Raw genomic sequence first — 113,094 nt, forward strand, 5'->3', positions numbered from 1 at the left:
GCACACGGCGGCCCGCCTGTTCGAGATGGTCAGCCTGCTGCGGCCCGGAGACGACGCGAACGATGATGCGCACGCGCTCTTCGCGGCACGGATGAAGGCCATGGCCTTCGGCATCTTCGGATACTGGAACGCGGACCAGTCCGTGGGCGGCTACCCCAAGAGCCTCACGCCGGTGCACACCTACCACGAGGTGATGGACCCGGCGCAGGACTACCTCGATGACATCTACGAGCACCCCTTCACGTACGACGACGTGAGCGCCTGGCTGCGGACCTGAGCGCTCGCGCCGTTCACACCCGCCGCGCGCGGGCCATGGGCGGCATCTTCACGCCGCCTCCCGGCTTCGCGTGCAGGGCCCAGTACGCGGACACGCCCAGCAGGGCCACCGACAGGAGCGTCCACAGGGCCGCCCAGATGATGGACGGCACCCACGTCTCGCTGGCGAGGATGGCCGCGTCGCTCTGCGCGCGCACCGCGCTGTTCCACAGGTCGTCCCTCAGGTCGAAGAGGACGTAGAGCGCCGTGAAGGCCGCGAGGAACAGGTTGAGCGCGTCCACCAGCCCCGTGGGCAGGAAGCGCGCGCCCAGCCCCATGGCCAGCGCCATGCCCAGGCAGAAGGCCAGGGTGAAGAGGTCCCCCGCGTAGAAGAAGCCCATCATCGCCAGCCACACGGACGCCGCGCCCATCACCGCGCGGCCCAGCCGGAAGCGGAAGGTGGCCAGCATCAGCCCCGCGCCCGCCACCGCGCTGCCCAGGTACCCCGCCGACGACACGACGATGCGGTTGAAGACGCCGGGCGGCAGGCGGGAGAAGCAGCTTCCGCCCTCGTTCACCTGGAGGTGGACCCGGTCCACCGAGCCCCCCACGAGCAGCGCGGCGAGCGCATGCCCGCTCTCATGCATCATCACCACCAGCACCTTCACCGGCCACAGCACCGGCGAATACCAGAAGTACCAGGACGCCCCCATCAGGAGGACGAGCAGCGCCAGCCTTCCGAAATCCAGTGTCGCCCCGCTCGCGGTCCGCATCGTGGGTCCCCTCCTGCCTGGACACCGGAACATCCAAGCGCGTTCCATCTTCCGCGAAAACGCGCGCCCCGGACACCGGAACGGTCGCGCCGGGGCGGCGGACGGGGTAGGGATGGGGCACCATGAAGAAGACGCTCCTTCTCCTCTCGCTCGTGGCTGCCCCGGCCTTCGCCGGGGAAGGGAAGTGGACCCCCCAGCAGGTGCTGGAACTGAGCCCCGCCTGGCTCAAGGCCCAGGGCCTCCAGCTGCCGCCCAGCAAGCTCTGGGACCCCAAGCGGGGCACGGGCCTGCTCGCGGGCACGGTGAACACCGGCGGCTGCTCCGGGTCGTTCATCTCCGCCTCCGGCCTCATCATCACCAACCACCACTGCGCCTTCTCCATCATCCAGGAGCACAGCTCCCCGCAGAAGGACCTCATCTCCGACGGCTTCCTCGCGAAGAGCCAGGCGGAGGAGCTCCCGGGCAAGGGCTCGCGCGTGCAGGTGCCGCGCGGCTTCAAGGACGTGACGGCGGAGGTGAACGCCGCCGTGCCGCAGGGCGCGGACGACCTCGCGCGCTACAAGGCCATCGACCGCAAGCAGAAGGAGCTGGTGGCCGAGTGCGAGAAGCGCCCCGCCACCCGCTGCCAGGTGGCCACCTTCGATGGCGGCGTGAACTACACGCTGGTGGACGCGGTGGAGTTGCAGGACGTGCGCCTGGTCTACGCGCCGCCGCGCGCCGTGGGTGAGTACGGCGGGGAAGAGGACAACTGGATGTGGCCGCGCCACACCGGCGACTTCGCCATCATCCGCGCGTACACCGCGCCGGACGGCGCCTCCGCGGCGTTCAGCGACAAGAACGTGCCCTACAAGGCGGAGTTCTTCTTCCCGCTGTCCACGCAAGGCGTGAAGCCGGGCGACTTCGTGATGGTGCTGGGCTACCCGGGCACCACCTTCCGCACGCTGCTCGCGGACGAGATGGCGGAGCGCCAGGCGCGCTACTACCCGGCCATCCGGGACGTGCTGGGCGAGGCCATCCGCATCCTGGAGGCCGAAGGGGAGAAGGACCCGGCCGGGAAGATCGCCGTGGCCTCGCAGCTCAAGGGCCTGCACAACGTCTACAAGAACGCGGGCGGGCAGCTGGCGGGCCTCAAGCGCGGCCACATCGTGGAGAAGCAGCGCGACGCGGAAGCCGCCACCGTGGCCTGGGCCCAGAAGGACAGCGCGAAGTGGGGCGAGGCGCTGAAGGCCCGCGAGGCGCTGCTCGCGGAGCAGCAGGAGTCCAACAAGACCTTCGACCGCGAGTTCCTCCTGAACCTGTCCGGCCGCCTGGCGCGTGGGCCCGCGCTGGCCACGTCCGTGTCCCGGCTGGCCATGGAGCGCGCGAAGCCGGACCTGGAGCGCCGCCCGGAGTACATGGACCGCGAGCTGCCGCGCATCAAGGACCGCCTGGAGCGCGAGCAGAAGAACCTCTTCATCCCCTCGGACAAGGCGCTCCTGCACGCGTTCGTGAAGCGCGCGCAGGCGCTGCCCCAGGACGCGCGCATCGCGGCCGTGGATGCCACGTTCGGCAAGACGTACTCGCAGAAGGACGTCTCCGCGAAGATCGACTCGCTCTACGCGGGCTCCAAGGTGCTCACCCTGGCGGAGCGCCTGAAGATGGCGGACGAGTCCGTGGGGCAGCTCGCCGCGCGCCGCGACCCCCTGCTGGCGTTCGGCATGGAGCTGGCGAAGGAGCAGGCCGCGCTGGATGACACACGCGACCGCCGTCAGGGCGCGTCCTCCCGGCTGCGGCCGGCGTGGCGCAAGGCGGTGATGGCGCAGGCGGGCAAGCCCATTGCTCCGGACGCCAACAGCACGCTGCGCGTGTCGTTCGCCAAGGTGCAGGGCTACACGCCGCGCGACGGCGCGCTGTACCTGCCGCAGACGACGCTGTCGGGGATGATCCAGAAGCACACCGGCGAGGAGCCCTTCAACGCGCCGGAGAAGGTGCGCGCGGCCGCGGCGGCGAAGAAGTTCGGGCAGTGGGTGGACCCGCGGCTGAAGGACGTGCCGGTGGACTTCCTGGCGGACGCGGACACCACGGGCGGCAACTCCGGCAGCCCCACGGTGAACGGCAAGGGGCAGCTCGTCGGCGTGAACTTCGACCGCGTGTGGGAGAACGTCGCGAACGACTTCGGCTACAATCCGGACGTGGCCCGGAACGTCAACGTGGACGTGCGCTACCTGCTGTGGCAGCTCGACCAGGTCGAGGACGCGGACGCGCTCCTGCGTGAGCTCAACATCCGCAAGGGCAAGCCGGTGGCCAAGGAGGCGCGCTGACATGTCGGACGCGGGAGCGGGACCCAGGCCTCTTCCCACCTTCCGCCCCGACGAACGGGTGTGCGGCAACTGCAAGCTCTGGAGTCCGCACTCCGAGGATCACCGCGGCTGGGTGGGGCCGTGCCGCGTGTACACGTCGCGCGGCCTGTTCCCACCCTCCGCGCCCATCTGTGACAAGTACGCGCCCCGGGGCTCCGCGGCCCCGGCGCCCGTGGTTTCGAGCACGCGGACCCGCGCTCCGCGCAGCGTGGCGCCCGTGGTGGTGCGCCACCGCGCGGATCCGCACGAAGTGGTGGACCTGGAAGGGCTGAACATGACGCGCGAAGAGCTGATGGACATCTTCCGGGAGGCGGCGGGCCTGAGCGATCCGCCGCTCGCGGGCAAGTGGGAGGGCGGCACGGTGCGGCTGGTGCCGGGCAACCCGGAGCTCCAGGCGAAGGACATGCCCATCGACAGCCTGTTCCACAAGGTGACGATGGTGCGCGACCGCATCCGCGTGTTGGAGCAGAAGCTCAACGCCCACCCCAAGCTCTCGGACGCGGAGAAGGCGGAGATGCAGGGCTACATCACCCGCGTCTACGGTTCGCTCACCAGCTTCAACCTCCTCTTCAAGGAGAAGGGCGACCAGTTCGTGGGCAGCAAGGGCGAGGAGTAACGCCCCCGGACCTCACGGCCGCTGGCCGCGCTCCTCCATCACGGTGAGGGCGCGCTGGCGGCCGCGGTGCAGGGCGCTCTTCACGGTGCCCTCCGGGATGCGCAGCAGCCGGGCGATTTCCGCGGAGCCCAGGCCGCGCACCTCGCGCAGGTAGAGCACCTGCCGCTGCTGGGGGTTCACCTCCTCCAGCGCTTCGTGGAAGTGCTGCTGCATCTGCGTGCCCATGGCGTGGGCCTCCGGCGACACGGCCTCCTGGGGCGCGTGCGTCAGCCGCTCCCGGCGCCTGCGCGCGCGCAGCCAGTTGATGCTGCTGTTGACCATCACCCGGTGCAGCCAGGTCGTCCACGTCGCGCGTCCATCCAGTCCCGGGGGCTGCCGCGACAGGCGCAGGAACACGTCCTGCACCACGTCCTCCGCGTCGTCGGTGTCCCCCACGATGCGCCGGGCGATGGCCAGCGCCCGGGGGCGGTGCAGGGCGTACAAATCATCCAGGGTGGGGAAGGGGAGGACGGCGGCGTGCGGGCCCATGGCGGACGGTCTCCTGTGTCTTCCCGTGAAACGAACGGGCCCGCGAAAGGGTCTATGGCCCTGGAGGGCATGCGACTGAAGGGCCGTGTTTCCGCCCGGACAGCCGGTGCGCACCTTCCGGGCCAGGGGGAGGCCGCCACATGGCTCAGCTGGCCGAGTACGGACGCAGGAGGCCGTTCATGCCCCGGCGGCGGCAGGGCAACGGCATCATGGACCTGCTCCTGGGCCGCCCGCTCACCAGCGCCCAGGCGATGCAGGAGAAGACGGGCGTCCTCACCGGCGTGGCGCTCCTGGGGCTGGATGCGCTGTCGTCCGCCGCGTACGGCCCGGAGGCCGCGCTCACCGTGCTGCGCCCGCTGGGGGCCACGGGCGTGTGGCTGCTCTTCCCCATCACCGCCGCCATCGTCGGGCTCCTGCTGATTGTCGCGAGCTCGTACGCGCAGACCATCGCCGCGTACCCGAGCGGCGGCGGCGCGTACACCGTGGCGAAGCAGAACCTGGGGCGGGGCGCGGGGCTGCTCGCGGCGACGGCGCTGATGCTGGACTACCTGCTCAACGTGGCGGTGGGCATCTCCGCGGGCACGGGCGCGCTGGTGTCCGCGGTCCCCGCCCTGCGGCCGCACACGCTGCCCATCACCCTGGGCCTCCTGGCGCTGCTCACCCTGGTGAACCTGCGCGGCGTCAGCGAGGCGGGCGCCGTGTTCGTCGTGCCCACCTGGTTCTTCATCACGTCGTTGAGCGTGGTGCTGGCCGTGGGCCTCTTCAAGCTGGCCATGGGTGAGGCAACGCCCGTGCAGCAGCCGCCGCCCCTGGCGGTGCCCACCGCGTCCCTGGGGGCGTGGCTGGTGATTCGCGCCTTCGCCAGCGGGTGCACGGCGATGACGGGCGTGGAGGCCATCAGCAACGCCGTGCCCATCTTCCGCGACCCCTCCATCCGCCGCGCGCGCGTCACGCTGGGCGTCATCGTGGGCATCCTGGTGACGATGCTCCTGGGCATCGCGCTCCTGTGCCGGGCGTACGGCGTGGGCGCCACGGACCCGGACGGCGCGAACTACCAGACGGTGCTCTCGCAGCTCATCGCGGCGGTGATGGGGCGCGGCGTCTTCTACTACGTGGCCATGGCCGCCATCCTCTGCGTGCTCGCGCTGTCCGCGAACACCAGCTACGCGGGCTTCCCGCTCGTCTGCCAGGTGCTGGCGCGCGAGCGCTACCTGCCGCCGGGCTTCGCCCACCGGGGTCGCAGGCTCGCCCTGTCGCGAGGCATCCTCACCCTGTCCGGGCTCGCGGCCGTGCTGCTCATCGTGTGCAAGGGCATCACGGACCGGCTGATTCCCCTGTTCGCCATTGGCGCGCTGATGGCCTTCACCCTGTCCCAGGCGGGCATGGTGGTGCACTGGAGCCGGCACCGGGAGGAGGGCTGGCGGTGGCGCCGGGCCCTCAATGGCGCGGGCGCGGTGATGACGGCGCTCACGCTGTGCATCGTGGGCGTGTCCAAGTTCATGCACGGCGGCTGGGCCGCGTTCGTCCTCGTGCCCGTGGGCCTGCTGGTGCTCTCCCGCGTCCACGCCGCGTACACGCGCACGCGGCGGGCGACGGAGCTGAAGCGGCCCGTGCGTCTGTCGGCCCCGTCTCCGATTGTCGCCGTGGTGCCCGTGGACCGCTGGTCCCACGCGTCGGAGACGGCGCTGCGCTTCGCGCTGACGCTGAGCGACGACGTGCGCGCGGTGCACATCTGCAGCGGTGACACCGACGAGGCGGCGCTGGACTCGCAGTGGCAACACTTCGTCCAGGCGCCGCTCCAGGAGCGTGGACGGAGGCCCCCGCCGCTCGTGCACGTGGGGTCGCCGTATCGCGCGCTGGTGTGGCCGCTGAGGGACTACGTGGACGCGCTGCTGGAGGAGGTGCCGGGCGGCACCGTGGCCATGGTGCTGCCAGAGCTGCTGGAGACGCGCTGGTACCGGGCCATGTTCTACGGCCGCCGCTCGGAGCTGCTGCGCAGCGCGCTGCTGTTGTCCGGCGAGCGGCGCCTGGTGGTGGTCAGCGTGCCCTGGTACCTGCGCACGCGCGCGCACCCGGCGCCGCACTCCGCGTGGGGCGACTCCGCCCACCCTGGAGACAACGGGTAGGGCGGAAGCGCCTTCGACGTCACTCCTGCTCGTCCTGCTTCGTCAGGCCCCAGTCCTTCAGGCGCTTGAAGAGGGTGGAGCGCGCGAGGCCCAGCTCGCGCGCCACGCGCTCGCGGTTGTTGTTGAAGCGGCGCAGCGCGGTTTCGATGATCTGCCGCTCCAGCTTCTCCAGCATCTGCTCCAGCGTCATGCCCGGCGGCAGCTCCGGCACGGTGATGCCCGTCTCGCGGTTGACCTCCTGGTCGAAGGAGAGGTCGCTCGCGTCGATGGACGGGCCCTTGCGCAGCAGCAGCGCGCGGTGCACCACGTTGCGCAGCTCGCGGATGTTGCCCGGCCACGCGTGCTGCTGGAGCCGCTCCAGCGCGGCCGGCGTGAAGCGCACCGTCTGTCCGCGCGGGGCGAACGCGCGCACGAAGTGCTCCGCCAGCGCCACCACGTCCCCCCGGCGGTTGCGCAGGGGCGGCAGGTGCAGGGGCACGACGCACAGGCGGTAGTACAGGTCCTCGCGGAAGCGGCCCTCGCGCGCCGCCGCCAGCAGGTCGCGGTTGGTGGCCGCCACCACGCGCACGTCCACGTGCAGGGGGCGGCTCGCGCCCACGCGCTTGATTTCGCCGCTCTCCAGCGCGCGCAGGAGCTTCGCCTGGAGGTCCAGGGGCAGCTCGCCAATCTCGTCCAGGAACAGCGTGCCGCCGTCCGCCTCCTCGAAGGCGCCCTTGCGCGCGCCCACGGAGCCGGTGAACGCGCCCTTCTCGTGGCCGAACAGCTCGCTCTCAATCAGCTCCTTGGAGATGGCGGCGCAGTTGACCGGGATGAGCGGCCGGTTCGCGCGCGGCGAGCACGCGTGCAGCGCGTTCGCCACCAGCTCCTTGCCCGTGCCGGACTCGCCCAGGATGGTGACGGCCGCGGTGGACGGTGCCACGCGTTGGATCAGGTCCGTGAGCTGCCGCACGGACGGGTCGCCGCCGAGGATGCCGTGGAAGGCCTGCGCCTCCTTCTTGGCCGCGGGCACGGTCTCCAGGACGAGCTCCGCCTCGCCCACGCGCAGCGTGGTGGGCAGCGTCACCTCCGCCTCGAAGAGGCGCACCGGGCCCAGCCACGTGCCGTTGGTGGAGCGCAGGTCCACGACGTGGAAGACGCCGTCGCGGCGAGTCACCTTCAGGTGCCGGCCGGAGATGAACCGGTCCTGGAGCACCAGGTCGTTGCCCGCGTCCTTGCCCACCGTGAAGCTGTCGCCGGTGAGCCGGTGCACGGCCTCCGTGCCGCCCTGCCTCACGCGCAGCTGCGCGGGCTGCCAGCGCTGCGAGTCCCGGCCCTGCACGGCGGTGGCGCTGCCGGCCTCCGTGGCCGCGTCCGCGTCGTCGCTGGCGCCGTGCTGGCGGAACACCGCGCGCCACTGGCCCAATTCAATGTCCGCGCCGTCCGGCAGGTCCGCGCGCTCCACCACCGCGCCCGCGACCTTCGTGCCCTTGCCGGAGAGGTCCTCCACGCGGCACTGCTGGCCATCCCACAGGAGGGCCACCTGCTGGCGGCTCACCTCCGGATCCGGAATGGCCACGTCGCTGGAGTCGCCCCGGCCGAGCACCACCCGCGCCCGGTCCACCGCCACCCGCAGCACTTCCTCGCCTCGACGGAAGAACACCAGCTCCGGCATTACGAACTCTCTCCCAAGCCCGGACACCCCGGGGCCGCGCGCAGCGCTTTACACGGCGCGTGCGCGGGCATCAACCGGGGGCCTACCGCTTGGGACCGAAGCGGGGGCTGCTCACCATGCCGGTGAGCCGGCCGCCGCGCCAACCCGGGTTGTCCCGGTCCTGCGGCAGCATGTTCACGGCGAGCGCCAGGGGGCCCAGCCGCTGCTGGAAGGCCTGCTCGAACTTCAGCCGCACGTCCAGCCCCAGCTCGCTGTACTCCAGCCGGCGGCCCAGCTTCAGCGTGCCGGTGCCGGAGCCCTCCAGGTCCTCGCTCTTGAGGTTCAGGTCGCGCACCGTGCCCATGCCCTTGTCGAACTGGAGGTCGCCCTTGAGCTCGCCCAGCGCCACGCGCGGCAGCTCCATGGGCATGGCCGGGCCGCCGCCCATGGGGATGGCTGCCTTGCCACCCTTGATGGTGAGCCCCTGGGTGTCCAGCGCCACCGTGCCGGAGGCCTGGGACCAGTCCACCGGCTGGCCGCGAATCAGGGTGCCCGGCGCGCTGAGCGCGAGCTTCGCGTTGAGGGTGCCCTCCATGTCCACGCCGGTGTACGCCGGCAGGTTGCCGCCGCCGGCCTGCACGCCGTCCACGTCCACGTTCAGCGACGTGCCGCTCAGGCCGCCCACGTGGATGTTCACCGTGCCGCCCATGCCCTTCAGCTTCATCACCAGGCCGGGCGGGAAGAGGGCCGGGCGCAGGGCCACGCTGTCGAAGATGAGCGCCTCGCCCAACTCGTCCTTGCCCAGCCCGCCGGACTCGCCCCGGGCGAGCGCCGCGACGGACTCCGCGCCCAGCGGCGTGGGCGGCTTGCTCAGCCGCACGTTGGTGGCGGTGACGCCGGACAGGCCGGGACGCAGGCTGTCCATGCGCACCGCCATCCCGTGGGCCGCGGCCTCCGTCACCAGCCGCGAGCGGACCGCGTCATAGGGAAACGTGAGCAGCAGGCAGAGGATGAACGCCACCACCGCGAAGGCGGCGTAGCCCAGGACGAGCTTCCAGCGGGCGGTCTTGGTTTCAGTGGCCATGGGCTATTGCTTCATCCGGTAGGTGGCGACGGTTGTCCACGCCGTCAGGGTGTCCGTGGCGGGCCGGGGCTCCACGCGCAGGTACTTCACCTTCACGATGCCCGGGCCCGTCTCCACCGTGCGCAGGAAGTCCGTCAGCTTGCGCAGGTCCACGTCCGTGAAGGTCAGCTCCACGGAGCTTTCGATGATCTTCCCGTCCCCCACTCCCACGTCGCCCTTGGGCGTCATGTTGGGGACGGTGAGGCCCGCGGCGGTGGCCTTGTCTTCAATGTACGTAATCAGCCGCACGTTGCTCTGGGTGAGCTGCTGCTCCACGTTCTGCCGCTCCGCCTGCGCCTGGCCGTAGCTGATGGCCAGCGCCTGGACCTCCTGCAGCTTCGCCAGCTTGTCCTGCGTGCGCCGGCGGTAGCCCTGCGCGCTGTTGGCGAAGCTGAAGAGGGTGACGAAGAGCACGAACACCAGCACCGCGGAGCTGGCCAGCGCCACGAGCTTGCGCTCGCGGTCGGAGAGCCGCTCGAACCACGTCTGGAGGGGCGCGAAGAGTTCCTTGAGCTTTCCCATGTCACGTCTCTCCCGCCGGCGGCTCGCCGGGGCACTGCACCTGCACGTCCAGGCGGAAGGTCACCTTCTGCCCGTCGCGTGTCTTCTCCACCTTGCCCTCCTTCACGTCCTTGAAGCAGCGGTGGCCCTTCAAGGCGGCGGAGAGCGTGTCGATCTGCTTGGAGCTGTCCGTCTCTCCCTGGAGCATGATGCGGTCCAGGTCCACCTGGATGCGGTCGAACTTCACCGGCACCTCCGGCGGGATGCGCTGCGTGACCTCCGCCAGCAGGTTCACCGCGGACATCGCGGGCAGCGCGGCGGCGGGGCTCTCCACGCCCTTGAGCATGTTCAGCGCGCGGTCGTAGTTCGTCTCGCAGGTGCCCAGGATGCGCTGGGTCGTCTTGCAGAGCACCGCGTCCACCTCCGCCTCGCGTCGCGACAGGACGGTGTTGCGCACGACGCCGAAGGCGATGAGCAGCAGGAGCAGCGTCACCGCGAAGGAGGCCAGGAGGCCCAGCCGGTCCTTCACGTAGTCGTAGCCGCCCTTGAAGGCGAACTCACCCCGGCGCAGGTTGAAGCGCGGCGCCTTCACCCCGGCCGCGTTGCCGCGCATGGCCAGCGCGTACGCCTGCGCCGCGGACGGCGCCTCCCGGGGGCCAATCTTCTCCGTCGCGTCCACCGGCAGCGCCAGCACGCGCACCGGCAGGTTCAGGTCCTTGGACAGCTGCTCGGCCAGGCCCGGCATCCGCGCGGTGCCGCCACACAGCACCACCGCGGAGACCTGCTGGCGGGTGCGCGCGGCGAAGGACTTGAAGGACGGGCGCAGCTCGCGCAGCACCGGCTGCAGGCCGCGCACGAAGGCGTTCGCGGCGCGCTCGGCGTCCGGCCCCTGCGCGGCGCTGGCCATGGCGCCGTGCGCTTCCTTCCACGCGTGGGCCTCCGGCACCGTCGTCTGGAACTCCGTGGCCAGGGCGCGCGTCAGGTCGCGCCCGCCGCCCGCGAAGGCGCGCGCGAACTCCACGCCCTTGCCCGGCTGGCCAATGGCCACCGCCGTGCGCTCGTGGCCGATGTCCACCACCGCCACCGGGCCGCCTTCGCTCATGCCCTCGAAGAGCCCGGGCAGCTGGGTGAGGAGGTTCTGGTACGCGAGCGCCGGGTGTGTGATGACGCGCGGATCCACCTGGAGTCCGCCCAGGAGCGCCAGCAGCGACTGGAGCTCCTCCTTCTTCACCACGCCCACCAGCAGGTCCGCGGCCTTCTCCTTGCCGCCGGTGTCCTTCTGGCCGACCACCTGGTAGTCGTAGACGACCTCCGAGATGTCGAACGGCAGCTGGCTGCCGACCTCGAAGGGCAGCGTCGCCTCCACGCGCTTGCTGTCGGAGAAGGGCAGGCTCACCGCGTGCGTGGTGAGGGACGGGCCGGGCAGGGCGATGACGACCTGGTCCACGTGCCCCTGCGGCATCTTCCCGAGCAGCTCCTCCACGGCGGCGCGCAGCGTGTCCGCGCGGTCGCCTTCCTGCGCGCGGCGCACCTCCGCGTAGGCCTGGGTGGTGTTGCTTTTCGTCCCGGAGGTGAGGACCACCCCCTTCACGGAGTGGCTGCCCAGGTCCAGGCCAAGAATGCGGGCCATGCTATTCCTCTCTGTAATACACGAGCTTGCCCAGCCCGTCGTCCAGGCGGATGACGGCGGTGAGCGTCTTCTGGACGCTGCCCGCTTCTCCCACGGACTTGATGGTGAACGTCTTGCTCTTGTCGCCCAGGTAGCGGTTCTGCTGGACGTTGCCCTTGATGAGGGGGTTGACCGCGATGCCCGCCTGCTCCACCACGCCCAGGAAGTCCGCCACCGACATGCCGAAGAAGTTGAACATGCGCGCGGCGCGGATGCGGCTGATGAGCTCGTTGAGGAACACCGGGTCCGTCAGGCGCGGGTCCGGACGGTTGGGGTCCGCGGCGGACATGATGGCCAGCCCCAGCATGATGGGGTCGTCGGTGTTGATGTTCGGCTTGGAGTTGATGTCCGGGTACACCGTGAGCCGGTCGCGGAAGGCCGCCATGAAGCGGTCGTTGACGCCATGCACGCGGTACAGCTCATCCAGGCTGTCGAAGCGCGCGTTCTTGACGTCATAGCGCGGTTCGTAGCGGCTGTACGGGGAACCCTCGTCCGCGAAGCCCGCGACGAAGGGGTTGGTGGGGTCGTTGCGGTTGAAGGTGGACTGGGTGGTGTCCTCGTCCGACCAGTCCTTCAGCGCGATGACGGCGTCCTGCGGCGTGGAGCGCACGTGGTTGGCGTCGTCCTGCTGCCAGAGGAACTCGAAGCGCTTGTCCGCGAACATGTCCGCCATGCGCAGGGCGGTGGCCTGCGCCTCCGCGCCGCCGGTGTTCAGGCGCATGACGTTGAGCTTCTCCTCCTCGTCGCTGATGGTCGCGAGGAAGCAGCCCTCGAAGCCGCCGAAGGAGCGCCGCGGCATCTGCGCCGCCATCGGCGCGCCCGCGCCCTCCCCGTCCTCGCCCTCCATCTGGAAGTTGGAGTCCACCTGCACGGGCTCCGTCTCCACGGGGCGGCCGTCCTCGCCTTGCGCGCCGTCGCTCTTCACCAGCCCCTTGAGCATGTGGCAGTCCACCCGCGCCAGCTTCCAGAGCTGGAGGTTGAGCGACTGCGGCTGGAACGCGTTCGCGCCGGTGCCGCCGGGGGCGCCGCCGCCCAGTGCCCCGCCCATGAGACCGCTCAGGAGGCTCGCGGGGTTGGGGATGGGCGTCTGGTCCACCTGCTTCTGGAAGCGCAGGAGCAGCCGCCCCAGGGAGATGCCGGAGCGGGCCATGTAGTAGGCGCGCACTTCGTCGCGCTGGTTGGCGGCGAGCTGCAGGTCCACGCGGCTGTTGTAGGCGAACTCCGTGGCCACCACCGTGAGCAGCGTGATGGACACGAGCGCGATGATGAGCGCCACGCCGCGCGAGCGCCGGTGCTTGCGCTCCGCCGGGGAGCGCCGCGGCGCCAGCGCCTGGGGGACGGCCGTCCGCGCCTTGCCGCGCCGGCGGGACGCCTGCTGGAAGTAGGGGAAGGCCATCAGTTGAACCTCGGCAGGGTGGTGTTGAGCAGGATGCGCGCCTGCGTGGTGTAGCGCGCCTCCTTGCCCGACTCATCCAGGGCGATGACGGTGATGCGCACGCGCGAGGGGAGGATGTCCTTCTTCTCCGTGCGCCGCGTGTCCCATTCGTCGTCCCACTCCTTCTTGTCCGAATCCCAGTAGGCGAACTCCACGCTCTTGACGCCCTCGAAGAGGACGTCCGTGGTGCCGCCCCGGTCCATGCGGTCCCCCACGTTGGGGTTCACCCGCCGCTTCAGGTCCTGGCGCTGCCGGGCGCCGCGCTCGGAGGAGTTCTCCACGAAGTACTCCACCACCGCCTGGTCGGACTCCTTCACGTCCGTGTACAGGCGCTGGTGCGCGAACGTCGTGAAGGTCAGCTTGTCGCGCTCGCCAATGAAGTTGGTGGGCCGGTCGTTCTGGTCGCGGAAGCGGCGCAAATCATAGCGGTCGCTCACGAACGCGGAGCCGACCTCGCGCGCCATGCGGTTGAGCGACACGCGCACCATGCGGTAGCGCTCCGCCTCGCCCTCCACGACCTCCTTGGCGTTGATGCCCGTCTGGAAGGCCAGGGCCACGACGGTGCCCATGAGGGCGGTGATGCCCACCGCGACCATGACCTCCATGAGGGTGAAGCCACGCATGCGCCGCTTCATCGGATGCTCCCTCCGCGAGGCAGGCTCGGCAGGTTGGGCAGGCCACCGCGGCCGCCGAAGATGCCACCGCCCGGCGCGCGCGGGTTGGTGCCGGGGTTGCCGTTGCCGCCGCCCATGTTCCTGTTGAGCTGATCAAGCTGGGCCTTCCGGTTCACCAGCGGCTCGCGCGTGTTCGGGTCCAGCATCTGCCCGTTGGGGCCGGGGATGGGGTTGTCCACCACTTGGCCCGTGCGCGGGTTCACCCACTGGTTCTCCGCGCCCGGCGTGCTGCCCGCGTTGGGCGTGAAGCCGCCGTTGCGGTCGCCGCCAGGCCCCAGGGACACGACGTGCGTCACCACGTCCACGCTCTCCACCTGGGTGCCTTCCTTCCAGTACACGGTGAGGTGCACCTCGCGGACGGACTTGGTGAGCTGGTCCACCATCTGCGTGAACATGGGCTGCGCCATGCTCATGGCGGACGCGCCCAGGGGGCTGGCCGTGGTGGTGCCGCCCGGGGGCGTGCCGCCCTTGCTGTCGCCGCCACCGCCGCCAAAGAGGCCGGCCAGGCCGCCCAGCGGGTCGCCGGAGTCACCGCCGCCCATGGGCAGGTTGAAGATGGCGCCGATGAGCTGGTCCGGCGTCACGCCGTCCGTCTTGGGCGCGATGATGCGGGCGCGCCACTTGAACTGGGGCCAGCCCTCGTCGGAGAAGTCGCCGGACTGCTCATCGTCGTCCTGCTCGAAGCCGTCGTCGTAGAGCTTCTGCTCCAGGTCCGTCATCTTCGAGCGGGACAGGAGCGACGCCACGGTGAGCCGCTTGGTGTAGACGTGGTTCGCCACCGCCCCGGAGTTGAGGTCGAAGATGGCCATCAGCGCGACGCTGAGGATGGCCATGGCCACCATCGTCTCCAGCAGGGTGAAGCCCGAGCGCCTGCGCGTTGGGGTCGTCATGAGCGGGGCACCTCCAGGGCCTCGGATGCGATGAACACCTTGCCCGTCAGGGGTGACACGTCCAGCGTCCAGGCGTTGTCACCCTGGCGCAGGAAGACCATGGCCTTCTCCGTGTAGCCCTGCGGGAAGAAGTAGAGATAGGCCACGCCGCTCTCCACCGGCTCCCGCTGCTGCCGCGTCCACACCGACACCGCCACGCCCGCCGGGAGCGTCTTGGGGGAGATCTCCTCCGCGGTGTACGCGGAGAAGGTGGACTGGGACTCGATGCGGTTCTTCTCCTCGTCCATCAGCTCCTGCGCGGACGGCTGCGAGCCCTCCGAGCGCGTGTAGTTCTTGCGCGAGTCCCCACCGCTGTTGCCTTCCTTCCGGGCGCGCTCGCGGTCGCGCGCTTCGTCGCGCAGCGCCGCGTCCCGGTCGCGCGAGGTGGTGACGCCGCCCGCGGCGCATTCGGCGTGGTACTTCGTGGCCTCCTCGCGCTTCGGGTCGGGGATCTCGAACACCAGCCGGCACGTCCTGCCGCTGAGCGCCGCCGAGTCGTAGAGCGAGCGGATGACGCCCGCGAGCTCCGTGGCGCTGCCCTTCGCCTTCGCGCCGGTGATGGCGCCGATGCCAATGGTCACCGCGGCGAACATCACCGCCGCGATGGCCAGCGCGATGGAGATTTCAATCAGCGTGAGGCCGCGCTGGGCGCGACGGCGGCGGGCGGGAGCAGGGGACATGGCCGGCTTCAAGGCTGCACCTCCTGTGCCACGATGCCGCCTGAGAAGATGTCCGCGGCGTCGCCGGTGCCGCCGGGCTTGCCGTCGGAGCCCAGCGACAGCACGGCGCCCGTCTTGCCCTCCATGCGGTAGATGTACGGGTGGCCCCACGGGTCGATAGGCGTGCTGTCCAGCACCTTGGAGGCGATGAGCGGCGCGAAGCCCTCCGCCTGCGTGGGGAAGGAGCCCATCAGCCGGTGGTAGGCCTTGAAGAAGCCCTCCAGCCGGCGGATCTGCTCGCGCGCCTGGCGCTGTGTCGGGGTGAGGGTGTTGTCCTCGGTCACCCACACCAGCGTGAACGCAAGCAGGGTGGCGACCACGAAGACGCCCAGCAGCAGCAGGCGGCCCGTGCGCGGGGAACGGGCGCGGGCCTGCCCGCTGGGAACGGCGCGCGCCTCGCGCGCGGACGTCGGTGAGGAAGTGTGCTCGGGAGTCATCACGGGCATTCCTACGACAACACGCGGGAGGCGCGGCTTTGCTTCAGGAAAACGCCCGTTACGGCTTGGCGTTCTGGTCCTTGGAGGAGATGTCGGCGTCGGAGCCCTCGCCGCCCGGGTTGCCGTCGGCGCCGTAGCTGGTGATGACCGGCTTGCCGCCCTCGTTCATGTACACGTACTCACGGCCCCAGGGGTCCATGGGCATGCGCTCCAGGTTGTTGGTGTCCACCAGCGCCTTGAGGCCCGTGGCGGTGTCCGGGTAGGAGCCCTTCTTCGTGTAGTAGAGCTTCATGGCGCTCTGGATGTTGCGGATGTCCAGGCGCGCCGTGTCCTGCTTGGCCTCTTCCAGCTTGGGAATGACGGCCACGCCCACCGCCGCCGCGATGAGCCCGAGGATGGTGATGACCACCATGATCTCGATGAGGGTCATGCCGCGGTTCTTGCGGCGCTGCTGCTTCTTCGCGTTCGTCGTGTGCATGTCTTCACTCACCTTCGGGTGACTTTCTGGCAAGCCACCGCGCCATGGGTGTGTCGGGATGTCAGAAGGGTCAGGGCTTCGTGCCCGGGCTGGAGGCCGCGGGCGGGTCCCGGTGGGCGTAGAGGGAGGCCCCCACCGTCGCCAACGTGGCGGCCAGGGCCAACAGGCCCATCAGCGTGGCGCGCTGGATCCACCGGTCGAGCGTGTCGTTCATCGTGCGCCCCTGCTCCTAATGGATGGCCGTGTTCACCTGCAGAATCGGCATCAGGATGCTGAGGGCGACGAATGCAATCATCACGCCCATCACCACGATGAGCATGGGCTCCAGGAGGCTGGTGAGCGCGCCGATGCGCACGTTCACCTGCGTCTCATAGGAGTCCGCCACCGACAGGAGCATGTCCTCCAGCTGCCCTGATTTCTCACCGATGGCGACCATGTGGTACACGAGCGGCGGGAACTGGCCGGAGCGCTTGAGCGGGTTGGCGATGCTTTCGCCCTCGCGGATGGATTCGCGGGCGTTCTCCACCGCGTCCGCGAGCACCGAGTTCGTCATCACCGCCTTGACGATGTCCAGCGCGGCCAGCATGGGCACGCCGCTCTTGAGCAGCGTGGCCAGCGTGCGCGCGAAGCGCGAGATGGCCAGCAGGCGCACGAGGCTGCCGAAGATGGGGGCCTTCAGCGTGAAGCGGTCCCACTTGGGCTTGCCCTTGGGGCTCTTGGTCCAGCGCATGAAGAGCACCACGCCGGCGATGAAGGCCGGGATGATGATGAACCACCACCCCTGCATCAGGTTGGACGCGGCGATGAGGATGCGCGTGTTGAGCGGCAGGGTGGCCTTCATCGTCTCGAAGATCTTCGTGACCTTCGGGACGACGAACACCATCAGCAGCACCAGGATGCCGCCGCCCACCGCCAGCATGATGATGGGGTAGATCATCGTGCCGATGATCTTCTGCTGCAGCTTGGCCTGGTTCTCCGTGAAGTCCGCCAGCCGCAGGAGCACCTGATCCAGCGCGCCGGAGGCCTCACCCGCGCGCACCATGTTGATGTAGATGCTGGGGAAGATCTTCGGGTGCTGGCTGAACGCGTCCGCCAGGGACGAGCCCTCGTTCACGCGCTGCTTGATGTCGGACAGGGCGCGCTTGAGGCGCTCCTTCTCCGCCTGGTCCACCAGTGCGTTGAGCGAATCCACGATGGTGACGCCCGCGCCCAGGAGCGTGGCCAGCTGCCGGGTGAGGATGGCGACGTCCTCCGTGGACACGCGGCCGCGGCCCAGCTTGCGCAGGTCCACGTCGCGCGCGAGCAGGTTCGCGTTGGCGCCCTTGGAGACGCCCGCGCGGCTGCCCTCCGCCTGGCCCAGCACGTCCGTGAGGAAGATGCCGTCCGCGCGCAGCTTGGAGCGCAGCGTCTTGGGCGAGTCCGCCTCCAGCAGGCCCTTCTTCTGCCTGCCCTGGGAATCAAGGCCTCTGTATTCGAAGACGGGCATGGCGGACCTAGATGTCCTCCTGCGTGATGCTCAGCACTTCGGCGATGGTCGTCTCACCCAGGGCGATCTTCCGCACGCCGTCGTCCAGGAGCGTCGTCATGCCCTTGGCCAGGGCGGACTTCTTGATGGTGGACGCGTCCACGTTCTTGAGCACCAGCTGGCGCACGTCGTCGTCCACGAAGAGGAACTCGTAGATGCCGGAGCGGCCGCGGTAGCCGTTGCGGTTGCAGGACGGGCAGCCCACCGCGCGGTAGATGCGGTCGGTGTTGTACTTCGCCTTGAAGCTGGCGAGCGTGAAGCCCAGCTCCTTCAGCTCCGCGTCCGTGGGCGTGTACTGCTGCCGGCAGTCCGGGCACACCCGGCGCACGAGGCGCTGGGCGAGGATGCCCGTCAGCGACGACGCCACGAGGAAGGGCTGCACGCCCATGTCCACGAGTCGCGTCACGGCGCCGGCCGCGTCGTTGGTGTGCACCGTGGAGAGCACCAGGTGGCCCGTGAGGGACGCCTGGATGGCGATCTCCGCCGTCTCCTTGTCGCGGATCTCACCGACCATGATGACGTCGGGGTCCTGGCGGAGGAAGGAGCGCAGGCCCTGCGCGAACGTGAGGCCGATCTTCGGGGCGATGGCCATCTGGCCAATGCCCTTGAGCTGGTACTCGACCGGGTCCTCGACGGTGAGGATGTTGAGGTCGGGCGTGTTGATCTTGGAGAGCGCGCCGTAGAGCGTGGTCGTCTTGCCGGAGCCCGTGGGGCCCGTCACCAGGACGATGCCGTGCGAGCGCTTGATGACGGACTCCATGTTGCCCAGCACCTGCGGGCTCATGCCGATCTCCGCCAGGTCCAGGAGCGTCGCCGTCTTGTCCAACAGACGCATGACGATGCGCTCGCCGAAGGACGTGGGCGTGGTGGACAGACGGATGTCGATGTCGCGGCCCGCGAGCTTGATGCGGATGCGGCCGTCCTGCGGCAGGCGCTTCTCCGCGATGTTGAGCTGCCCCATCACCTTCACGCGCGCGATGATGGAGTTCTGGTAGCGCTTGGGAGGCTTGATGACCTCCTGGAGCACACCGTCGATGCGGAAGCGCACCAGGAGCTCGCGCTCCATGGGCTCGATGTGGATATCGCTCGCGCGCTCCTTGGCGGCGCGGAAGAGCACGGAGTTCACCAGCCGGATGACGGGCGCTTCGTCGTCCGCGTCCAGGAGGTCCTTCGGCTCCTCCAGCTCATGGGCCAGCGAGTCCAGGTCCTCCGTGGTCTCCATCTCGTCCACGAGCGCCTCGGCCTCGTTGACGGAGCGGTCGTACACGCTGTTGATGGCGTCCACGATGGTGGAGGCGAGCGCGATGCGCGGCTGGATGCCCTGACCCAGGAGCAGGCGCGCGTGATCCAATGCGGTCGTGTCCAGCGGATCCGCCACCGCGAGCACCACCTCGTCGCCCTCCTGGGAGATGGGGAGCAGCTGCGTCTGGCGGGCGAAGTTGATGGGGATGCGCTTGACCAGCTCCGCGTCCACCTCCTCCACGAAGATGCGCTGGAGGTAGGGCAGGTCCAGCTGGTGGCCCAGGGCGCGAGCGACGTCCTCCTCGCTGACCGCCTTCATGCCCACCAGGATTTCACCCAGGCGCCCGCCCTTCTCCTGCTGGGCGGCGAGCGCCTCCTGAATCTTCTCCGGGGTGAGGCCGGGCACGAGCGCGCGGAGGATCTCCCCGAGCGGCCGGCCACAGAGGTACGCCAGCCCGTGGCCCACGACCTGGGTGGCGTCGTTGCGGCCGCCGGACACGTCGGGCGTCGCGGTGGAGCCTTGAGAGGTGGTGGTGTCGGCGGTCAGGTCCATGGTCGTTACTCCCCGTCTCCCGGCTGGATGCGCAGCCGCTCGGCGTCCGCGTCCGGGCTGGGCGCGATCACCTCGGGCTGTGGCGCGGGGACTGATCTCTCCGAACCCTCCGGAGGCGCCTCGAAATTTCGCGGCGCCTGGTCGCCCTCGGGGGAGGGCGCGGCACCTTCCTGCCCGGCAGGCGCTTCCCCGCCCGGCCGCGCGGGGGACGGGGAGGGGGCGCTGGCGGGGGCCTGGGCGCCGTTCGGGCGGATGACCCGCTCGTTGGGCGTGCCGCTGCCGCCGTTCTCCACCCGCTGCTCTTCCTTGATGACGGACTGGTTCATGCGCGACAGGGGGCCGGGCTTGCGGCTGAAGTCCACCGCGACGTCGTAGCCGGGGACCTGGCCGTAGAACTGCTCCACGAACTGCTGCCGCTCCTTCATCTTGCGCTCGAAGATGCGGCGGAAGTCCTCCTGGCCGCGGATGATGTAGGGCGTCAGGAAGAGCAGCAGGTTCGTCTTCGTCTTGCGGCGCGTGGTGTCGCGGAACAGGTGGCCCAGGAGGGGGATGTCACCCAGCACCGGCACCTTGGAGACGGACTCCAGCGTGCGGTCCTGCATGATGCCGCCAATCACCACGGTCTCCATGTCCTTGGCGATGACCGTCGTCTTCGCGCTGCGCTTCGACGTGGTGGGGCCCAGGACGGGATCCGTGGAGGCGATCTCCTCCGTCTGCTCGGTGATGACCAGGCGGATGTAGTCGCTCTCGTTGATCTGCGGCTTGACGGTGAGCTTGAGCTCCACGTTCTGGCGGGTGATGGGCGCGTACAGCGAACCCAGGCCGCCCAGCGAGCCCAGCAGCGACGGGTTGACGCCGCCGTTGGTGCCGGTGCCGCCGAGCGACGCGCCCAGCGCGGACGGGGTGAAGCCAGACTGGAAGGGCACGTTCTGGCCCACCGTGATCTCGGCCTCCTCGTTGTCGCTGGTGAGCAGGTGCGGCGTGGAGAGCACGTTCACGTCGGACGACTGCTGCATGGCGTTGAGCACCACGCCGAAGGCCGGGATGTCGATGCCCAGGTTCTTGAGCTCCGGCAGGACGGGGCCCTGGATGCCGGCGAGGAAGCCGCCCATGCTGGCCAGGTTCGCCAGCGAGAAGGACGGCGGGATGGAGCCGCCGGAGTAGTTGGTGCCGAGGATGCCGGGGATGGCGCCGTCATCCGTCTTGAGGCTGAAGCCCTGGTGGAAGTTGATGCCGAACTCGCTGTTGCGGTCCAGGTTCACTTCCATGATCACCGCCTCCACGAACACCTGGCGGCGCGGCTGATCCAGCTGCTGGATGATCTGGACGATGTTCTTGTAGTCCGCCTGGCTGGCGACGATGACCAGCGAGTTGGTGCCCTTGTCCGCCGAAATCTTCACCTCGCCGCTGAACAGCTCCGCGGCCTGGGCGGGCGCGCGCGGCAGGCCCTGCGGCTGGGCGGGGATGGGGCCGCGCTGGGGGCGGTTGGCGGTGCCCTGCGCGAGCGACTGGAGCGTGCTGGCCAGCTCCTCGGAGTTGGCGTTCTCCAGCGGGTAGACGTTGATCTTGTTGCCGCTGCCGGACGGGATGTCGATCTCCCGCACCAGGTCCTCGATGCGGCCGAAGGCGGCGGGGCTGGCCACGACGATGAGCTTGTTGGTGCGCTCGTCCGGGATGATCTGCGACAGCGTCACGGCGCCGCCGGACTCCGTGCCGGAGACGCCCTCCGAGCCCGGAGGGGGCTGGCCGGGCTGGCCCTGCGTGAAGTTGCCGGGGCGCTGGCCCGTGCGGCCGCCCGCGCCGGCCTTGGCTTCAAAGAGCTTCTGGATGGTGCTGGCCACGTCCTGCGCGGTGGCGTACTGCACCTGGATGATGCGCATCTCGTCGCTGGAGGAGCGGCTGTCCAACTGCTTGATGAGGCGCTCCAGGCGGTGGATGTTGGAGCCCACGTCGTTGACGATGATGGTGTCCGGCGGGTACGGGATGGTGTCGCCGTCCTTGGACACGAGCTGCTGGAGGACGCCGCGCAGCGGCTCCACCTCCACGTACTTGATCTTGAACAGCTTGGTGACCATCTGCTCGTTCGTCGTGTACGGGGTGTCCTCGTCCACGATGGTCGGGATGGGGTTCTGCTTCGCCGAGCGCTTGTCGACGATCTTCAGGAAGCGGCCGTACGGGTAGACGGCCAGGCCGTTCGCGTCGAGCGCGGCGAGGAACGCGGAGTAGAACGAGTCCGCGTCCACCTCCACGCGGCCGTTCTCCGGACCGATGATGGAGATCTTCCCGCGCACGTTCTCCGGGAGGATGAAGGTGCGGCAGGTGGCGTCCGACACGGTCTGGACGAGCTTCTCGATGTCCACCTTGTCGAAGTAGATGCCGTAGCGCGCGTTGCGACGGGCCTGCTCGCACGTGGGCGTCTGGCGGGGCCCCTGGTTCTCGGCGGGCGCGGCGCTGCCGTTCTGCGGGGTGATGGTCCGGTCACGGTCACCCGGAGCCTCGCGAGCAGGGGCCGGGTTGGCGGGCTGTGTAGGACGGCGCTGGGCCCACGCGGGAACGGAGAGCGCGAGGCACAGGCAGAGCATCCAGGACGGGAGCGTCGTCTTCATGGAGGAGCGGGCGCTTTGACGGGGGTGTTTAACGGACGTTGTAGGATTTGCGGATCGGCGCGCCGTTGCGCTCGATCTCGATCTCGATGCGGGAGGAGTCCTTCAGCTTCGAGTAGATCTCCAGCGCCTTCTCGGGGCTGTTCATGTCGAAGCCGTTGATGCGGCGGATGACGTCACCGTTCTGGACGCCGATCTTCGAATAGATGCTGTCCGGGCGGATGGAGAACAGCTTGAAGCCCACCGCCTGGCCGTCCTTGAAGGCCGGCACGATGCGCGCCTGCATCGCCACGTCGTTGAGGTTGCTCAACGTCTTGTCGATCTCGGCCTTGGGGACTTCGTACTCGTTCTCACCCGTGGACTTGATGCCGTTGCCCAGGCTGTTCGTCGGCGTGGCGGCGGGCGTGGCGGGGGGCGGGGTGTAGGCGGCGACGGCGCCGTCACCGGGCTGCCCGTCGATGAACTCGCGGCGGCCGTTGTTGTTGATGATCACGCGCTCGCGTTCGATCTCCATGACGGTGGCGCCCATCAGGTTGTTGCCGATCATGTAGGTCTGCGAACGCTGCGTGTTCATGTCCTGGATGGACGCGAAGGACCAGTCCGGGTTGGCCGCGACGAGCGTGCCCAGGAGCTTCACGCGCAGGCCGCTCTTGGCCGGCGGGGCGTTGGCGTCGAACTCCGGCGCCGTGGGCTCCTTCACCGCGACCTCCGGCTCCGGCAGCTTCACGCCGGTGAGGCGCGACAGGCGCTCCGCGTCGATGGTGGCCAGGCCGCTGTCCGCGGCGTGAGTGCGCTGCGCGACGCGGGCGGGCGCCTCGGACGCGGGCGCGGGGGAGATGGAGGATTCGATGAACAGGTTCACCGTGCGCGCCGCCAGAAGGGCGACGAGCAGGATGAACAACAGGTTCACGCTCCAGAAGTACTTGCGAAAGAAGAGTTCCATCACGCTTCCGGGAGAAAGCCAGCCCCAGCTGGGACCTTGAGCAAGGCAGGTGCCATCGTTGGGCGGGCGTCAAACCCACGACTTACGGCCAAGTCCTTGAAATTATTTCGGAATAGGACGGGGCCCCGGCCAGGGAGGCGGCCGGGACATGTCGTCGGGACAAATTGTCAAAAGCAGGCGGGGGCCGGTGTGACGGCCTGTCAGTCCGCGCTGGTGGGGGGGGAGGGGGGGGCCGCGGGGGCGTCCGGGCCGCCCTGCTCGCGCTCGAGCTTGCGGTAGATGGTGCGCGCGGCGATGCCCAGCAAGCGGGCGGCGAGCGTCTTGTCCCCGCGGGTGTGGCGCAGGGTCTCGTGGATGACGCGCCTTTCAATCTCCTCCATGGGCGTCCCGATGGGGATGACCAGCTGTCCAGCGGAGCCCAGGGGCCCCTTGCGCACGGACTCCGGCAGGTCGCTCGCCTCCAGCACGTCCGTGCGGGCCAGCACCACGGCGCGCTCCACGGCGTGCTCCAGTTCGCGCACGTTGCCCGGCCACGCGTAGTTCTCCAGCACGCCCAGGGCGTCCGGGGAGAAGCCGCGCAGCACCTTGCCGTTCTTCGCGGAGAAGCGGCGCAGGAACGCCTCCGCCAGCAGCGGGATGTCCTCGCGGCGCGACGCGAGCGCGGGCACGCGGATCTCCACCACGTGCAGGCGGTAGTAGAGGTCCTCGCGGAAGCGCCCTTCCGCGACCTCCTTCTGCAGGTCCTTGTTGGTGGCGGCGACCAGCCGCACGTCCACCTTCACCGTCTGCGTGCCGCCCAGCCGCTCCAGCTCTCCCTCCTGGAGCACGCGCAACAGCTTCACCTGCGCGGAGAGGGGCATCTCGCCCACCTCGTCCAGGAAGAGGGTGCCGCCGTTGGCGCGCTCGAAGCGGCCCTCGCGGCGGGTGACGGCGCCGGTGTACGCGCCGCGCTCCACGCCGAAGAGCTCCGCCTCCAGGATGCTCTCCGGGATGGCGCCGCAGTTCACGGCGATGAAGGGCTGCTTCGCCCGGGCGGAGTGCTCATGCAGCGCCCTGGCGGCCAGCTCCTTGCCGGTGCCGGACTCGCCCAGGAGGAGCACCGTCGCGGTGGAGGGCGCCGCCTGGCGGATGGTGTCCAGCATGGCGCGGAAGGCGGGGGACTGGCCCACCATGGCGCGCCCGCCCGCGGGGTTGATCTCCGCGAGCTTCGCCTTGAGGGAGGTGTTCTCCTGGACGAGCGCCTGCTTCTCCAGCGCCTTCTGCACGGCCTTCACCAGGGCGTGGCGCTTGAGGGGCTTGGTGATGAAGTCGTAGGCGCCATCCTTCATGGCGGCCACGGCCGTCTCCACCGTGCCGTAGGCGGTCATCAGCACCACCTCCACGTCCGGGCGGATGGCGCGGCTGGCCTTGAGCAGCTCCTGGCCGTCCATGCCGGGCATCATCAGGTCGGTGACCATGACGCTGACTTCCGGGCGCCGGAGCAGCTCCAGCGCCTCCGTGCCCTGTGCGGCGGACAACGTGGCGAAGCCTTCCCGCTGGAAGATGCGGGCGACCGATTCGAGGTTGGCGCGGTCGTCGTCGACGACCAGGACCGTGGGAGATGTCATGGGGGTACGGGGCCTCTCTCAACACAGCCCTGCAATCCCCATTCCCGTCAGGCCTGGACTTCTCAGGCCTGCTCCTCGTCCGGCTCCATGGGGCCGCCGCCCATGCGGCCAATGTCCTCGCGCTTCACCTTGTCCACGTTGAAGCGCCGGGCGCTGGCCAGCATGCGGCTGACGGTGGAGTCGAAGGTGGGAGGCGGGCCGTCCTTGCGGAAGCGCAGGAAGTTGAGCCGGGCGACGACGAAGTTCTTGAGGTAGGGGCTCTGGAGGCCGCGCTCCTTGAGGGCGCTGACGATGGCGACCACCGCGTCGTCCAGCTCCAGCAGCTGGTCCGCCTGGGCGTCGCGAATGGCCAGGGCCTTCTCCAGCGGCACGTCCTGGAAGCCGTCCACCACCTTGACGAAGGGGTGGTAGGCGCCCGCGGAGAAGCGGGGGCGCTTCTCGTAGGCGGCGCCCATCGTGAGGAAGGAGGGCTCCTCGAAGAGGTGCGCGAAGGCGGACTCCTTGCCCGGGCGGTTCGCTCCAACGAGGCCCCGCGCCATGCGGATGACCTCCAGCGAGCGCTCCTTCAGGTTGTGGGCCTTCTCCGTGTTGAGGGCGAGGATTTGATAGGCCACGTCCTCGTCCGGCAAGAGCAGCGCGACGATGGACTTCGCGCCCAGCAGCTTGCTGGCGTTGAGGCGGTGGTTGCCGTTGGGCGTCCAGTAGCGGCCCTCCACGCGCACCGCGATGACGGGGTCGAGGAAGCGGTCCAGGCGCTCCATGGCGGTGGCGAGCCGCTTGACGTGGGGCTCGGACAGGTCGCGCTGGTAGGGCGTGGGCTCCACCTTGTCGATGGGCAGCACGGCGAAGACGACGGGGTGTCCGCCCAGCGGATCGCGGTAGACGGACAGCACCTCGCCGCCGTCCTCGCGCACGGCCTGGAGGAGGGCGTCGGGGAAGGCCACGGCTTCGCTCGCGACTTCGGCCGCGCTCAGGCCCCGCGACTTCGGTTCGGCCTTCTTGCGCCGCGGCTTGCGCGGCGTGGCCGACTTCGACTTAGCGGGGGCGGACTTGCGGGCGGACTTCGCGGCCATGCGGACTTCACCTCGTGCCGGTGGAAATGAGGTCCGCGAGCGTAGGCGACCGCGTGGCGCTGGCTACGCGCCGGACACGGTGAGCTGTCGGAAGCGGACAGTGGGCGCGCCCACGCTGCCGCCCCGGAACTGGAGGTCGCTGCCCACCGCGTCCACGTCCTTCAACATCTGGAGCAGGTGGCCCGCGACCGTCACCTCCTGCACCGGGTGGGTCAGCTCACCGTTTTCAATCCAAAGGCCGTTGGCCCCGCAGGACATGTCCCCGGACACCGGATCCGCGCCGTGGCCCAGGAGGGCGGTGACGTAGAGGCCCTGGGGCACCTCGCGGATCAGCTCCTCCGGCGTCTTCGTGCCCTTCTCCAGGTAGAGGTTGGTGGTGCCGATGCCCGGCAGCGCGCTGTAGCCGCGCGACGCGTTGCCCGTGGTGCGCGCCTTCGCCTTGCGCGCGGTGAAGGCGTCGTAGAGGAAGCCGGACAGCACGCCTTCATCCAGGATGGGCGTGCGGCGGGTGGGGACGCCCTCGCCGTCGAAGGGCGCGGTGGCCAGGCCCCGGGGGAGCAGGCCGTCATCCACCAGCGTGACGTGCTTGCCCGCGAGCCGCTTGCCCAGGTGGGGCGCGAGCACGCTGGACTGCTGGTACACGGCGTTGCCGTTGGCGGCCTGGGACAGGTTGTTCACGAAGCTCGCGGCCACCAGCGGGTCGAACACCACCGGCACCTGCTGCGTCTTCACCGGCTTCGCGCCCAGCATGCGCACGGCGCGCTTCGTGGCCTCGCGGCCGATGGACTCCGGGGACTCCAGGTCGTCCAGGAAGCGCTTGTAGTCCAGCCAGTAGCCCGTCTGGAGCTGCCCGTCCTGCGACGCCACCGGCACCGCGACCAGGTACACGTACGTGCCGGAGTAGCCGCCGGACGCGCCCTCGCTGGACGCGAGGTACACCTCCGCCACGAAGTCGCCCGCGGACACGGAGTCGAAGGTGACGACGCGCGTGTCCTGCGCCCGGCCCGCGCGCTCCGCCTCCAGGGCCGCTTGTATCTTCCAGTCCCCGGGCAGGTTCGCGACCTTGGGGTCGAAGAGGATGCCGGTGTCGCCGCGCTTGCCCAGGTCCTTCGCGGCGGGCAGGCCGTTGAGCTTGTTGGGCGCGGCGGCCTCCGCCAATTGCACGGCCAGGTCCGCCACGCGCTCCAGCCCCGAGGGCGTGAAGTCGGACGTGTACGCGAAGCCCAGCCGGTCCTTCACGATGACCCGGAGGCCCAGGCCCTTGCTGGTGGCCTCCGTGAGGTCCTCAATCTGCCCTTCGCGGACGCGCACGCTGCTCTGGCGGCCCACCTCCAGGTACGCCTCCGCCTGCTTCGCGCCCTTCTTCACGGCGCGCTGGACCACTTTCTTCGCGAGCTGTTCGTAGTTCACGGGTGTCCTCAGCCGACCTTCGTTCCGCCCACGGTGACGTTGTCGATGCGCACGGTGGGCAGGCCCACCCCCACGGGCATCATCTGCCCGTCCTTCACGCAGACGCCCATGCCGGGGTCCGGCATCGGGTCGCAGCCCACGCGGCTGATGTTCTTCAGCGCCTCCGGCCCCACGCCAATCAGGATGGCGTTCTTCACCGGGCGCCCCAGCTTGCCGTCTTCAATCTGGTAGGCCTCGCTGACCTCGAAGACGAAGTTGCCGTTGCTGATGTCCACCTGGCCCCCGCCGAAGGTGGCGCAGTACAGCCCGCGCTTCACCTCCTTGAGGATGTCCTCCGGCGCGTGGTCCCCGGGCGCCAGGAAGGTGTTCGTCATGCGCGGCAGGGGCAGGCTCTTGAACGACTCGCGCCTCCCCGAGCCCGTGGAGCGCTGGTTCATCAGCTTCGCGTTGAGCTGATCATAGAGGTAGCCCTTGAGGACGCCGTTCTCGATGAGGACCTTGCGCTCGCCCGGGACGCCCTCATCGTCGATGTTGATGGAGCCGCGCGCGCTGGACACCGTGCCGTCGTCGATGACGGTCACCAGGTCGGAGGCCACCTTCTCCCCCAGCTTACCCGCGAACAGCGACGTGCCCTTGCGGATGAAGTCCGCCTCCAGGCCGTGGCCCACCGCCTCGTGCAGCAGGATGCCGCTCCAGCCCGGCGCCAGCACCACCGTCTGCGGCCCCGCCACGCAGTCCACGGCGCCCAGCGTGGCGATGGCCTGGCGCGCGGCCTCCTCCGCCACGGACTCCGGCGTCACGCCGTCCCAGTAGCTGAAGGACACCCGGCCGCCGCTGCCGTACATGCCGGTTCGCCGCTCGCCGTTCTTCCCCAGCGCCACCACGTGCACGCTCATGCGGGACTGGTCCTGCGTGTCCTCGCTGAAGCGGCCGGTGGTGTTGGCCACGGCGATCCTGCGCGTCTGATCCACGTAGGACGCGTTCACCTGCTGGATGCGCGAGTCGAAGGCGCGGGCCGCCTTGTCCGCGCGGGTGAGCAGCGCCGTCTTGCGCGCCACCGCCACGTCCTCCAGCGGCTGGCCGATCCGGTAATGGCTGGGCACCGGCACGCGCTTGACGGGGTAGGCGCGCTCGGAGCCGCCGCCCTGGGCGATCATCGCGGCGGTGCGCGCGGCGCGCACGAGCGCGGCCTCGTCCCAGTCGTCGGAGTAGGCGTAGCCCACCTTGGCCCCGGCAATCACGCGCACGCCCACGCCCTGGACCAGGCCCACCTGCGCGCTGCGGATGCGCTGCTCCTCCAGCACCACGGCGGTGGTGGACGTGCGCTCCACGTACACCTCCGCGAAGTCCGCGCCCTTGCCCATGGCTTCCGCCAGCAGACGTTCCAGCAGACCGGGGGGCAGGAGCGGGGAGGCGGCCGCCCGCCGCGCGGCCGGGGGGGCGAGCTGGGCGGGACGGGCGCGCCGGGAGGACGCGAGGGCTCGGGGCATGGAGGGGCTCGTGGCTCTTGGGGAAGCGGGAATGGAGGAAACCTACATCGGAGACGGGACGCCGTGCGGGCCAACGAACCGGAATGAGCCCGTCTTCCCTGAAAGGAACGCTGGGAGCGCATTCCCACCGTGCGGTGGGCGCTCTAAGATGTCCGCCGCTTCAACCTGGACCCACCATGCCTCCTCGCCGTCCATCACCGTCATCGCGTTCGGGCACCGGCCGTTCGGCCGGGGGCGCGACGGCGGACCGCCGACCCAAAGCTCCCGCGGGGGGTGGCTCGCGCCGCGTCTCCGCCGTGCCGGATGAAGACTGGTCCGCGCCGCTCTCCGGCGAGGACGACAGCCAGGAGGGCGGGGACCCGGAGCTGTACGGCGACGCGGAGCCCGTGCGTTCGCGCACGGGCGAGACGCGGGTGGCCTCCATTGAAGACGTGCGGCCGGAGGCGGAGGAGCCCGCCGAGGAGGAGGACAACTCCGAGACGACGCGCGCCGGCCCCCCGGTGCTGATGCTGGTGCTGGATGGCCCGGACAAGGGGCGCAAGAAGCGCTTCAAGGGCGTGCGCATGGTGGTGGGGCGCAGCAAGGACTGCGACTTCGCCCTGGGCGACCAGACCGTGTCCCGGCGCCACCTGGAGCTCGTCTACGGCGAGAGCGGCGTGGTGATGCGCGACCTGGGCGGCATCTCCGGCACCCAGGTGAACGACCAGAAGGTCGACGAGTGCATCCTCAAGCACGGGGATGAAATCTCCGTGGGCAAGACGCGCCTGCGCTTCGTGGACGAGGGCGAGCTCATCAAGGAGATGCGCGCCAAGGCCGAGTCCGGCGAGTCGGAGGAGAAGAAGGAGGAAAAGAAGGAGGAGAAGAAGGACCCGCGCCTGGATGAGAAGACCAACGCGAACTACAAGCTCGCGGACCTGATGCGCGACGAGAAGGCGCGCAAGACGGGCGTGCCCCGGCCGCGTCCGGTGCGCTCGTCGGCGCGCGAGGGCTTCAAGCCCACCTTCAAGATGAAGGTGGGCGCGGCGGTGGGCGGCCTTTTGCTCCTGATGCTGATCGCCGGCCTGGCCATGTCCGGCGGGAACAAGCCGCCGCCCAAGCCGGTGGTGGACCCCAACCAGGCGCGCGCCCAGGAGCTGATGCAGCGCGCGCGCGACAAGGTGCGCGACGGCGAATACACGGACGCGGTGCGCTTCGCCCAGGAGGCGGAGAAGCTGCGCGTGGGCATCGACGTGGACGGCGTGGCCAAGGCGGCGCAGCAGCTCCAGGACATCATGGACGCCTTCCAGGCGACCCGGGACCTGATGGCGGAGAACCGCTACCCGGAGGCGCGCCAGAAGCTGACCGGCACGCCGCAGGGTACGGCGCGCACGGACGAGGCGCGCAAGAAGCTGGAGGAGGAGCTGGACGCCAGGGAGCAGGCGTACACGCTGAGCCTCGTGGAGGCGGCGCTGAACGAGCGCCGGCCGGACGACGCGCGCACCCTCATCGCGGAGCTGCCGCAGGGCACGCGCTCGCTCTACGAGGAGAAGCTCACGGACCTGGTGAACCAGCTGGCCAAGGAGGCGCAGCAGGCCGCGCGGCAGGCCGGCATCCGTCAGGCGGTGGCCGCGGAGAACGCCAAGCAGCGCCGCGCGGAGTTCGTGGCGGAGGCCTTCCAGGACGTGGAGCGCCGCTTCAACGGCGGGGACTTCCAGCGCGCGTCGCTGGAGGTGGACCGGGTGATGGACAAGTTCCGCGGCGAGGCGGACATCCAGGCCCGCGCGCGCAACCTGAAGAAGCTCATCCCCCAGTTCCGCTCCGCCTTCGAGGAGGGCCAGAAGAAGTATGAGAACAACGCGCTGGAGGCCTCCGTGAAGCCGCTGCGCCGCGCGGCGGAGGTGTACCGGCAGATCGGCTTCGCGGGCTCGCTGGGCGACACGCTGGACAACGAGCTGGCCTCCGCGTCGGTGGCGGCGGGGAAGGCGGCCTTCAAGCGCAAGGAGTACCCGCTGGCGGGCCGCAGCTTCCGCGAGGCGCTGCGCCTCAACCCGGGCGACTCGCGCGCCCGCGACGGCCTGGATGAGCTCCAGAAGAAGGTGGAGGAGCTGTACCTGTCGGCGTACATCTCGCGCGACCGCGACCCCGCCCTGGCGACGGAGCAGTTCAAGATCGTCATCGAATCCTCCGCGGAGGGCGCGGACGTGAAGCGCAAGGCGGAGATGGCGCTGAGCGAGCTGCAGAAGGCTGGCGGTTCGTAGCGCGAAGCTCTTGCGTCAGGGGCCGCCGCCCGTGCCATGGGGTAGGCGGCCTCTTTTCATGGATTCCTGTCACCCCTGTCGTCGTTGAGCGGTCTGGAGACACTGGATGAACGAGTCGTCGTTGCGTGAGCTGGGCATGGACCTGTTCGAGGAGCGCCAGTTCGAGCGCGCCCTCGCCGTCTTCGCGGAGGCCGTTCGCCGCGTGCCCGCCGACCACCGCTCGCGCATGCTGGCGTCCCGGTGTCTGGCGGAGCTGGGGGAGCGCGAGCGCGCCGTCACCGCGTACCACGCGTGCGCGGAGGGGCTCTTGCGCCGCGACTACCTCCTGAGCGCCATGGCCGCGTGCAAGCTGGCCCTGGAGCTGTCGCCGAACGAGCGCCGCCTGAAGGAGACGCTCTACCGCGTGCACTCGCGCGCCGCGCGCAGCGCCCCGGGCCGCGCCGCCGTGCCGCCGCCCCTGCCGCCGGAGCACCTGTACGACGGCAAGGTGGACACGGACCTGATGGGCCTGGTGGGCGAGGAGCTGTCCAACCGCGCCATCGAAGTGCTGGCCGCGCCGGACACCGGCGGCACCGCGGATCCGCAGAGCCGTCCGCCCCTGCCGCTGTTCGCGGACCTGGACCGGGACGCGTTCTTCGACCTGGTGGGGCGCATGGTGTGGCGCACCATCAAGCCGGAGGAGGTCATCAGCCGCGAGGGCGAGCCGGACGACCACCTGCACGTCATCGTCGCCGGCAAGGCGGAGGTGACGCGCAAGACGGACGGCGAGGACCGCACGCTGGGCTTCCTGGGCGGCGGCTCCATCTTCGGGGAGCTGGCGCTGCTCACGGGCGCGCCGCCCACCGCGTCGGTGACGGCGGTGTCGGACTCGGAGGTCTTCGAGATCCGCCGCGAGCACCTCAACGCGGTGGCCAAGAGCCACCCGGCGGTGCCGCAGCTGCTGGCGGACTTCGCGCAGCAGCGCATGATGCGCAACCTGATGGCGAACTCGCCCCTGTTCCAGCAGCTGCCGGAGTCGGAGCGGGGCGCGTTCTTCCAGCGCTTCACCTTCCGCGCGCTGCAGCCCGGCGAGAAGGTCCTGGTGGAGGGCGAGTACTCCCAGGGCCTCTTCCTGGTGCTGGCCGGCGAGCTGACGGTGCAGAAGGAGGACCCGGCGGGCGGCATGGTGACGCTGGGCGTGCTGCGCGAGGGCGACGTGGCGGGGGAGATTTCCCTCCTCACGGGCCTGAGGGCCACGGCCACGGTGTCCGTGACGCGCAAGACGGCGGCGGGGTGGCTCAAGCGCGAGGCCTTCCAGGAGCTGGTGAGGACCTTCCCCAACATCCGCACGTACCTGGAGCAGCTGTCCGACCGCCGCCTGAAGCAGATTGGCGAAGCGCTGCGCCCGCTGGAGATCATCGACGCGGACGACATGATGCTGGAGCCGGAGACCGGGGCCGCCTGAGATGGTGCTGACTCGAACCCGGGTGGTGAGCGGCATGGCGGCGGTGGCCGCCGCGGCGCTCGTGCTGTTCTTCTGGCCGCGCGAGGAGCCGGGCGTGAAGGACGCCGTCACCCGGCGCATCATCGCGATGACGCGCTCGGCGGAGGAGAAGGACGTGGGCGGGGTGATGGAGGGCGTGTCCGAGCGCTTCAAGACGAAGGACGGCTGGAGCAAGCAGGACGTGCGCGGCATCCTGACCGCGCAGGTGCTGCGCGGCCAGTGGGTCCGCATCTTCACCACCGACATCGACGTGCACGAGGTGTCACCCACGCAGGGCGACTTCCAGGCGCGCTTCATCTTCGGCCGCTCGGAGGCGGACAAGCTGGAGGACCTGGCGAAGGACAGCGTCCTCAACGCCTACGCCATCGAGGGCACCTTCGAGAAGGAGGATGATGGCGAGTGGCGCGTGGTGAAGGCGACGCAGCGCCAGTTGGACCCCTCGGAGCTGCTCTAGCGCGTCACCGCGCCAGCGTCGTTGCCGCCGCTGAAGAGCGGCCCTGCCTCCGTGAGCCAGGCCTTGGCCATGGCGGGCTGGCCGCTGGTTTCCAGGCGCTTCTTGATGTCGTTGGCGCGCGTGGCCAGCTGCTCCACGGGCGCGCCCTGGGCGCGGGCGCGCACGAGTGAGAAGTAGTGCTGCTGGCACCCGGCGGCGAACTCGCCCTGGGCGAAGAGCAGCTCCCCCAGCGCCGCGTACGCCTCCGGCATGCTGCCCGCGCCCGTCTCCGGGGCCACGGCGGTGAGCAGCGACTTCGCGCCGTCGAAGTCCTTGCGCGCGAGCAGCAGCGCGCCCTTGGCGTACTGCGCCCGCGCCAGCCCCACGCCGCGCGCCGAGAGCGCCTTGTCGTAGGCCGCGAGCGCGTCGTCCTGACGGCCGGCCGCCTCCATCACGCCGCCGCGCGCGAGCCAGTACCGGTCGTCCCGGTCCAGCGCGGGCAGCTCCTTGCCGTCCGCCGTCCGCGTCTTCACCGCGTGGAAGGTCTTCTCGTAGGCGTCCAGCATGGCCAGCGCGCCCTCGCCGTCGCCCTGGGCCTGGAGCATCCGCGCGCCCTCCAGCGTCAGCAGCGGCGCGGTGGGCCGCTTCGCCACCGCCGCCTCGAAGGCCTGGCGGGCCTCCGGGGCGCGCTTCACCGCGAGCGCACGGCCCCGGGTGAAGAGGGCGTAGTGGTCCTCCGGCCAGGCCTTCAGCGCCGCGTCCACGTGGGTGAGCGCTTCGTCGGGAGCGCCCTTCGCCAGGGCGACCTCCGCCTGGACCACCGCCACGCGGGCCTGGAGCGCGGGCGTCAGCTCCTTGCCGCGCGAGCGCACCTCCTCCATCAACGCCGCCGCCCCGTCCGAAGGCCGCCCCGCGTACAGCTGCGCCAGGGTGGACGTCACCCGCGACAGCAGGTGGTCCGGGTTCGCGGTGGTGGCGCGTCCGAAGGCCTCCACCGCCTGGGGGAACATGCCCTCGTCGAGCAGCGCTTCTCCATAGGCCGAGGAGAAGCGTGGATCCTTCCAGGCCCCCTCCGCCGCGCGCGCGAAGGCCTGACGGGCCTCGGAGAGGCGCCCCTCCTTCTGCAGCAGCCGCGCCTGGGCCAGCGTCAGCCGGGGGCTGTTGGCGCCCTGGGCCTTGAGTTCTTCCAGCAGCTTGTTCGCCTCCGCCGTCTGTCCCGCGCCCACGAGCAGCAGGGCCCGGGCGCCGTAGCGCTCACCGGAGCGCGAGCCCAGCGCCTCCGCGCGCTCCAACTGCTCGCGCGCCTTCGCCTCCGCGCCGGGCTGGTGGTGGGTGAGCCACAGCTCCGCCTGGAGATCCGCGGCCAGCGCCCGCGCGTCGCGCGAATCCGGCGCGAGCGCGAAGAGGGCCTCCAGGTTCTGCTGCGCCATGGCCAGGTCGCTGGGGTTGCCCTTCAGCACCGCGGAGCGCGCCGTGCGCAGGTGGGCGTCCACCTCCTGGCGCACCTGTCCCCGGTGCACGTACCAGGCGACCCCGGCCGCCAGCAGCACGGCGACGATACCCACCTGGGCCAGGGCGCTGCCCAGTCCCTCGCGACGCTTCCAGTCACCGCGGCCCGACGTTTCCATGGGGGTGGCCTCACGCGCAAAGATTGAAGATTTTCAGACAGTTATGCGAAGTAGGACGGGCATGGACAGATAGGTCCGGCCCCCCGGGGTGTCAACGGGTGGGGGCAGCACGCACGTGGGCGCGGCACGCCCCGGAGGCACGCCATGGCCGTCTACACGACACTTCCCCCCGAGGCCTTCACCCACGTGGCGGAGGTCTGGGGCCTGGGGGCGGTGCGCTCCATCACGCCGATTCCGCAGGGCTCCATCAACACCAACCACCGGCTGGAGACGGACTCAGGCCGCGTCTTCGTGCGCCACACGACGGTGCGCTCGCCGGAGGATCTGCGCTTCGAGGCGTCCCTGCTGGAGCACCTCTCCCGCGCGCGCTTCCCCGCGCCCGTGTTGCTGGTGCCGCCGGGGCCTTCTCCCTTCCTGGAGCTGCAAGGCGGGCGGATCAGCGTCTTCAAGTGGCTGGCCGGCGAGGAGTACACCCGCGACCGCCTCACGCCGGAGGTGCTGGAGCGCCTGGGGGCCGAGCTGGGCAAGCTGCACACCGTGACGCAGTCCTTCGGAGGCACGCGCGCGAACCCCTACGGCCCCGGCCTGGTGAAGGGCTGGCTCAACAGTCTGTCCCAGCGGCCGGAGCCGGAGCTCGTCTCGGTGGCGGAGGAGCTGGAGCGCTACCTCGCGCGCGCGGAAGCCGAGCGCCAGGGCCTGGAGCCCCGGGGCGTCATCCACGCGGACCTCTTCCTGGACAACGTGAAGTGGCTGGGCGACCGCGTGGGCGCCTTCTTCGACTTCGAGATGGCCTGCGTGGACGCGTACGCGCTGGACGTGGCCATCACCCTCAACGCGTGGTGCTTCGAGGGGGCCTACCAGCCCGAGCGGTGCCAGGCGCTCCTGCGGGGCTACCAGGACGCGCGGCCGCTGTCGGACGTGGAGAAGCGGGCGCTGTACGGCCACGCCCTCTACGGCGCGGTGCGCTTCACCACCAGCCGCATCCGCGACTACCACCTGTCCCCGCTGGGCACGGACAAGCTCGCGCCCAAGGACTTCCGCACCTACCTGTCCCGCGCGCGGGCCCTGGACGGCATGGGCCCGGACGGGCTGCGGGCGCTCGTGGGCGTGTGACGGGGAAGGCTCCGGCGGCTAGATGCCGGAGAGGATCTTCCACTCGCCGTCGACCTTCTGGAACACCATCTGCTCCAGCTCCGAGTCCGACTGGGGCCGGGCGTTGAGGCCGGGCATGCGCCAGGACGCGTTCCAGTAGTAGATGGCGAGCGCGACGTCGTCCTCGCGGAACTCCACGCGGCGGACGTTGAAGTCCACCTTGGGGTTCTGCACCTTCTGGAAGAGGGCCTGGAGGTGGGCCTGCAGGTTGTCCGCGGTGAGGTCGTCCGCCGGGTCGTCCGGGGTGCCAGCGTCGTCGCGGAACTTCGGGGACACCATCGCCTGGATGGCCTTCGCGTCGCGGGCCTCCAGGGCGGCGCGGTACTTCTCCATCACGGAGAGGATGGCGCGGGTTTCACCGGTGTCTTCCAGCTCCGTGCCGGGGATGCGCTTCGGGGCGCATGCGGCCAGGAAGAAGACGGCGCAGAGGGCGAGGAAGCGGTTGTGCATGGCGGGGCCTTATGGGTTCAACCGCATTTGTGTCAACCCATTCCCAGGCCCCGCCGCCCTCCGTGCGCTTTGACTATTTGGCGCGGATGACTTCAGCGATGAAGCGGTTGAGCACGGGCAGCTCGCCGTCGAGGATCTTCAGACCCTCCGTCTTGATGAGCGGCTCCGCGATCATCGCCACGGGCTTGAGCAGGAAGGGCACCTTGAGCGACAGCTCGCCCTCCATCTTGCGCTCCGTCTGGCCATTGCCCAGGTCGCGCAGCTTCAGCACGCCCGTGTTCACCAGCATCTTGGAGATGGTGTGGGACGTGGGCGTGTTGGTGAACGTGAGCTGCTTGGTGCGCTTGTCGTAGGTGGACGTCTCGATGAAGGCGAACCACTCCGGTGACACCTTCTTGGGACCCACGGAGGAGATGACGGGCTTGGGGCGGTAGCGCACCTTGCGGTGCACGCGGTCACCGTCCACGCGCACCTCCTGGGGCTGCAGCTCCAACAGCACGCCGTGGTGCTGGAGGAGGTACGGGAAGTAGCGCTCGTCGAGGAGCGCACGCTCCACCTCGTCCACCGTCCCCTGGATGTACTGCGTCTTCTCGAAGTGCATGCCCCATCCACCTTTCCGTCGATGCGTGAGTCGTCTCTGCGCAGGGGCCCGCGTCTAGCGGAAAGCCTGACGCGGCACCAGCGGCCCGCGATAGGCCGTTTGCTCGAAGTCACAACGGGCCTGCCACTCGGAGGCCGCCGCACGGAAGGCGGCCCCGTAGTCCGGCAGCGCCCCCACCTCATGCCGCACGGCGCCGCAGTCGCCCGCCAGGTAGGCGGCCTCGATTCGCAGCCGCGTGGCCTCCCGGCGGATGGCCTCCGGGAGGGTGGTGTCCGACAGGGCGCGCTGGAGCTGCTCGCCCGCGAGCGCCGGGGCCCCCACCTGGTGCAGCCGCCGCCCCAGCAGGTAGTGCAGCCAGGGGTCCATGGGCGCCGCGAGCAGGGCGCGGTCCAGGAGCAGGAGGCGCAGCTCCTCCTGGGGCGCGCGGAAGTACGCCTCGATGGGCGCCCGGCGCGACGGCGTCTCCAGCGCGGCCAGCTTCACCTGGGCGGTGCGCGTGAGCTCCGGTCCCGGATCCAACGCGAGCGCGGCCTGGAGGAAGGCGCGCGAACCCTCCACGTCCTCCTGGTGGAGGGCCACGTCGGCGCGGGCCACGGCCACCTCCGCGGCGAGCGCGGGCCGGTCCTTCACCTGCTCCGCGAGCCTGGCCAGCACCTTCGCCGCGTCGGGCCCGCGCTCCAGGGCGTCCAGGGCCACGGCCTGGCCCAGTTGGAAGGACGGCTCCTCCGGCTGGAGTTTCGCGGCGCGCTGGTAGCGCTCGAGCGCGTCCTGCGGGTCGCTGGCGAGCGACTCGCGGGCGGAGTCCGACAGGCGGGCCACCTCGCGGGCGCAGGCGCGGGTGAAGAGGCTGCCGGTGCGGAAGCGGGCGAAGGCGCGCGCGAGCGCGGACGCGTCCAGGGGCAGCGCGTCCAGGGTGCGCTCCCACTCGGTGACGAGCTCGTTCAGGGGCCGGCCGTAGGCCTCGTTGAAGTCCGCGTGCGCGTAGACGGTGCGCAGCTTCTCGGCGCCGTAGGTGTCCGCCAGGTAGCGCAGGAACGACCCCGCCACGGTGTACGCGCGCGCCGGGGCGGACTGGTAGAAGCCCTTGGGCCCCATGAGGTCGCGCATGTCCGGGGCCAGCCCCTGACGGCGCATGCCCGCGGCCCACTGGTGCAGGGTGAGCTCGCCCTGGACGGGGTCGTCCGCGGCCACCGCGAGCCCTTCAATCACGCCCATCAGCGGCCACACGCCCAGCCGGGTGGTGACGCGGAAGAAGCCGGAGCCCGCGGGACCCGCCATCACGTGCGCCAATTCATGGTGCAGCGTGGAGTGGGGGAAGGGCTTGTCCTGGATGTGCAGCTCCGTGCGCCAGGGCTTGGCGAACTGGGTGCGGCCGGCGCCCACCAGCCGCTGCTTCTCGTCCTCGGAGCGGTAGAGCCACACGCGCACGCGCTCGGTGGGGGCCGTGCCCAGGAAGAGGGACGTCTGGGTGAAGCGGAACTCCAGGTCGCGGGCCATGCGGTCCACGTCCTGGCGCGCCTTGCCGCGCGGGTAGTGCAGGACGAAGTGCTCCGTCTCCCGCACGCCGCCCAGCTGCTCCGCGAGGTACGCGTCGCTCATCCGCAGGCCCAGTTGCGGCGCGCGGGACTCCAGCCAGAGGATGCCCAGGGCGCAGGGGAGCACCAGGCCCAGCAGGCCACCCACGCGCGCGCCCTTCAGCGCCAGGCGCCCGGTGCGCACGTCCAGGAGCGCGATGGCGAGCCCCGCGAAGACGCCCACCCACAAGAGCGTCTCCAAACGGAACCAGCCCAGCGCGGCCGTCATCTGGAGGGCTTCGTCGTAGAGGGGGCCGGGCAGGTGGCCCAGGAAGAGGTTGAAGGCGAACACCTGGGGCCCGAAGACGATGGGCCACACCGTCACCGCCAGTGAGGCGAGCAGCAGCAGGGCGTACAGGCCCGCCGCGCCCCGGGGCCGGGCCGTCGTGAAGCCCAGGAGTACGCCCGCCGCGGAGGCCACCAGGGCGGAGGGGACGGTGAGCAGGGGGTAGAAGCCCGCCAGCTCGAAGGGGTCGCACGCGGTGCGAAGCCGGGCGAAGAGCAGGGCGCACACGAAGGGGGGGACGAGCACCCCCAGGTTCAGGACGACGCTGGCGCCCAGGGCGCGGCCCACGGCGGTTCCGGGCAGGGCGGATGCTTCCACCCGGGCGGGCAGGGCCCCGGCGCCGGTGAGGATGCGGCGCTCCTGGGCGGCGGCGGCGATGCCTGTCCCACCTCCGAGCAGGCCGACGGCGATGGACAGGGCCAGGCCCAGTTCGAAGCCCGGGACCCCGAAGAGGGGGAGGAGGACGAGGGCCGACCCCCCACCGCCAAGCAGCAGCACGGTGGCCAGGACGGCTGGACGGCCCAACAGTGCACGGGCACGGGGGAGGACTTGCCGCATGGCGTCCCCTATACTCCCCGGCCGCATGTCCGAACAGAAGAGCGGATCCGAACTGCGCACCCACGGTCGTGCGCCCATCGAGCTGAAGGTCGACTACAAGAAGCTCAATTCGTTCTTCGCTGACTACACGAAGAACATCAGCAAGGGCGGCACGTTCATCAAGACGAAGAAGCCGCTGCCCATCGGCACGCGCTTCCTCTTCAAGTTGACGGTGCCGCACCGCGAGGCACCCTTCGAGTTGTTGGGCGAAGTCGTCTGGTCCAAGGCCGACGCGGAGGAGCCCGGCATGGGCATCCGCTTCATCTACAGCAGCGAGTCCCAGCGCGTGGACTTCGAGACGCTGGTGGAGCGGCTCATGTCGGACAGCCTGGGCTCCGAGCTGACCGAGAAGCTGCTCAACAAGCCCCTGCATCCCCAGCACCCGTCATGAGGACGCGGACGCGCCTGACGTTCGTGGTGGCGGCGCTGGCCTTCGCGGGCGGCGCGTGTCAGGAAGCGCCCGCCGCGCCTCCGAAGACCGCCGCGCCCGCTCCGGCGCGTCCGAAGTCCAGGGACGTGTCGGCGGAGGATTACGTGATGCCGACCCTGCCGCGCGCGCACGTGCGGCTGAAGGATGCCTACGGTGGTGTGCACCGCGTGGAGGTGGAGGTGGCCGCCACGGGCGAGTCGCGCACGCGCGGGCTCATGTGGCGCAAGTCGCTGCCGGCCGGGCAGGGCATGCTCTTCATCTTCCCGGATGAAGAGGTGCGCGGCTTCTGGATGCGCAACACGCTCATCCCGCTGGACATGCTGTTCATCACGTCCGAGGGCCGCGTCGTGGGCATCATCGAGAACGCGGAGCCGCGCACGCTGACGAACCGCTCGGTGGGCATTCCCAGCCAGTACGTGCTGGAGGTGCCGGGCGGCTGGTGCCAGAAGAACGGCATCGTCCGCGGCGGCACGGCGGAGTTCGAGGGCGTGAGCACGCTCCCCATCACGCCGTAGCGCGGCGCTACTTCACCGCGCCGGGCTGGAAGAGGAACGTGCTGGTGTGCGTCTGCGCGGAGACGGCCTTCACGCGCTTTCGCAGGGACGCGGCGACGGCGGACAGCTCCGCCGGGTGGGGATGGGCGGACAGGCCCTGGTGGTCCACCGCCGCGAGGCTCAACGTCACCGGCACCGTGTTGCCCGCCGCGTCCTTGGCAGTGAAGCCGCCGCGCCGCAGGTCCTCGGGCCCGTAGAGCGGGACCTTCTCCGCGTCGAAGCGCTGGCAGAGCGTGCGCAACACGTCCGGCGCCACCGCGTCCGGACACACCAGCACGAAGTCGTCGCCGCCCACGTGGCCCAGGTTGGAGCCCTCCGGCAGCAGGTGCAGACACTCCGACAGCACGCTCGCCGTGTAGCGGATGACGCGGTCGCCCTGGAGGAAGCCGTAGCGGTCGTTGTACGCCTCGAAGTGGTCCAGGTCCGCGTAGATGACCGTGAACGCGCTGCCCTGGAGCGCCGCGCGGATCCACCGCTCGATCATCCGGCTGCCGGGCAGGTCCGTCAGAGGATGCGCGCCCGTCGCCGCGTGCTGCTCCAGGTCCGAGGCCCGCGCGATGAGCTGCTTCATCGTCACCGTGCCCAGGAAGTGGCCCTTCGCGTCCGTCACCACCACCGGGTCGTAGACCGTTTCGGGCGGACGGCGCATCGCCATGCGCGCCAGCGCCGTGATGGCCGTCGCGTCCTCCACCACCATCAGCGCCTCGCGCGGCGCGTCCGGAAGCGCTGACTCCGTGCTGGCGGCGCTTCCCCCGAAGCGCGCGTAGAAGTTGCGCCGCGTCACCACCGCCCGCGGCTGCTCGCCTTCCAGCAACACGACGTGGTCCTCGCCCGGCGTGCGGCGGAAGAGCCGATCCAACTCCACCGCCTGCGCCGTCACCGGCGCGCACGGCGGGCGGATGATCATGCTGCCCACCGTCTCGTCATCCTCGTGCTCTCGGTGGTGCAGCGCGCGGATGGCCTCGCGGCAACGCTCCGCGAAGTCCGCGCCCGGCCGCTGCGGCGAGCTCACCGGCCGCGCCAGCAGGTAGCCCTGCGCGTGCCGGATGCCCAGGCGCAGCAGGACCGCCAGCTCGTTCCACGTCTCCACGCCCTCGGCGATGAGCACCGCGTCCACGCGCTGCGCGAACGCCACCAGCGACTTCACCAGGTGCTGCCGGTACGTGTGCAGGTGGATGTCCCGCACCAGCGCCTGGTCCAACTTGATGAAGTCCGGCGCGCTGTGCACCAGCGTCACCAGGCCCGAGTGCCCCGCGCCGAAGTCGTCCAGCGCGATGCCGAAGCCCTGCTCCGCGTACCGCCGCGCGAGCATGCGCAGCTGCTCCGTGTCCTCGAACGTGCTGCGCTCGGTGATCTCCAGCACCAGCTGCTGGGGACTCAGGCCGTGCTGACGGAGCAGCTCCAGCGTGGACGCGCCGCCAAAGCGCTCGTCGCTCAGCACGTCCGGGCTGACGTTGAAGAAGAACGGCCCGCGCCGCTGTGCCTCCGGCAGCGTGGCGATGCGCCGCACCGCCGCGGTCCAGCACGCGCGCTCCAACTCGTAGGTGAAACCCTCCACCCGCGCGCGGTTGAACAACTCATTGGGGGACTCCACCGGGCCCAGGCCTCGCGACAGCACCTCGTGGCCGAGGACTTCGCCGCTGAGAAGATCGACGATGGGCTGGAAGACGGTGGCGACCCTCGGCTCATCACCGTTCCAGAGCCAGGGCGGTGGTGGTGCGGGCTTGCTGGGGGAGGGCAGGCTCATGGCTCCCGAAATGTACCGCGCTCCGGGGCAAGCTTCAGTCCCCCCCGACCACTCGGCAGGGCCAGCATCGAAAACGGACGCTTGCCACGGGAGTCCCCCTCAGGCCTCCCCAGGTCCTATTCCCCCTGAATCCGCTGGATTTCCGCCACCTTGGCGCCCTCGGATTCTGCTGGTGACGGATCCACCGGGGTCACCGGGGCCACGCTCGCCGCCGCCACCTGGGTCAGCGTGACCTGGGCCGCGACCGCGTCCATCGCCTGGCCCTCCTCTCCCTGGGCGGTCGAGAGGGCACGGAACCGGCGGGCCAGCGAGGCCAGCTCCGCCGCCTTCAGCTGGGCCTGACCGCTGCGCAGGGACAGGAGCGCCACGCGCGCACGCTCCAGCAGGGCCACCTCCGCGCGCAGCCTCGCGAGGATGCGCTCACGTCGCTGGCGCATGTCTCCCAGCCGCTCCACCTCCTCCGCCAGCGACGCCGCCGCGGCCTCCAACTGCCGGCGCGCCACCACGTCCGTGCTCGCGCGAGCGCTGCGCTCCAGGCTGTCGCGCTCCTCCAGCAACTCCGCGGCGGCGCGCTCCTCCAGCTGCGCCTCCACGCCCGCCCACTCGGACGCCAGCTCCACCGCGCCCTTCGTGATCCGCGCCAGCGTGCGGGCCAGCTCCTCGCGCGCGGGCTCTCGGGGCAGCTTCGCCAGGGACTGGCCGCACTGCCGGTAGAGGGACAGCGCGCGTTCGGACAGCGTGAGGAAATCACTGGAGAGCTGGGGCAGCAGCTCCTCCGCGCGCGCCTCCACCGGATCCGCCGTCAGCCCCAGGTGCGCGGCGATGGCGCCCAGCCCCACGAAGAGCCCCACGATGCCGCCCACCACCGCCGCCGCCAGCAGCGTGGGCGTGGCCACGGACGCCAGCCGCACCGCCAGGATGTTCGCCACCACGCCGCCCGCCAGCGTGAGCCCCGCGCCCAGCACGGCGCCCAGGCCGTAGTGCACGAGGGTGGGGCGGGCCTCCGCGACCTGTCCCTCCTCGCCCAGGTCGTTGAGGCGGGAGCGCACCAGCAGCGCGCCCGCGGCCGCGCCGCTCGTGGCCACGGTCCACGCGGGCGACAGGCCCAGCCCATAGGGCAGCGCGACGAGCAGCAACCCCAGGCCGCTCAACAGGCCCCGGTCCCACCGGTCACCCCGCGCGCACGCCAGCACCACCGCCGCGGGCACCACCCACGTCAGCGGCACCGGCATGCCCACGCGCAGGGAGACCCACTGCAAAAGCCCCGCTCCGGCGCCTGCCGCCAGCGCGCGCGTGACGGTGTGCTCGAAGGCTTCGCGGTGGTGGAATTGCAACACGGCGGCATTCATCGGGACACCCCGGGAACGGCCCCCAAGGGCCGGGAATGTCCCTTCGAACGCGCGGCTTGCGAAAAGGGTCTACGCCTTCGGGCGCGAGATGGGTCCCGGCTTGCCCTTCGTCACGCGCAGGTAGTCCGCGGGGGCGAGGACAAGCTGCGTCCCGCGCACCCCGGCCGACACGGCGACCTCGTCGAACAGCTCCAGCGTCTCATCCACGAAGACGGGGTAGTCCTTCTTGCCCCCCAGCGCGGTGACGCCGCCCCGGATGTAGCCGGTGAGCGGCTGCAATTCCTTGAGGGGCACGGTGTCCACCTTGCGGTCGCCGGACAGCCGCGCCAGGGCCTTCAAATCCAGCTCCGCGTTGCCGGGCACCACCGCCATCAACACGCCGGTGCGGTCGCCCTTGGCCACCAGCGTCTTGAAGACCTGCTCCGCGGGCATGCCCACCTTGGCGGCCACCGTCTCCGCGGACAGGTCGTCCGGATCCACGTCGTAGTCGCGCAAGCGGTACGCGATGCCGAGCGAGTCCAGGAGCCGGGCGGCGTTCGTCTTCATGGGCGTTACATCCCCAGGGCCCTGGCGGCGGCCTTCACGCGCTGGAGCGCGTCCTCGGGCGTGGAGCCCACCGCGGACAGGTGGCCCATCTTGCGCCCCTTGCGCGCGTCGCGCTTGCCGTACAGGTGCAGCCGGACGCCGGGCAGCGCCAGCGCCTGCGCGAACCGGGGCCCACCTTCCTGCAGCCACAGGTCACCCAGCAGGTTCACGATGGCCGCGGGGCGCACCACCTCCACGGAGCCCAGGGGCAGGTTGCACACCGCGCGCACGGCCTGCTCGAACTGGCTCGTGAGGCACGCCACCTCCGTCGAGTGGAAGCTGTTGTGCGGCCGGGGCGCCACCTCGTTGACGAGCAGCGACCCGTCCCCCAGGAGGAACATCTCCACCACCAACAAGCCCTCCACCTTCAGGCCCGCGGTGATGTCGCGCGCCACCTGCGACGCCTGCGTCAGCACGGCGGGGGGCAGCGGACCCGGCAACAGCGACCACGCGAGGATGCGCTCCTCATGGTGGTTGAACGCGGGCGGATACACCGCCAGCTGCCCGTCCGGCCCGCGCGCCACCAGCACGGACAGCTCCGCCTTCAGGTCCAGCGCGGCCTCCACCACCACGGAGCGCTCACCCAGCTCCTTCCACGCGACGCCCGCCTCGGAGGCCGACTTCACCTCGGACTGGCCGCGCCCGTCGTAGCCGCCCTCGCTGGACTTGATGAAGCATTTGCCGCCCAGCGCGGTGATGGCCTGGGACAGCTCCGCCTCCGAGTTCGCCTCGCGCCACGGGCCCAGCGGGAAGCCGCCCTTCGCGAGCCACGCCTTCTGCCGGCCGCGGTGCTGCACCACCTCCAGCACGGAGGCGCCGGGCCGCATGGGCGCGTGCCGGGATACGGCATTGAGCGTGGCCAGCGAGACCTTTTCAATCTCCAGCGTCACCACGTCGCACTGGCGCGCCAGGTCCTCGGCCGCCGCCGTGTCGGTGAAGGACGCGGTGAGGCAGCGGTCCACCACGGAGCGGGACGGGCACGCCGAGTCCGGATCCAACGCCTGCACCTGGTAGCCCAGCGTGCGCGCCGCGAGCGCCATCATGCGCCCCAACTGTCCGCCGCCCAGGATGCCCAGCGTCCCTCCGGGAAGCACCATGGGGCCGCTCATCCCGCCACCTCGCGCTGCGCCAGCACCTCATCCGTGCGGGCCTTGCGCCAGGCGGCCAGCCGCTCGCGCAGCTCCGGGTACTTCAGCGCCAGGATGGCCGCCGCGTGCAGCGCCGCGTTGGCGGCCCCCGGCTTGCCAATGGCCTGCGTGCCCACCGGGACGCCCTTGGGCATCTGCACGATGGAGAGCAGCGCGTCGAAGCCGGACAGCACCGTGGTGGGCATGGGCACGCCCAGCACCGGCAGGAGCGTCTTGCTGGACACCATGCCGGGCAGGTGCGCCGCGCCGCCCGCCGCGGCGATGATGACGGACAGGCCGCGGCCCTCCGCGCTGGACGCGTACTCCATCATCCAGTCCGGCGTGCGGTGCGCGGACACGACGCGCACCTCGTGCGGGATGCGCAGCTCGGCGAGGATGTCGATCGCCGGTTGCAGGTGCTCCAGGTCGCTCTTGCCGCCCATGATGACCCCGACCCACGGGGTGCTCGCGCTCGCCGCCATGCTTGTTTCGCGCCTCCTGTGCGCCCTGCTTCCAGGGGGTGAAGCCTGGAAGAACGCGGAGATAGGGCCACGCGATTCCGGAGGTCAACCGCGAAGATGTGACGTCGCGATGGCGGGCGGGCAGGGGGGCGGGCGATGCCCCCTCGCACGCCCTGGACCTGACACTCAGTACGTCGAGCCCATGCGCCCGAAGCTCTTGAGCGCCTTCACCTTGCTGTTCTTCACGGCGGCCTTCTGCGCTTCATAGGAATCCGCGTCGTCGTATTCCTGCATCGCGCGGCTCTGCTCGGCCTGATCCGCCGCCACCGCCGCCGCGCCCGCCACCGCGCCCGCCTCCTCGAAGAGGGCCTGGTTCTGGGAGAGGTAGCCCTTCGCCTCCGCCTTGTTGCCCTGGGCCATCGCCTCCGCGGCCTTCTGGAGGTTCTGCGCGCTGCGGGCCCGGGCCGCGTACACCGTGGCCTCCTTGTCCTGGCGCTGGACCACTTCCTCCTGCACGTTGGTGGCCACCGCGGCCAGCACGGACTGGTCCTCCACGTTCTTCTGCACGAGCAGGTCCGTGTACGCGACCTTCAGCCCCGCCACCTGCACGGACTGGCCCGGCGCGATGCCCGTCACGTGCAGCCGCGCCACCACGCGCTCCACCTGGCCCGCGGAGAAGTCCGGCAGCGCCACGCGCACGGTGTTGCCGGCCTGGTGCGCGCGGTAGCCCAGCACCTCGCCCAGCGTGGTGCCCGGGGGCAATTCGAACGACAGCTCCACGTTGCGCGCCACCGCGGTGGTGGCCTGCTGCAGGTCGCGCTGGAAGAGGGTGGACAGCTTGCTCGCGTCCTCGAGGAAGCCGTACGCGCCGGCGCCGTACTCCGCGAAGGCCTGCATCAGGTCCTCGTTGAAGTCCGTGCCCACGCCAATGGAGCTCACCGTGATGCCGGAGGCGCGGATCTCCCGCACCACGTTCTTCAGCCCCTCCTCGTCGGACACGCCTTCGGTGGGCTGGCCGTCGCTCATCAGGATGAGGCGGTTCACCGAGGCCGTCCCGCCCATGGCGGAAGCGAGCTGCGTGCGGCCCACGGACAGGCCCGCGCTGATGTTGGTGCCGCCGTCATCCCAGATGCCGTCGATGAACTGGAGCATCCGCTCGCGGTTGCCCGAGGTGGCCGGCAGCGACGGCAGGCTCTTCACGTCGCTGCCGTAGTGCACGATGGCCAGCCGGTCCTCGTCGCGCAGCAGCGACACCAAGTGCCGCGCGGCCTGCTTCGCCTGCTGGAGCTTGTAGCCGCTCATGGACCCGGACCGGTCGATGACCACCGCCAGGTTCACCGGGCTCCTCTTCGCCCCGGGCACCTCCGCGCCGGTGAGGTCCACCGTCACGTACGTCTCCGAGGGGCCCACCGGCACGTACGGGTGCGACAGCCGGCTCGTCACCTGGAGGCTGCCCGTGGACGCGCGCGGCCCCGGCTGCGGGACGGGCGGGGGCGGCGTCACGACGACGTGCGGCGTGGGCGGGAGACCGCCCCCGCGGGGCATGCCCAGCACCAGCGCGGTGAGGGCAAGGCCACCAGCCAGGGCGAGGAACAGGACCGTACGATTCATGGCAGGGCTCCAAAGGCGTTTGAAACGCGGGCCCTGCCTTTACGAACGGGGTGCGCGAAAAGGTCTAACCCTTTCGCGCGAGGCGACTGTTCAGTGCGCCGTTCAGTTGCCCTGGGCCGCCGCGACGGCGCCCGCGCAGAAGTAGGGCGAGTTGTTCTCGCCGAAGGTGCGCCGGTAGAAGCCCTCGTCCGCGATCTTGATGGCGTCCAGCGTGTCCTGGTCCAGGAGCAGGGGACGGCACGTCATGCGCTCCTTGAGGCCCTCCTCCACGTCGCCCACGGTGCGGGTGATCTCGCAGCCCGTCGTGGTGCCCTGCACGCATTCCTTGCTGCAGTAGCCCAGGGCGAACGCCTCCGGGTTGTCGCTGCGGGGGCTCTGGTCGTCACGGACGCAGATGAGGTCCTCGCAGTCCAGCGAACCGAAGGAGATGAAGTCCTGATCCACGGCGATGTCCTTCTCCTGGATCTCCACGAACTTGCGGCCCTGCGCCTCCCGCTCCTGGTCCGTGGCCCTGCGCACCAGTTGGCACGGCTTGCCCAGCTCGGTGGTGACGTCGCAGCCTCCCAGCATCAGGGCGGCGGACAGGAAGAGCGCGGTTCGCACGAACATCTTTCAGACCTCTAGGAAGGATGGAAACAGGGCGCGCCAAGGGGGGAAGAGCGACGCCCGGAACCCGCGAACGGTAGCACACCACTTTCGCGCGCCAACCCCTGACCCTCGGGGCGTGAGCACAGTGGAATTGTGAAGCGATACGGGAGGAATACAGAGGAGGCAGGCGCATTCTGCTGGTTGATGGTTGGGAATACGGCCGATAGGATGGTGCGGCTGATGTCATGCTGCCTTCCGGTGGCAGTACGTTCCCTCCCCCCACGGAGCGCCCGGACTTGAACCGCCCCACGCTGCTGCTTGCGCTGAGCCTGATGTGGCCCGCGCTGGCCCCCGCCCAGAACCAGCAAGGCATGGGCCTCGATCTGACCGAGGACTCCCAGGCCAAGCCACCCGAAGAGAACCCCGCGCCGCCGCCGGACGAGGAAGCCCGTCCCGCGTCGCCGCCTGCCGCCGCCCCGGCGAAGGACATCCCGATCGAAGCGCTGATGCCGCTCACGGACATCACCCAGGACGACCGGGTGAAGAGCGTTCAGCGCAAGGTCTACCTGAAGAAGAACCGCCTGGAGATCTCACCGTTCGTGAGCATCTCCGTGAACGATCCGTTCTATTCGAAGTTCGGCGGCTCGCTGCGCGCGGCCTGGTACCTGTCGGACACGCTGGCCATCTCGGCGCGTGGCTCGCTCATCCAGGTCATCCCGTCGGATGACGTCCGCACGGCGAAGCGCACCTTCAACAGCAAGATCTACAGCTCCGTGCCGAACTGGTCGGCCATGGGCGACCTGGAGTGGGCGCCGCTCTACGGCAAGGTGTCCTTCCTCAACTCCATCCTCCACTTCGACGGCTACCTGCTGGGTGGCATGGGCGTGGTGAGGACGGAGACCTCCGCGCTGCCGGACCGCGGCCTCAACCCGGCCTTCGACCTGGGCCTGGGCATGCGCTTCGTCACCAAGGACTACCTGGCCGTCAACGTGGCCCTCATCAACACCTCCTACGTGGACCAGCCCCTGGGCAGCAGCAAGGGCGCCCTCCAGAACGTCATGACCCTCAACGCGGGCATCTCCATCTTCCTGCCCCTCAAGTCGACGGGGAGGGAGTCCGAATGAAGCCCGCCTTCCGTCTGCTCCTGACCCTGTGCGCCGGCGTGCCCGCGCTCGCTGGCGCCGACCAGGCCCCCGCGCCGGCCGCCGCGGCTCCGGCTCCGGCCACGCCCGCTCCGGCCCCCGCGACCCCGGCTCCGAAGACCGCGGCCAACTCCAACCCGCCCGCCACCTCCCAGGAGGAGGAGGCCGGCGACGTGTCCGAGGTGGACAAGGACGCCCTGGGGCCCCTTCGCGAGCGCATCCGGCCGGTGTCCGGCCACATGTTCCTCAAGAAGGGTCGCTTCGAGGTCAGCCCGTCCGCGTCCATCACCATCCGCGACGCGTTCTTCAAGAAGTACCTCTTCGGCGGCACCGTCACCTACTTCCCCATGGAGACGCTGGGCGTGGGCCTGCGCGGCGGCTACGCGCTGAACTCCGTGGCGGGCTCCGCGCAGATCTGCACCTTCACGCCGGGCGAGGGCGGTGACACCCGCGGCTGCCGCGCGCCCTCCAAGGGCGAACTGGACGGGTACGCGCCCGGCCAGTTGACGCTGATGGGCGGCGTGGACGTCCAGTGGGCGCCCATCTACGGCAAGCTGTCGCTCCTGGCGGAGAAGTTCGTCCACTTCGACATGTACGGCGTCGTGGGCGGGTCCGTCGTCCAGTACAAGGGCCCGGCGGAGCCGCTGGCGGACGGCTCGCCCGTCGCGGGCAGCAAGTCGTACCTCACGGGCGGCGGCAACGTGGGCGTGGGCCTGCGCTTCTTCTTCAACCGCTGGATGACGCTGCGCACGGAGCTGCGCGACATCATCTACGTGGAGAAGGGCCGGGAGCCCACGCCCAGCTACCTCCGCAACCAGATCCTGTTCGAGCTGGGCCTGTCCTTCTTCTTCCCCTCCGGTTCCTAAAGACTCATGCGCACCCACCGGTTCCTCCGCCTCGCCGTCCTCGGGCTCACGCTCGCGTACACGGCCCCCACGCTGGCCCAGTCCTTCGAAGGGCTGGACCTGGCGGGTCAGTCGAAGAAGAAGAAGAAGGGGGCCTCTTCGAAGGCTTCCTCGAAGAAGAAGGCGTCCGCCAAGCGCGGCAAGGGCAAGGTCACCGCCCCGGCCGAGGACACCTCCGAGGAGTCCTCCTCCGCCACCAGCGACACCGCGCCTGTGGGCAACCCCGCCACGCCGCCCGCCGCGGTGACGACGACGCCCGCGCCCACGGCCACCCCGGCCGCGCCCGCCGCGAAGCCCACGCCGAGCGCGAAGCCGGCCGCGCAGGGCAGCCCCGGCCTGGGCCTGGACCTCACGGGTGACAACGACAAGCCGCCCGCGCCCACCATGACGTTCGACGCGGTGGACGTGTCCGGCAAGACGGCGGACCGCCAGCGCCTGGACGCGGCCATCAGCCTGTTCAAGAACGACGAGTACGAGAAGTCCGCGATGGCGGCCCACGAGCTGTTGGGTGACCCCAAGCTCCAGGGCCTGCACGTGGAGGCGCGCTACGTGCTCGCCAAGTCCCTGTACCGCATGGGGCTGTACCACTCGTCGCTGGGCGAGTTCTCCAAGATCCTCGCCGCGGGCCCGTCCACGAAGTTCTTCAAGACGAGCCTGGAGTGGCTGTTCTTCATCAGCCGCAAGACGCAGAACGAGACGGTCATCCTGGATGAGATCGCCCGGTACGCGAACTACGAGTTCCCGGAGAAGTTCCGCAACGAGTTCCGCTACCTGCTGGCGCGCTACCACTTCGTGCGTGGCCGCGCGCTGGATCAGGTGGGCCAGACGGAGAACGCGGACAAGTCGTTCGAAGAGGTGAAGCGGCTGGCGCTGACCATCCCGCGCACGGACGCGTTCTACCCGCGCGCGAAGTACCTGGAGGGCCTGGCCTTCTTCCGCAACGGCACGGCCCACAAGGACGCGGCGGCCAAGCGCGGCAACACGGACGTCATGGCGTCCGTGGAGGCCATGAAGGAAGTGGTGCGCCTCACCCGTCCCCAGGCGGGCCGCACCGGCGAGGCGGCGAAGCTGGACAAGTCGCTGCGCGAGCTGGCCTTCATGCAGCTGGCCCGCACGCACTACGGCATGCAGCAGAACCGCTTCTCCATCTTCTATTTGAACAAGGTGGAGCGCGGGAACACGCAGTGGCTGGAGGCCCTCTTCGAGTCCTCCTGGGCCAACTACCGCATCGGCCAGTACGAGCAGGCACTGGGCAACCTCATCACCCTGTCGTCGCCCTTCTTCCGCGAGGAGTACTTCCCGGAGGCGCTCATCCTCAAGGCGGTCATCTATTACGAGAACTGCCGCTACCGGGAGTCCAACCTCATCCTCCAGGACTTCGAGCGCACCTACCTGCCCGTGCACGACGAGCTGGACGGGCTCGTGAAGAAGAACATGGAGGCCTCCGAGTACTACACGGTGCTCGCGGACGTGCAGAAGAAGAACAAGGACGGCCTGGAGAAGAACGGCACGGACGTCATCCTGGAGCGCATCCTGCGGCTGGCCCTCACGGATCAGGACCTGAAGAAGACCAACGACTCCATCCTGGAGCTCGAGGGTGAGATGGACCTGTTCGGCAACAAGGGCGACACGTTCAAGTACTCGGAGCTGACCAAGCAGTTGTTGGAGGAGCTCAAGGTCCAGCGCACCAGCCTCATCTCCAAGGCCGGCATCATGGCCAAGGGCAAGCTGGAGTCGGAGCTGGGCGCGCTCAAGCTGCTCTTGGCCAACGGCCTGCGCATCAAGTTCGAGACGACCACCAAGGAGAAGGAGTTCCTGGAGGAGCAGCTCAAGGCGGGCGGCCGCACGGCCATCGTCAAGAAGTACAAGTACTCCGTGGCGGTGGCGGACGATCAGCTCTACTGGCCCTACGAGGGCGAGTACTGGCGTGACGAGCTGGGCACGTACCAGTACACGATGACCAAGGGCTGCATCGAGCGCGACACGGCCAACCGCCGCATCCAGTCCGCCGAGGCGATGTAGACGCCCAGCGCTGAGAGTGGGATTGTTCCCGGCCGCCGGAGCGCCCGTTGCGCGCTCCGGCGGTCTTGTCTTTTCCAACGGTCCCTCGAAGGGACGAGGGAGTGCGAAGTTGGCTCGGGAGGCGTCGCTGCGGGTGGTGTTCGGCATCGCCGTCCTGGACCTCATCGGGTTCGGCATCCTGATTCCGCAGCTGGGCGTGTACGGCGTGCGCTTTGGCGCTTCCCCCTTCGCGGTGGGGCTGCTCGTCGCGGTGTACTCGCTGATGCAGTTGGTGGCGGCGCCCATCATGGGGCGGCTGTCGGACCGGTTCGGCCGGCGGCCGGTGCTGCTCATCTCCCAGGTGGGCTCGCTGCTGGGCTACGTGCTGTTCGCCTTCGCGCACACGCTGCCCCTGTTGTTCCTGTCCCGCGTCATCGACGGGGTGTCCGGCGGCAACGTGTCCACGGCGCAGGCGGTGGTGGCGGACATCACCAAGCCGCACGAGCGCGCGCGGGGCATGGGCATCATCGGCGCGGCGTTCGGGCTGGGCTTCGTCCTGGGGCCCGCGCTGGGCGGCGTCCTGGGGGCGTGGGGCGGCAACCTGGCCATCGGCCTGTTCGCGGCGGGGCTGTCCGCGCTGAACCTGCTCAACACCTGGTTCTTCCTGCCGGAGACGCGCAGGGCGGACTCGCCGTCCGCGACGACGCGCAGCATGCGGGGCGCCACCGCCGTGTTGACGCTGCCCGTCGTGGGCCGGTGCGTGGTGCTGGTGCTGCTCTACACGGTGGCCTTCGCGCAGATGGAGGGCACCTTCTCCGTGTACCTCCTGACGCGCTTCCTCTCCTCCGGGCCGGTGCCGCTGGAGGGCGGGTGGCTGGTGCACGCGGTGCATCCGGACGCGTCCATCCTCAAGGAGGCGAGCCTGCGCTCCGGGGCGCTCTTCGCGGTGGTGGGCGTGCTGTCCGCGCTGGTGCAGGGCGGGCTGGTGCGCCGGTTGGTGGCGGCGCATGGCGCGCCGGGCCAAGGGGCGGAAGGTGCCTCGGGGGGCAGGGGAGGGCGGGAGGCCCCGGTGGCCGTGGTGGGCTTCGGGCTGACGGCGGTGGGGCTGGCCCTGCTGCCCGTGGCGCCGTCGTACGGGTGGCTCTTCCCGGTGATGGGCCTGCTGGCGGTGGGCTCCGCGCTGGTGACGCCGTGCCTGTCCGCGCTGGTGTCCCTGCACGCGCCCATGGAGCGGCAGGGGGCGGTCCTGGGGGCGTATCAGGCGTCCGGCTCGCTGGGCCGCATCGTGGGGCCCGCGCTGGGCGGCCTGCTCTTCACACGACTGGGCCCGGCGGCGCCTTATGGGACGGGCGCGGTGCTGGTGGCGCTGGGTGGACTTTTGGCACTGTCGTTGGTGTCACAGGTGCGAATGTCGGGAGCAGGCGCGGAGCAAAGCTCATAGGATGGGGACCATGGTGGGCAAGCCGCAGCACATCACCATCGCGTTCGACGTGATGGGGAGCGATCACGGCCCGGCGGAGGTGGTGCGAGGCGCTGCCCAGCTTTCGCTGGAGTCTCCGCACATCCACGCGTTGCTCGTGGGAGACCGGCCGGTCATCGACGAGGCCTTGGCGGGCATCAAGCACAACGGGGAGCGCATCTCCGTGCACCACGCGGGCGACTACGTGGGCATGGACGAGAAGCCCGGCGAGGCGCTGGCGCGCAAGCCCGAGTCCTCCGTGGCGGTGGCCGCCCGGCTGGTGGCGGAGGGGGAAGCGCACGCGCTCGTCTCCGCGGGCAACACGGGCGCGGGCGTGCTCGCGTGCAAGCGCCACTTCCAGCTCATTCCCGGCGTGCGCCGCGCGGCCCTGGCTACGGTGTACCCCACGCGGGGCGTGCGAGGCGCGAAGCAGGACCCGTTCAGCCTCATCCTCGACGTGGGCGCCACGGTGGAGGCCACCGCGGAGGACCTGGTGGCGTTCGCCGTCATGGGCAGCGCCTACGCGCGCATCATCTCCCGCAACGAGCGGCCCAAGGTGGCGCTGTTGTCGAATGGCGTGGAGCCCCAGAAGGGTCCGCCCCGGGTGGTGGAGGCGCACCAGCGGCTGTCGCAGATGCCGGGGCTCAACTTCACGGGGAACGTGGAGGGCATCGACATCCCGCGCGGCACGGTGGATGTCATCGTCACCGACGGCTTCGTGGGCAACGTGTGCCTGAAGATGCTGGAGGGCGTGCACGACACGGTGATGGAGCTGGCCCAGTACGCCTACAAGGAGAGCCTGCGCTGGCGCGCGGGCCTGGCCATGCTGTCCTCCGGCATCGAGCGGCTCAAGGACATCACGGACTGGGAGCAGTACGGCGGCGCGCCCATCCTGGGGTTCGACCGCATCTTCATCAAGGCGCACGGCCGCTCCAAGGCGCGCGCCATCGCGAACGCGGGCAAGGTGGCCGCGAAGGCGGTGGCGAACGAGCTGGGCACCGCCATCCAGGAGGGCCTGGCGAAGTGAGCCTGCCGGACCGCATCGACCCGCGACCCCCGCGCCGCATCTACCGGTGGGACCTGGACAAGACGTACCTCCAGACGGACTTCGAGTCGCTGCGCGACCTGTTCCGCACGGCGTTCCAGAAGGCCCATGAGAAGGTCGCCATCCCGGGCGCGTCCGCCCTCATCCGCGAGCTGGCGGAGCAGGGGGACTCGCGGCTGTGCATCGTGTCCGGCAGCCCCAAGCAGATGCGCGCGGTGCTGGAGGAGAAGCTCAAGCTGGACGGCATCCAGTGGGACGAGTTCGTCCTCAAGGACAACGTGGGCAACCTCTTGCGTGGGCGCTTCCGGGCGCTGCGCGGCCAGGTGGGCTACAAGCTGCCCGCCATCCTGGAGAGCCGCGTCCACGCGCCGGTGGAGGCGGAGGAAGTGCTCTTCGGTGATGACGCGGAGGCGGACGCGTTCATCTATTCGCTCTACGCGGACCTCATCGCGGGCCGGGTGGACGAGCGCGTGCTGTCCCAGGTGCTGGAGGCGGGCGGGGTGTACCCGGACGACGCCGCGCGCGTGCACGAGGCGTGGAAGAAGATTCCCATCGCGGACCCCGTGCGGCGCATCTTCATCCACCTGGACAAGCTGACGCCGCCCGCGCACTTCACGCCCTACGGCCCGCGCGTGGTGCCCATCTTCAACTACTTCCAGGCGGCGCTGGTGCTGCTGGCGGACGGCCACCTCACGGCGCCGCAGGTGCTGAAGATCGCCGTGGAGATGGTGCAGACGGCGGGGCACAACATCATCACGCTGTCGAACTCGTTCCAGGACCTGCTGAGGCGCGGGTTGCCGTTGCAGCAGGCGGCCATCGCGCTGTCCCAGGCGATGGAGGGCCCCAACGCGCTGCTCAAGGCCATGCGCCCCATGCCGGACATCCTGGCCGCGTTCAGCAAGCGCCTGGCCGCGCTGGGCACGCAGCCGCCCCCGCCGCGCGTGCAGGCGGTGGACTACGTGTCGCTCATCTCCCACGCGCTGCCCCGGACCCACAAGGGGCGCACCCTGAAGCCGCCCACCTGAGGCTCCGGGCCTTGATGCTCGGCCGCCTGCCTGCCTTGCGGCCCCTCCAGCTCAAGGGGCCCGTGGCGGCCGGGGTTCGGCCTGGACCCGGTGTTATCCAGTGGAAGCGCCTCCCCACGGGCAGCGGGCGCACGGCGGGCGGGCAGGGGGCCCCGGGTGGACCCCCGACGTCCCTGAAGAATGTCCTTAGCCGCGACCCCCATGGGTGGGAGGATGCGTGCTAGACGGCTGCCCTTCCGAGGCGAATGACGCGAGACCCGACCCATCCCCCGCCCCATGGCGGAACGCTGCCAGCCGCGCCCGGAGACGACGCGCGCGGAGAGGCCTCCTTCGAGGCGGCAGCGGACACGGCTTCCGGGTCCGCGCACGAGGTACTTTCCATGTCTTCCCCCCTGGACCTGACGGGCTCCGAGGAGCGCGGCGAGCGCACCGAAGCCCAGGTGCCCGCGGACTCCGCCGAGCACCTCAGTGAACACGAAACCCCTTCCCGGGCCGCCCCTGCCCCCTCCGAGCCCCCCTACGCCGCGGACGCCGCGGAGGACGACGGGTTCGACGACGATGACGACGCCGAGGACGCCGGCCCCGAGGTCAGCGACGAGATCCGGGCCGCCACCGAGGCTCTGAAGGCCGCGGAGGCGGAGGACGCGCAAGCCGCCGCCGAGGCGGGTGACGAGGCCGAGGAGCCCGAGGCCGTCATCCTGGAGCCGGAGCCGGAGCCCGCCGCGAACGAGCCGGAGCTGCAGGCGCCCACCACCACCCGCACGGGCGAGCCCGCGGAGATCGACCCGGACGAGATGGATCCGGACGCGCTCAAGGTGGTGCTGCGGCTGCACCAGCACGGCCACCAGGCGTACCTGGTGGGCGGCTGCGTGCGCGACCTGCTGCTGGGCAAGAAGCCCAAGGACTTCGACGTGGCCACCAGCGCCCACCCGGGCGAGGTGCGCGCCATCTTCCGTAACTGCCGGCTCATCGGCCGGCGCTTCCGGCTGGCGCACGTCTACTTCAAGGGCGGGAAGATCGTGGAGGTGTCCACCTTCCGCGCGAACCCCACGGAGCTGGAGCCGGCGGCGAGCGCGGGAGCGGAGGAGGGGCAGAGCGGCGAGGACCTCCTCATCACCCACGACAACGTCTTCGGCACCGCGCAGCAGGACGCGCGCCGCCGCGACTTCACCATCAACGGCCTGTTCTACGACGCGAGCGAAGGCCGGGTCATCGACTACGTGCGCGGCCGGCGCGACCTGGATGAGCGCTTCATCCGGACGATTGGCGACCCGGAGATCCGCATGCGCGAGGACCCGGTGCGCATCCTGCGCGCGGTGCGCTTCGCGGCGAAGCTGGACCTGGACATCGAGTCGCGCACGTACGCGGCGATGGAAGGCGCGGTGGAGGACCTGCCGCGCTGCGCGCCCGCACGCCTCCTGGAGGAGACGTTCCGGCTCATCCGCGGCGGCGTGTCCGCCCCGGCGCTGAAGCTGCTGGCGGCGCTGGACGCGCTGAAGATCTTGCTGCCGCCGGTGGACGCGTACCTGCGTGAGAACGGCAAGGAGGGGGAGAAGACCTTCTACGCCTTCGCGCAGGCGCTGGATAAGCGCGTGTCGGCGGGCGAGGTGCTGGACGACGCCATCCTGCTGGCCACGTTGCTGGTGCCCATCAGCCGCGCGCAGCCGCCGCCGGAGGACACGCAGGACGAGGGCCGCGCGTCGGTGTCGCGCGTCATCGAGGACCTGCTGGCGGGCTTCGTGGAGTCCGCGCGCCTGCCGCGCCGCATCGCCGAGCGCTGCCGCATGCTGCTCCTGATGCAGCGCACGCTGTCCGGGGAGCGCCGCCGCAAGACGGGCGCCTTCCGCCGCCACCCGCTCTTCAACGAGGCGCTGGCCGTCTACGCGATGACGGTGGAGGCCACGGGCGAGGGCCGCGAGGCGCTGGAGGCGTGGCAGGCCGGAGAGGTGCCGCCGCCGCGCGCCGGAGCGGCCGGTGGAGCGGACGCGGAAGGCCCCCGCCGCAAGCGCCGTCGCCGCCGTCGCCGTCGTACTGGCAACGGAAGCGGAGAGGGCGGTGGTTCCAACGCCTCCTCCGGCTCCGACGCGGGCGAGGGGTAGCGCCCCCGTACGTAGCGGCCGGATGCAGCGAAAGGGCTGGAGCGCTCACAGGTGCTCCGGCCTTTTTCGTGCCCGAGGGCGCGCTACCGCTTCGGCTTGTCCACCGGCTTCTCGGAGCGGTGCTGGTCGTCGTCCGACGCCTCCGCCCCCGCGATGTCCGCCATGGTGATGGCCTTGCTGCCGAAGCGCGCCGCGATGCGGTCCATCGCTTCGTTCAACTTCGACGACTTCGGCGCCGCCGCCGGGAAGAGCCCGAGCTGCGGCTCGTCCTCATCCAATTGCACGCTCACGCCGGTGAGCCGCAGCGCCTTGCCTTCGTGCGCGCGCTCCAGCAACTCCAGCGCCGCGCGGTAGATGACCTGCCCGTCGTCCGTCGCCTCGCGCAGTGTGACGCGCCGGGTGATGACCGTGAAGTCCGCGAACTTCAGCTTGAGCTGCACCACGCGCCCCTTCAGCGACGCTCTGCGCAGCCGCCGGGCCACCCGCAGGGCCTGCGCGTGCACGTGCGGCTTGAGCGCCTCCGGGCCCGTCAGGTCCTCGTCGAAGGTGTCCTCCGCGCCCACGCTCTTGGCCGCCCGGTCCGGCACCACGTCCCGCGCGTCGATGCCGTGCGACAGCTCCCACAGGTGCTTCGCGCTCGCCGCGCCGAAGCGCTCCTCCAGCCAGTCCACGTCGCGCGTCGCCACGTCGCCAATCGTGACGAGCCCCGCGCGCTTCATCGCCTCTTCCGTCTTCGGCCCCACACCCCACAGCCGAGACACCGGCAGCCCCGCGAGGAACGCCACCGTCTCCTCCGGGCGCACCTCGCGCTGGCCGTTGGGCTTCGCCAGGTCGGAGGCGATCTTCGCCACGAACTTCGCCGTCGCGATGCCCGCGGACGCCGGCAGGTTCAGCTCGTGGGCAATCTCCTTGCGGATCCGCTTCGCGATGTCCGCCGCCGCGCCAAAGAGCCCCACCGACGCAGTGACGTCCAGGAACGCCTCGTCCAGCGACAGGGGTTCAATCAGCGGCGTGTACCGCTCGAAGATGGCGAACACCTGCTCGCTGGCCTCCGCGTAGGCGGAGAAGCGCGGCTTCACCACGATGGCGTGCGGCGCCTGCTTCACCGCCCTGGCCATGGGCATGGCGCTGCGCACGCCGAAGGGGCGCACCTCGTAGGACGCGGCCACCACCACCCCGCGTTGTGCATGCCCGCCAACGATGACCGGCTTGCCCCGGAGGGACGGGTTGTCGCGCTGCTCGACGGACGCATAGAAGGCGTCCATGTCCACGTGGAGGATGGCTCGCATGGCGTGAGTCACTCTAGTGGTCCCCTCTGACAGTGCGAGCCATGAAGACCCTCACCGAATACCTCTGGTTCGAGACGAAGGCCCGGCGCGAGCTGGTGCGCCTCACGGACACCGTGGCCGCCCTGGTGAAGAAGAGCGGCATCCAGGAGGGCATGGTGCTGGTGTCCGCCATGCACATCACCGCGGGCGTCTTCGTCAACGATGACGAGCCCGGCCTCCACGAGGACATCTGGGACTGGCTCCAGCACCTGGCGCCCCACGGCCCCGACTACCGCCACCACCGCACCGGCGAGGACAACGGCGACGCGCACCTGAAGTCCATGCTCGTCCACCATCAGGTGCTGGTTCCCGTCACCGCCGGCAAGCTCGACCTGGGCCCCTGGCAGCAGGTCTTCTACGCCGAGTTCGACGGCCAGCGCCGCAAGCGCGTCATCGTCAAGGTGATGGGCGACTAACCGGCCACCGGCCACGACAGCCCGTGACGCGAAAGCTCCGCCACCAGGTCCGGCGGCAGCGGGCTCTCCACCTTCACGGGCTCCTTCGTCACCGGGTGCGGCACGGTGAGCGAGCGGGCGTGCAGGAAGAACCGCCCCAGCTCCGGCGCCTCGCGGCCCCCGTAGAGCGCGTCCCCCACGATGGGCGCGCCCACGCCGGCCAGGTGCGCGCGCACCTGGTGCAGCACGCCGGTGAGGATCTTCACCTCCACCAGGCTGTAGTCGCCGGAGCGGGCCAGCACCCGGAAGTGGGACAGCGCCTCGCGGGCGTCCTCGGCGCCGTAGGGGGCGGGCTCCACGCGGTCCGGGTGGCGCGGGTGGTGGCGCAGCGGCACCTCCACCTCGCCCTCGTCCGCCAGCGGGCCCGTCACCAGGGCGACGTAGCGCTTGTCCACCGCGCGGTGGCTGAAGGCCTCGCGCACGGTGGTCCAGGCCTCGCGCGTGCGGGCCGCCGCGACCACCCCGGACGTCTCCACGTCCAGCCGGTGGCACAGGCCGCCCTCGCGAGGGTCCTGGGACGCCTGCGCGACCTCCGGGTAGCGCGCCACCAGGGCGTTGGCCACCGTGCCCGTCTCCCCCGGCTGCAGGGGATGTGACGGACGGCCCGCGGGCTTGTCCACGAAGAGCAGGGCGTCGTCCTCGTGCAGGACGACGAGCGGGAAGTCCGTGTCGGGCACGGCCTCGCGCGCGGCCTCCTCCACCGTGACGGAGATCTTCTGGCCGGCGGTGATGGTGAGCCCCTTCTTCGCGGGGCGGCCGTCCACGCGCACCTGGCCTTCCTCGAAGAGGCGCTTCATGCGCGCGCGGGACAGGCCCAGGGCCTCGCCCACGAACAGGTCCACCCGCTGGCCCGCCTTGGCGGCGTCCACGGTGAGGGTGTGCGTCGTCGTCGTGGTCACTCGGAGAGGGCCTCGTACACTTCCTCGGCCGTCTGGAACCGGTCGTCCGGCTCCTTGCGGATGAGGCGATGGGCCACCCGCGCCAGCTGCGGGTCGCCATGCAGGTTGAGCGCGAGCAGCGGCGGAGGTTCCGTCTCCAGCACCTGGCGCCACAGCTCGTGCGGCGTTTTCGCGTCGAACGGCGGACGCCCGCTCATCAGCTCGTACAGGATGACGCCCAGGCTGTACAGGTCCGAGCGCCCATCCAGCGGCTCGCCCAGGATCTGCTCCGGGGCCATGTACCGGTACGTGCCCACCAGCTTGCCGTCCGCGGTGATGCCCGCGTCGTCCGCGAGGAACTTGGCCAGGCCGAAGTCCATCAGCCGCACCTGGCGGTCGTCGTCCACCATGATGTTGGACGGCTTCAAATCCCGGTGCACCAGCCCGTGGCCGTGGATGTACGCCAGGGCCTCGCACACCTGGAGCATGGCGTCCTTCAGCTTGCCCATGCGCTCCGGGCGGTTGAGGTCCGCCATCTTCGGCGTGGCGGGGAGGGCGGGGGGCTGCGGCGCGCGCGGCGCGGCCCTTCGCGGATCCACCACGGGCATCCCGTCCGAATCCGAGTCGTCTTCACCGGCACCGTGGAAGCTGGCCAGGTCCTCGCTGGGGGCTTCCTCCGCGAAGGCGTTGAGGTCGAAGGTGCCGTCGTCGACGTCGTCGTCCTCTTCCTCGTCCGGGCTGTCGACGCTGCCGAAGTCGTCGTCCGCGGTGCGGCGGAGGGTGAGCGGGAAGCGCGACGACGGCGTGGGCGTGTGCAGGTCGTTGAAGCTCACGTCCAGGTAGTGGCGCAGGGTGAGCCCTTCGATGAGCTCCATGGCCAGGTACGGCTGGCCCGCGTGGACGCCGGCCTCGAAGACCTTCACCACGTTGGGGTGGGCCAGGTCCGCGAGCGTCTCGAATTCGCGCGCGAGTCTGCGTGCCGCGCGGTCGTCCAGCGACGGGCCACCCGTCGACAGGAGCTTCAGCGCGACCTCGTCGTTGCTGCGGCGGTCCAGGGCCCGATAGACGGTCCCGGCCCCGCCACTGCCGAGCGTTTCCAGCACGCGGTAGGGACCAATGGCCTTGGGAGGCATGGGAGCGCGGATCCTACGGACCACGTCACGTCACGGTCAAACATCCTGGTGGCTTGCTCATGCCACCGGACGCTCGCTCGCGCGGAGGGTTTCACTTTTCCAGTGAACCATGGGAAAGCTTTGGGTCCATGCAATTGGGGAAGTACCAGCTGGTGCGGAAGCTCGCCTCGGGAGGCATGGCCGAGGTGTTCCTCGCGAAGGCCGCGGGGCCCCGGGGCTTCGAGAAGACGCTGGTGCTCAAGCGCATCCTGCCGCACCTGGCGGAGGATGAAGCGTTCGTGGAGATGTTCCTGGGCGAGGCGCAGCTGGCCGCCCGGCTGGACCACCCGAACGTGGTGCAGATCTTCGACTTCGGCGAGGTGGACGGCAGCTACTTCCTGGCGATGGAGTACATCGACGGGCCCACGCTGCGCAGGCTCATCAAGCGCTCCATGGAGCTGAAGCAGCCGCTGCCTTTGGGCGTGTGCGCGAAGATGGTGGCCGCCGCGGCGGAGGGGCTCGCGTTCGCGCACGAACTGGCGGATGCGGAGACGGGCGCGCCGCTGGGGCTGGTGCACCGGGACATCAGCCCGGAGAACGTGCTGGTGTCGCGGCAGGGCGCGGTGAAGGTGGTGGACTTCGGCATCGCGAAGGTGGCGGGGCAGAGTCACCGCACGGCGACGGGCGTGGTGAAGGGGAAGGTCGCGTACATGCCGCCGGAGCAGCTCCAGGCGAGGCCCATGGATGGGCGCGTGGACGTGTACGCGCTGGGCATCGTGCTCTACGAGCTGCTCACCGGGAAGCGCCCGTTCGACGCGACGACGGACGTGAGCATGATGCAGGCCATCCTCTTCGAGCCCTTCGTGCCCGCGGTGCAGCGCCGGCCGGACCTGCCGGAGGCGATGCAGCGCATCCTGGAGAAGGCGCTCGCGAAGGACCGGGAGCAGCGCTACGCGGACTGCCGCGCGTTCCAGGCGGACCTGGAGCGCTTCGTGCTGTCGCTGGGTGAGCCGGTGGGCGCGTATCAGATTGCACGGCTGGTGGCGCAGGTGATGGAAGGGGTGGAGGCGACGCCCGTCGCGCACACGCCCGCGAAGGGGCGGGTGACGGCGCCCTTGGCGCCCGTGGTGGAAGCGGCGACGACGCCCATGCCCCATCGCGCAGGCACGGCGTGGGAGCCGTTGGCCTCGCGCTCCTCGATGGAGGCGCCCGCTGTCACCGCCTCCGGACACGACATGCCGTCGAGCCGGTTCGACGCGGCGACGGACCCCGCGACGCCGTCGGCGGGGAGCCTGCTGCGGGAGTCCGGGGCGCCGCCTCCGAATGTCTCGAAGGGGGCTGCCTCCGAGCAGCCCGTGCTCGCGGGAGCGGTGCGCTCGCCCCGGCGGAAGCTGGTGGGCGTGATGGTGGCGGTGAGCGTGGTGGGGCTCGCTGGGGGACTGGCGCTCCTGGGGAAGGGGGAGGAGCCCTCCGCGCCTGTGAGTACGCCCACGCTGGTGGCTCGGAATGATCAGGCGCCCACGACGCCGCGGGAGCCGAAGGTAACCCCCGTCGTTCCGGCGACGCGCGTGGAACCGGTGGCCGCCGAGACGGTGGACAGCGGCACTCCTGCCGTCGTGGCAGAAGTGAAGCCCGCGACGGAGACCGCCTCCGAGGTGCGCGACGCGGGCGTGGTGGCGGAGGTGGTGCCGGCTCCGCGCACTCCGGTCATCGCGAAGCCCGTGGTGGCCAGCACGTCCACGCCGCCGGTCCGTCGCGCGCTCCCGAAGGGCAGGGTGGAGTTCCGCGTCCGTCCGTTCGGCATGGTGTCCCTGGACGGCAAGCCCCTGGGACAGACGCCCTTCGCCGCCGTGGAGGCGACAGAGGGCGTGCATCAGGTGCGCGTGGTGAACAGGGAGCTGGGCAAGGACGTGACCCGGTCCTTCGAAGTGAAGGCCGGGCAGGACAACGTCTTCAAGCTCAACCTCGCGGCGGAGTGACGGGTCAGGTCACTGCGAAGTCAGGCTCCAGGCACCGGGGGAGGCGATCTGCTTCGGAACGAGGACGTCCGATTCCGAATCATCGATCAGCCCAGCAGCATTGAAGCCCCAACCCCAGATGCTCCCATCTTGCTTCACGGCGACGGAATGTTCGCCGCCAGCGGATATCGCTGCGACATCTGTAAGTCCCGTGACCTTCACGGGGGTGTCATGCGGAGTGGTTGTCCCATCTCCAAGCTGACCTGCGTTGTTGTCGCCCCACGCCCAGACGGTACCGTCCCGCTTCAGCGCGAGCAGGTGACGGCCGCCGCCTGAAATGGCTGTCACGCTCGTCAAGGTAGGGACCTGTTGTGGGACCTGTCCAACAAAGCGATCCCATATCCAGACGGTGCCGTCCGCCTTCAATCCCATGTCATGATTGAATCCTGAGGAGATCGCAATGACTCCCGTCAACCCCGGTACCTGCGATGGGGTCGGGCCAGAGCCGAGACTGAACAAGTTCCAGACGGTGCCGTCCGACCTCAGAGCCACTGACTTGTAATCGCGCGCGGCAATGGCGATGACCCCCGTCATACCGTTGACCTGGACGGGAGCATAGCGACGAGTCATCGTGCCATCACCCAATTGGCCCCAGTCATTGTTACCCCATGCCCACACGGTGCCATCTCGCTTGAGCGCCACTGAATGGCGTGCTCCGGCGGCAATCGCCGTGAAGTTTTCAAGGCCCTGGACTGGTGCCGGAACATACTGGCATTCCTGGAGCCCGCATCCGACTTGCCCTTCAAAACTGGTACCCCATGCCCAGACGGTGCCGTCCTGCATCAGTGCCAGGGAGTGCAAATCACCATCCTCAAGGGCAGCCACGCCTGCCAGGTTTGGAATTCGCGTCGGGGTGGCATTTGATGTGTTTGCACCTCTTCCCCATAGCCAGGCATGTCCTGCGGTGGTCAGTGCGATATTGCATTGAAAGCCTGCGGACAGGCGCGGGCCTGGGTAGAGCCATTCATCCATTGCTCCATTGCAGTTGTTGTCCTTGAGGTCTTTGGTTTCAGCGACTCCGGGCCGGATGGCTGCGTTGGTGTCATCGCAGTCCGTGGCGATGGCCACATGGCCCGCGGGAGCCGCGCAACCTGAAACAGCCTGGGTCACGTCGCCATATCCGTCCCCATCCGCGTCCCGGAACCAGGTCAGGATGGGCAGCCCTTCATCCTTCGCGCCGTCGCAGTTGTCGTCACGGCCGTCACAGCGCAGTTCGCTCTGACCGGGATGAACGAAGCGGTCCGTGTCGTCACAGTCGCCGCCCTGGTCCGCCAGGAGCCCTGTGGGTTGCACGCACGCCATCATGGCCACGCCGTAGCCATCGCCATCCTCATCGAGGAACCACGTCCGCATGCCCGGGGCATCCGCCTCGCCGTCCACGCAGTTGTTGTCCACGCCGTCGCACAGTTCCTCCGCGCCCGGGTGGATGTCCGCGTTCGCGTCGTCGCAGTCCGCGCCGCCCGTGGCGATGGACGGATGACCATCACCGTCCTCGTCGCTCTGGGACACGTCAAGCTGGACGCTCTGCACCTTGCCCTGGGGAACCTCGACGAACCGCAGGAGCTTCGTGGTCGCAACGCCGTCGCACGCATTGCCCGCGAAGGACTCCGCGAGCAGCCGGAACTTAGTCCCCTGCGCCTCGGAGAGCAGGATGCGCAATCCGCGCGACTGCGTCGGCGTGACCTGTGTCGGCCCCAGCAACTGCGTGGACGAGAGCAGCCGCTTGTCGCCATCCTGGAGCGAGACCTGGACGCAGCCAGGACTCGAATTCCCACTCCGGACCTCCAGCGCGATGCCCCGGTCACAGGCCGCCGGATCCGTCAGCCGGAACGTCGCGTCCTGGAAGTCCCGTCCGGCGTTCGAACAGAACCTCCGCAGGATGACGTCGTCATCGACGGGCACGGTGCAGCCGCCCAGCATCCATATCCCCAGCGTCAACGCGAGCCGCATCCTCACGGAGTCCCCGCCGCCGCAGGGGACTCACCGCTCAGGAAGTACGTGGTGATGGCCCCCACGGCCGCAGCCGCCGCCGTGCCGAACAACACGTTCGCCACGACCGCCTGTCCCCGCGCATCGTCCAGATGCCCGCTCACGTCCGAGGACAGGTCCGCGTCGCGCGCGGAGCTCACGTTGCCGCGCGACTGGAGCCCGATGAGGGACCCCACGCCGCCCGCCACCACCCCCGTGCCCAAGAGCACCCACGACACCGTCGGCACCCGGCGCATCCCGCGCTCACGGACATCCGCCTTCAAATCCACGCCCGGAGCCGGCGCCGCCGCGACCTGGGCCGGGCTCAACGCCTTCGGAGCCTCCACCACCGGCGCATCCGCCGGCTTCGCCGCCGCCGCGTGCTCCTGCCGCACCGCGCTTCGCACCGACTCGAAGTCCCCCTCCACCTTGGGTGACACCTTCGCCGGCAGCCGGGCCTCCGGCGCCAGCAGCAACCCCGCCCGGAACGACGCCAGCGCCTCCTCGCGCCGCCCCATGTCCGCCAGGATGACACCCTCGTAGATGGCCGCCGCGCTGCGCTCCGCGTCCGTCCGCGCCAGCCGCCGCGCCCGGGTCACCGCAGCCAGGGCCTGCTCGGACTCCAGGTCCTCATAGAGCCGGGCGGCCTCCGCCATCGCCGCGTCGAAGTACGTGCCCGCCGGCCGGGACGCCGCCGTTTCCGTCCCCGCCGCCTGTCCGAAGGCCGGACCCACCCCCAATAGCCAGAACCCGAGCAGCCCGCCGAGCACCCGGAAGGAGGGAGACCCATGAGGAGTTTTCATGGAAGACGACTCTAGCCGGGCTCCTGTCCCCTCATGAACCGTTCAACCCCTCCAGACGACCGCCCACCCGTGGAGGGGGACCGGGCGGCCACGCGCCCGTGGACGCGACGCGGCGCCGCCGCTAGGGTGCGCGGCTTCATGGATCGCCCTCCCACAGTGTTGCCCACCGCCCTCGAGGTCCAGGTCAAGGCCCGGCCACTGCCGCGCCACGTGGGCATCATCATGGACGGCAACGGCCGCTGGGCGGAGCTCCGAGGCCAGCCCCGGCTGGAGGGCCACCGCGAGGGCAGCGTGAGCGTCCGCGAGGTCACCCGCGCCGCCCGCCGCCTGGGCGTGCAGGCCCTCACCCTCTACGCGTTCTCCTCCCAGAACTGGGCCCGCCCGGCGGAAGAGGTCGCCGGCCTGATGGACCTCTTGCGCGAGTACCTGGAGTCCGAGCGCGCGGAGATCCTCGACAACGGCATCCGCCTCAACGCCATTGGCGAGGTGGACAAGCTGCCCCGCTACGTCCGCGAGCCCCTGGAGCGCCTGCGGGCCGACTCCGCCCACAACACGGGCATGGTGCTCACCCTGGCGCTCTCCTACGGCGGCCGTGAGGAACTCCTGCGCGCCGCGCGCGACCTGGCCCAGGCCGCCGCCCGCGGTGAGCTGGACCCCGCGCACCTGGACGCGGACGACCTGGAGTCGCGGCTGTGGACCGCGGGGTTGCCGCCGGTGGACCTCATCGTCCGCACCAGCGGCGAGCAGCGCATCTCCAACTTCCTGCTCTGGCAACTGGCGTACGCCGAGCTGTGCTTCACCGACGCCCTGTGGCCCGACTTCCGCACCGAGGAGTTCCTCCGCTGCCTGGCGCAGTTCCAGGGCCGCGAGAGGCGCTTCGGGCTGACGTCCGCCCAGGTCAACCGGGACGACACCCCCCAGCGGGCAAAGGCGTGAACGAGAAGAACAAGAACCTCCTCATCCGCGTTGTCACAGGCGTCACCCTCCTGCCGCTGGTGCTCCTGCTCCTGTTCCTGGGCGGGTACTACAGCGCCATCCTCCTGGGCGCCGCCGCGGCCGTGTGCGCGGGCGAGTACTACCTCATCACCCAGAAGCGCCTGGGCGCCGCCGCGTGGGTCGGCATGGCCTTCGCCTTCGTGATGCCGCTCTTGCCCCTGCGGGACGCCGCGCGCACCGGCGAGACGGCCTTCTGGCTCACGTCCGTCTTCTTCTTCTTCGCGTGGATCTACAACCTGTTCCGGGGCGTGCTCGCGGAGGCCCCCACCCGGGCCGCGCACCTCGTCACGGGCTTCCTCTACGGCTCCATTGGCCTCACCGCGCTGTCCGCGCTGCGCCTGTTGCCGGGGGAAGGGCACGCGTGGGTCATCTGCGCGCTCACCATCACCTGGGCCAACGACACGCTCGCGTACTTCGCGGGCCGCTTCCTGGGGAAGCACAAGCTCTACCCCGCGGTGAGCCCGAACAAGACGTGGGAGGGCTTCTTCGGCGGCATGGTCGGCTCCGTGCTGGGCATGTTCATCGCCAAGCTCGGCTTCTTCCCCATCTTCACCGTGTGGGACTGTGTGCTGCTGGGCATCCTGGGGGGCCTGTTGGGCCCCGTGGGCGACCTGTGCGAGTCCATGCTCAAGCGCGCCTACGGCGTGAAGGACTCCGGAAAGCTCATTCCCGGACACGGCGGCGTGCTGGATCGCATCGACGCGCTCATCTTCAACGCGCCGCTGGTGTTCGTCTATGTGCAGTTCGTGAGGCCCCTGCTGCCGTAAGTGCCTGATTTCGCGCCTGGCCGCCTGCCTTGCGGCTTGCGTTGTGCGTTGTCCGTCCCGGGGGGCGCGATTACTCTTCGCGCCATGCTCCAGAACCTCGGGTTCTTCATCCTCCTGCTGGGCGTGCTCGTGACGGTGCATGAGCTTGGCCACTTCCTCGTGGCCAAGGCCTGCGGAGTGAAGGTCCTCAAGTTCTCCATCGGGTTCGGACCGAAGATCATCGGCTTCACCAAGGGCGAGACGGAGTACCAGGTGGCGCTCTTGCCCCTGGGCGGCTTCGTGAAGATGGCCGGGGACCTGCCGCACGAGGAGCTGCCGCCGGAAGAGGCCGCGCGCGGCTTCCTGGCGCAGCCGCCCTGGAAGCGCGGGCTCATCGTCCTGGCGGGCCCGGCCTTCAACCTGCTGTTCCCCATCTTCGTCTACTTCTTCGTCTTCCTGGGCCCCCAGGAGACGCTGTCCACGCGCGTGGGCATGGTGTCTCCGGACATGGCCGCCGCCGCCGCGGGCGTGCGCCCCGGTGACCGCATCCTGTCCGTGGAGGGCGAGCCGGTCCGCACCTTCGACGACATGCGCGACGCGTTCGTCGGCAAGTTCAACCGCCCCGTCCCCATCACCCTGGAGCGCGACGGCAAGCAGCAGGTGGTGGAGGTGACGCCGGAGAAGAGCTCGGAGGTGTCCCCGGTGGACACCGTCGAGCGCGGGATGATTGGCGTGAGCCCCTACCCGCAGCCGCCGGTGGTGGGCGTGCCGGCGACGTCCCCCGCGGCCGCCGCGGGCCTGAAGAGCTTCGACCGCGTGCTGTCCGTCAACGGCGTGCACGTGCAGGACGAGGCCGCCCTCTACCGGGAGGTCGCCAAGGTGCCGGAGGGCACCCCCATGGAGTTGAGCGTGGCGCGCCTGGCCCCCGTGGGCGTGGGCGCCGTCACCGGCCGGCTGCCGGAGGTGGTGAAGGTCTCCCTGCCGCGTCAGCCGGGCGAGGGCGCCGCGGCGCTGGGCGCGGAGGCCGTGGATCTCTACGTGGCGAGCGTGGCCTCCGGCAGCGTGGCGGAGAGCGCGGGCATCGCGCCGGGCGACCGCATCGTGGCCATCAACGGCACGCCGCTGAAGTCCTTCAACAAGCTGGCGACGGTGCTCAACGGCCTGCAGGCCCAGCCCTTCACGCTCACCTGGCGCGGAGCCCAGGGCGAGCGCACGGAGAAGCTGGCGCAGGCGCCGCTCAAGACGCGCGACGACTACGGCCAGACGAGCGCCCCGCTGGTGTTCGGCGTGCGCCCGTGGAGCTACAGCAGCGCGGACCTGCCGCCGGTGGAGAAGGTGACCATCGACCTGGGCCCCGCCGCCGCCTTCAAGGAGGCCGCGCTCATCGTCCCGAAGATTGTCGGGCAGATGGTGCAGGTGCTGGGCGGGCTGTTCGTGGGCAAGGTGTCGCCCAGCACGATTGGCGGCCCCATCATGATGTACCAGCTGGCCGCCAAGAGCGCCGAGCAGGGCCTGGACAGCTTCCTCAACCTGATGGCGATCATCTCCATCAACCTGGGCGTGATGAACCTCTTGCCCATCCCGGTGCTGGACGGCTTCCACCTGTTGTCCGCGGCGTGGGAGGGCATCCGCCGCCGCCCCATCCCCGTGCGCGTGCGCGAGGTGGCGAACATGGTGGGCCTGGCGCTGCTCATCCTGCTGATGCTGCTGGCCGTGACCAACGACGTGACCCGCTAACGAGGTGATGATGCGAGGACGGACCGCGCTCCTGCTCTTGGGGATGGGATTCTTCGCTGGCTGCGCTTCGCGAGCGGCCAGGCCCACGCCGGAGACTTCATCCGGTGACGAGGGCGCGAAGGTGACGCGCCGGGAGAAGATGCCGCGCAACTACCTGGGGGAGGGCATCGCGTCCTTCTACGGTCCCGGCCTCCACGGCCGGCCCACCGCCAGCGGGGAGAAGTTCAACCAGAACGCCCTCACCGCGGCGCACCGCACGGCGCGCTTCGGGTCGTGCGTGAAGGTGACGAACATGGAGAACGGCCGCGAGGTGGAGGTGCGCGTCAACGACCGCGGCCCCTTCGTGGACGGACGCATCATCGACGTGTCGAAGGCCGCGGCGAAGCAACTGGGCATGCTGGACAAGGGCCTGGCGCGCGTGCGGCTGTACCGGTGCGCAAGCGACCGCGTGTCGCAGGTACCGGTGGAGTTCTGGGCCGTTCCGGCCTGAGAGTGCCTTGAAACGAAAGAAGGGATGTCGCCTGTGTTGCTCGCGCTGGACACCTCCACGCTGACGCTGTCGCTTGCCCTGGTGGAACGCCAGGGGGACGCCGTGCGCGCCGTGGAGCACGTGGTGGTGCCTCCGCCGGACAAGCAGAGCGAGGCGCTGCCCGGCGTCGTCGGGGACCTGCTTTCGCGCCACGGCCTGAAGCTCCAGGACCTGGAGGGGCTGGCGGTGGGCCTGGGGCCGGGCTCCTTCACGGGCCTGAGAATCGGCCTGGCCACGGTGAAGGCGCTGGCGTACGCCACGGGCCTGAAGGTCGCTGGCGCGTCGTCGCTGGCGGCGGTGGCGCTGGAGGGGCCAGAGGGCGTGCCGCTGTTCTGCCTGGCCGTGGCGCGCAAGGACGACCTCTACCTGGGCGCCTACCGCCGCGTGGGCTTCGCCGTGGAGGCGCTGGAGCCGGAGACGGCCATGTCGCCGGAGGAGGTCGCGCGGCGCATGTCCGACTGGCCGGAGGCCGTGGCCCTGGGCCCCGCGCTCGCGGACTACCGCCAGGCCCTGGAGAAGCACGGCGTCGCGCCGCACCGGCTCCTGTCCGGACCGGCCTTCCCGTCCGCCGTGGAGGTGGGGCGGCTGGCGAGGCTGCCGGAGGCGTACTCGCAACAGGCGCTCTTCGCCCTGGAGCCGCACTATGTCCGCGCGTCCGAACCGGAGCGCAACCCGAAGTTCCCGCCGCTGCCGGGCCCCGCGCCCACGGCCCGGTTCAAGGAAGACTGAAGCCTCCGCCTGAAGGGCGCTTCGTCGTGCTCGCGCGGGCGGAGGCGCTGACGTAAAGGAGCCCATCATGAGAGAGAACCTTCGGATTGCCGTGGTGGGCGCCACGGGCGTGGTGGGCCGCGAGGTGCTGGCGAACCTGTACGCGCGCGACGTGCCGGTGGAGCAGGTGCGGGCGTTCGGCTCGGAGCGCTCCAAGGGCCTGGAGGTGGAGTACGGCGAGGACACCCTGGAGGTGGAGCGGGCTTCCGCGGACGCCTTCCGGGGCATCCACGTCGTGCTGCTGGCCACGCCCGCGGAGGCGTCCCGCACGCTGGCCCCGGCCGCGCAGGCCGCGGGCGCGTGGGTGGTGGACGCAAGCAGCGCCTTCCGGAGCGACGGCAACGTGCCGCTGATCCTGCCGGGCTTCAACACGGAGGCCCTGGGGCCGGGCTTCAGCTTCAAGGGCCGGGTGGTGAGCCTGCCGGGCATCGTCACCAGCGCCACCGTGCACCTGGTGGAGCCGCTGCGCCGCGCGTTCGGCGTGGTGCGCGCGCAGGTGACGGCGCTGATGGGCGCCTCCAGCGCGGGCGTGCGCGGCATCTCCGAACTGGAGAAGCAGACCGCGGACCTGCTGTCCGGCCGCGAGCCGGAGCCGCAGGTGTTTCCGCACCGCGTGGGCTTCAACCTGGTGCCCCAGGTGGGCGGCTTCATGGTGAACAGCCCGTGGACGGAGGAGGAGGGCGGCTGGACCCTGGAGGCCGCGCGCCTGTTCTCCGCCCTGGGCGAGACGCCCGTGCTGGCCGGAACCGCCGTGCAGGTGCCCACCTTCCACGGCCACGGCCTCACGGTGAACGTGCAGCTGAAGAAGCCGGGCCCCGTGGAGCAGGTGCGCGCCGCGCTGAAGACGTCCCCGTCCCTCAAGGTGCTGGACGCCCCCGGCGAGCGCATCTACCCCATGCCCATGCTGGTGATGAGCGACCCGGCCGTCCACGTGGGCCGGGTGCGCGCCTTCCCCCAGGCCCCGGAGTGGGTGACGCTCTTCGCGTCCGTGGACAACGCCGGCAGGGCCGCCGCCCACCTGGTGGACGCGGGCCTCAAGCTGGCGGAACGGCCCGCCTGACAATTTGGCAAAGCCCCCGGGGGCACCTTGCCTGTTTGGCGCGCGAACCCGGGGTTTTCCTTGGGGAACAGGCCGTCCGGACGGGGCTTGAGGGTGGCCCCGCCCTTGCTAGCTTCCAGCCCATCCATGCGCCTTCCCTTCATTGGCCTCCTGCTCTTCGCGTCCACGGCCGTGGCCCAGGTGGGGCCCGCGGTGCAGTTCACGAGCGCGACCCCCACCACGGGCAACAACACCGTCACGGTGCCCAAGAGTGAGTGTGGCAACGCGCGCCGGTTCTCCTGGACGCGCACCGGCAACATCTGCGGCGGTTCGCTCTTCATCTACGCGACGACGGGGAGCTGCGGCCTGGAGCCCTCCGCCACCGACCTGAAGCTGGTGTCCCTGGGCTCGGGCGACACCACGGCCAGCGGCACCGTGAACTTCAGCGTGCAGCAGGTGCTCGCGGCGCGCGGCGGCGGCACGGACGGGGGCTCCTCGGCGACCTGCGACTCGCAGACCTCTGAAATCTCCTTCAACCTGTGCGCGTCCGCGCGGCAGCTGGGCGGCTTCGCGGGGACCGAGTGCCAGACGGCCTACGCCAACGTGGGGAGCCCGACCTTCATCTTGAAGTACGACCCGCAGCCGCCCGCGGCGCCCACCATCGGCGCGGTCATTCCCCGGGACTCGGCGCTGTCGGTGCAGGTGGATGGCGCGGAGGCGGACTCCACCGTCATCGTGGAGGTGGCGATGGTGGCGTCCGGGGGCGCCGACGCGGGCACGGACGCCGACGCTGGCACGGACGTGGACGCTGGCACGGACGTGGACGCGGGCACGGACGTGGACGCGGGCACGGACGATGGCGGGGCGGGGCTGGTGGGGGCGCTGGCGCTGGAGGGGACCACGGGGCCGGTGACGCGCGTCGACAAGGCGGCCGGCGAGGGGAATGTCGTCATCACCGGCCTTACGAATGGCGTGACGTACCGGCTCCAGGCCATCATCCGGGACGCTGCGGGCAATGAGAGCACGGCGTCCGCCTCGGTGGATGCGACGCCCGTCAAGAGCAATGGTTTGTTCGATGCATACGTGGAGGGTGGCGGCGAGGAGCGCGGCGGGTGTGCCGCGACCGGTGGCGGCATCGCCGGTGGCGCGGTGCTGGCCGCGCTGGGCATCTGGTTGTCGTCTCGGAGGAAGGTGTCATGAGCAGCAGGGCTGTGGGCCTGGGAGTCGCGGCGCTTCTCTTGGCGGTACCGGCGGTGGCGCAGGAGGTGACCATCCCCACGCGCTCTCCGCGCACGGGCGCGGTCATCTTCCGCGGGGGCGGCTACAAGCCGCGCATCGACTCGGAGCAGGCCCTCCAGGACAAGGGCGCGACGCCGTACGAGGACACCTTCGGTGACGCGTCGCTGCTGCTCATCGAGGGCGAGCTCCAGCGCTTCTTCTACCAGGGCATCGGCACGGCGGGCCTGGGCCTGGGCCTGGGCTACGCTGAGAAGTACGCGGACGCGAAGCTGGAGGACGGCTCGGCGGCGGCGGACAAGGCCGCGCTGAAGGTGCTGCCCATCCAGCTCAACGCCTTCTACAAGTTCGACTACGCGGCCTTCCGCTGGGGCATCCCGCTGGTGCCGTACGCCAAGCTGGGGCTCATCTACTCGCCGTGGTGGATGACCAAGGGCAGCGCCACGGAGATCGTGGAGGGCAGCAAGGCCAGCGGCGGCAAGTGGGGCTGGGGAGCTACCGCCGGCGTGTCGTTCCTCCTGGACGTGCTGGAGCCGCGCTTCGCGCGCGACTTCGACTCGGACCTGGGCGTGAACCACTCGTACCTCTTCGCCGAGTACACGCATGCGGATGTGAACAACTTCGGCGGCAAGGGCCTGAACCTGGGCAGCCGGCGCTGGATGTTCGGGCTGGCGTTGGACTACTAACCGAAAGGCCCATGGCCTCCCGACCGCGCGCGCGCCCATCCCCGCTTCCCTTCCTCCTCCTCGTGGCCGCCGTGGGCCTGGGGGCCTCCGGCTGCCGGGGGCTGAGGCCGGACCTGGGGCCGGAGCGCACGCTGGAGGCGGGAGTGCCGGAGGCCTTCGGCTCCACCTCCCCGAAGGCGCCCTCCATCACCTGGGACTTCGGGGACGGCACGCCGCCCCAGACGGTGCCGGGCGTCCGCCACGCGTGGGCCACCGCCGGCCGCTACACCGTGCGGGCGCTGGACGGGGACAAGGAGCTGGCCCGGGTGGTGCTTACCGTGGTGCCGCGTCCCGTCTTGCGCGCGGTGCCCGAGGACGCGCAGACCGTGCTGTGGGTGCCCCGCCTGCGCGGCAACGTGGAAGGGCTGGTGGACTTCTACGGGCGGCTGGTGGGCAAGGGCAACGTGCGCCAGACGCTGGCGGACACGCCGCTCGTGCCGCTCATCCTGCGCAGCCTGGGGCCCGGCCCCTCGGAGGTGGACCCCGAGGAGGGCTTCGGCTTCTTCCTCCTGCCGGACTTCGACGGCGTGGTGGCGCTCCTGGGCGTGACGGATTCGCGGGCGGCGCTCGCGGCCGTGGCGCGCGAGCTGCGAGACGCCGGCCACCGGGTGCTGCCCCGCGAGGATGGCAGCGCGCGCGTGGAGCCGGTGGACGGCGGCAACGCCATGCTGCTCTTCGCGGACCGGGGCTACGTGTACCTCGCGGTGCCGGATTCGCCGGACGCGCCGGAGCCCGGGGAGACGGTGAAGGCGCTGGCGGTGCTGGAGTCCCCGGACGTGGAGCAGGTGCGCCGCAAGGTGGAGGCGCTGTCCGGGCCGGGCATCTCCGAGAACGCGCTCCTCGCGGAGCTGCGCGGCAAGGTGCGCGACGGCAGCGTGTTCCTCTTCTCCTCGCCGCCGGTGCCGGAGGCGGAGAAGGAGGACATGCCGGTGCGCGGCTTCTTCGGCGCGCTGGCGGTGCAGGCGGACCAGGCGGAGCTGGACGGCTTCCTGTCCTCGTCCCGGCCGCTGCTGGGCGGCGCGAAGGGGCCGGCGTCGCAGCTGCTGGGGCGCGCGGCGGTGGGGCCGGTGGCGGCGGCGCAGCTGTCGGTGCCTCCGGAGGAGCTGGCGCGGCTGGTGTTCGGCTCGCCGGAGTCGCCCCGGCGGCAGCGGACGCTGGAGCGCTGGCGCAGGCAGGGGCTGGACGCGGAGCCGCTCCTGAAGGCGCTGCGCGGCGACGTGGCGATGCTCGTCTACTTCGACGCGGCGGCCTTCTTCCGGGGCTTCATCCGGGACCGGCGCCCCGCGCCCAAGGGCACGGTGGTGATGGAGGCGGGCCTGACGGCCGTGCAGCCGGTGCAGCAGCTCGTCCAGAAGCAGCTGGAGGACAACGGGCTCGTCTTCCAGAAGGAAGCGCAGGGCGGCACCACGCGCTTCCGCACGCGGCTCATGGAGCAGCCGGTGTCGCTCTCGCTCACCCCGGAGCGCGCCACGCTGGAGGCCGGCGAGGTGCTCTCCGGCCGCGAGACGGGGGACGTGGGCAGGACGCTGCGCACGCGCTTCGGCGCGGAGGCGTTCGGCCCGGGCCACCTGTCGCTGATGGTGGACATGGCGCAGCTGCGCGCGGACCTCGCAGGGGTCCGCTCGGTGCCGGGGCTGGGGACGGGGGAGCTGCTGGCGAGCCAGCTCCTGGTGACGGCGCTGCTGGAGAAGCTCACCCCCTTCGAATACGGGTTCCTCGACTTCTCCCCGGTGGACGGCGGCGGGCGGCTCCAGGGCCGCGTCGTGCTGCGCGAGCGCTAGGGACACGCCAGCAGGAGGCAGGTCATGTCCGTCACCGTGCTGTACTTCGCCGCGGCCCGCGAGCGCGCGGGCCTGTCCCGCGAGTCGCTGGACGTGCCGCCCGGGGCGCGCGTCTCGGACGTGCTCGCGCTGCTCGCCTCCAAGCACCCGCCGCTGGCGCCGCTCCTGCCGCACCTGCGCGTGGCGGTGCAGCAGCAGTTCGTGGCGCTGGACTCACCGGTGGCGCCGGACGCGGAGCTGGCGTTGATTCCGCCCGTGGCCGGTGGGGCGCCGCGCCTCTTTGGCGTGGTGGGCCGGCCGCTCCAGCTCTCGGAGGTCGTGGACGCGGTCGCGTCCCAGGGGGCGGGCGGGCTGGTGACGTTCTCCGGCGCCGTGCGCGACCAGACGAAGGGCCGGCGCGTGCTGCGGCTGGAGTACGAGGCCTACGCGCCCATGGCGGAGGCGAAGCTCGCGGAGATTGGCGACGAGGTGGCGCGCACGTGGCCGGGGACGCGCCTGGCCATCATGCACCGCGTGGGCACCCTGGTGCCGGGCGAGCTGGCCGTCGTCATCGCCGCGGCCTCCGCGCACCGCAAGGAGGCCTTCCTGGGCTGTGAGTACGCCATCGAGCGGCTCAAGCAGGACGTGCCCATCTGGAAGAAGGAGTTCTTCGAGGACGGCGAGGTCTGGGTGGGCCTGGGGCCCTGAGTCAGCGCACGCCGAGGCTCGCCGGCACGGTGACGCGCGCGCCGCCGTCCTGCTTCTGCGTGGCGCGCTCGGCCTCCGTCAGCGGCTTGAGCGGCTGGTCCAGGCCCATGGCCTTGCGCCGCGCCTCCTCCTTTTCGTGGGCCACCTGCAGCGCGCGCGCGTTGTTCGCGGCCATGCGCGCCGGATCCGGCCCCAGGGCGAGGAAGGCGACGGGGGCGCTCAGGAAGAGGACGGCCACCGTGATGATCCAGGCCACGTCCTGCACGCGGAAGCGCCCCGCGCGCTCCTTCACCACCGACGGCTGCACCAGCAGGTTCAGCTGTCCCTCCACGAGGCGCAGCGTCATGCCCTCGCGCAGCTCCACCGCCGTGCGGCCCGGCGCGCCCGTCAGCTCCTCCGGGCCCACCGGTTGGAAGTCCGTGCCCTTGAGGCTCTTCTCCACGCGAGCGGAGGGCGGCACGTGGATGCGCCAGCCCTTCGGGGTGCGCTCGGCGAGGAGGAAGGGCTCCTCCGGCAGCGTGAAGCCGTAGAGAGGCAGGGGGGCCGTCTCGTCGGGCGCGGCGTGGACCTGGCCCAGCTCCGGGCCATAGCTCCAGGCCTCCGCCAGGGAGGTGCCCCAGTACAGCTCGCAGAAGAGTCCACCGTCCGCCACGGAGGCGGAGGTCGCGGAAGGCGTGGGCATGTGGGGCCGGAGCATAAGGCCTTGGCGGCCGCCCGGCCCTGGCTTCGTGGGCAGGACGTCCCCTGGACGACGGGCGGCCTGCCCCTCAGGCGCCCGTCAGGTCCTTGAGCAGCGCCTCCAGCGTCTCGAAGTGCAGCGGCTTCACCAGGTGCGCGTCGAAGCCCGCGGCCTTGGAGCGCTGGCGGTCGGACTCCTGGCCGTACCCCGTCACCGCCACCAGCTTGAGGGGGCGGGGCCCCTCCTGCCGGCGCAGCCGCTGGGCCAGCTCGTAGCCGTCCATCACCGGCAGGCCGATGTCCAGGAGCGCGATTTCAGGGCGGAACGCCTTGGCCGCTTCCAGGCCGCTGGGGCCGTCGTAGGCCACGCGCGTCGTGCAGCCCAGGAACTCCAGCGACTCGGAGAGCACGTCCGCCGCGTCCCGGTTGTCGTCCACGATGAGCACGCGCGCGTTCACGGAAGAGGGCTCCTGGGCGATGAGCGCGCCGGGCTGCGGCGTGGGCAGCGCGGCGGGCGCCTCCGGCTCCAGCGCGGGCAGGCGCACGGTGAAGGTGCTGCCGCGGCCCCGGCCCGGGCTGTGCGCGCTGATGGCGCCTTCGTGCAGCGTCACCAGGCTGCGCGCGATGGCGAGCCCCAGCCCCAGTCCACCCTGGGAGCGGTCCAGGGCCTGATGCTCCTGCACGAAGAGGTCGAACACGCGCGGCATCATCTCCGGCGCGATGCCCACGCCGGTGTCTCGCACGGTGACGACGAGCTCCCGGCCCTCGCGCGTGCCCGTCACGGCCAGCAGGCCGCCCGGCTCCGTGTACTTGGCGGCGTTGGTGAGCAGGTTGGCGAACACCTGCGCCAGGCGCGTGGGGTCGCCGTTCAGGTCCATGCCCCGGTCGGGCAGGTCCACCTCCAGCGTGTGCTGGCGCTCGTCGATGAGCGAGCTGGTCTGCTCGATGGCCTTCGTCACCACGTCGGTGAGCGTGACGCGCTCGCGCTTGAGGGTGACCTTGCCCCGGGTGACGCGGCTGACGTCCAAGAGGTCGTCCACCATGCGCACCAGGTGCGTCACCTGCCGCTCGATGAGCGTCCGCTCGCGCTCCGCCGCCGTCTCTCCCCTCAGGCGCATCAACTGGAGCGCGGTGAGGATGGGGGCCAGGGGGTTGCGCAGCTCATGGCCCAGCATCGCGAGGAACTCGTCCTTGGCGCGGTTGGCGGACTCCGCCTCGCGGCGCGCGGTGGCCAGCTCCGTCACGTCGAAGACGACCACGATGATGGAGTCCACCTGGCCCTTCGCGTCGTTCATGGGCTGGTAGACGAAGTCGAAGAACACCTCGCGCGCGGACTGGTTGGGGCCGTCGTTGAAGACGACCCGCAGGGAGCGGCCGATGTGCGGCTCGCCCGTGGTGAAGACGCCGTCCAGCAGCTCGTAGATGCCCTGGTGCGCCAGCTCCGGCATGGCTTCGCGGATGGCCTTGCCCGTCACGTCGCGGTGCGCGATGAGCTTGAGGTAGTTCTCGTTGGCGAACTCGAAGACGTGCTCCGGCCCGCGCAGGATGGCGATGCCCACGGGCGCGTGCTGGAAGATGCGCGCCAGCCGCTCGCCGTGCGAGGCCTCCAGCTTGCGCAGGCGGGAGCGGGTGAGCTGCGCGGAGACGCGCGCGATCAGGTCCCGCGTGGAGAAGGGCTTCACCAGGTAGTCCGCCGCGCCCGCGGTGAGCCCCTCCTCCTGGGCCTCTTCACCCGCGCGGGCGGACAGCAGGATGACGGGCACCGTGCGGGTGCGCTCGTCGGCGCGCAGGGCCTGGATGAGCGCGAAGCCGTCCATCCCGGGCATCATCACGTCGGACAGGATGAGGTCCGGAGGCCGGGCGAGCGCGGCCTGGAGCGCGGCCTCGCCATCCGCCACCGCCTCCACCGTCCACTGGGCCCTCAGCAGCCGGCCCACGTACTCGCGCATGTCCGCGTTGTCGTCCGCGAGCAGCACGCGCCCGCGCTCCTCCATCCCCGGCGAGGCCGGGGGCGCCCCGGCGTCCTCTTCCGGTGGGGCCGGCACGTCCGTCAGCCAGCCCAGGGCGTCGCGCACGTAGGGGTCCGCGCCCGCGGGCAGCGCGCGCTGGTTCTTCGCGGCCGTCACGTGCTCCGGCGGCAGGTGCGCGAAGCCCGTGGGGAGGCGCACGGTGAAGGTGGTGCCGCGGTCCAGCTCGCTCTGGACGGTGAGGGTGCCGCCGTGCAGCCGCACCAGCTCGTGCACCAGCGCCAGGCCGATGCCGGAGCCTTCGTGGGAGCGCGCGCGGGCGCCGTGGACGCGGTGGAAGCGCTCGAAGAGGCGGGGCAGCTCGTGCGCGGGGATGCCGGTGCCGGTGTCGGTGACGCGCAGCTCGATGTGCCCGTCCTTCAGCGCCTGCGCCACGGTGATGGTGCCGGTGAAGGTGAACTTGAGCGCGTTGGAGACGAGGTTGAGGACGATCTTCTCCCACATCTCGTGGTCCACCCAGGCCGGCTCCGGCAGGGCAGGGCAGTCCACGTCGAGCGTCAGGCCCGCGCGCTCGATGGCGGAGCGGAAGGCGCTGGCGAGCCCGGCGGTGAGGGCGGCCAGGTCGGTGGGCTCGTAGGCGGCGCGCACGCGCCCGGCCTCGATGCGCGCGAAGTCCAGGAGCGTGTTGACCAGCTTGCGCAGGCGCACGGCGTTGCGGTGCACCGTCTCCAGCGAGTCGCCCTGGAGCGTTCGCGTGGGGCTGGCGAGCGCGTCCTCGGTGGGGCCCAGGAGCAGCGTGAGCGGCGTGCGCAGCTCGTGGCTGATGTTGCTGAAGAAGGCCGTCTTCGCGCGGTCCAGCGCGGCGAGCTCCTCCGCGCGCTGACGCTCCTCCTGATAGGCGCGCGCGTTGGCGACCGAGGCGGCGACCTGCTCGGCGGTGGCCTGGAAGAAGGCGTGGTAGCTCGCGTCGAGCAGCCGGCGGGGACTGACGCCGCCCACGAGGAAGCCGGACGGCCGCGACTGTCCGGGCCGCGTCAGGGCGCGCACCACCGCGAGCGACGGCGGCGTGTTCCAGCGGCCTCCGGGCAGGCCGTGGAGTCGCTGCCCCAGGTCCTTCACGACGACGTCCTCGCCGGTGCGGACGGCCTCGGCGAAGGGCCAGCCGGTGACGGGCTCCGCGAAGAGGGACTGCTGGGCGGGCAGCGCTTCCAGGACCGTGCCGGGCAGCCCGCTGCTGCCCGCGAGGCGCGCGGTGTCGCCGTTCGCGTCCAGCAGGTAGAGCAGGCAGAACGGCAGGTCCAGGTCGTTGTCCGCGAGCACGTCCAGGCTGGTGCGGCACGCCTGCTCCGGGGACTTCGCGTCGGCGGAGCGGGCCGCCAGGTCGCGCAGCATGCGCAGCTGCCGGTCGAGCTGCACCTCCGGCGTCGTCTCCCGCACGGTGACGAGCACGCCGCCCACGCCGCCCTGCTCGTCGGGGATGGGGCTGTATGAGAACGTGTGGAACGTCTCCTCGACGAACCCCCGGCTGTTGAGGAACAGCGCCAGGTTCTCGCTCCAGGTGGCGGGGCCGCCGTTGAGCACGCCCCGCGCCATGGGGCCGACGACGTCCCAGATCTCCGACCAGACCTTCTCACCGGGCGCGCCCAGGGAGCCGGGGTGCTTGAGGCCCAGCACCGGGCGGTACGCGTCGTTGTAGACCTGGATCATCTCCGGGCCCCACCACATGAGCATGGGGAACCGGTTGTGGAGGACGACGCCCACCATCGTCTTCAGGCTCACGGGCCAGTCGCGTGACGGGCCCAGCGGCGTGCGGGACCAGTCCAGCGCGCGGACCAGCTCTCCCATCTCGCCGCCGCCCGCGAAGTGGCGTTCCTCGGAAAGGGGGATGGCGGGGGACGAGGACTGGGGCATGCGGATCTCTGGAGGGCGGCGCGAAGTGGAGGAAGCCTCGGGCTTCTATTGGCCCGCACGCGGCTGTGCAATCAGTGAGGTTGATCGCAGCCGAGCAGCACCCGCCATCCAACAGAGGCTCCACTCCCAGGAGGCAGCCCGGCGGAGCAGGCGGGCGGAAGCCTCAGGGAGGCGAGGGTGTCACGACGGACGCCGGCTGCAAGGAGGTCCCCGCATCCGGCGGCGAGGTGACGGACACGACGGTGCCCGCATCCGGCTTCACGGCCGCGGACACGGCCGTGCCCGCGTCCTGGACCCGGGGAACGACAGCGGCCGCGGGCGCTCCGGCATCCGGAGCCACGGGCTTCGGCGCCACCGGCGGGGGGCTCGCCACCGCGACGACGCCCGCATCCAGCACGGCGGGCGCGGACGCGGCGGCGGGGGGCTTCACACCCCCGGGCGGCTCGTCTCGCGAGGGCAGCGCGCGGCGGATCTCCGCGCCCGCCGTGGCCACGATGCCAATGGACAGGAAGAGGAACCCGGCCGTCTGCGCCACCGTCTCCACGCGCGGAGGAATGCGCCGTCCGCTCACCGCCTCGATGGCGAGCAGCAGCACCCGGCCGCCGTCCAGTCCCGGCACCGGCACCAGCGTCAGCATCGCCAGCGCCACGGAGGCCGCCACCAACGCGCGCACCAGCGCATCCGCCCCGGACGCAGTGGACGACGCGACGTCGGATGACTCCTGGCGCATCAGCGCGCCGGGTCCGGCCTTGCCCGCGACCTGGGGCCCGCGCACCATCGCCACCACCGTGGACAGCGCCTCGGACGCCACGCGCCCGGTATGCACCAGCGACTGGGTGAACGCCTCGCCCGGGGCGTGCGTGCGGAACACGTACTGCTGGCTCACGCCGATGCGCCCCGCGCCGCGCTCGTCCGCCCGGGGCCGCACCGTCACCTTGCGCGGCTCGCCGTGGCGCTCCACCGAGAGCTCCAACTGGTTGCCCACGCCGTCCGCCACCCGGGTGACGAAGTCCGACCAGCTCTCCAGCGGCTTGCCGTCCACGCCCACCAGCTTGTCCCCGGGCAACAGCTGCGCCCGCGCCGCCTCCGAGCCCGGCAGCACCGTGCCCACCGTCAGCGGCACCACCACGTGCGTCCCGGACGAATACAGCGCGAACAGGAGCCCCATCGCGGCCGCGTAGTTCGCCAGCGGCCCCGCGAGGATGATGGCCATCCGCTTGAAGGGCCCCAGCGTGCCGAACCCGGACGTGTCCTCCTCCGCGGAGCGGTGCGGGTTCATCCCCTGCAGGTTCGCGGACGCGCCCAGCGGCACCGCGCCCAGCACGAACTGCGTCCCGCCCAGCCGGAACGACAGGAGCGGCGGCCCGAAGCCCACGGTGAAGCGCGGCACCCGCACACCCAACAGGCGCGCGGCCACCAGGTGCCCCAGCTCATGGACGATGAGCAGCGCTCCGAGCGCCAGGAGGACGAAGAGGTAGTGCATCCGTGGCGGCCCGTCCCTACAGCTTGCGGCGCTTCCCGGTGCGCTTGTACGTCAGGTAATCGGACAGGATGGTGCCGTGGTCGAAGCACAGGTCCTGGGGCAGCGCGTCCATGGCGAACGTCTTCGCCTCCGCCGCGTCGTCCGCGCCCACCGGCTCGCCCGTCGCCTTCGCGATGAACACCGTCGAAATCGTGTGCAGGCGCGGGTCGCGCTTCGGATCCGAATAGCTGAAGAACTGCTCCTCCAGCGTCACGTCCAGCCCCGTCTCCTCCTTGGCCTCGCGGATGGCGGCCTTGTCCAGGGGCTCGCCCTCGTCCACGAAGCCGCCCGGCAGCGCCCAGCCCACCGGCGGGTTCGCGCGGCGGATGAGCACGATGCGTTCGCCGGACAATTCGATGATGCAGTCCACGGTGGGTTTGGGGTTGCGGTATTCAGGCATGGCGTCGCACTCTACCCAAAGCCCCCAGGCGAGCGCCCGTTCCGGATGCCTCCCGTGGGCGATGGTGCGTGCCGTGTCTACCCTGCGACGCCTCAGCCTCACCGCCCTCGTGGCCTCCACCCTGGCCGGCTGCCTGCCCTACAGCCAGAACGAGGGCGTATACGAGCTCATCCCCACGGAGACGCTGCGCGACGACTGCGACCTCCTGGAGAAGTTCCAGGGCAACCTCCAGCTGAACCTCCAGATCGCCGGGCGCGTGGTGCGCGCGGACTTCGGCGTGCAGAACATGCAGCTGTTGGGCTACGTCCTGGAGGACGGCGAGGCGTTCACCGCCGACGGCAGCGTGGCCAACGTCAGCACCACCGTCGACGGGACGAATGAGTGCCTGCTCGACCAGGTCCGCGTGCACCTGGACGCGACCACCGAGTGCGCCACGCAGTTCAGCGGGCAACTGCGGCTGGCCTACGACGCCAACAACAACACCGGCTGCACCTGCGAGCTGTGGATCCGCTTCGACGGCGTTCAGGGGAACACCCGCTGCGAAGGGAACCCTTGAGATAGCCCGGAGGGCTTCCTACAACAGGAGGGCTGTTCCCACGCCGCATCCGGAGGAACGCCCATGGCAGACCCTCACGCAATCGTCTCGGTCCTGACCGAGTCCCGCGTCTTCCCCCCGCCCGAGGACTTCTCCCGGCGGGCCCACATCCGCGGCATGCAGGACTATCAGCGGCTGTGGGACGAAGCCGCGAAGGATCCGGACAGGTACTGGGGCGACCGCGCTCGCGAGGAGCTGTACTGGAAGGAGCCCTTCCAGACGGTGCTGGACTGGAAGCCGCCCCACGCGCGCTGGTTCGTCGAGGGGAAGACCAACCTCGCCTACAACTGCCTGGACCGGCACCTGCCGAAGCTGAAGGACAAGCCCGCCATCCTCTTCGAGGGCGAGCCGGGCGACCGCCGTGCCATCACCTACGGCGAGCTGTCCCAGCAGGTGAACCGGCTGGCCAACGGCCTCAAGTCGCTGGGCGTGAAGAAGGGCGACCGCGTGGGCATCTACCTGCCCATGGTGCCGGAGGCCGCCGTCGCGATGCTGGCGTGCGCGCGGCTGGGCGCGGTGCACTCGGTGGTGTTCGGCGGCTTCTCCGCCGAAGCGCTCCAGGACCGCATGAAGGACGCGGGCGCCAAGGTGCTGCTCACCGCGGACGGCGGCTGGCGCAAGGGCGCGGTGGTGCCGCTGATGAAGAACGTGGAGGCCGCGCTCCCCAACGCCCCGAGCATCGAGAAGGTCGTCGTCCTCACCCGCACCGGTGACGGCACGCTGCCCGAAGGTCCGAAGTTCCTGGCGTGGGACGCGCTGGTGAAGGGCCAGCCAGACGTCTGCGAGCCGGAGTGGGTAGAGAGCGAACACCCGCTGTTCATCCTCTACACGTCCGGCTCCACCGGGAAGCCCAAGGGCGTGCTGCACACCACGGCGGGCTACTCGGTGATGGCGTCACTCACCACGCGCTGGGTGTTCGACCTGCGCGACGACGACGTCTACTGGTGCACCGCGGACGTGGGCTGGGTGACGGGCCACTCGTACGTCGTCTACGGCCCGCTGATGAACGGCGTCACCACCATCATCTACGAAGGCGCGCCCACGCAGCCGGGGCCTGACCGCTTCTGGGACATCATCGAGCGCTACAAGGCCACCATCCTCTACACCGCGCCCACCGCCATCCGCGCCTTCATGCGCCTGGGCGACGAGCCGGTGAAGAAGCACGACCTGTCCTCGCTGCGCCTGTTGGGCAGCGTGGGCGAGCCCATCAACCCCGAGGCGTGGATGTGGTACCGCGAGGTCATCGGCGGGGGGCGGTGCCCCGTCGTGGACACGTGGTGGCAGACGGAGACGGGCAGCATCATGATCTCCCCGCTGCCCGGCGCCACGCCCACCAAGCCCGGCTCCGCGACGTTCCCGCTGCCCGGCATCCACGCCGAAATCCTGGACCGCGACGGCCAGCGCGTGCCCAAGGGGCAGGGCGGGCTGCTCTTCGTGACGAAGCCCTGGCCGTCCATGCTGCGCACCGTGTACGGGGACCCGGAGCGGTACGTGAACACGTACTTCAGCGAGCTGCCCGGCATGTACTTCACCGGCGACGGCGCGCGCACGGACGCGGACGGCTACGTGTGGCTGATGGGGCGCGTGGACGACGTGGTGAACGTGGCGGGCCACCGCCTGGGCACCGCGGAGGTGGAGAGCGCGCTCGTGGCGCACCCGAAGGTGTCCGAGGCCGCCGTGGTGGGCCGCCCGGATGACCTGAAGGGCACGGCGCTCGTGGCCTTCGTGACGCTCAAGCAGGGCAACGCTCCCTCGGACGCGCTCAAGAAGGAGCTGGCCGTGCACGTGGGCAAGGAGATTGGCGCCATCGCGCGACCGGATGAGATCCGCTTCGCGGAAGGGCTGCCCAAGACGCGCTCCGGGAAGATCATGCGCCGGCTCCTGCGCGACGTGGCCGCGGGCAAGCAGTCCTCGCAGGACACCACCACGCTGGAAGACCTCAACGTGCTGGCGGCGCTGCGCCAGAACGACGAGTAGCCGTCAGCGACTCCGCGCGGCCGTCCCCTAAGCGTCCTTCGGGTCCTTCTGGGGGCGGCCGTACTTGTCCTTCACCTGCTCGCGGTCCGCCTTGCTCCACCAGATGCGGGAGCTCCACAGGGCGGGCCCCAGCACGACCGTGAGGACGAAGAACACCACCAGACCCACCACGATCTCCGTCACGCCGTCCTCCAAGGGGAGCCCGGAGGTTCTGGATGGACCCCGGGCGGGAAGACGCAACCCTAGCGTCCCCGGGCGGCCGGTGCCATCCAACGTCGGGGCCGGGAAGTAGCGCGGCGCTCGGCGGCCATCGGCTTCTCGCATGGGGTTCCGCGGCAGGGCTGCCGGGGCCCGGGTGCTTGAGTGCAGGGCAACCTGTCCGGGCGGGCAGCGGGCGCCGGTCCTGCTAGATTGCGCCGCCATGAACCGATTCCCCTCGACCCTCCTCACCGCGCTGCCGCTGACGGCGGTGCTCGTCGCCCCTGTCGTCGCGGACGCCTGCACCAGCATGCTGGTGACGAAGGGCGCCACGACGGACGGCTCCACGTTCATCACCTACGCGGCGGACGCGCACGAGCTGTACGGTGAGCTGTACTACACGCCCGCCCGGCGCCACGCGGCCGGTTCCATGCGCGACGTCGTGGAGTGGGACACCGGCAAGTTCCTGGGCCGCATCCAGCAGCCGGCCGCCACCTATTCGGTGGTGGGCAACATGAACGAGCACCAGCTGTCCATCAGCGAGTCCACCTTCACGGGCCGCAAGGAGCTGGAGGGGCCCGCGGGCATCATCGACTACGGCTCGCTCATCTACATCGCGCTGGAGCGCGCGAAGACGGCGCGTGAGGCCATCCAGGTGATGACGGACCTGGTCGCCGAGTACGGCTACGCGTCCACCGGTGAGACGTTCTCCATCGCCGACCCCAAGGAGGCGTGGCTCCTGGAGATGATTGGCAAGGGCGAGGGGCAGAAGGGCGCGGTGTGGGTGGCTCGCAGGCTGCCGGACGGCTACATCTCCGCGCACGCCAACCAGTCGCGCATCCGCCAGTTCCCCCTCAACGACAGCGCCACCACGCTGTACGCGCCGGACGTCATCTCCTTCGCGCGCGCGAAGGGCTGGTACAAGGGCGCGGACAAGGACTTCAGCTTCGCGGACACGTACCACCCGCTGGACTTCGGCGGGCAGCGCTTCAGCGAGTCGCGCGTGTGGAGCATCTTCCGCCGCGCGGCCCCGTCCCTGAAGCTGGGCGTGGAGTACGCGGACGGCGCGGACACCACGAAGCGGCTGCCCCTGTGGGTGAAGCCGGACAAGAAGGTGTCCGTGCAGGACGCCATGGCGCTCATGCGCGACCACTTCGAGGGCACCCCGCTGGACATGTCCAAGGACGTGGGCGCGGGGCCCTACGCGGTGCCCTACCGCTGGCGCCCCATGACGTGGGACGTGGACGGCAAGAGCTACGTGCACGAGCGCGCCATCTCCACGCAGCAGACGGGCTTCTCCTTCGTCGCGCAGATGCGCTCCACGCTGCCGGACGCCATTGGCGGGGTGCTCTGGTTCGGCGTGGATGACACCTTCACCACCGTCTACACGCCCATGTACGCGGGCATCCGGCAGGTGCCGAAGAACTTCGCGCAGGGCGTGGCCAGCCGCGGCGAGTTCTCCTGGGACTCGTCCTTCTGGGTCTTCAACTGGGTGTCGAACCAGGCCTACGGGCGCTGGAGCGACATGATCGTGGACGTGCAGAAGGCCCAGGGCGACCTGGAGGGCCAGTTCCTGGCGGACCAGGCCAACATCGAGAGCATCGCGCAGGTGCTCTACAAGCGGACGCCGGAGCAGGCCCGCCAGTACCTCACCGAGTACTCCCTGCAGCAGGGCGACAAGGTGCACTCGCGCTGGCGCAAGCTGGGGGAGCAGCTGCTCGTGAAGTACATCGACGGCAACGTGCGCGACAACACCGGCAAGGTGGGCCACCCGCGCTACCCGGACGCGTGGTACCGCCGCATCGCCGCGGACAACGGCAAGATGCTGGAGTCGCACGAGAAGCCGGAGCCGAAGCCCGCCGCCCCCGCCGCGGCCCCCTCGGCGCCGGTCCAGCCTGCCGCGCCCGCGCAGCCCACGGCCCCGAAGCCGACGGTCGCCCCGGCGCCCTGAGCGCGGGATTCAGGGATTCCGCTGTCCGAAGGCAGGCCCCGCGCGAAGGGCCTGCACGTTCTCGCGTGTGTCGGTGGATGGCTTGTGGCAGTGAGGGCGCGGGCGAAAAGGCGCGCCCGTGCCCGGAGGACGGTTCCTTGAGTGACGCCCCCACCGTGACGGCCCTCCCGTTCCGGGATGACGAGCTGGCGGACTTCCTCGTGCGGACCAGCCGCACGTTCGCGCTCGCCATCCCGCTGCTCGACGAGCCGCTGCGCCGCGAGGTGGGCCTGGGCTACCTGCTCTTGCGCGTCGCCGACACGCTGGAGGACGCCGCCCCCTGGACGCGCGACGAGCGGCGGGAGGCGCTGGCCGCCTTCGAGTCCCTGCTCCAGGAGAAGCCGGGCGTGGACGCCGGGGCGCTGTCGCGCGGGTGGCTGGCGCGCCGTCCCAGCGAGAACGCGGGCTACCTGGACCTGCTCGCGCGCACGCCCACGCTGCTGGCGAGCCTGGACGCGCTGCGCCCGGAGGCCGGCGCCATCCTGCGCCACTTCGTGCTGAAGACGGTGCAGGGCATGGGGCAGGTGCTGGCCGGCGCGTCCGAAGGCGGGCTGCTGCAGCTCGGGTCGCTCCAGTCCCTGCGTGACTATTGCTACATCGTGGCGGGACTGGTGGGCGAGCTGCTCACGGAGCTGTTCGTCCTGGATCCGCGCCTCGCGCCGTACGCGCCGAACCTGCGCTCGCTGGCGCCGCTGTTCGGCGAGGGGCTCCAGCTGGTCAACATCCTCAAGGACGCGCGCCAGGACCGGAGGGAGGGCCGCGTGTGGCTGCCGGCGGGCGTGCAGCTCGCGGACGTGGAGAAGCTCGCGGGCCAGGACCTGATCGCCGCGGCGCGCTACGTGCGCTCGCTGTTCCTGGCGGGGGCACCCCGGGACATGCTCGCCTTCACCACGCTGCCGCTGCTGCTGGCCCAGGCCACCCTGGACCTGCTGGTGCGTGACGGCGCGGGCGCCAAGGTGTCGCGCGCGGTCGTCACGGCCCAGATGGACACCCTCCACGCCGCGCTCGAACGGGGCACGCTCCCGGAGGCCGTGGAGGCGCTCGCCGGGCCCGCGCCGGGCGGCCCCTGAAAAGCGTTGAGCGCGAAGCAACTCCAGGGCGTCAGCGCCGGATAATTCCGGTGCAGGTGTTCCCCCTCTGGAGTCGTGTCTCCCATGAACTGCGCCCGCTCCGCACCGGCGGTCATCGTCTACTTCCCCGCGCGTTCGGACACTTCACCCCTGCGGGTGCAGCGCCGGGCGGCGCAGGTGGAGCGCAAGGGTGGGGGGCTGCCGTTCGCCGCCACGCGTCAACGCGGCCTGTGGACGTTCCAGACGCCCGCGGGGCCGGAGCGGTGGCTGCCCGGCCGGGTGCGGGGCAAGGACCGGATGCAGGCGTTCCTGGTGGACGTGCTGGGCTTCGGCGCGGTCATCCAGGCGTATGACGTGACGGCGGACACGCGCAGCGACTCGCTCCCCGGGCACCCGGACTTCGCGAAGAACTTCGACCTGTTCCTGCACCACTACGCGGGCGCGCTGCTCAAGCACGCGGCGCCGGAGGTGGCCTTCGCCCGCGCGCTGGGCCAGGTGGTGATGCTCAACAACCAGCAGTGGGCCGGGCTGGGCTTCACGCTGACGGACGCCGGCCAGCGGCTGGTGGACGCGTGGCTGGAAGAGCAGGGCGTGGTGCTCAGCCCTCCCGCCTGAGCCCGGCCGGGCTCGGAAGCCCGCCTGCTTCCAGAGGGAGCCTCGGGAGACCCTGGGCGGACGGCGGGAGTCCGGATATGGGTAGGGCGATGACTGCCCTGGCCTACCCCATGCCGCTGTGTGTCGCGCCGATGATGGACTGGACGGACCGGCACTGCCGGTACTTCTTCCGGCTCATCTCCCGCCACACGCTGCTCTACACGGAGATGGTGACCACGGGCGCGGTGCTGCACGGCAAGCGCGACCGCCTGCTGGGCTTCACGCCCGCCGAGCACCCCGTTGCCCTCCAACTGGGCGGCTCGGAGCCCGCGGACCTGGCCGCCTCCGCGCGCATCGGCGAGGAGTGGGGCTACGACGAGATCAACCTCAACGTGGGCTGCCCCAGCGACCGCGTGCAGTCCGGCCGCTTCGGCGCGTGCCTCATGGCGGAGCCGGACCTCGTCGCGCGCGGTGTCGCCGCCATGCGTGAAGCCGTGCGCATCCCCGTGACGGTGAAGTCGCGCATCGCCATCGACGACATGGAGGAGTGGCCCACGCTGGAGGACTTCGTGCGGCGCGTCTCCGCGGCGGGCTGCACGCGCTTCATCGTGCACGCGCGCAAGGCGTGGCTGCAGGGCCTGTCCCCCAAGGAGAACCGGGACGTGCCGCCCCTGCGCTACGAATTGGTGCACCGGCTCAAGGCCGAGTACCCGCACCTGGACATCACCCTCAACGGCGGCATCAAGACGCTGGACGCGGCGGCGGAGCACCTGGGCCGCGTGGACGGCGTGATGGTGGGCCGCGCGCCCTATGAGTCCCCGTACCTCCTGGCGGACGCGGACCGGCGCTTCTTCGGAAGCACGCAGGCGCCCCTCACGCGGCACGAGGTGGTGGACGCGATGCTGCCCTACATCGAAGCGCAGATGAGCCAGGGAGCGCCTCTGGGCGCCATCACCCGGCACATGCTGGGCCTCTTCCAGGGGCTGCCCGGCGCGCGCGCCTGGCGCCGGCACTTGAGCGAGAACGCCCACAAGGACGGCGCGAGCCCGGAGTTGGTGCGCGCCGCCGCCGCGAAGGTGCCGCGCGACACGGGCCTCCAGGCCGTGGCCTGACTCAGCGCTTGGGCACGGTGGTGCAGCACCCGGAGCGCGCGCAGCGCACCCAGCCGTTGTTCTGGCAGAGCTGATCATTCGTGCACGCGGGGCCCTGGCCCGGCTGTCCGCAGGTGGAGGACGGGCCGCCTCCGCCCCCGCCGCTGTCGAAGGGCACCGCGGCCTGGATGTTCACCATGGGGCAGCGGGGCTGGGACCCATTGCCCACGCAGCTGTTGGTGTCGCCGCCGCTGACGCTCTTCGGGCACGTCATGCGCCCGGCGGGGCGCCGCTGCGCGTCCACCGCCAGGCAGACGTCCACCTCCAACAGGTTGCATTTCGGGTCGCACGCGAAGGCGACGCTGTCGTTCTGTCCGAAGGCGGCGCGCAGGTTGTCCAGCGCCACGCTCCCGCCGATGTTGTCCGTGATGGCGGCCGGCGTCCCCTCGGTGCCCGGCAATGACAGCAGCGCGTCGATGGTGCTCTGGAAGTAGGTCCGGGCGTCCATCCCCGTGCAGCTGCCGTGCTTGGGCCACTCGTGGTTCGCGAGGAAGAAGTTGTCCGTGATGAAGCCCGGCCCGTAGGTGCCCATGGCGGGGGGAATCGTGGCGGGGTCGGGGAAGCACTTCGACGGGGCATCGCTGCCCTGGCATTCGCACTGCCCGCCGCAGTACGCCGGATAGGTGCAGTGGAGCTGCTGGGCCTCCTCGTCGTTGAACTGGGGCCACAGCCCGTGGAGGGTGAGGTGCGTGGCGCCGAAGTGGTCTTCCAGGTGCTCGCACTCCTCCTTGTCCGGATGCGTGCGGCAGAAGGTGGGGGCCCACGTCAGCGCGAGCAGGTACGAGCCGAAGGTCGGCGTGGCGCACGCGCCCCCTTCCTGCGCGCTGGCGTCCGACTTGAAGCAATTGCAGGCGGTGGCCTGGGGCCGGCCGAACTCGAACTCGATGGCATCCGGCTTCGCCAGGTGGAGCGGCCGGGCCGTGGCCGTGGGCGGCGTGGGAGGAGGCGCCGGAGGCGGCTCGTGATGCGAGCGGCATCCCTGCGCGATGACCAGGCATGCCCACAGGGCAAGGCGCGACATTGGGCGCATGGCTTGATTCCCCCGGGACCGGTTCGAGGCACGAAGGTACGGAGGTGGGGACAGGCGCCAAACCCCGTGCTCCGGTGCACCGCCCGAGTCCGGGCTCGAACCCTTTCCTCCGGCGCGCGGCGCCCCCAGCTTTCCCGTGGGACCCATTCACCGCGAGGGATTGCACCATGGCACGCGCCATCATCAAGAAGGCCGGCGAGGCGGACGAGCGCCGGCCCTTCGTGTCGCACGGAGAGGCCAGCGTCCTGAACCTGGGAGCGCTCAGCATTGGCCGGGGCCACTTCGAGCCCGGCTGGCAATGGTCGAAGCACGTGAAGCCCATCGCGGGCACGGAGACCTGCGAGGTGGTCCACACCCTCGGCGTCCTGTCCGGGCGGATGCACGTCCAGATGAAGGACGGCCAGGAGCTGGAGCTGGAACCGGGCGACGTCGCCTTCATTCCGTCAGGCCATGACGCCTGGGTCGTGGGCAACGAGCCCTGCCGCGTCGTCGACTTCACCGGCGCGGAGGACTACGCCGTGGCCAGGGCCCGCAGGGAGGAACCGGAGCGCGAGCCGTCCGTGCTCCAGTAGCCCGCCGCCCCTCAGTCGATGCCCAGCCGCTCCAGCAGCGCTTCCACCCCGCTGGAGACGCGGAGCTGATCCAACCAGTCATCCACGGCGGTGAGCCCCGTGAGCGCCGCGAACCGGCGCAGCACGTCCGAGGCCTGGACGGCGGTGCGCAGGCCCAACAGCTCGAACAGGTGCGGGCGCCCGCGCTGATACAGCGCCGCGTCCAGGCGCTTCCACGGCTCCAACCACGCCGGCTCCTCCAGGGGCCAGATGGGCGCGCGGCGGGCCTGGGACTGCGTCCGCTCGAGGATGGCATTGACCGCGCGGCGGCCTGCCTCACACGCCCCCTCCATGGAGGCCAGGTCCGTGTGCGTGCGGACGTAGTCCCCCGCGAGGCAGAGATTGGGAATGGCGCTCGCGGCCTCCGGGCGCACGTCCCAGGAGCCGGGCGGATGGACGAGCAGGCCGGACGTGTTGCGCGGCGGCAGCCCGCCGCCGTAGTCCAGGTCCGCGTCCAGGTGGAAGGAGTGCAGCAGCTCGTCGGTCAGCACCTGCTCGTCCGGGTCCAGCCCGTTGAGCGCCGCCTTGAGCTGTCCCCAGACCTCCGTCTTTATCTCCTCCGGCGTGCAGTCCTTCGCGCGCTTCGGGACGAACGTGCCGGGCGTGTTCCAATCCGAGACATCGATGGACAACAGCCCGCCCACCTGCCCATCCCCGAAGACGCGCCGGAACAACCCCAGCTCGCGCCAGAACTGCGGCTGCGAGATGGACGTCAGCGCCCACGGCGAGTCCGGATAGAAGGTGTGGCCGCGGACCAGCGGCACGTCCTCGTAGAGGAAGAACTGGATGCCCACCATCCAGGACACCAGCGCTTCCACGTCCGCCGCGCGCAGCCGGGCCAGCGCGGGATCCAACGCGGCCAGCTCCGGGGTGATGAGCCCATGCGCCGCCTCCAGCGGCACCGCGAGCACGTAGTGGTCGGCCGCGCGCGACTCGCCGTTGGCGAAGCGGACGCTGGCGATGCGCCCGCCCGCCACGTCGAGCCCGGTGCAGCGGACGCCCGCGTGGAACTGCACGCCCAGTCCGCGCAGGTGGGCAACCCAGGGGTCGAGCCACATCTGGCTGGTGGGGCCGCCCATCGTCCGGTCGTTGTTCACCCCGCTCTGCGCGAAGTCGAGGATGAGCTGCATGGAGATGGCGCCAATCGTCCGCGCGGACCCGCGCCTGGGGTCCATGGCCACCATCGTGCGCGGCACCGCCCGCAACTGCCGCTGGAACTTCGGCGAGTACAGGTCCCCCTGCGTGAAGTCCCACCAGGACATCCGCTCGTACTGTCCGAACCGGCGGGCCTCGCTGGATGAGAGGAATTGCAGGACCTTCAGGCCGTGGAGGCTGATGTCGGCCTCGTCGAAGTCCAGCTTCTGGAAGAACAGCTCCAGCGCCTCCAGCACGTCATAGGGCTTGTCCAGCTTGCGGCGGGAGAAGCGGTACCACGTGTCCTCGTCGATGAGCGCGATGGCGCTCTCCGTGGTCGCCTTCAGGTGCTGCTCCACCGTGGGAGTGGCCGCGCCCGGAGCGGCGGGCGTGCGCTGCATCATGTCGATGACGTGGCGGTAGAAACGCGGGTAGAAGCGGAAGCCGTGCTCGCCCGGCAGGTCGCGCCGGCCCTGCGTCCCGGTGCCCGCCACCGGCTGCGAGCGCGCCTTGCCGCCCCAGGCCGTCCGCGTGTCGTGGACGTGGACCTCGAAGCCGCGCTCCACCAACTCATGCGCGGCCGTCAGTCCCGCGACGCCTCCTCCCACCACGATGACACTGGGCATGCCGCTCCTCCGCATGGGCTTCGGGTACGCACGGGAGCGTCGCGCATGCCCCAATGAGTCCGCATCGCCCCGGAGCACGAGTGCGATGTCTTGTACGAACGGATGAGACGCACTGTGTTGGATGTGGATGGGATTGAAACATGTAACTCAAGACAGGTGAGATTCGGCTCGGGGAGCCGTGGCCGGCACACGACCTGGGGAGTCCTGTCCCTCGGGAGCGCGCCGCTTCCCTGCTGATACAAACCCTGCGTGAAATCACCGCCGAGGTTGTTCATGTTTGATTGATTTGCTACTGTTGACTTCTCGAAACATTCCTCGTCGTGAAGGACGGCCCACCTTCATGGCAATGCGTTGCATCCCGAGGAAGGGGGGCGTCCGTCCGTGTTCTTGAGAATCCCGCCACCCATCCCTCTACGTGTGCCGGTCTCCCTTCGCCCCCGGGGCGCAAGGTGACGACGGGTCCGGGGGACATCCCGTCAGAAACCGCCGCGGAATGGCAGAAGGTGCTGGCCGTCTTCGCGGATGAAGCGGAGGGGCTGGTCTCCTCCATGGAAGAGAACCTCATCGCGCTGGAGGTCTCTCCCGCGGATGGGTTGCTCCCGGGCATCCTGCGCGGAGCCCACACGCTCAAGGGCGCGGCGGCGTCGCTCGGCTTCCAGGCCGTGACGGACTACACGCACGGCGTCGAGGACCTCCTCCAGGCCCTGCTCGACGGACGCCTCGCGCTGGATGAGACGCGGGTGTCGCTGCTGCTCGGCGCGGTGGATCACCTCCGCGAGCTGTGCCAGGCGTCGCTCGCGGGCGTGGACTCGCTGGGCGCGGTGCACCAGGCCCATCTCTCCCGGCTGCGCGAGGGCATCGTCGCGGGGGCTCCCACGGAGGCGCTGCCCATCCCCGCCGCGCTGCCGCGCATGCCGGAGGCGCGGAGCACGGCGCGGACCCGCGTGCGCATGGACATGGAGCGCCTGGACCGCATCGTCACGCTCACCGCGGAGCTGTCCGTGGCGCGCGGGCGGATGGCGCAGTTCCTGGCGCGCGCGGAGGACTCCGGCGCCAGTTGGGAGGACGCGCTCACCCAGCAGCGGGAGATGGATCCGCTCTTCGAGGCGCTCCAGGAAGAGGTGATGAAGGTGCGGATGGTCCCGGTGGGGCCGCTGTTCCGTCAGCACCTGCGCACCGTGCGCGACCTGGCCCGCTCCCAGCAGAAGCTGGCCCAACTGGAGCTGGAGGGCGAGGACGCCACGCTGGACACCGCGGTGCTGGACGCCTTGCGCGACCCGCTGCTCCACCTCCTGCGCAACGCGCTGGACCACGGCATCGAGACGCCGGACGAGCGGCGCGCCGCGGGCAAGGACCCCCGGGGCCGCCTGCGGCTCAAGGCCTACCATGACGCCGGTAGCGTCGTGGTGGAGCTGTCCGACGACGGCCGGGGCATCCAGCGCGAACGGGTGCGCGAGCGCGCGAAGCAGAGGGGGCTGGTGGCGGCGCCCGAGCGGCTGCGCGACGACGAGCTGTTGCGCCTCATCTTCGAGCCCGGCTTCTCCACGGCGACGGAGGTGACGGAGCTGTCCGGCCGCGGCGTGGGCATGGACGTGGTGCGCCGGGACATCGAGGCCCTGCGCGGCTCCGTGTCCATCCAGAGCCAGGACGGGCAGGGCACCACGCTGACGCTGCGGCTGCCCCTCACGCTCGCCGTCATCCAGGGCTTCGCCATGGGCGTGGGGGACCAGGTGTACGTGGTCCCCATCGAAGGCGTGCAGGAGTGCATGGAGGTCCCCGCCCAGGAGCGCACGGCGGAGGCGTCCGGCGTGCTGTCGCTGCGGGGCCAGCCGCTGCCGTACCTGCGGCTGCGCCAGGTCTTCTCCCTGGGCGGCGGCACGCCGGCCCGGGAGAACGTGGTCGTCCTCAAGCACCCGGACGGCGTCATCGGGCTGGCGGTGGATGAGCTCCAGGGCGAGGGCCAGCGGGTCATCCGGCCCCTGGGGCGCCTCTTCCAGGGCATCCCCGGCATCTCCGGCTCCACCATCCTGGGCGACGGCCGGGTGGGGCTCCTGCTGGACACGCCCGCGCTGGTGCGCAGGGCCATCCTCCACGCCTCCGAGTCCGCGCCCGGTCTTCCTTCCCCCCTGGAAACCCCTTCTCCCGCGAACGCCCCCCGGGCGCCGTAGCGGTCCGTCCCTGCTTCCGGAGTCATCATGTTCAACAACCTGAGCATCACGGCGAAGCTGACGCTCGCCTTCAGCGCGATGGTCGCCATCATCCTCGCGCTGGTCGTGGTGGTGTACACGACCATCGTCAAGGTCTCCGTCACCGCCGAGGGCGACACCGAAAGCCACAAGGTGCTGATCGCCGTGCGCACCCTGGAGGGTGACATGGCCGACCTGGAGACGGGGCAGCGCGGCTTCCTCATCACCGGCGACGACAAGTTCCTGGAGCCCTACAACATGGCCCGGTTGAGCGTGTCGCAGAGCCTGGACACCATCCGCCAGCTCACCCAGAGCGACCACCGCCAGCAGGAGCGCCAGCAGGAGATCCGCGACCTCTTGCAGCAGTGGATCTCCCAGCACCTGGAGCCGCTCATCGCCCAGCGCCGCGAGGTCAGCGCGGGCCGTGGCGACATGGCGCAGCTCATCGCGGTGGAGCAGTCCGCGCGCGGCAAGCAGACCGCGGACCGCATCCGGATGCAGCTCACCAAGCTGGGGGAGGATGAGACGGCCCTGCTCCAGGAGCGCACCACTCGCACCGCGGGCATGGTGGTGGACCTGTACGACATGATCATCATGGGGGGCGCCCTGGGCGTGGTGCTCGCCGCCCTGCTGTCCTACTTCCTCACCCGCAGCATCGTGCATCCCTTGACGGAGGCCGTGCGGGTGACGGCGCAGGTGACGGCGGGCGACCTCACCGCGAACATCGTCGCCCGGGGCACGGACGAGACGGGCCGGATGATGGGCAGCATGCGGGAGATGATCCAGCGGCTGTCGGGTGTCATCAGCGAGGTGCGCGGCGCCGCGGGCTCGCTGTCGTCCGCGTCCCTCCAGGTGGCGTCCGCCGCGCAGGGCCTGTCGCAGGGCACCAGCTCCCAGGCGGCCTCCGTGGAGGAGACCACCGCCAGCCTGGAGCAGCTCAACGTGAGCATCCGCCAGAACTCGGAGAACAGCCGGGAGATGGAGCAGACGGCCGTGAAGGGCGCCCGGGACGCGGAGGAGAGCGGCCGCGCGGTGAAGGAGACCGTGGAGGCGATGAACGCCATCGCGGAGCGCATCTCCATCGTGGAGGAGATCGCCTACCAGACGAACCTGCTCGCGCTGAACGCCGCCGTGGAGGCCGCGCGCGCGGGTGAGCACGGCCGGGGCTTCTCCGTCGTGGCCACGGAGGTGCGCAAGCTGGCGGAGCGCAGCCAGAAGGCCGCGAAGGAGATTGGCGGCCTGGCCACCTCCAGCGTGAAGGTCGCCGAGCGCAGCGGGCAGCTCTTGACGGAGCTGGTGCCCGCCATCCGCCGCACGTCGGAGCTGGTGCAGCAGGTGGCCAACGCCTCGCGCGAGCAGTCCATCGGCGTGTCTCAGATGAACCGCGCCATGACGCAGGTGGATCAAGTCACCCAGCGCAACGCTTCCGCCGCGGAGGAGCTGTCCTCCACCGCGGAGGAGATGGCCACCCAGGCCGAGTCGCTCCTGCAGATGATGACCTTCTTCCGGCTGATGGAGGGCTTCAGCTACAACGCCCCCGCCATGCCGCGCCCGCAGGCCCCCCGGCCGCAGATGTCGCCCGTCCGGGGCCTCCAGGCGGCCGCGCAGGGGCCGCTCGCCACGTCCACGAATGGGGCGCTGTCCCGGCTCCAGAACGGCGCGGAAGCGCCGGCTCCCCATGACTTCCAGCGGTTCTAGGGAGGCGCGCGCACCATGAGTGAGTCCACCGAACCGGGCGCCGGCCGGTCCAGCTACCTGAGCTTCATGCTCGCGGGCGAGGAGTACGCCGTGGGCCTCCTGCGCGTGCGGGAGATCATCGAACACCGCCCCGTCACGCGCGTGCCGGGGATGCCCGCGGCCGTGCAGGGCGTCATCAACCTGCGCGGCAGCGTGGTGCCCGTCGTGGACCTGGCGGTGAAGTTCGGGCTGCCGCCCCGGCCCATCACCCGCTGGTCCTGCTTCGTCATCGTGGAGGTGGTGCTTGACGGCCAGCCGACGGTGCTGGGCCTGCTGACGGACACCGTGCGCGAGGTGCTGGAGCTGAGCCCCGCGGACATCGAACCGCCCCCGGCCTTCGGCACGCGCGTGCGGCTGGAGTTCCTGCGCGGGATGGGCCGCCACAACGACGCGTTCATCCTGCTGCTGGACCTGGACCGGCTCCTGTCGCTGGAGGAACTGCTCAAGCTGACGGCCGCCGCCGACGAGGCCTCGGCTGCACCGGCTCCGGCGCCGGAAGCACAGGGCAACGGGTGAGGCGATGAGCGGCGACGCGCCCTGGCCGCCGTCCGCGCTGCCCCCGGCGCTGTCGCGTTCGGAGCTGGAGATGTTCCAGCACCTGGTGGAGACGGAGGCTGGCATCCACCTGTCCTCCGCCAAGAACGCGCTGGTGGCGAACCGGCTGTCGCGGCGGCTGCGGGAGCTGGGGCTGACGTCGTACGCCGCGTACCACGCGTTTGTCACCACGCGGGGGAATGAGGCGGAGAAGGTGCGGATGCTGGACAGCCTCTGCACCCACGAGACGTCGTTCTTCCGCGAGCCCCGGCACTTCGAGCTGCTGCGCGAGCACGTCTTCCCGGAGTGGGCGGCCCAGGCGGCGCAGGGGCGGAGGCCCCGGAGCATCCGCGTCTGGAGCGCCGGGTGCTCCACCGGGGAGGAGCCGTACTCGCTGGCGATGGAGCTGCTGGAGGCGTTCCCCAAGGGCTCCGGGTGGAGCCTGGAGCTCGTCGCCACGGACCTGTCCACCTGGGCGGTGAAGCGCGCGGAGGAGGGCCTCTGGAGCCTGGAGCGGGCCCGGACCATTCCGCAGCTGCTCTTGCGCAAGTACATGTTGAAGGGCGTGCGCACCCAGGAGGGCCTGATGACGGCGGGCCCGGAGCTGCGGACCTGCATGCGCTTCGCCCGCGCGAACCTGCACGCGCCGGCCACCTGGCCGGTGGGGCCGTTCGACATCATCTTCTGCCGCAACGTGCTCATCTACTTCGGCGCGGAGGCGCGGGCGCGCGTCATCCAGGGGTTGCTGTCCCGACTGCCGGAGACAGGCTACTTCTTCCTGGGGCACGCGGAGAGCCTGATTGGCATCACCGCGGCGGCGCGCTCCGTGAGCGCCAACGTGTACACGCCGCGCCCGGGACCGCCGTTCCCGTCACGCGAGTAGCGCGGACGCGCCGCTTTCCATTTCTGGAAAGCAGGTGACCGCCGCTGTCCGTTGTCGTGGGGGGCGGCCGGCGCCCATTCTTGCCCCATGAAACGATTTGATTTCGCGGGCAAGACGGTGCTGGTGACGGGCGCATCCATGGGCATCGGCGCGGAGTTCGCCCGGCGCTTGTCCCGGCGGGGCGCCACGGTGGTGCTGGTGGCCCGAAGCAAGGCGAAGTTGGAGGCGCTCGCGGCGGCGCTGGGCAACGCGCACGTCATACCGCTGGACCTGACCGCTCCGGGTGCGCCCCAGCGGCTCCTTGATGCGGTGCGGGCGAAGGGGCTGGAGGTGGACGTCCTGGTGAGCAATGCGGGGTTCGGGCTCCACGGGGGCTTCGACGTGCTGCCCTTGAAGGACCAGTTGGAGCAGATCGACCTCAACGTCCATGCGCTCGTGGAGTTGACGCACGTCTTCCTGCCCACGCTGGAGCGGCGGCAGGGCGGCGTCATCCACGTGGCCTCCATGGCGGCGTACCAGCCGACGCCGTACATGGCGGTCTACGGCGCGACGAAGGCCTTCGTCCTGTCCTTCAGCGAAGCGCTCTGGGCGGAGTACCGCGAGCGCGGCGTGCGCGTGCTGGCTTTATCCCCGGGGGCCACGGACACGCCGTTCTTCGAGCGTTCGGGGGAGGGGGCTTCGCCTGGGAAGAAGGCGCGTCCGGAGGACGTGGTGGAGGTCGGCCTGGAGGCGTTCATCGCGGGGCGCTCGTCGGTGGTGCATGGCTTTGGCAACCGGCTCGCGGCGTTCGCCAACCGGTTCTTCTCCCGGGAGCTCAGCGCGAAGGTCATCGCGCGGATGACCCGGCCGAAGACGCCCGCGCTTCCGGCGACCTAGAGTGCTTTCCATTCATGGAAAACAAACTGCCTGCCTGGGATGACCTCCGCGTCCTGCTCGAAGTCCACCGAGGCGGCAGCTTCCTCGCGGCGGGGCTCACGCTGGGCCTGTCGACGTCCACGGTGGCGCGCCGCATCGGGGCGCTGGAGAAGGACCTGGGGCGCGCGCTGGTCCACCGCACCTCACAGGGCGCGTGGCTGGAGAAGGAAGCGCTGGAGCTCATCGCGCTGGCGGATCACTTCGAGCAGTCCCTGCGCGCGCACCGGCGCGATGGCGGTGGAGGCTCACCCTACGCGGGCAGGATTCGCATCTCCCTCCCGGACGGCTTCCTCACGGGCGCGGCGGAGGCGGCGACCCGCTTCCGGCGGCTGCATCCGGAGACGCGGATTGAAGTGATTTCGGAGCTGCGGTTCGTGGACCTGTCCTCGCGCGAGGCGGACATTGGCGTACGGGGTGGCCGGTCCTCCTCTCCGGTGCTCGTCGACAAGCCATTGGGTGAGGTCGTGAGCGGCCTCTACGCGAGCGAGGACTACCTCTCGCGCTCGCTCCCCAAGCGCTTCCTGGGCGCTGACGACTACCGCGGGCAGGACTTCGTCGTGGAGGACGAGACGCCTCGCGGGCAGGGCCCCTCGCAGTGGTTGATCCAGCGGGGCGCGTCCCGTTTCCCCTTCCGCTCCAACTCGATGGAGGCGCGGCTGCACGCGGCGAAGGGGGGAGGGGGGCTGGTCATGCTTGGGATTGGCGCGGAGACGCAGCATCCGGAGCTGCGCCGGGTGCGACTGGAGACGCCGCTGCCGTCGCTCCGCTTCTACCTCACGATGCACAAGGACCTGCGCAAGGTCCCCCGCATCCGCGAGTTCGCGAAGACCTTCGAGGCCGTGTTCGCGGAGTACCTGGCCGCGCAGGCCGAAGCGGAGGTGAAGAGGCCACGAACCCGGATGCGCTAGCATGGGCACACGATGATGAAACGATTGGGGATGTGGGGATGCGCAGTGGGATTGATGGTGGGCTGTGCGGCTGCGAAGCAGGAGTCACGCCCGCCTGAGGAAGGACCGGCAGCCGTTATTCAGGCTCCCCCGGCCCCTTCAGGGCAACCCGCCGTTGCAGCGCTGCCTGAGTGTCCTTCGGACATCCGGGATGACAGGAGCCTGGATGGGGACGCCGCACTGGCGGCCGGCGCCCGGAAATGGTTTCCGTCGCTCTCGGCCACGGACCTGGGCTTTCTCCCGGAGTCGTCGGTGGAGCCCCTCTTCCAGCAATCGTTCTCGCTCGCCCCTGGCCAGGTGGAGGTCGTAGGCCTGGGCGCGCGGATGGAGAAGGGAGGTTGGGGAGAGTTGGTCATCGCGCGGCCGTTCGCGGAGGGCTTCTGCGTAGTGAACAGCCTGCAAATGGGCACGTCCGGTTCGCAGCCGCTGACCCTGGCGGACTCCTGGCGTTCGCCCGACGGCCGTTTCGCCATCCTCCTGCTGAAATTGTCCCTGGAGACGGAACCGGGACGCCCGGAGACGCGGTGGGTCACCGTGGGCACGGATGGCCACCACGCGTGGATCGCTCTGGGTGTACCGCCCCAGCACCAGCTCATCGCGCCCAAGGTGACATTCTTCCGCAATGGGAAGGACCTCTACGTGGACATCCACCAGCGCTACGTCACCCGGTTGGCGCTGGGCGCGGATGGCCGCTTTGTCGTGCCGCCCACGGCGAAATGAGCCGGACCTTCGATTGAGGCCGTCCCCCGCCAGCATCCACAGGGAGCCGCCGGGGGGAAGAGACATTGGAAGACATTACCTTCCAGTTTGACCGGGATGCGTTGCCGGACCTCCTCGCGCGGGCGGGGGGCGCTTCCCCCCGCTGGCTTCGAGGAGACCGTCAGCGTGGAGGAGTGAGCGCCTGCCCGTCGAGCGCCGGAGCCTCGTCGGGGCGGGGCCGTGACTCCGGCTCCGGCGCGGCGGAACCCTTCCAGCGCGTCAGGGCCATGATTGCCACGGCCAGGATGACGACGCTGAAGATGGACGCCTCCAGGCCATAGGCGCCGCCCGTGAGCCACTCGGGGCGGTCCTGGAAGACGGGCGTCCACCAGCCGTGGGCTTCCTTGCCGCTCACGCCGAAGCCCATCGTGCCCAGGAACCAGTTCCACCCCAGGTGCACGCCGACCGGCAGCGCCAGGTGCCGCGTGCGCAGGTAGCACAGGCCCAGCATCCAGCCCGCCATGAAGGTCGTGATCATCGCCACGACGCGCGTGGGGACATCCATTTCCGGAGTGAAGGGGTGGGCCAGGCAGAAGAGGAGGGAGATGACAACCTGCGCCCAGCGCGTGCCCAGGCCCCGGATGGCGCGCTGAAAGAGGTAGCCGTGGAACAGCGCCTCCTCGAAGAGGCCCACGCCCAGCATCACCCAGGCCAGCTTCACGACCGCGGTCACCTGGACGTTCGCGGCGCGCTCCAGGTGGTAGCCACCGGCCACCCAGCCGAGCAGGGCCACGAGCCCCACCAGGGCCACTCCCCCAAACGCCCCCACGCCCAGGTCACGGCCCGCGCGCCGGTCCACCGACATGCCGAGCGACGTCAACGTCACGGGCTGCTTTTCCAGATACAGGAAGTCGAGGCTCACGAGCAGTACGCCCAGGAAGCCGAAGAAGGGGTTCGGCACGAAGGGCCGGACTGCCGCGGGCAGCAGCGTCTGGAGCCACATCAGGATGCCTGCCAGGACGGCGGACACCACGAGGAAGCCGGCGCCCTTCCACCCATTGCGTAAGTGCCCTTCGCCATCCCGGAACACGGCCTTCATAGGCTCGACCTCTCAGCGTGGTTGCGTGCCCTGCCTACAACCAACGCGCGGCCCCGGGAAGGATTGCCCCCGTTCGACACGGCATGGCACAACCCGGCGCATGGGCACGGGGACGAAGACGATTCGCCGGGGCGAACTGTACTGGTGCGAGCCGGAGGAGGCCCGGGGCACCGTGCCGGCCATCGCCCACCCACACCTCGTCATCCAGGACGACGTCTTCAACCGCTCCCGCATCCACACCGTCATCGTCTGCGCGCTCACCTCCAATCTCAGGAAGGCGAACGAGCCCGGCAACGTGCTGCTCGAAGTGGGGGAGGGCGACCTGGCGAAGCAGAGCGTCGTGGTCGTGTCGCAGGTGTCCTCGGTGGAGAAGTCGCGGCTCGGCGAGCGCATCGGAGCGCTCTCCGACGCACGGGTCGAACAGGTCCTCGCGGGCCTGCGCTTCCAGCAGGCGTCCTTCTTCCGCGACCCGGATATTTGACCTGGAGGCGCAGTGCCAGGACCCCGGCCATCCGCCCGGGCCCTGGCGCAAGCCATCGCGCTGCTCAGTAATAGAAATCCATGTCGTTGATGTCGTAGTCGAGCGAGCCCATGTCGAAGAAGAAGCTCTCGTTGGCGGTCCCGACGAGGTTGGTGGCCTCGAACGCCGCCGTGTTCGCCGCGATCTTCAGTTGGTCATTGACGTAGAGGTCCGCGATACGAATGAAATCAGCCAGATTCGGGACGAGCGTCTGATTGCCGGACATGCCTGTTGCGTTGACAAGGAAGATCGGTGTCTGCCCATTGGCCGTGATGGTATACATCCACGGCTGTCCAGGAGGCGGATGGGCCGCCATCCACTCCGCGATCGTCTTGATGGCGAAGCCGTAGGTCAGCGTCTGCCACTGCTCGAACGAGATCTGATGGTTGAGATACTGGGTGACCAGTGGTGAATTGTACTGGGTGATTGCGCTGAAACACGTGACCGCGCCGTTCGCGAGCGTCTTGGCATAGGCCTTGTCCTTCGTGCGTCCCAGCAGGGCCTTCATGAATGAATAGGTCGCGCCCAGGATCTGGTTGTTCGCAGAGTCCGTCCCGGTGAAGGCCCGCCTCCACTGGTCGGAGTACGGCTTGTTGAAGGGGGTCGACAGCGAGTACCGGAGCTGCACCTCGATCAACTGCGGGACGCTGAGCGTGCGTGCGATCTCGATGCGCATGTCCTCGAAGGTCATCGCGCCGCCATTCAGCCGCCCGCGCCAGTAGGAGATTTCGCCCGCGTCGGGGGCCCTCCAGAACATCTTCTGGTAGACCGCGTTGATCGCCGTGTCCTGATTCAGCGTGTGGTTCGGATAGCTGGACCGGATCGCGTTCATGATGTCCTGGTAGATCAACCCGCCGTACTGCAACCCGTAGCGCCAGCCATCCCGCTCGGACGGAAAGGGTTCCCGGCCGAAGCCATCGAAGTACGCGGCCGTGATCGCGATGTCCTGATTCTCCAGGTGATTGGGGAAGCTGGAGCGGATCGCGTTGAGGATGTCGTTGTAGATGAGCGTTCCGCCCTGAAGGCCGTTCATCCAACCGGCCACTTCCCACTCAAACGGGGAACGCCCGAACCCCTGCTTGTACGCGGCGTAGATCGCCAGCTCTTGAACCTCGGGGTGGTTCGGGAAGGAGCCTCGGATGGCGTTGAGGATGTCGTTGTAGATCAATCCGCCACCCTGAAGACCGCTGCGCCAGTTGTCCCTCTCCCACTGTTCGGGCGCACGTCCAAAGCCCCGGGCGTAGGCGTTGGAGATCGCCAGGTCCTGGTTGACCAGGTGGTTCGGGAACGAAGCCTTGATGGCGGCGATGATCGTGTCGTAGTTCGCGGACCCCTCCGCGACACGGCCACCCCAGTAATAGAGCTCGCCTGGGTCTGGAGCCCTGCCAAAGCCATTCTCATAAGCACTCTGGACGGTGCTCGCCGGGGCCGCGTGGGCGGCCCACGGAACCATGAAGGCCATGGCTGCTGCGAAGATGAGCTGAAAGAGACGCGAGTGAATCCGGGCGAACATGCTGACCTTTCGTTGCTCCTCGAGTTGAGATGACGTCGAAGTCCAGGAGCCTGAAAGCATCCATCGCTGAGTCGGATGGATTTCGTCAATCTCCCCCATGAGCGGGATTGCCCCAGGCCGCGGCGGAGATGCGCCACTGCCCTCCGGTCCGCACCAGCAGCAGGTGGTCGATGAAGCGCACGCCTCCCACGCGGACCTCCAGCTTCGCGGCGGCCACGTTCCCCCGGACCTCCACCTTCAGGATGTTCCAGGGGCTCTCCCGGTCCTGGATGCCCGCCTCCTCGTTCGCCGCGTAGCGGGCCGCGGCCTCCGACAGCGTCCCCCACGCGAAGGGCACGCCGTCGACGTTCACGCGGTAATAGAGACAGCCCGGTGTATGGGATTGATGCAACAGCGCGTGGCTGTAACTCGCGTGCGCTTCGATCTTCGCGTCCAACACCGCGCGAATCTCCTCCTGCGCGGAAGCAGGTGTCGGAGGCCTGGAAGTACGCCTGCACGGCCTCCTCGGGACCGGCGTGAAGGCGTGTAAAGGGAAAGGGGCCGGTCCGTGCACAGGCCGTGAGCAGCGCGAGCGTGACCCGCGGAAGGGTCTTCGACATGCCCGTCACGGTGCGCGCTCACGCGCATGGACGCCAATTGATAGTAGCGGGGTGAATCCATGGAAAGCCTCGATGGACTTCCCAGACCTCCCCTTCCTGCGCACGTTCGTGACCGTCTACGAATCCCGGGGCGTGACGGAGGCCGCGGCGCGCCTGCACCGCACCCAGCCCACGGTGAGCTACCAACTGCGCCGGCTGGAGGAGACGCTCGGCGCGCCCCTCTTCGAACGCCGGTCCGCGCGGCTCGTGCCCACGCCGCTGGCGGACCGGCTCTTCCGGTTCCTCGGAGGCTTCGCCCGGGACGTGCAGGCGGTGTTGCAGGGGGACGAAGAGGACCGCCCGCTGGAGATCGCCGCGGTGTCTGGCTTTGGCCGCTACGTGCTCTTCCCGCTGCTGCGAGAGTCAGAGTCACTTCACCGGACGCTGACGCTGCGCTACCCGCCCGCGGAGGAGGTCTTCCGCCAGGTGTTGGAGGGCCAGGTGGACGTGGGCTTCTCCTTCCGGAGCACGGTGCATCCCCGGCTCACGCTGACGCCTGTCTATGAGGAGCAGCTCGTGCTCGTCGCGGGACGGACCTGGGCCCGGCGCCTGCGCTTGCAGGAGCACTTCCAGGACGTACCGCTGGTGACCTACGACGAGGGGGACTACGTGGTGGGCCGGTGGCTGGGCCACCACTTCGGCCGGCGCCATCCCCACTGGTTCAGCACCGCGCACTTCGAGGAGCTGGAGGAGGTGCTGGAGTGGGTGGCGCAGGGGCACGGCGTCGCGGTCGTGCCTGGCTTCTGCATCCCGAAGGGGCGGGGGCTGGGCGTGGTCAGCTGGGGCAAGCCCGCGCTGACCAACATGGTGCATGCCGTGCAACGCACCCAGGCCCCCGTGCGGCCCGTCGTCGCGGAGCTGCTGGCGCGGCTGCGCGACGGACGTGGAGGCGCTTCCTGAGCTCAGGCGGGCTGGGCGCTCGCCACGGAGTCCAACTCCTGGAGCGCGTCAGCCGGCAACTGGAGCTCACCCGCGGCCAGGTTCTCCTTCAGGTGGGCGACGGACGACGTGCCGGGGATGAGGAGGATGTTGGGCGCGCGGTGCAGCAGCCACGCCAGCGCCGTCTGCATGGGCGTCGCGTTCAGGCGGGCCGCGACGGCGGACAGCGTGGACGACTGCAGCGGGCTGAAGCCACCCAGTGGGAAGAACGGCACGTAGGCGATCCTGTCCTTCGCGAGCGAGTCGATGAGCGGGTCATCCTGCCGGTGCGCCAGGTTGTAGTGGTTCTGCACGCAGACGATGTCCGCGATGCGCCGTCCCTCCGCGACTTGAGTCGCGGTGACGTTGCTCAGCCCGATGTGGCGCACCAATCCCTTGCGCTGGAGCTCGGCGAGGGCGGTGAGGGGCGCCTCGATGGACCCTTCCGCGGGGCCGTGCACGCTGAACATGATGCGCAGGTTGACCACGTCCAGCACGTCCCGCCCCAGGTTGCGCAGGTTGTCGTGCACGGCCTGGGTCAGCTCTTCCTTGGAGAAGGCAGGGAGCCAGGAGCCGTCGTTGCCGCGCCGGGCGCCAATCTTGGTGACGATGACGAGGCCGTCGGGGTAGGGCGCCAGCGCCTCGCGGATGAGCTGGTTGGTGACGTGCGGGCCATAGAAGTCGCTGGTGTCGATGTGGTCCACCCCGCGGGCCACGACCTCGCGCAACACGGCCCGGGCGGCGTCCGGGTCCTTCGGCGGACCGAAGACGCCGGGTCCCGCGAGCTGCATGGCCCCATAACCGAGGCGCTTCACGGTGCGGCCCCCGAGGGGGAAGGTGCTGGAGGAATCGATACCGGGCATGCTCATCTCCTTTTGAGATGGAGCATGAATAGCCACCGTGGACTTTCTGCATAAAGGGGCACGACCCGTACAGGGTGTGCGGAGCGGCGAACAGTGAAGGTCGACCTGGGTGACTTGAACGCCTTCGTGGTGGTGGCGAGGGCCCGCAGCTTCCGCGAGGGGGCGCGCCTGAGCGGGAGCAGCGCGTCCTCGCTGAGCGACGCGGTCCGCCGGCTGGAGGAGCGGCTGGGCGTCCGCCTGCTCAACCGGACGACGCGCAGTGTCGTCCCCACCGAAGCCGGGGAAGGCCTGCTGGAGCGCCTGGCGCCCGTGCTGACGGAGATGGAGGCCGCGCTCGACGTAGTGAACGGCTTCCGCAGTACGCCCGCGGGCGTGCTGCGCCTCAACGTGCCCATCAGCGCGTCACGGCTGGTGCTACCGCGCATCGTGCCGCCGTTCCTCGCCGCGTACCCCGACATCCACCTGGAGGTCATCACCGAGGACAGCTTCGTGGACGTCATCGCGGCAGGCTGTGATGCGGGCATCCGCTACGACGAGCGGCTGGAGCAGGACATGATCGCGGTGCCCATCGGGCCGCGCGTCCAGCGCCACGCCACCGCCGCGTCCCCGGCATACCTGGAGCGGCATGGGAGGCCGGAACACCCCCGGGACCTGCTGCGGCATGCCTGCCTGCGCGGGCGCTTCGCGAGCGGCGCGATGACGCTCTGGGAGTTCGAGCGTGACGGCGAGGTGGTGACGGTCGAGCCCACGGGACCGCTCATCGTGCGTGCGGGCGGGGGGACGGACCTCGCTGTCGACGCGGCGATCGCGGGCACCGGCATCGTGCACCTCTTCGAGGACTGGCTGCGCCCACACCTGGACAGCGGCGCCCTGGTGCCCGTGCTCGAACCCTGGTGGCAGCCCTTCCCGGGGCCGTTCCTCTATTACCCGGGGCGGCGCTTCGTGCCCGCGCCGCTCCGGGCGTTCATCGACTTCATCAAGGCGCCAGAGGCCGCGCCTTGAGGCCTGGGAGCGTCAGGGCTCGGAGACGGTCACGGTGAAGCCCTTGGGGACGCTGGAGTCATCCAGCACGTGCATGAAGGCCTGGGCCGTCCACTCCACGTCGACCGTGCCGGGGGCGGTGATCGTGCCGGAGTCCGAGTTGCCCTGGACGTTGAAGATGACCTGCGCGGTCCACTCGCAGTCTTGAGCCTTCGAGCACTTCTCGTCGAGGTACGTCACGTTCTCCACCGTCACGGAGACGTCGGGCTCCAGGATGCCGCTCTGGCTTCCGTAGGTGAGCTCCCCGTCGGGGTAGCTGATCGCCAGCGACGGCGGCGGCGTCTGGATGGGGTCTCCCGGCGTCCACTTCGCCTTGGCCTGGATGTGCACCTCGCCTGACACCGGATCCGACGACTTCTCCTTCTGGGTGGTCCGGATGACCAGCGTGCGCGTGACCTTGGAGGTCTCCGCGGTCAGGCGGAAGGGCGTCCCGGTGTAGGGCGAAGACGCGACGTCTTCGGACCGGGCCCTCGAGGTGGCCACGACGCTGACACAGGCCAGCAGCAGCATCACGCGTGACGCCCAGGCGCGGGTCGTGGTGGGGATTCGCTCGAAGACGGAGGGACGGGCTCGGCGCATGGCTTCCTCGGACAGGCGTGAAGGTTCCGGGCGTACGGGAACGCCGGGTGGCGCGACGCAGAGCAAGCTCAATGCCACGCACGCTCAGAGGGACGCGGGCTTGCGCGCCATGCTCCGGCGTTACAATCGTGACATGTGTGTCATATGACAGCCTGGCCGTGCTGGAAGGGTGGGCGGCCCGGGGCCTGGCGACTCCGTCGCACCGCTCGCGCGTGCTACGAAGCCCCGGGTATGCCGAGCGCCATCGAAGCCATCCACGCCTTGAAGGAGCGACTGTCGCGCGAGCAGGGGCTTCCCCTCCGCGCCGTGAGCGTGACCCCGGTCCGCGAGGAGGAGCTGCGCCTGCTGGAAGCCGCGCTGGGCTCCGTGCTCCCCAAAGCCTATCTCCAATTCATCACCCGACACGGCCTGTTCGTCGCGACGGATTCATCCGGCCATGAGCGGGCACGGATGCTGAGCCCCGCCGAAGTGCTGGAGCAGCACGCGGGCTACCAGGAGTTCCTGGAGGAGGATTCCTTTGGGGAAGAAGAGGACGAGCGGGAAGCCGCGCTGCGCGAGCTGGAGGTGCGCAGGCGGCTCATTCCCTTTCAGTACATCGCCGACTCGTTCGTCCATGACTTCTACAGCTTCGACACGGGATGGCGCCGCGACGAGGGGGCGCTCATCCTCAAGGCCTACCACGACGACTACGACCTCGCGCCGTGGTTGTTGGATGACGCCCCGGATACATCCGGATGCACGTTCGACTTCGACGCGCACCTGAACCAGGTCCTCCGCGAGCTCCTCTAGGCCTCAGCCTCGCAGGCGGTCCGCCAGGTCCTGCGCCAGGCCGCACATGGTCAGCGTGGGGTTCCACGAGCCCGACGTGGGGAAGAGCGCGCCGCCCGTCACGTAGACGTTGTGGACGCCGTGTGGCCGGTAGTCCAGACCGACCACCGACGTCGCCGGGTCCCTGCCCATCCACAGCGGCGAGGCCTCGTGCACGATGATGTTCAGGCGGATCTGCTTGCGGCCCGGCCGCTCCGACTGCCAACGGCCGCCGTCGCCGCTCGCGTTGTCGTCGACCCAGTACTCGACCTCCGGTCCCTCGCAGCCCGCGCGCCCGGCCATGACGTCGATGGCCTGGTACGTCGCCTCGTCGAGCACGTCCCAGAGCTGGTGGTCCTCCACGCCGGGCTGGAGCTGGAGGGTGATGTTGGTGGCCGGGTCGGTGCCGCCGTTCATGCGGATCCAGTTGTCGGGGTTCTTCTCGCTCACCTCGCCCAGGGTCGCGCAGACGAACACGACATAGTCCTCGGAGCCCTTCAGCTGCGCCATCGACGCGACGGCCGCCGCGTCCGGGGCTTCATGCGCGATGGTGCTCTCGTCCGCCTCCGGGTTCGCGGAGGCGAAGGCGCTGGTCTGCACGTGGTACTGCAAGCCATTGGGCGCCTTGCCGTCCAGGTAGGTGGCGCCAATCTCCAGCGCGGACAGGTCCTTGAACGCCGAGCGCTTCACGCGCGCCGTGATGTGAGACATGAAGTGGCCGGTGTAACGCTTGCCGATGTTCGGCAGGGCCTCCTTGAAGGAGTTCATCAGCAGCGTCGCGGGCGGGATGGTCCCCATCGCCAGCACGACCTTCGCCGAGCTCACCGCCAGCGGACCGCGGCTCGTCTCCAGCGCGGTGACCGTCCCATGGCCGTCATGCACCAGGCGGTCCACGACGCAGTGGTCGACGATGGTCAGCGGCTGTCCCTTGCCCTGCGCCGCCAGCGCCTTCTGCGATTGCTGCAGGTCCAGCAGCGTGCCGACCGTGGAGTACTTGTAGAACTTCACGCCCCTCCACGGGGGATTGCCCACGGCGATGGGCGCCGGGAACGCGCTCTCCGCCGAGGGCACGTAGCGCTTGAAGTTCTCCCGGAGGTTCACGTCGATTTGACGCTGGAGGCCGCCGTAGACGCCATCGTGGATCCGGTCCATCGAGGTGACGTGCAGGAACGCGCGGGCGCGGTCCCAGAAGCCCGGCTGGAGCGTGACGTCGATCAGCTCCTGGGGCCAGTCGCGCATCAGGTCGGGCGTCGGGGCGGGGCACCAGGCGCTCCAGTAGGTCGAGCGTCCACCGAGCACGGGGATGTAGCCGGCCTGGAAGAACTCCAGCTCCGTGGTCGCCATCCGCGTCGTGCGCGTCCACGGGTAGGTGGTGGGCGGTGAGCCCGTCGCGGCCTGGAAGGCGAGCGGGAGCATCTGGTAGTGCGCGGGCAGCCAGAAGCCGCCCCGCTCCAGCACCAGGATGCGCGCGTTCGGGTTGTGCTTCAGCGTCTGCTCGATGAACGCCACACCGGTGGGGCCGGTGCCAATCACGATGAAGTCATACGCGGAGGACTGGATGGCGCTCCAGTCGTTCGGCGTGGCGAAGAAGGCCTGTCCGGCGATCTGATCCGCGCTGGCCTCCTGCGGACCGGGGACGGGATAGCCGAGGGAGATTCCCTTCGGAATGTTTCGGGAGCCTGCGAAGAACTTCTTGTAGTTGGCGGCCATGGGACCTCTTCACGCATGCGGGGCTGGAGGTGCTTGCCTTTGGATTTGCACCCGGCATGCCGTGCGCCGGATGCAGGGCGCGTCATCCGTGGGCTCCTCTGGGCGGAGGGGGCCGCCGCGTTGCGTCCGGAAGCACTCGCGTTCACCTGGAACGCGGGACGGATGGACGCACGGCCCGCGAGTGGGGTAACCGTGCATGGCACGTTCGTCGCAATTGTTTCACGCGGTCCGGGCATCCCCCGGGCACCCGTGTGTTCCCAGGGGGCTTTGATTGCGCGCATCTCTTTCGACAGGTGTTGTCCGTACGCAGTGGCTGCGAGCCATGCTCGCCACCGGATTTTTGGGCCTCGCCGCCTGCAAGGGGTCGGCGGGAACCTCGGGGGCCGAGGGTCCTCCAGGTGCCCAGGGTGAGTCGGGTGCTCCGGGGGCTCCAGGGGCTCAAGGTCCGCAAGGCGCCCAGGGCCCGCAGGGAGCACCTGGGCCGCAAGGGGCGCAAGGGGAGCCGGGGGCACAGGGCGCACCAGGAGCAGCCGGGGCTCCAGGTCCGCAGGGGCTTCAGGGATTGGGCACGCTGATCTCCGCCGTGCCCGAGCAGCCGGGTCCCAACTGCGCGACGGGCGGCATGCACCTGACGGCCGGTGTCGACCGTAACCGCGACGGAACCCTGAACGAGGAGGAGGTGGATCCGTCCTCCAACAAGTTCCTCTGCAACGGTGCGCAGGGTCCGCGGGGCCCGGAAGGCCAGCAAGGTTCGCAGGGGCCGCAGGGAGAGTCCGGAGCCCTCGCGTTCTATGGCGACGGCTCCGCGGGGGACCTCTTCTTTTCGGCCGATCGCCAGCCGGTGGACTTCTCCGGGGGGTACGCGACCCTCCCGAAGGAGGCCAACCTGATGTTCCGCAACGTCACCATCGATGGGTCGGTCACCTTCGCGAGCGGAACGATGATTCGCGCCACGGGCGACATCATCATCAATGAGTCAGGCCACATCGGGGTCAGTCCCGAATTCCAGATCGAGCCCGGCAATCCCGCGCGCAAGGGCATCGCCATGTCTGGCGCCTCCGGGAGCCAGGGCGGTAGGGGATTGGTCGCGGGGCGCGCCGGGATTCTCAGCCGCGCCGACCTGGAGGGCGGCGGCAGCGGCTACAGCGCCACGACGGACAACAACGTGTCTGGCGGGGTGGGCGGACCCAGGCTCATCCTCGCCGCCAGGGGCAACATCATCATCCGGGGAACCATCGACGTCGCCGGCCGCCCTGGCATCAACTTGAATCCCACCAGGAACCCGGGGACCGCGGTCGCTGGAGCGGGTGGCGGTGGAGGTGGCGTCGTCAGCCTCATCTCGCGTGGACTCATCACGGTGGCGGGCAACGGGAAGATCTCCGCCAACGGAGGTCCCGGGGCCAATGGCTGGCAGGGTTCCAATCCGGTGACGGGGCAGGTGTACGGCGGTGGTGGCGGCGGAGGGGGCGGTATCATCCACTTCCTCTCCGCGAATGTTCCCAGCATCGAGAACCTGGATCGACTCAATGTCACCAGCGGTGCCGCGGGCCAGCCTGGTGTTTCAGGCACTCCCACGACCCTGGCGCAGGCAGGGGGCGGTGGGGGCGCGTCCGGGGGCGGGGGCGGCAACGGGACCACCTCCACGTCTGGAAGCGGCGCGGCCCAGAACGGGGCGCCGGGACAGCTCAGGAAGACGGTGACGCCCCAGCCCGAGCTGCTCTTCTTCTGAACCTCACCGCTGCCCAGGCGTGTCGCCCAATGCCTCGGCCAGCTCCGCGCGGTCGGCGAGCGCCTGCTCCCGTTCCTTCGCCGTCCCCGCGTCCGGCTTCTTCAGCGCGGCATCCAGCACCTTCGCGGCGGCGGCGTCATCGCCCTTGAAGTCGCGAAGGCGCCGGGCCGTCTTGAGCGCCTTGCCGAGGAGGGTGGCCGGCGCTTGCTCCGCGTCTCCATGGCCTTCCGGTTCGTCGCGGCGGATGAACATGAGCGAATTGCCGGAGG

General features: G+C 70.3%; 99 protein-coding genes (2 of these 99 only partly in view). 48 read left to right on the forward strand and 51 right to left on the reverse strand.

The features are described from left to right. Positions 1-277: the 3' end of a hypothetical protein gene (locus JYJ93_RS15310; protein WP_206791836.1), read on the forward strand. 1,001 nt of this gene lie to the left of the window's left edge; the window shows 277 of its 1,278 coding nt (coding positions 1,002-1,278); its start codon lies beyond the left edge, outside the window; the stop codon is at positions 275-277. A 13-nt stretch (positions 278-290) separates the two neighbouring features. Here the strand turns inward: JYJ93_RS15310 and JYJ93_RS15315 are convergent, their stop codons facing one another. Next, positions 291-1,028: a M50 family metallopeptidase gene (locus JYJ93_RS15315; RefSeq protein WP_206791838.1), complete on the reverse strand. Its 738-nt coding sequence runs from the start codon at positions 1,026-1,028 to the stop codon at positions 291-293. A 122-nt stretch (positions 1,029-1,150) separates the two neighbouring features. Between JYJ93_RS15315 and JYJ93_RS15320 the strand changes: the two genes are divergently transcribed. Continuing rightward, a complete protein-coding gene (locus JYJ93_RS15320) occupies positions 1,151-3,328 on the forward strand; it encodes a S46 family peptidase (protein WP_206791847.1) in 2,178 nt (725 codons plus the stop codon). Between the two features lies 1 nt (position 3,329). Then, positions 3,330-3,983 (forward strand): hypothetical protein, encoded by a 654-nt coding sequence (locus JYJ93_RS15325; RefSeq protein WP_206791849.1) that lies wholly within the window; start codon positions 3,330-3,332, stop codon positions 3,981-3,983. 12 nt (positions 3,984-3,995) lie between these two features. Here the strand turns inward: JYJ93_RS15325 and JYJ93_RS15330 are convergent, their stop codons facing one another. After that, a complete protein-coding gene (locus JYJ93_RS15330) occupies positions 3,996-4,511 on the reverse strand; it encodes an RNA polymerase sigma factor (RefSeq protein WP_206791850.1) in 516 nt (171 codons plus the stop codon). Between the two features lie 140 nt (positions 4,512-4,651). On the opposite strand from JYJ93_RS15330, the gene JYJ93_RS15335 reads away from it, so the two are divergent. Next, the gene (locus JYJ93_RS15335; RefSeq protein ID WP_242543818.1) at positions 4,652-6,637 is read left to right on the forward strand and encodes an APC family permease; all 1,986 of its coding nucleotides are present in this window, start codon (positions 4,652-4,654) and stop codon (positions 6,635-6,637) included. A 19-nt stretch (positions 6,638-6,656) separates the two neighbouring features. Here the strand turns inward: JYJ93_RS15335 and JYJ93_RS15340 are convergent, their stop codons facing one another. From JYJ93_RS15340 to JYJ93_RS15430, 19 genes are all read right to left on the reverse strand, one after another. Then, entirely contained in the window at positions 6,657-8,288 is a 1,632-nt protein-coding gene (locus tag JYJ93_RS15340; protein ID WP_206791860.1) for a sigma 54-interacting transcriptional regulator, read from the reverse strand. A gap of 82 nt (positions 8,289-8,370) precedes the next feature. Then, a complete protein-coding gene (gene gspN, locus JYJ93_RS15345) occupies positions 8,371-9,351 on the reverse strand; it encodes a type II secretion system protein GspN (RefSeq protein ID WP_206791862.1) in 981 nt (326 codons plus the stop codon). 3 nt (positions 9,352-9,354) lie between these two features. Then, positions 9,355-9,912: a type II secretion system protein GspM gene (gspM, locus tag JYJ93_RS15350; protein ID WP_206791871.1), complete on the reverse strand. Its 558-nt coding sequence runs from the start codon at positions 9,910-9,912 to the stop codon at positions 9,355-9,357. A gap of 1 nt (position 9,913) precedes the next feature. Continuing rightward, the gene (pilM, locus tag JYJ93_RS15355) at positions 9,914-11,521 is read right to left on the reverse strand and encodes a pilus assembly protein PilM (protein ID WP_206791872.1); all 1,608 of its coding nucleotides are present in this window, start codon (positions 11,519-11,521) and stop codon (positions 9,914-9,916) included. 1 nt (position 11,522) lies between these two features. Then, positions 11,523-12,956, reverse strand: coding sequence for a type II secretion system protein GspK (locus tag JYJ93_RS15360; RefSeq protein ID WP_206791881.1), 1,434 nt, complete (start codon positions 12,954-12,956; stop codon positions 11,523-11,525). Next, positions 12,956-13,630 (reverse strand): type II secretion system protein GspJ, encoded by a 675-nt coding sequence (locus JYJ93_RS15365; protein ID WP_206791890.1) that lies wholly within the window; start codon positions 13,628-13,630, stop codon positions 12,956-12,958. The genes JYJ93_RS15360 and JYJ93_RS15365 overlap by 1 nt, the downstream gene beginning before the upstream one ends. Next, complete coding sequence (locus JYJ93_RS15370; RefSeq protein WP_206791892.1) at positions 13,627-14,559, reverse strand: prepilin-type N-terminal cleavage/methylation domain-containing protein; 933 nt, start codon at positions 14,557-14,559, stop codon at positions 13,627-13,629. The genes JYJ93_RS15365 and JYJ93_RS15370 overlap by 4 nt, the downstream gene beginning before the upstream one ends. Continuing rightward, positions 14,556-15,278, reverse strand: a complete 723-nt coding sequence (locus JYJ93_RS15375; protein WP_206791894.1) for a type II secretion system protein — start codon at positions 15,276-15,278, stop codon at positions 14,556-14,558. The genes JYJ93_RS15370 and JYJ93_RS15375 overlap by 4 nt, the downstream gene beginning before the upstream one ends. 8 nt (positions 15,279-15,286) lie before the next feature. Continuing rightward, the gene (locus JYJ93_RS15380; RefSeq protein ID WP_206791903.1) at positions 15,287-15,754 is read right to left on the reverse strand and encodes a type II secretion system protein GspG; all 468 of its coding nucleotides are present in this window, start codon (positions 15,752-15,754) and stop codon (positions 15,287-15,289) included. A gap of 58 nt (positions 15,755-15,812) precedes the next feature. Beyond that, positions 15,813-16,232 carry a type II secretion system major pseudopilin GspG gene (gspG, locus tag JYJ93_RS15385; RefSeq protein WP_206791912.1) on the reverse strand — a complete coding sequence of 140 codons (420 nt, stop codon included), beginning with the start codon at positions 16,230-16,232 and terminating at the stop codon, positions 15,813-15,815. Positions 16,233-16,302: 70 nt separating this feature from the next. Continuing rightward, positions 16,303-16,446 (reverse strand): hypothetical protein, encoded by a 144-nt coding sequence (locus tag JYJ93_RS15390; protein ID WP_206791913.1) that lies wholly within the window; start codon positions 16,444-16,446, stop codon positions 16,303-16,305. A 15-nt stretch (positions 16,447-16,461) separates the two neighbouring features. Then, positions 16,462-17,718, reverse strand: a complete 1,257-nt coding sequence (gene gspF / locus JYJ93_RS15395) for a type II secretion system inner membrane protein GspF (protein ID WP_206791923.1) — start codon at positions 17,716-17,718, stop codon at positions 16,462-16,464. 7 nt (positions 17,719-17,725) lie between these two features. Continuing rightward, positions 17,726-19,552 (reverse strand): type II secretion system ATPase GspE, encoded by a 1,827-nt coding sequence (gene gspE / locus JYJ93_RS15400; protein WP_206791925.1) that lies wholly within the window; start codon positions 19,550-19,552, stop codon positions 17,726-17,728. 5 nt (positions 19,553-19,557) lie between these two features. Further along, positions 19,558-22,158: a type II secretion system secretin GspD gene (gene gspD / locus JYJ93_RS15405; protein WP_206791931.1), complete on the reverse strand. Its 2,601-nt coding sequence runs from the start codon at positions 22,156-22,158 to the stop codon at positions 19,558-19,560. Positions 22,159-22,186: 28 nt separating this feature from the next. After that, positions 22,187-23,098: a type II secretion system protein GspC gene (gspC, locus tag JYJ93_RS15410; protein WP_206791932.1), complete on the reverse strand. Its 912-nt coding sequence runs from the start codon at positions 23,096-23,098 to the stop codon at positions 22,187-22,189. A gap of 200 nt (positions 23,099-23,298) precedes the next feature. After that, complete coding sequence (locus JYJ93_RS15415) at positions 23,299-24,705, reverse strand: sigma-54 dependent transcriptional regulator (RefSeq protein WP_206791934.1); 1,407 nt, start codon at positions 24,703-24,705, stop codon at positions 23,299-23,301. Between the two features lie 62 nt (positions 24,706-24,767). Beyond that, positions 24,768-25,778: a ParB/RepB/Spo0J family partition protein gene (locus tag JYJ93_RS15420; RefSeq protein ID WP_206791939.1), complete on the reverse strand. Its 1,011-nt coding sequence runs from the start codon at positions 25,776-25,778 to the stop codon at positions 24,768-24,770. Between the two features lie 63 nt (positions 25,779-25,841). Beyond that, positions 25,842-27,188 (reverse strand): TldD/PmbA family protein, encoded by a 1,347-nt coding sequence (locus tag JYJ93_RS15425; RefSeq protein WP_206791947.1) that lies wholly within the window; start codon positions 27,186-27,188, stop codon positions 25,842-25,844. A gap of 8 nt (positions 27,189-27,196) precedes the next feature. Continuing rightward, positions 27,197-28,678, reverse strand: a complete 1,482-nt coding sequence (locus JYJ93_RS15430) for a metallopeptidase TldD-related protein (protein WP_206791957.1) — start codon at positions 28,676-28,678, stop codon at positions 27,197-27,199. A 296-nt stretch (positions 28,679-28,974) separates the two neighbouring features. On the opposite strand from JYJ93_RS15430, the gene JYJ93_RS15435 reads away from it, so the two are divergent. The 3 genes from JYJ93_RS15435 (at position 28,975) to JYJ93_RS15445 (ending at position 32,852) form a co-directional block, all read left to right on the forward strand. Next, positions 28,975-30,915 (forward strand): FHA domain-containing protein, encoded by a 1,941-nt coding sequence (locus JYJ93_RS15435; RefSeq protein WP_269012602.1) that lies wholly within the window; start codon positions 28,975-28,977, stop codon positions 30,913-30,915. A 106-nt stretch (positions 30,916-31,021) separates the two neighbouring features. After that, positions 31,022-32,359, forward strand: a complete 1,338-nt coding sequence (locus JYJ93_RS15440) for a cyclic nucleotide-binding domain-containing protein (protein ID WP_206791969.1) — start codon at positions 31,022-31,024, stop codon at positions 32,357-32,359. Between the two features lies 1 nt (position 32,360). Further along, entirely contained in the window at positions 32,361-32,852 is a 492-nt protein-coding gene (locus JYJ93_RS15445) for a hypothetical protein (RefSeq protein WP_206791971.1), read from the forward strand. Here JYJ93_RS15445 and JYJ93_RS15450 read toward each other — a convergent pair. After that, on the reverse strand, positions 32,849-34,459 hold the full coding sequence (locus JYJ93_RS15450; protein WP_206791973.1) for a tetratricopeptide repeat protein: 1,611 nt from the start codon (positions 34,457-34,459) through the stop codon (positions 32,849-32,851). The two genes, JYJ93_RS15445 and JYJ93_RS15450, sit on opposite strands and share 4 nt — an antisense overlap. A gap of 144 nt (positions 34,460-34,603) precedes the next feature. Here JYJ93_RS15450 and JYJ93_RS15455 point away from each other — a divergent pair, with 144 nt between their 5' ends. Next, positions 34,604-35,572: a homoserine kinase gene (locus JYJ93_RS15455; RefSeq protein WP_206791975.1), complete on the forward strand. Its 969-nt coding sequence runs from the start codon at positions 34,604-34,606 to the stop codon at positions 35,570-35,572. An 18-nt stretch (positions 35,573-35,590) separates the two neighbouring features. Here JYJ93_RS15455 and JYJ93_RS15460 read toward each other — a convergent pair whose 3' ends face one another. The 3 genes from JYJ93_RS15460 to JYJ93_RS15470 form a co-directional block, all read right to left on the reverse strand. Further along, positions 35,591-36,061 (reverse strand): nuclear transport factor 2 family protein, encoded by a 471-nt coding sequence (locus JYJ93_RS15460; RefSeq protein ID WP_206791984.1) that lies wholly within the window; start codon positions 36,059-36,061, stop codon positions 35,591-35,593. 73 nt (positions 36,062-36,134) lie between these two features. Then, positions 36,135-36,662, reverse strand: coding sequence for a hypothetical protein (locus tag JYJ93_RS15465; RefSeq protein WP_120619842.1), 528 nt, complete (start codon positions 36,660-36,662; stop codon positions 36,135-36,137). Positions 36,663-36,716: 54 nt separating this feature from the next. Then, positions 36,717-39,080: a hypothetical protein gene (locus JYJ93_RS15470; protein WP_206791986.1), complete on the reverse strand. Its 2,364-nt coding sequence runs from the start codon at positions 39,078-39,080 to the stop codon at positions 36,717-36,719. 25 nt (positions 39,081-39,105) lie between these two features. On the opposite strand from JYJ93_RS15470, the gene JYJ93_RS15475 reads away from it, so the two are divergent. After that, complete coding sequence (locus tag JYJ93_RS15475) at positions 39,106-39,510, forward strand: TIGR02266 family protein (RefSeq protein ID WP_120528360.1); 405 nt, start codon at positions 39,106-39,108, stop codon at positions 39,508-39,510. Then, on the forward strand, positions 39,507-40,064 hold the full coding sequence (locus tag JYJ93_RS15480; RefSeq protein ID WP_206791988.1) for a DUF192 domain-containing protein: 558 nt from the start codon (positions 39,507-39,509) through the stop codon (positions 40,062-40,064). Before JYJ93_RS15475 ends, JYJ93_RS15480 begins: the two co-directional genes overlap by 4 nt. A 7-nt stretch (positions 40,065-40,071) precedes the next feature. Here the strand turns inward: JYJ93_RS15480 and JYJ93_RS15485 are convergent, their stop codons facing one another. The 7 genes from JYJ93_RS15485 to cglC all read right to left on the reverse strand — a co-directional run bounded on the left by JYJ93_RS15485 (position 40,072) and on the right by cglC (position 47,592). After that, positions 40,072-41,850 (reverse strand): GGDEF domain-containing protein, encoded by a 1,779-nt coding sequence (locus JYJ93_RS15485; protein WP_206791989.1) that lies wholly within the window; start codon positions 41,848-41,850, stop codon positions 40,072-40,074. 116 nt (positions 41,851-41,966) lie between these two features. Beyond that, on the reverse strand, positions 41,967-43,187 hold the full coding sequence (locus tag JYJ93_RS15490; RefSeq protein ID WP_269012591.1) for a hypothetical protein: 1,221 nt from the start codon (positions 43,185-43,187) through the stop codon (positions 41,967-41,969). An 81-nt stretch (positions 43,188-43,268) separates the two neighbouring features. After that, positions 43,269-43,745, reverse strand: a complete 477-nt coding sequence (gene ybaK, locus JYJ93_RS15495) for a Cys-tRNA(Pro) deacylase (RefSeq protein WP_206791999.1) — start codon at positions 43,743-43,745, stop codon at positions 43,269-43,271. Between the two features lie 5 nt (positions 43,746-43,750). Beyond that, on the reverse strand, positions 43,751-44,893 hold the full coding sequence (purK, locus tag JYJ93_RS15500) for a 5-(carboxyamino)imidazole ribonucleotide synthase (RefSeq protein ID WP_206792000.1): 1,143 nt from the start codon (positions 44,891-44,893) through the stop codon (positions 43,751-43,753). Beyond that, positions 44,890-45,393: a 5-(carboxyamino)imidazole ribonucleotide mutase gene (purE, locus tag JYJ93_RS15505; RefSeq protein ID WP_014398343.1), complete on the reverse strand. Its 504-nt coding sequence runs from the start codon at positions 45,391-45,393 to the stop codon at positions 44,890-44,892. Before purE ends, purK begins: the two co-directional genes overlap by 4 nt. A gap of 165 nt (positions 45,394-45,558) precedes the next feature. Then, positions 45,559-46,983: a VWA domain-containing protein gene (locus JYJ93_RS15510; RefSeq protein ID WP_206792002.1), complete on the reverse strand. Its 1,425-nt coding sequence runs from the start codon at positions 46,981-46,983 to the stop codon at positions 45,559-45,561. 102 nt (positions 46,984-47,085) lie between these two features. After that, on the reverse strand, positions 47,086-47,592 hold the full coding sequence (gene cglC, locus JYJ93_RS15515; RefSeq protein WP_206792011.1) for an adventurous gliding motility lipoprotein CglC: 507 nt from the start codon (positions 47,590-47,592) through the stop codon (positions 47,086-47,088). Positions 47,593-47,867: 275 nt separating this feature from the next. On the opposite strand from cglC, the gene JYJ93_RS15520 reads away from it, so the two are divergent. The 7 genes from JYJ93_RS15520 to pcnB all read left to right on the forward strand — a co-directional run bounded on the left by JYJ93_RS15520 (position 47,868) and on the right by pcnB (position 57,247). Then, the gene (locus tag JYJ93_RS15520) at positions 47,868-48,695 is read left to right on the forward strand and encodes an outer membrane beta-barrel domain-containing protein (RefSeq protein ID WP_206800321.1); all 828 of its coding nucleotides are present in this window, start codon (positions 47,868-47,870) and stop codon (positions 48,693-48,695) included. Continuing rightward, positions 48,692-49,579 carry an outer membrane beta-barrel domain-containing protein gene (locus JYJ93_RS15525; RefSeq protein WP_206792013.1) on the forward strand — a complete coding sequence of 296 codons (888 nt, stop codon included), beginning with the start codon at positions 48,692-48,694 and terminating at the stop codon, positions 49,577-49,579. The genes JYJ93_RS15520 and JYJ93_RS15525 overlap by 4 nt, the downstream gene beginning before the upstream one ends. A 6-nt stretch (positions 49,580-49,585) precedes the next feature. Then, a complete protein-coding gene (gene gltC / locus JYJ93_RS15530) occupies positions 49,586-51,640 on the forward strand; it encodes an adventurous gliding motility protein GltC (protein WP_206792015.1) in 2,055 nt (684 codons plus the stop codon). Positions 51,641-51,749: 109 nt separating this feature from the next. After that, positions 51,750-53,060 (forward strand): MFS transporter, encoded by a 1,311-nt coding sequence (locus JYJ93_RS15535; RefSeq protein ID WP_206792017.1) that lies wholly within the window; start codon positions 51,750-51,752, stop codon positions 53,058-53,060. 10 nt (positions 53,061-53,070) lie between these two features. Next, a complete protein-coding gene (plsX, locus tag JYJ93_RS15540) occupies positions 53,071-54,105 on the forward strand; it encodes a phosphate acyltransferase PlsX (protein WP_206792020.1) in 1,035 nt (344 codons plus the stop codon). After that, positions 54,102-55,148, forward strand: a complete 1,047-nt coding sequence (locus JYJ93_RS15545) for a phosphatase domain-containing protein (protein WP_206792021.1) — start codon at positions 54,102-54,104, stop codon at positions 55,146-55,148. Before plsX ends, JYJ93_RS15545 begins: the two co-directional genes overlap by 4 nt. A 380-nt stretch (positions 55,149-55,528) precedes the next feature. Next, positions 55,529-57,247 carry a polynucleotide adenylyltransferase PcnB gene (pcnB, locus tag JYJ93_RS15550; protein WP_206792029.1) on the forward strand — a complete coding sequence of 573 codons (1,719 nt, stop codon included), beginning with the start codon at positions 55,529-55,531 and terminating at the stop codon, positions 57,245-57,247. Positions 57,248-57,330: 83 nt separating this feature from the next. Here pcnB and JYJ93_RS15555 read toward each other — a convergent pair whose 3' ends face one another. Continuing rightward, complete coding sequence (locus JYJ93_RS15555) at positions 57,331-58,536, reverse strand: DNA polymerase IV (RefSeq protein ID WP_206792031.1); 1,206 nt, start codon at positions 58,534-58,536, stop codon at positions 57,331-57,333. 41 nt (positions 58,537-58,577) lie between these two features. On the opposite strand from JYJ93_RS15555, the gene JYJ93_RS15560 reads away from it, so the two are divergent. After that, a complete protein-coding gene (locus JYJ93_RS15560) occupies positions 58,578-58,991 on the forward strand; it encodes a secondary thiamine-phosphate synthase enzyme YjbQ (protein ID WP_206792041.1) in 414 nt (137 codons plus the stop codon). Here JYJ93_RS15560 and JYJ93_RS15565 read toward each other — a convergent pair. Both JYJ93_RS15565 and JYJ93_RS15570 read right to left on the reverse strand, forming a co-directional pair. Then, a complete protein-coding gene (locus JYJ93_RS15565; RefSeq protein ID WP_206792043.1) occupies positions 58,988-59,929 on the reverse strand; it encodes an RluA family pseudouridine synthase in 942 nt (313 codons plus the stop codon). The genes JYJ93_RS15560 and JYJ93_RS15565 overlap by 4 nt on opposite strands. Next, positions 59,926-61,041: a serine/threonine-protein kinase gene (locus tag JYJ93_RS15570; protein WP_206792045.1), complete on the reverse strand. Its 1,116-nt coding sequence runs from the start codon at positions 61,039-61,041 to the stop codon at positions 59,926-59,928. The genes JYJ93_RS15565 and JYJ93_RS15570 overlap by 4 nt, the downstream gene beginning before the upstream one ends. Before the next feature lie 128 nt (positions 61,042-61,169). On the opposite strand from JYJ93_RS15570, the gene JYJ93_RS15575 reads away from it, so the two are divergent. After that, positions 61,170-62,999: a serine/threonine-protein kinase gene (locus JYJ93_RS15575; protein ID WP_206792053.1), complete on the forward strand. Its 1,830-nt coding sequence runs from the start codon at positions 61,170-61,172 to the stop codon at positions 62,997-62,999. A gap of 9 nt (positions 63,000-63,008) precedes the next feature. Here the strand turns inward: JYJ93_RS15575 and JYJ93_RS15580 are convergent, their stop codons facing one another. Then, positions 63,009-64,988 carry a MopE-related protein gene (locus tag JYJ93_RS15580; protein WP_206792055.1) on the reverse strand — a complete coding sequence of 660 codons (1,980 nt, stop codon included), beginning with the start codon at positions 64,986-64,988 and terminating at the stop codon, positions 63,009-63,011. A 2-nt stretch (positions 64,989-64,990) separates the two neighbouring features. After that, positions 64,991-65,809 (reverse strand): tetratricopeptide repeat protein, encoded by an 819-nt coding sequence (locus JYJ93_RS15585; RefSeq protein ID WP_206792057.1) that lies wholly within the window; start codon positions 65,807-65,809, stop codon positions 64,991-64,993. 138 nt (positions 65,810-65,947) lie between these two features. Between JYJ93_RS15585 and uppS the strand changes: the two genes are divergently transcribed. The 10 genes from uppS to JYJ93_RS15635 all read left to right on the forward strand — a co-directional run bounded on the left by uppS (position 65,948) and on the right by JYJ93_RS15635 (position 76,053). Then, on the forward strand, positions 65,948-66,745 hold the full coding sequence (uppS, locus tag JYJ93_RS15590) for a polyprenyl diphosphate synthase (protein WP_206792067.1): 798 nt from the start codon (positions 65,948-65,950) through the stop codon (positions 66,743-66,745). Continuing rightward, positions 66,742-67,572, forward strand: a complete 831-nt coding sequence (locus tag JYJ93_RS15595) for a phosphatidate cytidylyltransferase (RefSeq protein WP_206792069.1) — start codon at positions 66,742-66,744, stop codon at positions 67,570-67,572. The genes uppS and JYJ93_RS15595 overlap by 4 nt, the downstream gene beginning before the upstream one ends. 84 nt (positions 67,573-67,656) lie before the next feature. After that, the gene (rseP, locus tag JYJ93_RS15600; protein ID WP_206792081.1) at positions 67,657-69,288 is read left to right on the forward strand and encodes an RIP metalloprotease RseP; all 1,632 of its coding nucleotides are present in this window, start codon (positions 67,657-67,659) and stop codon (positions 69,286-69,288) included. A 10-nt stretch (positions 69,289-69,298) separates the two neighbouring features. Next, positions 69,299-69,778 (forward strand): septal ring lytic transglycosylase RlpA family protein, encoded by a 480-nt coding sequence (locus JYJ93_RS15605; RefSeq protein WP_206792083.1) that lies wholly within the window; start codon positions 69,299-69,301, stop codon positions 69,776-69,778. A 24-nt stretch (positions 69,779-69,802) separates the two neighbouring features. Continuing rightward, the gene (gene tsaB, locus JYJ93_RS15610; RefSeq protein ID WP_206792092.1) at positions 69,803-70,546 is read left to right on the forward strand and encodes a tRNA (adenosine(37)-N6)-threonylcarbamoyltransferase complex dimerization subunit type 1 TsaB; all 744 of its coding nucleotides are present in this window, start codon (positions 69,803-69,805) and stop codon (positions 70,544-70,546) included. A 67-nt stretch (positions 70,547-70,613) separates the two neighbouring features. Further along, positions 70,614-71,645 (forward strand): aspartate-semialdehyde dehydrogenase, encoded by a 1,032-nt coding sequence (locus JYJ93_RS15615; protein ID WP_206792095.1) that lies wholly within the window; start codon positions 70,614-70,616, stop codon positions 71,643-71,645. Between the two features lie 126 nt (positions 71,646-71,771). Further along, on the forward strand, positions 71,772-72,824 hold the full coding sequence (locus JYJ93_RS15620) for an MXAN_2561 family MXYO-CTERM-anchored protein (RefSeq protein ID WP_206792097.1): 1,053 nt from the start codon (positions 71,772-71,774) through the stop codon (positions 72,822-72,824). Beyond that, positions 72,821-73,546 (forward strand): MXAN_2562 family outer membrane beta-barrel protein, encoded by a 726-nt coding sequence (locus JYJ93_RS15625; RefSeq protein WP_206792098.1) that lies wholly within the window; start codon positions 72,821-72,823, stop codon positions 73,544-73,546. The genes JYJ93_RS15620 and JYJ93_RS15625 overlap by 4 nt, the downstream gene beginning before the upstream one ends. Positions 73,547-73,557: 11 nt before the next feature. Further along, on the forward strand, positions 73,558-75,366 hold the full coding sequence (locus JYJ93_RS15630; protein WP_206792099.1) for a PKD domain-containing protein: 1,809 nt from the start codon (positions 73,558-73,560) through the stop codon (positions 75,364-75,366). A 24-nt stretch (positions 75,367-75,390) separates the two neighbouring features. Further along, positions 75,391-76,053 (forward strand): molybdenum cofactor biosynthesis protein MoaE, encoded by a 663-nt coding sequence (locus JYJ93_RS15635; protein ID WP_206792100.1) that lies wholly within the window; start codon positions 75,391-75,393, stop codon positions 76,051-76,053. A gap of 1 nt (position 76,054) precedes the next feature. Here JYJ93_RS15635 and JYJ93_RS15640 read toward each other — a convergent pair whose 3' ends face one another. From JYJ93_RS15640 to JYJ93_RS15655, 4 genes are all read right to left on the reverse strand, one after another. Beyond that, positions 76,055-76,735, reverse strand: a complete 681-nt coding sequence (locus tag JYJ93_RS15640; RefSeq protein WP_206792101.1) for a hypothetical protein — start codon at positions 76,733-76,735, stop codon at positions 76,055-76,057. A gap of 85 nt (positions 76,736-76,820) precedes the next feature. Beyond that, entirely contained in the window at positions 76,821-80,609 is a 3,789-nt protein-coding gene (locus JYJ93_RS15645; protein ID WP_206792110.1) for an ATP-binding protein, read from the reverse strand. 163 nt (positions 80,610-80,772) lie between these two features. Continuing rightward, positions 80,773-82,092: a M50 family metallopeptidase gene (locus tag JYJ93_RS15650; RefSeq protein WP_206792112.1), complete on the reverse strand. Its 1,320-nt coding sequence runs from the start codon at positions 82,090-82,092 to the stop codon at positions 80,773-80,775. 16 nt (positions 82,093-82,108) lie between these two features. Continuing rightward, complete coding sequence (locus JYJ93_RS15655; RefSeq protein WP_206792114.1) at positions 82,109-82,531, reverse strand: NUDIX hydrolase; 423 nt, start codon at positions 82,529-82,531, stop codon at positions 82,109-82,111. Positions 82,532-82,604: 73 nt separating this feature from the next. On the opposite strand from JYJ93_RS15655, the gene JYJ93_RS15660 reads away from it, so the two are divergent. Together JYJ93_RS15660 and acs are read left to right on the forward strand one after the other, a co-directional pair. Then, positions 82,605-83,087 (forward strand): hypothetical protein, encoded by a 483-nt coding sequence (locus JYJ93_RS15660; RefSeq protein WP_269012575.1) that lies wholly within the window; start codon positions 82,605-82,607, stop codon positions 83,085-83,087. 63 nt (positions 83,088-83,150) lie between these two features. Next, on the forward strand, positions 83,151-85,103 hold the full coding sequence (gene acs, locus JYJ93_RS15665) for an acetate--CoA ligase (protein ID WP_206792124.1): 1,953 nt from the start codon (positions 83,151-83,153) through the stop codon (positions 85,101-85,103). A 27-nt stretch (positions 85,104-85,130) separates the two neighbouring features. On the opposite strand, the gene JYJ93_RS15670 is transcribed toward acs, so the two are convergent. Next, positions 85,131-85,286 (reverse strand): hypothetical protein, encoded by a 156-nt coding sequence (locus tag JYJ93_RS15670; protein WP_158616174.1) that lies wholly within the window; start codon positions 85,284-85,286, stop codon positions 85,131-85,133. Between the two features lie 238 nt (positions 85,287-85,524). On the opposite strand from JYJ93_RS15670, the gene JYJ93_RS15675 reads away from it, so the two are divergent. The 4 genes from JYJ93_RS15675 to dusA all read left to right on the forward strand — a co-directional run bounded on the left by JYJ93_RS15675 (position 85,525) and on the right by dusA (position 90,067). Further along, positions 85,525-87,252, forward strand: coding sequence for a C69 family dipeptidase (locus JYJ93_RS15675; protein ID WP_206792131.1), 1,728 nt, complete (start codon positions 85,525-85,527; stop codon positions 87,250-87,252). A 137-nt stretch (positions 87,253-87,389) separates the two neighbouring features. Continuing rightward, positions 87,390-88,361 carry a squalene/phytoene synthase family protein gene (locus JYJ93_RS15680; RefSeq protein WP_206792134.1) on the forward strand — a complete coding sequence of 324 codons (972 nt, stop codon included), beginning with the start codon at positions 87,390-87,392 and terminating at the stop codon, positions 88,359-88,361. Between the two features lie 84 nt (positions 88,362-88,445). Beyond that, the gene (locus tag JYJ93_RS15685; protein WP_206792136.1) at positions 88,446-88,976 is read left to right on the forward strand and encodes a hypothetical protein; all 531 of its coding nucleotides are present in this window, start codon (positions 88,446-88,448) and stop codon (positions 88,974-88,976) included. An 89-nt stretch (positions 88,977-89,065) separates the two neighbouring features. Continuing rightward, complete coding sequence (dusA, locus tag JYJ93_RS15690; RefSeq protein WP_242543819.1) at positions 89,066-90,067, forward strand: tRNA dihydrouridine(20/20a) synthase DusA; 1,002 nt, start codon at positions 89,066-89,068, stop codon at positions 90,065-90,067. Position 90,068: 1 nt separating this feature from the next. Here dusA and JYJ93_RS15695 read toward each other — a convergent pair whose 3' ends face one another. After that, positions 90,069-91,136 carry a hypothetical protein gene (locus JYJ93_RS15695; protein WP_206792146.1) on the reverse strand — a complete coding sequence of 356 codons (1,068 nt, stop codon included), beginning with the start codon at positions 91,134-91,136 and terminating at the stop codon, positions 90,069-90,071. A gap of 167 nt (positions 91,137-91,303) precedes the next feature. On the opposite strand from JYJ93_RS15695, the gene JYJ93_RS15700 reads away from it, so the two are divergent. Beyond that, positions 91,304-91,708 carry a cupin domain-containing protein gene (locus tag JYJ93_RS15700; protein WP_206792148.1) on the forward strand — a complete coding sequence of 135 codons (405 nt, stop codon included), beginning with the start codon at positions 91,304-91,306 and terminating at the stop codon, positions 91,706-91,708. Positions 91,709-91,719: 11 nt separating this feature from the next. Here JYJ93_RS15700 and JYJ93_RS15705 read toward each other — a convergent pair whose 3' ends face one another. Then, entirely contained in the window at positions 91,720-93,507 is a 1,788-nt protein-coding gene (locus JYJ93_RS15705; RefSeq protein WP_206792157.1) for an FAD-dependent oxidoreductase, read from the reverse strand. Positions 93,508-93,956: 449 nt separating this feature from the next. On the opposite strand from JYJ93_RS15705, the gene JYJ93_RS15710 reads away from it, so the two are divergent. The 7 genes from JYJ93_RS15710 (at position 93,957) to JYJ93_RS15740 (ending at position 101,429) form a co-directional block, all read left to right on the forward strand. Further along, on the forward strand, positions 93,957-95,675 hold the full coding sequence (locus tag JYJ93_RS15710) for a chemotaxis protein CheA (RefSeq protein ID WP_206792159.1): 1,719 nt from the start codon (positions 93,957-93,959) through the stop codon (positions 95,673-95,675). A gap of 27 nt (positions 95,676-95,702) precedes the next feature. Then, the gene (locus JYJ93_RS15715; protein ID WP_206792160.1) at positions 95,703-97,391 is read left to right on the forward strand and encodes a methyl-accepting chemotaxis protein; all 1,689 of its coding nucleotides are present in this window, start codon (positions 95,703-95,705) and stop codon (positions 97,389-97,391) included. A 15-nt stretch (positions 97,392-97,406) separates the two neighbouring features. Next, positions 97,407-97,946: a chemotaxis protein CheW gene (locus JYJ93_RS15720; protein WP_206792161.1), complete on the forward strand. Its 540-nt coding sequence runs from the start codon at positions 97,407-97,409 to the stop codon at positions 97,944-97,946. Between the two features lie 4 nt (positions 97,947-97,950). After that, on the forward strand, positions 97,951-98,847 hold the full coding sequence (locus JYJ93_RS15725; RefSeq protein ID WP_206792162.1) for a CheR family methyltransferase: 897 nt from the start codon (positions 97,951-97,953) through the stop codon (positions 98,845-98,847). Positions 98,848-98,934: 87 nt separating this feature from the next. Continuing rightward, positions 98,935-99,723 (forward strand): SDR family oxidoreductase, encoded by a 789-nt coding sequence (locus JYJ93_RS15730; RefSeq protein WP_206792163.1) that lies wholly within the window; start codon positions 98,935-98,937, stop codon positions 99,721-99,723. Positions 99,724-99,737: 14 nt separating this feature from the next. Continuing rightward, a complete protein-coding gene (locus JYJ93_RS15735; protein WP_206792164.1) occupies positions 99,738-100,670 on the forward strand; it encodes a LysR family transcriptional regulator in 933 nt (310 codons plus the stop codon). A gap of 291 nt (positions 100,671-100,961) precedes the next feature. Beyond that, on the forward strand, positions 100,962-101,429 hold the full coding sequence (locus JYJ93_RS15740) for a hypothetical protein (protein ID WP_206792165.1): 468 nt from the start codon (positions 100,962-100,964) through the stop codon (positions 101,427-101,429). Between the two features lie 160 nt (positions 101,430-101,589). On the opposite strand, the gene JYJ93_RS15745 is transcribed toward JYJ93_RS15740, so the two are convergent. Beyond that, complete coding sequence (locus JYJ93_RS15745) at positions 101,590-102,507, reverse strand: type II CAAX endopeptidase family protein (protein WP_206792166.1); 918 nt, start codon at positions 102,505-102,507, stop codon at positions 101,590-101,592. A gap of 100 nt (positions 102,508-102,607) precedes the next feature. On the opposite strand from JYJ93_RS15745, the gene JYJ93_RS15750 reads away from it, so the two are divergent. Continuing rightward, complete coding sequence (locus JYJ93_RS15750; RefSeq protein ID WP_206792167.1) at positions 102,608-102,988, forward strand: type II toxin-antitoxin system PemK/MazF family toxin; 381 nt, start codon at positions 102,608-102,610, stop codon at positions 102,986-102,988. A 64-nt stretch (positions 102,989-103,052) separates the two neighbouring features. Here JYJ93_RS15750 and JYJ93_RS15755 read toward each other — a convergent pair whose 3' ends face one another. Both JYJ93_RS15755 and JYJ93_RS15760 read right to left on the reverse strand, forming a co-directional pair. Then, positions 103,053-104,540: a DUF4214 domain-containing protein gene (locus JYJ93_RS15755; RefSeq protein WP_206792168.1), complete on the reverse strand. Its 1,488-nt coding sequence runs from the start codon at positions 104,538-104,540 to the stop codon at positions 103,053-103,055. Positions 104,541-104,625: 85 nt separating this feature from the next. After that, positions 104,626-104,979 carry a nuclear transport factor 2 family protein gene (locus tag JYJ93_RS15760; protein ID WP_269012569.1) on the reverse strand — a complete coding sequence of 118 codons (354 nt, stop codon included), beginning with the start codon at positions 104,977-104,979 and terminating at the stop codon, positions 104,626-104,628. A 232-nt stretch (positions 104,980-105,211) separates the two neighbouring features. On the opposite strand from JYJ93_RS15760, the gene JYJ93_RS15765 reads away from it, so the two are divergent. Next, a complete protein-coding gene (locus tag JYJ93_RS15765; RefSeq protein ID WP_206792169.1) occupies positions 105,212-106,078 on the forward strand; it encodes a LysR family transcriptional regulator in 867 nt (288 codons plus the stop codon). Positions 106,079-106,080: 2 nt separating this feature from the next. On the opposite strand, the gene JYJ93_RS15770 is transcribed toward JYJ93_RS15765, so the two are convergent. After that, positions 106,081-106,959, reverse strand: coding sequence for an aldo/keto reductase family oxidoreductase (locus JYJ93_RS15770; RefSeq protein ID WP_206792171.1), 879 nt, complete (start codon positions 106,957-106,959; stop codon positions 106,081-106,083). A gap of 93 nt (positions 106,960-107,052) precedes the next feature. Between JYJ93_RS15770 and JYJ93_RS15775 the strand changes: the two genes are divergently transcribed. Next, positions 107,053-107,961: a LysR family transcriptional regulator gene (locus tag JYJ93_RS15775; protein WP_206792173.1), complete on the forward strand. Its 909-nt coding sequence runs from the start codon at positions 107,053-107,055 to the stop codon at positions 107,959-107,961. A gap of 12 nt (positions 107,962-107,973) precedes the next feature. On the opposite strand, the gene JYJ93_RS15780 is transcribed toward JYJ93_RS15775, so the two are convergent. Next, entirely contained in the window at positions 107,974-108,579 is a 606-nt protein-coding gene (locus JYJ93_RS15780; protein WP_206792175.1) for a hypothetical protein, read from the reverse strand. Between the two features lie 231 nt (positions 108,580-108,810). On the opposite strand from JYJ93_RS15780, the gene JYJ93_RS15785 reads away from it, so the two are divergent. Then, on the forward strand, positions 108,811-109,368 hold the full coding sequence (locus JYJ93_RS15785; RefSeq protein WP_206792177.1) for an SMI1/KNR4 family protein: 558 nt from the start codon (positions 108,811-108,813) through the stop codon (positions 109,366-109,368). A 3-nt stretch (positions 109,369-109,371) separates the two neighbouring features. On the opposite strand, the gene JYJ93_RS15790 is transcribed toward JYJ93_RS15785, so the two are convergent. After that, entirely contained in the window at positions 109,372-111,096 is a 1,725-nt protein-coding gene (locus tag JYJ93_RS15790) for a GMC oxidoreductase (RefSeq protein ID WP_206792179.1), read from the reverse strand. Between the two features lie 562 nt (positions 111,097-111,658). Between JYJ93_RS15790 and JYJ93_RS15795 the strand changes: the two genes are divergently transcribed. Continuing rightward, the gene (locus tag JYJ93_RS15795; protein WP_242543820.1) at positions 111,659-112,825 is read left to right on the forward strand and encodes a hypothetical protein; all 1,167 of its coding nucleotides are present in this window, start codon (positions 111,659-111,661) and stop codon (positions 112,823-112,825) included. Between the two features lie 3 nt (positions 112,826-112,828). On the opposite strand, the gene JYJ93_RS15800 is transcribed toward JYJ93_RS15795, so the two are convergent. After that, positions 112,829-113,094: the 3' portion of a hypothetical protein gene (locus tag JYJ93_RS15800; RefSeq protein ID WP_206792182.1), read on the reverse strand. It continues 340 nt past the right edge of the window; the window shows 266 of its 606 coding nt (coding positions 341-606); the start codon falls outside the window, past its right edge; it ends in the stop codon at positions 112,829-112,831.

This window comes from Corallococcus sp. NCSPR001 (assembly GCF_017309135.1).
Classification (GTDB): domain Bacteria; phylum Myxococcota; class Myxococcia; order Myxococcales; family Myxococcaceae; genus Corallococcus.

Excerpts from the sequence above, each read along its gene's own strand:
- JYJ93_RS15315 (WP_206791838.1), bottom strand. The coding sequence starts at position 1,028 with ATGCGGACCGCGAGCGGGGCGACACTGGATTTCGGAAGGCTGGCGCTG.
- JYJ93_RS15320 (WP_206791847.1), top strand. The coding sequence starts at position 1,151 with ATGAAGAAGACGCTCCTTCTCCTCTCGCTCGTGGCTGCCCCGGCCTTC.
- JYJ93_RS15325 (WP_206791849.1), top strand. The coding sequence starts at position 3,330 with ATGTCGGACGCGGGAGCGGGACCCAGGCCTCTTCCCACCTTCCGCCCC.
- JYJ93_RS15330 (WP_206791850.1), bottom strand. The coding sequence starts at position 4,511 with ATGGGCCCGCACGCCGCCGTCCTCCCCTTCCCCACCCTGGATGATTTG.
- JYJ93_RS15335 (WP_242543818.1), top strand. The coding sequence starts at position 4,652 with ATGGCTCAGCTGGCCGAGTACGGACGCAGGAGGCCGTTCATGCCCCGG.
- JYJ93_RS15340 (WP_206791860.1), bottom strand. The coding sequence starts at position 8,288 with ATGCCGGAGCTGGTGTTCTTCCGTCGAGGCGAGGAAGTGCTGCGGGTG.
- gspN (WP_206791862.1), bottom strand. The coding sequence starts at position 9,351 with ATGGCCACTGAAACCAAGACCGCCCGCTGGAAGCTCGTCCTGGGCTAC.
- gspM (WP_206791871.1), bottom strand. The coding sequence starts at position 9,912 with ATGGGAAAGCTCAAGGAACTCTTCGCGCCCCTCCAGACGTGGTTCGAG.
- pilM (WP_206791872.1), bottom strand. The coding sequence starts at position 11,521 with ATGGCCCGCATTCTTGGCCTGGACCTGGGCAGCCACTCCGTGAAGGGG.
- JYJ93_RS15360 (WP_206791881.1), bottom strand. The coding sequence starts at position 12,956 with ATGGCCTTCCCCTACTTCCAGCAGGCGTCCCGCCGGCGCGGCAAGGCG.
- JYJ93_RS15365 (WP_206791890.1), bottom strand. The coding sequence starts at position 13,630 with ATGAAGCGGCGCATGCGTGGCTTCACCCTCATGGAGGTCATGGTCGCG.
- JYJ93_RS15370 (WP_206791892.1), bottom strand. The coding sequence starts at position 14,559 with ATGACGACCCCAACGCGCAGGCGCTCGGGCTTCACCCTGCTGGAGACG.
- JYJ93_RS15375 (WP_206791894.1), bottom strand. The coding sequence starts at position 15,278 with ATGTCCCCTGCTCCCGCCCGCCGCCGTCGCGCCCAGCGCGGCCTCACG.
- JYJ93_RS15380 (WP_206791903.1), bottom strand. The coding sequence starts at position 15,754 with ATGACTCCCGAGCACACTTCCTCACCGACGTCCGCGCGCGAGGCGCGC.
- gspG (WP_206791912.1), bottom strand. The coding sequence starts at position 16,232 with ATGCACACGACGAACGCGAAGAAGCAGCAGCGCCGCAAGAACCGCGGC.
- JYJ93_RS15390 (WP_206791913.1), bottom strand. The coding sequence starts at position 16,446 with ATGAACGACACGCTCGACCGGTGGATCCAGCGCGCCACGCTGATGGGC.
- gspF (WP_206791923.1), bottom strand. The coding sequence starts at position 17,718 with ATGCCCGTCTTCGAATACAGAGGCCTTGATTCCCAGGGCAGGCAGAAG.
- gspE (WP_206791925.1), bottom strand. The coding sequence starts at position 19,552 with ATGGACCTGACCGCCGACACCACCACCTCTCAAGGCTCCACCGCGACG.
- gspD (WP_206791931.1), bottom strand. The coding sequence starts at position 22,158 with ATGAAGACGACGCTCCCGTCCTGGATGCTCTGCCTGTGCCTCGCGCTC.
- gspC (WP_206791932.1), bottom strand. The coding sequence starts at position 23,098 with ATGGAACTCTTCTTTCGCAAGTACTTCTGGAGCGTGAACCTGTTGTTC.
- JYJ93_RS15415 (WP_206791934.1), bottom strand. The coding sequence starts at position 24,705 with ATGACATCTCCCACGGTCCTGGTCGTCGACGACGACCGCGCCAACCTC.
- JYJ93_RS15420 (WP_206791939.1), bottom strand. The coding sequence starts at position 25,778 with ATGGCCGCGAAGTCCGCCCGCAAGTCCGCCCCCGCTAAGTCGAAGTCG.
- JYJ93_RS15430 (WP_206791957.1), bottom strand. The coding sequence starts at position 28,678 with ATGCCCCGAGCCCTCGCGTCCTCCCGGCGCGCCCGTCCCGCCCAGCTC.
- JYJ93_RS15440 (WP_206791969.1), top strand. The coding sequence starts at position 31,022 with ATGAACGAGTCGTCGTTGCGTGAGCTGGGCATGGACCTGTTCGAGGAG.
- JYJ93_RS15445 (WP_206791971.1), top strand. The coding sequence starts at position 32,361 with ATGGTGCTGACTCGAACCCGGGTGGTGAGCGGCATGGCGGCGGTGGCC.
- JYJ93_RS15450 (WP_206791973.1), bottom strand. The coding sequence starts at position 34,459 with ATGGAAACGTCGGGCCGCGGTGACTGGAAGCGTCGCGAGGGACTGGGC.
- JYJ93_RS15455 (WP_206791975.1), top strand. The coding sequence starts at position 34,604 with ATGGCCGTCTACACGACACTTCCCCCCGAGGCCTTCACCCACGTGGCG.
- JYJ93_RS15460 (WP_206791984.1), bottom strand. The coding sequence starts at position 36,061 with ATGCACAACCGCTTCCTCGCCCTCTGCGCCGTCTTCTTCCTGGCCGCA.
- JYJ93_RS15465 (WP_120619842.1), bottom strand. The coding sequence starts at position 36,662 with ATGCACTTCGAGAAGACGCAGTACATCCAGGGGACGGTGGACGAGGTG.
- JYJ93_RS15470 (WP_206791986.1), bottom strand. The coding sequence starts at position 39,080 with ATGCGGCAAGTCCTCCCCCGTGCCCGTGCACTGTTGGGCCGTCCAGCC.
- JYJ93_RS15475 (WP_120528360.1), top strand. The coding sequence starts at position 39,106 with ATGTCCGAACAGAAGAGCGGATCCGAACTGCGCACCCACGGTCGTGCG.
- JYJ93_RS15480 (WP_206791988.1), top strand. The coding sequence starts at position 39,507 with ATGAGGACGCGGACGCGCCTGACGTTCGTGGTGGCGGCGCTGGCCTTC.
- JYJ93_RS15485 (WP_206791989.1), bottom strand. The coding sequence starts at position 41,850 with ATGAGCCTGCCCTCCCCCAGCAAGCCCGCACCACCACCGCCCTGGCTC.
- ybaK (WP_206791999.1), bottom strand. The coding sequence starts at position 43,745 with ATGAAGACGAACGCCGCCCGGCTCCTGGACTCGCTCGGCATCGCGTAC.
- purK (WP_206792000.1), bottom strand. The coding sequence starts at position 44,893 with ATGAGCGGCCCCATGGTGCTTCCCGGAGGGACGCTGGGCATCCTGGGC.
- purE (WP_014398343.1), bottom strand. The coding sequence starts at position 45,393 with ATGGCGGCGAGCGCGAGCACCCCGTGGGTCGGGGTCATCATGGGCGGC.
- JYJ93_RS15510 (WP_206792002.1), bottom strand. The coding sequence starts at position 46,983 with ATGAATCGTACGGTCCTGTTCCTCGCCCTGGCTGGTGGCCTTGCCCTC.
- cglC (WP_206792011.1), bottom strand. The coding sequence starts at position 47,592 with ATGTTCGTGCGAACCGCGCTCTTCCTGTCCGCCGCCCTGATGCTGGGA.
- JYJ93_RS15525 (WP_206792013.1), top strand. The coding sequence starts at position 48,692 with ATGAAGCCCGCCTTCCGTCTGCTCCTGACCCTGTGCGCCGGCGTGCCC.
- gltC (WP_206792015.1), top strand. The coding sequence starts at position 49,586 with ATGCGCACCCACCGGTTCCTCCGCCTCGCCGTCCTCGGGCTCACGCTC.
- plsX (WP_206792020.1), top strand. The coding sequence starts at position 53,071 with ATGGTGGGCAAGCCGCAGCACATCACCATCGCGTTCGACGTGATGGGG.
- pcnB (WP_206792029.1), top strand. The coding sequence starts at position 55,529 with ATGTCTTCCCCCCTGGACCTGACGGGCTCCGAGGAGCGCGGCGAGCGC.
- JYJ93_RS15555 (WP_206792031.1), bottom strand. The coding sequence starts at position 58,536 with ATGCGAGCCATCCTCCACGTGGACATGGACGCCTTCTATGCGTCCGTC.
- JYJ93_RS15560 (WP_206792041.1), top strand. The coding sequence starts at position 58,578 with ATGAAGACCCTCACCGAATACCTCTGGTTCGAGACGAAGGCCCGGCGC.
- JYJ93_RS15570 (WP_206792045.1), bottom strand. The coding sequence starts at position 61,041 with ATGCCTCCCAAGGCCATTGGTCCCTACCGCGTGCTGGAAACGCTCGGC.
- JYJ93_RS15575 (WP_206792053.1), top strand. The coding sequence starts at position 61,170 with ATGCAATTGGGGAAGTACCAGCTGGTGCGGAAGCTCGCCTCGGGAGGC.
- JYJ93_RS15580 (WP_206792055.1), bottom strand. The coding sequence starts at position 64,988 with ATGCGGCTCGCGTTGACGCTGGGGATATGGATGCTGGGCGGCTGCACC.
- JYJ93_RS15585 (WP_206792057.1), bottom strand. The coding sequence starts at position 65,809 with ATGAAAACTCCTCATGGGTCTCCCTCCTTCCGGGTGCTCGGCGGGCTG.
- uppS (WP_206792067.1), top strand. The coding sequence starts at position 65,948 with ATGGATCGCCCTCCCACAGTGTTGCCCACCGCCCTCGAGGTCCAGGTC.
- rseP (WP_206792081.1), top strand. The coding sequence starts at position 67,657 with ATGCTCCAGAACCTCGGGTTCTTCATCCTCCTGCTGGGCGTGCTCGTG.
- JYJ93_RS15605 (WP_206792083.1), top strand. The coding sequence starts at position 69,299 with ATGCGAGGACGGACCGCGCTCCTGCTCTTGGGGATGGGATTCTTCGCT.
- tsaB (WP_206792092.1), top strand. The coding sequence starts at position 69,803 with ATGTCGCCTGTGTTGCTCGCGCTGGACACCTCCACGCTGACGCTGTCG.
- JYJ93_RS15615 (WP_206792095.1), top strand. The coding sequence starts at position 70,614 with ATGAGAGAGAACCTTCGGATTGCCGTGGTGGGCGCCACGGGCGTGGTG.
- JYJ93_RS15620 (WP_206792097.1), top strand. The coding sequence starts at position 71,772 with ATGCGCCTTCCCTTCATTGGCCTCCTGCTCTTCGCGTCCACGGCCGTG.
- JYJ93_RS15625 (WP_206792098.1), top strand. The coding sequence starts at position 72,821 with ATGAGCAGCAGGGCTGTGGGCCTGGGAGTCGCGGCGCTTCTCTTGGCG.
- JYJ93_RS15630 (WP_206792099.1), top strand. The coding sequence starts at position 73,558 with ATGGCCTCCCGACCGCGCGCGCGCCCATCCCCGCTTCCCTTCCTCCTC.
- JYJ93_RS15635 (WP_206792100.1), top strand. The coding sequence starts at position 75,391 with ATGTCCGTCACCGTGCTGTACTTCGCCGCGGCCCGCGAGCGCGCGGGC.
- JYJ93_RS15640 (WP_206792101.1), bottom strand. The coding sequence starts at position 76,735 with ATGCCCACGCCTTCCGCGACCTCCGCCTCCGTGGCGGACGGTGGACTC.
- JYJ93_RS15645 (WP_206792110.1), bottom strand. The coding sequence starts at position 80,609 with ATGCCCCAGTCCTCGTCCCCCGCCATCCCCCTTTCCGAGGAACGCCAC.
- JYJ93_RS15650 (WP_206792112.1), bottom strand. The coding sequence starts at position 82,092 with ATGCACTACCTCTTCGTCCTCCTGGCGCTCGGAGCGCTGCTCATCGTC.
- JYJ93_RS15655 (WP_206792114.1), bottom strand. The coding sequence starts at position 82,531 with ATGCCTGAATACCGCAACCCCAAACCCACCGTGGACTGCATCATCGAA.
- acs (WP_206792124.1), top strand. The coding sequence starts at position 83,151 with ATGGCAGACCCTCACGCAATCGTCTCGGTCCTGACCGAGTCCCGCGTC.
- JYJ93_RS15675 (WP_206792131.1), top strand. The coding sequence starts at position 85,525 with ATGAACCGATTCCCCTCGACCCTCCTCACCGCGCTGCCGCTGACGGCG.
- JYJ93_RS15685 (WP_206792136.1), top strand. The coding sequence starts at position 88,446 with ATGAACTGCGCCCGCTCCGCACCGGCGGTCATCGTCTACTTCCCCGCG.
- dusA (WP_242543819.1), top strand. The coding sequence starts at position 89,066 with ATGACTGCCCTGGCCTACCCCATGCCGCTGTGTGTCGCGCCGATGATG.
- JYJ93_RS15695 (WP_206792146.1), bottom strand. The coding sequence starts at position 91,136 with ATGCGCCCAATGTCGCGCCTTGCCCTGTGGGCATGCCTGGTCATCGCG.
- JYJ93_RS15700 (WP_206792148.1), top strand. The coding sequence starts at position 91,304 with ATGGCACGCGCCATCATCAAGAAGGCCGGCGAGGCGGACGAGCGCCGG.
- JYJ93_RS15705 (WP_206792157.1), bottom strand. The coding sequence starts at position 93,507 with ATGCCCAGTGTCATCGTGGTGGGAGGAGGCGTCGCGGGACTGACGGCC.
- JYJ93_RS15715 (WP_206792160.1), top strand. The coding sequence starts at position 95,703 with ATGTTCAACAACCTGAGCATCACGGCGAAGCTGACGCTCGCCTTCAGC.
- JYJ93_RS15720 (WP_206792161.1), top strand. The coding sequence starts at position 97,407 with ATGAGTGAGTCCACCGAACCGGGCGCCGGCCGGTCCAGCTACCTGAGC.
- JYJ93_RS15725 (WP_206792162.1), top strand. The coding sequence starts at position 97,951 with ATGAGCGGCGACGCGCCCTGGCCGCCGTCCGCGCTGCCCCCGGCGCTG.
- JYJ93_RS15730 (WP_206792163.1), top strand. The coding sequence starts at position 98,935 with ATGAAACGATTTGATTTCGCGGGCAAGACGGTGCTGGTGACGGGCGCA.
- JYJ93_RS15735 (WP_206792164.1), top strand. The coding sequence starts at position 99,738 with ATGGAAAACAAACTGCCTGCCTGGGATGACCTCCGCGTCCTGCTCGAA.
- JYJ93_RS15745 (WP_206792166.1), bottom strand. The coding sequence starts at position 102,507 with ATGAAGGCCGTGTTCCGGGATGGCGAAGGGCACTTACGCAATGGGTGG.
- JYJ93_RS15750 (WP_206792167.1), top strand. The coding sequence starts at position 102,608 with ATGGGCACGGGGACGAAGACGATTCGCCGGGGCGAACTGTACTGGTGC.
- JYJ93_RS15755 (WP_206792168.1), bottom strand. The coding sequence starts at position 104,540 with ATGTTCGCCCGGATTCACTCGCGTCTCTTTCAGCTCATCTTCGCAGCA.
- JYJ93_RS15765 (WP_206792169.1), top strand. The coding sequence starts at position 105,212 with ATGGACTTCCCAGACCTCCCCTTCCTGCGCACGTTCGTGACCGTCTAC.
- JYJ93_RS15770 (WP_206792171.1), bottom strand. The coding sequence starts at position 106,959 with ATGCCCGGTATCGATTCCTCCAGCACCTTCCCCCTCGGGGGCCGCACC.
- JYJ93_RS15780 (WP_206792175.1), bottom strand. The coding sequence starts at position 108,579 with ATGCGCCGAGCCCGTCCCTCCGTCTTCGAGCGAATCCCCACCACGACC.
- JYJ93_RS15785 (WP_206792177.1), top strand. The coding sequence starts at position 108,811 with ATGCCGAGCGCCATCGAAGCCATCCACGCCTTGAAGGAGCGACTGTCG.
- JYJ93_RS15790 (WP_206792179.1), bottom strand. The coding sequence starts at position 111,096 with ATGGCCGCCAACTACAAGAAGTTCTTCGCAGGCTCCCGAAACATTCCG.